The sequence below is a fragment of the Gordonia sp. B8661-1 genome, from assembly GCF_059427765.1.
This window is the reverse complement of sequence record NZ_JCAHRL010000007.1, coordinates 1-115343: the sequence shown is the minus strand read 5'-3', so window position 1 is coordinate 115343 and position 115343 is coordinate 1. Positions and strand designations below refer to the sequence as shown.

At 65.4% G+C, this 115343-nt stretch carries 107 protein-coding genes, 1 tRNA gene and 1 pseudogene (1 of these 109 running past the window's edge); 68 read left to right on the top strand and 41 right to left on the bottom strand.

All coding sequences use genetic code 11. From position 1 onward, the window contains the following. On the top strand, window positions 1-856 hold the 3' portion of the coding sequence (locus AC4JJG_RS15445; protein WP_495398563.1) for a DHA2 family efflux MFS transporter permease subunit. 596 nt of this gene lie to the left of the window's left edge; the window shows 856 of its 1452 coding nt (coding positions 597-1452); its start codon lies beyond the left edge, outside the window; it ends in the stop codon at window positions 854-856. Here AC4JJG_RS15445 and AC4JJG_RS15440 read toward each other — a convergent pair. From AC4JJG_RS15440 to AC4JJG_RS15430, 3 genes are all read right to left on the bottom strand, one after another. Continuing rightward, on the bottom strand, window positions 783-1256 hold the full coding sequence (locus tag AC4JJG_RS15440) for a nitrilase-related carbon-nitrogen hydrolase (protein ID WP_495398564.1): 474 nt from the start codon (window positions 1254-1256) through the stop codon (window positions 783-785). The genes AC4JJG_RS15445 and AC4JJG_RS15440 overlap by 74 nt on opposite strands. Window positions 1257-1327: 71 nt before the next feature. Then, window positions 1328-2698 (bottom strand): hydroxysqualene dehydroxylase, encoded by a 1371-nt coding sequence (locus AC4JJG_RS15435; protein WP_495398565.1) that lies wholly within the window; start codon window positions 2696-2698, stop codon window positions 1328-1330. A 5-nt stretch (window positions 2699-2703) separates the two neighbouring features. After that, the gene (locus tag AC4JJG_RS15430; protein ID WP_495398566.1) at window positions 2704-3894 is read right to left on the bottom strand and encodes an oxygenase MpaB family protein; all 1191 of its coding nucleotides are present in this window, start codon (window positions 3892-3894) and stop codon (window positions 2704-2706) included. A gap of 120 nt (window positions 3895-4014) precedes the next feature. Here AC4JJG_RS15430 and AC4JJG_RS15425 point away from each other — a divergent pair, with 120 nt between their 5' ends. Continuing rightward, window positions 4015-4581 carry a TetR/AcrR family transcriptional regulator gene (locus AC4JJG_RS15425; RefSeq protein WP_495398567.1) on the top strand — a complete coding sequence of 189 codons (567 nt, stop codon included), beginning with the start codon at window positions 4015-4017 and terminating at the stop codon, window positions 4579-4581. On the opposite strand, the gene AC4JJG_RS15420 is transcribed toward AC4JJG_RS15425, so the two are convergent. Further along, window positions 4571-5056, bottom strand: a complete 486-nt coding sequence (locus AC4JJG_RS15420; RefSeq protein ID WP_495398568.1) for a hypothetical protein — start codon at window positions 5054-5056, stop codon at window positions 4571-4573. The two genes, AC4JJG_RS15425 and AC4JJG_RS15420, sit on opposite strands and share 11 nt — an antisense overlap. Before the next feature lie 188 nt (window positions 5057-5244). After that, a complete protein-coding gene (locus AC4JJG_RS15415; RefSeq protein WP_495398569.1) occupies window positions 5245-6006 on the bottom strand; it encodes a GntR family transcriptional regulator in 762 nt (253 codons plus the stop codon). A gap of 46 nt (window positions 6007-6052) precedes the next feature. Between AC4JJG_RS15415 and AC4JJG_RS15410 the strand changes: the two genes are divergently transcribed. Genes AC4JJG_RS15410 through AC4JJG_RS15400 form a run of 3 tightly spaced genes read left to right on the top strand, consistent with a single transcriptional unit; the run spans window position 6053 to window position 8106 of the window. Next, on the top strand, window positions 6053-6772 hold the full coding sequence (locus AC4JJG_RS15410; RefSeq protein WP_495398570.1) for a DsbA family protein: 720 nt from the start codon (window positions 6053-6055) through the stop codon (window positions 6770-6772). Window position 6773: 1 nt separating this feature from the next. Continuing rightward, a complete protein-coding gene (locus AC4JJG_RS15405; protein ID WP_495398571.1) occupies window positions 6774-7619 on the top strand; it encodes a cytochrome c biogenesis CcdA family protein in 846 nt (281 codons plus the stop codon). Window position 7620: 1 nt separating this feature from the next. Beyond that, window positions 7621-8106 (top strand): hypothetical protein, encoded by a 486-nt coding sequence (locus AC4JJG_RS15400; RefSeq protein ID WP_495398572.1) that lies wholly within the window; start codon window positions 7621-7623, stop codon window positions 8104-8106. A 23-nt stretch (window positions 8107-8129) separates the two neighbouring features. Here the strand turns inward: AC4JJG_RS15400 and AC4JJG_RS15395 are convergent, their stop codons facing one another. The 4 genes from AC4JJG_RS15395 to AC4JJG_RS15380 are packed head-to-tail and all read right to left on the bottom strand — an operon-like array spanning window position 8130 to window position 12437. Beyond that, window positions 8130-9152 carry a zinc-dependent alcohol dehydrogenase gene (locus tag AC4JJG_RS15395; protein WP_495398573.1) on the bottom strand — a complete coding sequence of 341 codons (1023 nt, stop codon included), beginning with the start codon at window positions 9150-9152 and terminating at the stop codon, window positions 8130-8132. Next, the gene (locus tag AC4JJG_RS15390) at window positions 9149-9904 is read right to left on the bottom strand and encodes an SDR family NAD(P)-dependent oxidoreductase (RefSeq protein ID WP_495398574.1); all 756 of its coding nucleotides are present in this window, start codon (window positions 9902-9904) and stop codon (window positions 9149-9151) included. Before AC4JJG_RS15390 ends, AC4JJG_RS15395 begins: the two co-directional genes overlap by 4 nt. Next, window positions 9901-11169: an alkyl sulfatase dimerization domain-containing protein gene (locus AC4JJG_RS15385; RefSeq protein WP_495398575.1), complete on the bottom strand. Its 1269-nt coding sequence runs from the start codon at window positions 11167-11169 to the stop codon at window positions 9901-9903. Before AC4JJG_RS15385 ends, AC4JJG_RS15390 begins: the two co-directional genes overlap by 4 nt. Further along, window positions 11166-12437 carry a sulfotransferase family protein gene (locus AC4JJG_RS15380; RefSeq protein WP_495398576.1) on the bottom strand — a complete coding sequence of 424 codons (1272 nt, stop codon included), beginning with the start codon at window positions 12435-12437 and terminating at the stop codon, window positions 11166-11168. The genes AC4JJG_RS15385 and AC4JJG_RS15380 overlap by 4 nt, the downstream gene beginning before the upstream one ends. 63 nt (window positions 12438-12500) lie before the next feature. Here AC4JJG_RS15380 and AC4JJG_RS15375 point away from each other — a divergent pair, with 63 nt between their 5' ends. Next, a complete protein-coding gene (locus tag AC4JJG_RS15375) occupies window positions 12501-13391 on the top strand; it encodes an IclR family transcriptional regulator domain-containing protein (protein ID WP_495398577.1) in 891 nt (296 codons plus the stop codon). A 13-nt stretch (window positions 13392-13404) separates the two neighbouring features. Here AC4JJG_RS15375 and AC4JJG_RS15370 read toward each other — a convergent pair whose 3' ends face one another. Continuing rightward, window positions 13405-14349 (bottom strand): LysR family transcriptional regulator, encoded by a 945-nt coding sequence (locus tag AC4JJG_RS15370; RefSeq protein ID WP_495398578.1) that lies wholly within the window; start codon window positions 14347-14349, stop codon window positions 13405-13407. A gap of 39 nt (window positions 14350-14388) precedes the next feature. Between AC4JJG_RS15370 and AC4JJG_RS15365 the strand changes: the two genes are divergently transcribed. From AC4JJG_RS15365 to AC4JJG_RS15305, 13 genes are all read left to right on the top strand, one after another. Continuing rightward, complete coding sequence (locus AC4JJG_RS15365) at window positions 14389-15015, top strand: mycothiol-dependent nitroreductase Rv2466c family protein (protein WP_495398579.1); 627 nt, start codon at window positions 14389-14391, stop codon at window positions 15013-15015. A gap of 31 nt (window positions 15016-15046) precedes the next feature. Then, window positions 15047-16267: an MFS transporter gene (locus tag AC4JJG_RS15360; RefSeq protein WP_495398580.1), complete on the top strand. Its 1221-nt coding sequence runs from the start codon at window positions 15047-15049 to the stop codon at window positions 16265-16267. A 26-nt stretch (window positions 16268-16293) separates the two neighbouring features. Then, complete coding sequence (locus AC4JJG_RS15355) at window positions 16294-16680, top strand: VOC family protein (protein WP_495398581.1); 387 nt, start codon at window positions 16294-16296, stop codon at window positions 16678-16680. Then, window positions 16667-18052: an FAD-binding protein gene (locus tag AC4JJG_RS15350; RefSeq protein ID WP_495398582.1), complete on the top strand. Its 1386-nt coding sequence runs from the start codon at window positions 16667-16669 to the stop codon at window positions 18050-18052. Before AC4JJG_RS15355 ends, AC4JJG_RS15350 begins: the two co-directional genes overlap by 14 nt. Window positions 18053-18486: 434 nt before the next feature. Beyond that, complete coding sequence (locus AC4JJG_RS15345; protein ID WP_495405787.1) at window positions 18487-18720, top strand: response regulator transcription factor; 234 nt, start codon at window positions 18487-18489, stop codon at window positions 18718-18720. Window positions 18721-18815: 95 nt separating this feature from the next. Beyond that, window positions 18816-19595, top strand: a complete 780-nt coding sequence (locus AC4JJG_RS15340) for an alpha/beta fold hydrolase (protein ID WP_495398583.1) — start codon at window positions 18816-18818, stop codon at window positions 19593-19595. 24 nt (window positions 19596-19619) lie between these two features. After that, window positions 19620-20300 carry a type 1 glutamine amidotransferase domain-containing protein gene (locus AC4JJG_RS15335; protein WP_495398584.1) on the top strand — a complete coding sequence of 227 codons (681 nt, stop codon included), beginning with the start codon at window positions 19620-19622 and terminating at the stop codon, window positions 20298-20300. Window positions 20301-20327: 27 nt separating this feature from the next. After that, a complete protein-coding gene (locus AC4JJG_RS15330; protein WP_495398585.1) occupies window positions 20328-21014 on the top strand; it encodes a phosphoribosylanthranilate isomerase in 687 nt (228 codons plus the stop codon). Window positions 21015-21023: 9 nt separating this feature from the next. After that, window positions 21024-21692: a uracil phosphoribosyltransferase gene (gene upp, locus AC4JJG_RS15325; RefSeq protein ID WP_495398586.1), complete on the top strand. Its 669-nt coding sequence runs from the start codon at window positions 21024-21026 to the stop codon at window positions 21690-21692. A gap of 62 nt (window positions 21693-21754) precedes the next feature. Continuing rightward, a complete protein-coding gene (locus AC4JJG_RS15320; RefSeq protein WP_495398587.1) occupies window positions 21755-22444 on the top strand; it encodes an NAD(P)H-dependent oxidoreductase in 690 nt (229 codons plus the stop codon). A 19-nt stretch (window positions 22445-22463) separates the two neighbouring features. Further along, entirely contained in the window at window positions 22464-26516 is a 4053-nt protein-coding gene (locus tag AC4JJG_RS15315) for an amino acid adenylation domain-containing protein (RefSeq protein ID WP_495398588.1), read from the top strand. Beyond that, window positions 26513-27457 carry a pseudouridine-5'-phosphate glycosidase gene (locus AC4JJG_RS15310; protein ID WP_495398589.1) on the top strand — a complete coding sequence of 315 codons (945 nt, stop codon included), beginning with the start codon at window positions 26513-26515 and terminating at the stop codon, window positions 27455-27457. The genes AC4JJG_RS15315 and AC4JJG_RS15310 overlap by 4 nt, the downstream gene beginning before the upstream one ends. A 35-nt stretch (window positions 27458-27492) precedes the next feature. Beyond that, on the top strand, window positions 27493-28362 hold the full coding sequence (locus AC4JJG_RS15305) for an EamA family transporter (RefSeq protein ID WP_495399585.1): 870 nt from the start codon (window positions 27493-27495) through the stop codon (window positions 28360-28362). Here the strand turns inward: AC4JJG_RS15305 and AC4JJG_RS15300 are convergent. The 3 genes from AC4JJG_RS15300 to AC4JJG_RS15290 form a co-directional block, all read right to left on the bottom strand. Next, a tRNA-Gly gene (locus AC4JJG_RS15300) sits at window positions 28354-28424 on the bottom strand. The genes AC4JJG_RS15305 and AC4JJG_RS15300 overlap by 9 nt on opposite strands. Window positions 28425-28490: 66 nt before the next feature. After that, complete coding sequence (locus tag AC4JJG_RS15295) at window positions 28491-29171, bottom strand: response regulator (RefSeq protein WP_495398590.1); 681 nt, start codon at window positions 29169-29171, stop codon at window positions 28491-28493. After that, window positions 29168-30331: a sensor histidine kinase gene (locus AC4JJG_RS15290; RefSeq protein ID WP_495398591.1), complete on the bottom strand. Its 1164-nt coding sequence runs from the start codon at window positions 30329-30331 to the stop codon at window positions 29168-29170. Before AC4JJG_RS15290 ends, AC4JJG_RS15295 begins: the two co-directional genes overlap by 4 nt. A 331-nt stretch (window positions 30332-30662) precedes the next feature. Here AC4JJG_RS15290 and AC4JJG_RS15285 point away from each other — a divergent pair, with 331 nt between their 5' ends. The 4 genes from AC4JJG_RS15285 to AC4JJG_RS15270 all read left to right on the top strand — a co-directional run bounded on the left by AC4JJG_RS15285 (window position 30663) and on the right by AC4JJG_RS15270 (window position 36152). Further along, window positions 30663-32099, top strand: a complete 1437-nt coding sequence (locus tag AC4JJG_RS15285; RefSeq protein WP_495398592.1) for a cytochrome P450 — start codon at window positions 30663-30665, stop codon at window positions 32097-32099. Between the two features lie 24 nt (window positions 32100-32123). After that, window positions 32124-32693, top strand: a complete 570-nt coding sequence (gene dcd / locus AC4JJG_RS15280) for a dCTP deaminase (RefSeq protein ID WP_495398593.1) — start codon at window positions 32124-32126, stop codon at window positions 32691-32693. 87 nt (window positions 32694-32780) lie between these two features. Further along, complete coding sequence (locus AC4JJG_RS15275) at window positions 32781-34214, top strand: UDP-glucose dehydrogenase family protein (RefSeq protein WP_495398594.1); 1434 nt, start codon at window positions 32781-32783, stop codon at window positions 34212-34214. A 114-nt stretch (window positions 34215-34328) separates the two neighbouring features. Continuing rightward, complete coding sequence (locus AC4JJG_RS15270; protein ID WP_495398595.1) at window positions 34329-36152, top strand: hypothetical protein; 1824 nt, start codon at window positions 34329-34331, stop codon at window positions 36150-36152. Between the two features lie 18 nt (window positions 36153-36170). Here the strand turns inward: AC4JJG_RS15270 and AC4JJG_RS15265 are convergent, their stop codons facing one another. After that, window positions 36171-36926, bottom strand: coding sequence for a MerR family transcriptional regulator (locus AC4JJG_RS15265; protein ID WP_495398596.1), 756 nt, complete (start codon window positions 36924-36926; stop codon window positions 36171-36173). A gap of 67 nt (window positions 36927-36993) precedes the next feature. Continuing rightward, window positions 36994-37590, bottom strand: coding sequence for a TetR/AcrR family transcriptional regulator (locus tag AC4JJG_RS15260; protein ID WP_495398597.1), 597 nt, complete (start codon window positions 37588-37590; stop codon window positions 36994-36996). A 109-nt stretch (window positions 37591-37699) separates the two neighbouring features. Between AC4JJG_RS15260 and AC4JJG_RS15255 the strand changes: the two genes are divergently transcribed. After that, complete coding sequence (locus tag AC4JJG_RS15255) at window positions 37700-39280, top strand: MFS transporter (RefSeq protein ID WP_495398598.1); 1581 nt, start codon at window positions 37700-37702, stop codon at window positions 39278-39280. Here AC4JJG_RS15255 and AC4JJG_RS15250 read toward each other — a convergent pair. The 5 genes from AC4JJG_RS15250 to AC4JJG_RS15230 are packed head-to-tail and all read right to left on the bottom strand — an operon-like array spanning window position 39242 to window position 45275. Next, a complete protein-coding gene (locus AC4JJG_RS15250) occupies window positions 39242-40381 on the bottom strand; it encodes a PDR/VanB family oxidoreductase (protein WP_495398599.1) in 1140 nt (379 codons plus the stop codon). The genes AC4JJG_RS15255 and AC4JJG_RS15250 overlap by 39 nt on opposite strands. Before the next feature lie 13 nt (window positions 40382-40394). Next, window positions 40395-41282, bottom strand: a complete 888-nt coding sequence (locus tag AC4JJG_RS15245; RefSeq protein WP_495398600.1) for a metal-dependent hydrolase — start codon at window positions 41280-41282, stop codon at window positions 40395-40397. Window positions 41283-41297: 15 nt separating this feature from the next. Beyond that, window positions 41298-43136: an SDR family oxidoreductase gene (locus AC4JJG_RS15240; protein ID WP_495398601.1), complete on the bottom strand. Its 1839-nt coding sequence runs from the start codon at window positions 43134-43136 to the stop codon at window positions 41298-41300. Between the two features lie 49 nt (window positions 43137-43185). Beyond that, entirely contained in the window at window positions 43186-43851 is a 666-nt protein-coding gene (locus tag AC4JJG_RS15235; protein ID WP_495398602.1) for an SGNH/GDSL hydrolase family protein, read from the bottom strand. After that, the gene (locus tag AC4JJG_RS15230) at window positions 43848-45275 is read right to left on the bottom strand and encodes an MFS transporter (protein ID WP_495398603.1); all 1428 of its coding nucleotides are present in this window, start codon (window positions 45273-45275) and stop codon (window positions 43848-43850) included. The genes AC4JJG_RS15235 and AC4JJG_RS15230 overlap by 4 nt, the downstream gene beginning before the upstream one ends. A gap of 108 nt (window positions 45276-45383) precedes the next feature. Here AC4JJG_RS15230 and AC4JJG_RS15225 point away from each other — a divergent pair, with 108 nt between their 5' ends. Further along, window positions 45384-46007: a TetR/AcrR family transcriptional regulator gene (locus tag AC4JJG_RS15225; protein WP_495398604.1), complete on the top strand. Its 624-nt coding sequence runs from the start codon at window positions 45384-45386 to the stop codon at window positions 46005-46007. 3 nt (window positions 46008-46010) lie between these two features. On the opposite strand, the gene AC4JJG_RS15220 is transcribed toward AC4JJG_RS15225, so the two are convergent. From AC4JJG_RS15220 to AC4JJG_RS15210, 3 genes are all read right to left on the bottom strand, one after another. Then, complete coding sequence (locus AC4JJG_RS15220; protein ID WP_495398605.1) at window positions 46011-47264, bottom strand: pyridoxal phosphate-dependent aminotransferase; 1254 nt, start codon at window positions 47262-47264, stop codon at window positions 46011-46013. Between the two features lie 64 nt (window positions 47265-47328). Beyond that, window positions 47329-50715: a (Fe-S)-binding protein gene (locus tag AC4JJG_RS15215; RefSeq protein WP_495398606.1), complete on the bottom strand. Its 3387-nt coding sequence runs from the start codon at window positions 50713-50715 to the stop codon at window positions 47329-47331. A gap of 180 nt (window positions 50716-50895) precedes the next feature. After that, entirely contained in the window at window positions 50896-52311 is a 1416-nt protein-coding gene (locus AC4JJG_RS15210; protein WP_495398607.1) for a WS/DGAT/MGAT family O-acyltransferase, read from the bottom strand. Window positions 52312-52465: 154 nt separating this feature from the next. Here AC4JJG_RS15210 and AC4JJG_RS15205 point away from each other — a divergent pair, with 154 nt between their 5' ends. From AC4JJG_RS15205 to AC4JJG_RS15175, 7 genes are all read left to right on the top strand, one after another. Beyond that, window positions 52466-53062 carry a SanA/YdcF family protein gene (locus tag AC4JJG_RS15205; protein WP_495398608.1) on the top strand — a complete coding sequence of 199 codons (597 nt, stop codon included), beginning with the start codon at window positions 52466-52468 and terminating at the stop codon, window positions 53060-53062. A gap of 65 nt (window positions 53063-53127) precedes the next feature. Then, entirely contained in the window at window positions 53128-54165 is a 1038-nt protein-coding gene (locus tag AC4JJG_RS15200) for a 3-oxoacyl-ACP synthase III family protein (RefSeq protein WP_495398609.1), read from the top strand. After that, complete coding sequence (locus AC4JJG_RS15195; RefSeq protein WP_495398610.1) at window positions 54162-55016, top strand: hypothetical protein; 855 nt, start codon at window positions 54162-54164, stop codon at window positions 55014-55016. Before AC4JJG_RS15200 ends, AC4JJG_RS15195 begins: the two co-directional genes overlap by 4 nt. After that, window positions 55013-56053, top strand: coding sequence for an NAD-dependent epimerase/dehydratase family protein (locus AC4JJG_RS15190; RefSeq protein WP_495398611.1), 1041 nt, complete (start codon window positions 55013-55015; stop codon window positions 56051-56053). The genes AC4JJG_RS15195 and AC4JJG_RS15190 overlap by 4 nt, the downstream gene beginning before the upstream one ends. Beyond that, window positions 56050-56802, top strand: a complete 753-nt coding sequence (locus tag AC4JJG_RS15185) for a glycosyltransferase family 2 protein (RefSeq protein WP_495398612.1) — start codon at window positions 56050-56052, stop codon at window positions 56800-56802. Before AC4JJG_RS15190 ends, AC4JJG_RS15185 begins: the two co-directional genes overlap by 4 nt. Next, window positions 56799-58352: a class I adenylate-forming enzyme family protein gene (locus AC4JJG_RS15180; RefSeq protein ID WP_495398613.1), complete on the top strand. Its 1554-nt coding sequence runs from the start codon at window positions 56799-56801 to the stop codon at window positions 58350-58352. The genes AC4JJG_RS15185 and AC4JJG_RS15180 overlap by 4 nt, the downstream gene beginning before the upstream one ends. Next, on the top strand, window positions 58349-59191 hold the full coding sequence (locus AC4JJG_RS15175; RefSeq protein ID WP_495398614.1) for a glycoside hydrolase family 26 protein: 843 nt from the start codon (window positions 58349-58351) through the stop codon (window positions 59189-59191). Before AC4JJG_RS15180 ends, AC4JJG_RS15175 begins: the two co-directional genes overlap by 4 nt. Here AC4JJG_RS15175 and AC4JJG_RS15170 read toward each other — a convergent pair whose 3' ends face one another. The 4 genes from AC4JJG_RS15170 to AC4JJG_RS15155 form a co-directional block, all read right to left on the bottom strand. Continuing rightward, a complete protein-coding gene (locus tag AC4JJG_RS15170) occupies window positions 59192-59647 on the bottom strand; it encodes an STAS domain-containing protein (RefSeq protein ID WP_495398615.1) in 456 nt (151 codons plus the stop codon). Then, window positions 59560-61467: a glycosyltransferase family 2 protein gene (locus AC4JJG_RS15165; RefSeq protein ID WP_495398616.1), complete on the bottom strand. Its 1908-nt coding sequence runs from the start codon at window positions 61465-61467 to the stop codon at window positions 59560-59562. Before AC4JJG_RS15165 ends, AC4JJG_RS15170 begins: the two co-directional genes overlap by 88 nt. 127 nt (window positions 61468-61594) lie before the next feature. Further along, on the bottom strand, window positions 61595-62833 hold the full coding sequence (locus AC4JJG_RS15160; protein ID WP_495398617.1) for an acyltransferase: 1239 nt from the start codon (window positions 62831-62833) through the stop codon (window positions 61595-61597). A 94-nt stretch (window positions 62834-62927) separates the two neighbouring features. Continuing rightward, window positions 62928-65081 carry an acyltransferase family protein gene (locus tag AC4JJG_RS15155; RefSeq protein WP_495398618.1) on the bottom strand — a complete coding sequence of 718 codons (2154 nt, stop codon included), beginning with the start codon at window positions 65079-65081 and terminating at the stop codon, window positions 62928-62930. A 109-nt stretch (window positions 65082-65190) separates the two neighbouring features. Between AC4JJG_RS15155 and AC4JJG_RS15150 the strand changes: the two genes are divergently transcribed. Continuing rightward, on the top strand, window positions 65191-66564 hold the full coding sequence (locus AC4JJG_RS15150) for a styrene monooxygenase/indole monooxygenase family protein (RefSeq protein ID WP_495398619.1): 1374 nt from the start codon (window positions 65191-65193) through the stop codon (window positions 66562-66564). Window positions 66565-66601: 37 nt separating this feature from the next. Here AC4JJG_RS15150 and map read toward each other — a convergent pair whose 3' ends face one another. Further along, complete coding sequence (gene map / locus AC4JJG_RS15145; RefSeq protein ID WP_495398620.1) at window positions 66602-67369, bottom strand: type I methionyl aminopeptidase; 768 nt, start codon at window positions 67367-67369, stop codon at window positions 66602-66604. An 83-nt stretch (window positions 67370-67452) separates the two neighbouring features. On the opposite strand from map, the gene AC4JJG_RS15140 reads away from it, so the two are divergent. Both AC4JJG_RS15140 and AC4JJG_RS15135 read left to right on the top strand, forming a co-directional pair. Then, on the top strand, window positions 67453-67728 hold the full coding sequence (locus AC4JJG_RS15140; protein WP_495398621.1) for a helix-turn-helix domain-containing protein: 276 nt from the start codon (window positions 67453-67455) through the stop codon (window positions 67726-67728). A 35-nt stretch (window positions 67729-67763) separates the two neighbouring features. After that, complete coding sequence (locus AC4JJG_RS15135; RefSeq protein ID WP_495399586.1) at window positions 67764-68663, top strand: oxidoreductase; 900 nt, start codon at window positions 67764-67766, stop codon at window positions 68661-68663. Here the strand turns inward: AC4JJG_RS15135 and AC4JJG_RS15130 are convergent. Then, the gene (locus AC4JJG_RS15130) at window positions 68645-69277 is read right to left on the bottom strand and encodes a TetR/AcrR family transcriptional regulator (RefSeq protein WP_495398622.1); all 633 of its coding nucleotides are present in this window, start codon (window positions 69275-69277) and stop codon (window positions 68645-68647) included. The genes AC4JJG_RS15135 and AC4JJG_RS15130 overlap by 19 nt on opposite strands. A gap of 149 nt (window positions 69278-69426) precedes the next feature. Between AC4JJG_RS15130 and AC4JJG_RS15125 the strand changes: the two genes are divergently transcribed. From AC4JJG_RS15125 to AC4JJG_RS15045, 17 genes are all read left to right on the top strand, one after another. Beyond that, on the top strand, window positions 69427-70230 hold the full coding sequence (locus AC4JJG_RS15125) for an SDR family NAD(P)-dependent oxidoreductase (protein WP_495398623.1): 804 nt from the start codon (window positions 69427-69429) through the stop codon (window positions 70228-70230). A gap of 72 nt (window positions 70231-70302) precedes the next feature. Further along, window positions 70303-71430: a DUF5938 domain-containing protein gene (locus AC4JJG_RS15120; RefSeq protein WP_495398624.1), complete on the top strand. Its 1128-nt coding sequence runs from the start codon at window positions 70303-70305 to the stop codon at window positions 71428-71430. After that, window positions 71430-72965 (top strand): acyl-CoA synthetase, encoded by a 1536-nt coding sequence (locus tag AC4JJG_RS15115; protein WP_495398625.1) that lies wholly within the window; start codon window positions 71430-71432, stop codon window positions 72963-72965. The genes AC4JJG_RS15120 and AC4JJG_RS15115 overlap by 1 nt, the downstream gene beginning before the upstream one ends. 46 nt (window positions 72966-73011) lie before the next feature. Continuing rightward, window positions 73012-73623 carry a TetR family transcriptional regulator gene (locus tag AC4JJG_RS15110; RefSeq protein ID WP_495398626.1) on the top strand — a complete coding sequence of 204 codons (612 nt, stop codon included), beginning with the start codon at window positions 73012-73014 and terminating at the stop codon, window positions 73621-73623. A gap of 32 nt (window positions 73624-73655) precedes the next feature. After that, window positions 73656-74891, top strand: a complete 1236-nt coding sequence (locus tag AC4JJG_RS15105; RefSeq protein WP_495405786.1) for an oxygenase MpaB family protein — start codon at window positions 73656-73658, stop codon at window positions 74889-74891. Between the two features lie 18 nt (window positions 74892-74909). Next, window positions 74910-75287 (top strand): thiol-disulfide oxidoreductase DCC family protein, encoded by a 378-nt coding sequence (locus AC4JJG_RS15100; protein ID WP_495398628.1) that lies wholly within the window; start codon window positions 74910-74912, stop codon window positions 75285-75287. 86 nt (window positions 75288-75373) lie between these two features. Beyond that, window positions 75374-76045, top strand: a complete 672-nt coding sequence (locus tag AC4JJG_RS15095; RefSeq protein ID WP_495398629.1) for a vitamin K epoxide reductase family protein — start codon at window positions 75374-75376, stop codon at window positions 76043-76045. Between the two features lie 57 nt (window positions 76046-76102). Beyond that, entirely contained in the window at window positions 76103-76471 is a 369-nt protein-coding gene (locus AC4JJG_RS15090) for a VOC family protein (RefSeq protein WP_495398630.1), read from the top strand. A gap of 69 nt (window positions 76472-76540) precedes the next feature. Then, complete coding sequence (locus AC4JJG_RS15085; RefSeq protein ID WP_495398631.1) at window positions 76541-77989, top strand: MFS transporter; 1449 nt, start codon at window positions 76541-76543, stop codon at window positions 77987-77989. Between the two features lie 120 nt (window positions 77990-78109). Continuing rightward, a complete protein-coding gene (locus AC4JJG_RS15080) occupies window positions 78110-78511 on the top strand; it encodes a VOC family protein (protein WP_495398632.1) in 402 nt (133 codons plus the stop codon). 418 nt (window positions 78512-78929) lie between these two features. Next, the gene (locus tag AC4JJG_RS15075; RefSeq protein WP_495398633.1) at window positions 78930-79286 is read left to right on the top strand and encodes an ArsR/SmtB family transcription factor; all 357 of its coding nucleotides are present in this window, start codon (window positions 78930-78932) and stop codon (window positions 79284-79286) included. Beyond that, window positions 79283-79807: an SRPBCC family protein gene (locus AC4JJG_RS15070; RefSeq protein WP_495398634.1), complete on the top strand. Its 525-nt coding sequence runs from the start codon at window positions 79283-79285 to the stop codon at window positions 79805-79807. The genes AC4JJG_RS15075 and AC4JJG_RS15070 overlap by 4 nt, the downstream gene beginning before the upstream one ends. A 330-nt stretch (window positions 79808-80137) precedes the next feature. Further along, the gene (gene nhaA / locus AC4JJG_RS15065; protein ID WP_495398635.1) at window positions 80138-81454 is read left to right on the top strand and encodes a Na+/H+ antiporter NhaA; all 1317 of its coding nucleotides are present in this window, start codon (window positions 80138-80140) and stop codon (window positions 81452-81454) included. Window positions 81455-81639: 185 nt separating this feature from the next. Then, the gene (locus AC4JJG_RS15060; protein WP_495398636.1) at window positions 81640-82659 is read left to right on the top strand and encodes a pyridoxal-phosphate dependent enzyme; all 1020 of its coding nucleotides are present in this window, start codon (window positions 81640-81642) and stop codon (window positions 82657-82659) included. Continuing rightward, window positions 82656-84113 (top strand): FAD/NAD(P)-binding protein, encoded by a 1458-nt coding sequence (locus tag AC4JJG_RS15055; protein ID WP_495398637.1) that lies wholly within the window; start codon window positions 82656-82658, stop codon window positions 84111-84113. The genes AC4JJG_RS15060 and AC4JJG_RS15055 overlap by 4 nt, the downstream gene beginning before the upstream one ends. Next, a complete protein-coding gene (locus AC4JJG_RS15050) occupies window positions 84110-85465 on the top strand; it encodes an alanine racemase (protein WP_495398638.1) in 1356 nt (451 codons plus the stop codon). Before AC4JJG_RS15055 ends, AC4JJG_RS15050 begins: the two co-directional genes overlap by 4 nt. 56 nt (window positions 85466-85521) lie before the next feature. Beyond that, complete coding sequence (locus AC4JJG_RS15045) at window positions 85522-86034, top strand: lipocalin family protein (RefSeq protein WP_495398639.1); 513 nt, start codon at window positions 85522-85524, stop codon at window positions 86032-86034. Between the two features lie 14 nt (window positions 86035-86048). On the opposite strand, the gene AC4JJG_RS15040 is transcribed toward AC4JJG_RS15045, so the two are convergent. Next, the gene (locus AC4JJG_RS15040; RefSeq protein WP_495398640.1) at window positions 86049-86660 is read right to left on the bottom strand and encodes a TetR/AcrR family transcriptional regulator; all 612 of its coding nucleotides are present in this window, start codon (window positions 86658-86660) and stop codon (window positions 86049-86051) included. A 55-nt stretch (window positions 86661-86715) separates the two neighbouring features. Here AC4JJG_RS15040 and AC4JJG_RS15035 point away from each other — a divergent pair, with 55 nt between their 5' ends. Beyond that, complete coding sequence (locus tag AC4JJG_RS15035) at window positions 86716-87657, top strand: CE1 family esterase (RefSeq protein WP_495405785.1); 942 nt, start codon at window positions 86716-86718, stop codon at window positions 87655-87657. Window positions 87658-87956: 299 nt separating this feature from the next. Here AC4JJG_RS15035 and AC4JJG_RS15030 read toward each other — a convergent pair whose 3' ends face one another. Together AC4JJG_RS15030 and AC4JJG_RS15025 are read right to left on the bottom strand one after the other, a co-directional pair. Continuing rightward, window positions 87957-88475, bottom strand: coding sequence for a hypothetical protein (locus tag AC4JJG_RS15030; RefSeq protein ID WP_495398641.1), 519 nt, complete (start codon window positions 88473-88475; stop codon window positions 87957-87959). A gap of 2 nt (window positions 88476-88477) precedes the next feature. Then, window positions 88478-89179 (bottom strand): WXG100 family type VII secretion target, encoded by a 702-nt coding sequence (locus AC4JJG_RS15025; protein WP_495398642.1) that lies wholly within the window; start codon window positions 89177-89179, stop codon window positions 88478-88480. 531 nt (window positions 89180-89710) lie between these two features. Between AC4JJG_RS15025 and lon the strand changes: the two genes are divergently transcribed. Beyond that, entirely contained in the window at window positions 89711-92038 is a 2328-nt protein-coding gene (lon, locus tag AC4JJG_RS15020) for an endopeptidase La (protein ID WP_495398643.1), read from the top strand. Between the two features lie 40 nt (window positions 92039-92078). Here lon and AC4JJG_RS15015 read toward each other — a convergent pair whose 3' ends face one another. Then, window positions 92079-92726, bottom strand: coding sequence for a TetR/AcrR family transcriptional regulator (locus tag AC4JJG_RS15015; protein ID WP_495398644.1), 648 nt, complete (start codon window positions 92724-92726; stop codon window positions 92079-92081). A 330-nt stretch (window positions 92727-93056) separates the two neighbouring features. Here AC4JJG_RS15015 and dnaK point away from each other — a divergent pair, with 330 nt between their 5' ends. The 5 genes from dnaK (at window position 93057) to AC4JJG_RS14990 (ending at window position 98394) form a co-directional block, all read left to right on the top strand. Continuing rightward, entirely contained in the window at window positions 93057-94910 is a 1854-nt protein-coding gene (dnaK, locus tag AC4JJG_RS15010) for a molecular chaperone DnaK (RefSeq protein WP_495398645.1), read from the top strand. Continuing rightward, entirely contained in the window at window positions 94907-95536 is a 630-nt protein-coding gene (gene grpE, locus AC4JJG_RS15005; protein ID WP_495398646.1) for a nucleotide exchange factor GrpE, read from the top strand. Before dnaK ends, grpE begins: the two co-directional genes overlap by 4 nt. Window positions 95537-95661: 125 nt before the next feature. Beyond that, complete coding sequence (gene dnaJ / locus AC4JJG_RS15000) at window positions 95662-96858, top strand: molecular chaperone DnaJ (protein ID WP_495398647.1); 1197 nt, start codon at window positions 95662-95664, stop codon at window positions 96856-96858. 2 nt (window positions 96859-96860) lie between these two features. Next, window positions 96861-97250, top strand: coding sequence for a heat shock protein transcriptional repressor HspR (locus AC4JJG_RS14995; RefSeq protein ID WP_495398648.1), 390 nt, complete (start codon window positions 96861-96863; stop codon window positions 97248-97250). Window positions 97251-97308: 58 nt separating this feature from the next. Next, complete coding sequence (locus tag AC4JJG_RS14990) at window positions 97309-98394, top strand: type IV pilus biogenesis protein PilM (RefSeq protein ID WP_495398649.1); 1086 nt, start codon at window positions 97309-97311, stop codon at window positions 98392-98394. A 17-nt stretch (window positions 98395-98411) separates the two neighbouring features. On the opposite strand, the gene AC4JJG_RS14985 is transcribed toward AC4JJG_RS14990, so the two are convergent. After that, a complete protein-coding gene (locus AC4JJG_RS14985) occupies window positions 98412-99563 on the bottom strand; it encodes an FAD-binding oxidoreductase (RefSeq protein ID WP_495398650.1) in 1152 nt (383 codons plus the stop codon). A gap of 139 nt (window positions 99564-99702) precedes the next feature. Between AC4JJG_RS14985 and AC4JJG_RS14980 the strand changes: the two genes are divergently transcribed. Together AC4JJG_RS14980 and AC4JJG_RS14975 are read left to right on the top strand one after the other, a co-directional pair. After that, window positions 99703-100827: an amidohydrolase family protein gene (locus AC4JJG_RS14980; protein ID WP_495398651.1), complete on the top strand. Its 1125-nt coding sequence runs from the start codon at window positions 99703-99705 to the stop codon at window positions 100825-100827. Between the two features lies 1 nt (window position 100828). Further along, on the top strand, window positions 100829-102190 hold the full coding sequence (locus AC4JJG_RS14975) for an FAD-binding oxidoreductase (protein ID WP_495398652.1): 1362 nt from the start codon (window positions 100829-100831) through the stop codon (window positions 102188-102190). Window positions 102191-102193: 3 nt separating this feature from the next. Here AC4JJG_RS14975 and AC4JJG_RS14970 read toward each other — a convergent pair whose 3' ends face one another. Then, window positions 102194-103444, bottom strand: coding sequence for a GGDEF domain-containing protein (locus AC4JJG_RS14970; protein ID WP_495398653.1), 1251 nt, complete (start codon window positions 103442-103444; stop codon window positions 102194-102196). 233 nt (window positions 103445-103677) lie between these two features. Between AC4JJG_RS14970 and AC4JJG_RS14965 the strand changes: the two genes are divergently transcribed. After that, entirely contained in the window at window positions 103678-104577 is a 900-nt protein-coding gene (locus tag AC4JJG_RS14965; RefSeq protein WP_495398654.1) for a LysR family transcriptional regulator, read from the top strand. Between the two features lie 167 nt (window positions 104578-104744). On the opposite strand, the gene AC4JJG_RS14960 is transcribed toward AC4JJG_RS14965, so the two are convergent. Next, the gene (locus tag AC4JJG_RS14960; protein WP_495398655.1) at window positions 104745-106430 is read right to left on the bottom strand and encodes an acyl-CoA dehydrogenase family protein; all 1686 of its coding nucleotides are present in this window, start codon (window positions 106428-106430) and stop codon (window positions 104745-104747) included. 24 nt (window positions 106431-106454) lie between these two features. Further along, the gene (locus tag AC4JJG_RS14955; protein ID WP_495398656.1) at window positions 106455-107090 is read right to left on the bottom strand and encodes a TetR/AcrR family transcriptional regulator C-terminal domain-containing protein; all 636 of its coding nucleotides are present in this window, start codon (window positions 107088-107090) and stop codon (window positions 106455-106457) included. Window positions 107091-107355: 265 nt separating this feature from the next. Between AC4JJG_RS14955 and AC4JJG_RS14950 the strand changes: the two genes are divergently transcribed. Then, on the top strand, window positions 107356-108129 hold the full coding sequence (locus AC4JJG_RS14950) for an N-acyl homoserine lactonase family protein (protein WP_495398657.1): 774 nt from the start codon (window positions 107356-107358) through the stop codon (window positions 108127-108129). A gap of 149 nt (window positions 108130-108278) precedes the next feature. Further along, the gene (locus AC4JJG_RS14945; RefSeq protein WP_495399588.1) at window positions 108279-108704 is read left to right on the top strand and encodes a MarR family winged helix-turn-helix transcriptional regulator; all 426 of its coding nucleotides are present in this window, start codon (window positions 108279-108281) and stop codon (window positions 108702-108704) included. A gap of 2 nt (window positions 108705-108706) precedes the next feature. Here AC4JJG_RS14945 and AC4JJG_RS14940 read toward each other — a convergent pair whose 3' ends face one another. Next, a complete protein-coding gene (locus AC4JJG_RS14940; RefSeq protein ID WP_495398658.1) occupies window positions 108707-110182 on the bottom strand; it encodes an MFS transporter in 1476 nt (491 codons plus the stop codon). 166 nt (window positions 110183-110348) lie between these two features. Between AC4JJG_RS14940 and AC4JJG_RS14935 the strand changes: the two genes are divergently transcribed. Then, window positions 110349-110831, top strand: coding sequence for a MarR family winged helix-turn-helix transcriptional regulator (locus AC4JJG_RS14935; protein WP_495398659.1), 483 nt, complete (start codon window positions 110349-110351; stop codon window positions 110829-110831). A 43-nt stretch (window positions 110832-110874) separates the two neighbouring features. Next, the gene (locus AC4JJG_RS14930; RefSeq protein WP_495398660.1) at window positions 110875-111741 is read left to right on the top strand and encodes an SDR family oxidoreductase; all 867 of its coding nucleotides are present in this window, start codon (window positions 110875-110877) and stop codon (window positions 111739-111741) included. Window positions 111742-111748: 7 nt separating this feature from the next. Here AC4JJG_RS14930 and AC4JJG_RS14925 read toward each other — a convergent pair whose 3' ends face one another. Next, on the bottom strand, window positions 111749-112534 hold the full coding sequence (locus AC4JJG_RS14925) for an enoyl-CoA hydratase/isomerase family protein (RefSeq protein ID WP_495398661.1): 786 nt from the start codon (window positions 112532-112534) through the stop codon (window positions 111749-111751). Window positions 112535-112572: 38 nt separating this feature from the next. Here AC4JJG_RS14925 and AC4JJG_RS14920 point away from each other — a divergent pair, with 38 nt between their 5' ends. After that, the gene (locus AC4JJG_RS14920) at window positions 112573-113400 is read left to right on the top strand and encodes a sulfurtransferase (RefSeq protein ID WP_495398662.1); all 828 of its coding nucleotides are present in this window, start codon (window positions 112573-112575) and stop codon (window positions 113398-113400) included. Here the strand turns inward: AC4JJG_RS14920 and AC4JJG_RS14915 are convergent, their stop codons facing one another. Then, window positions 113401-114198, bottom strand: a complete 798-nt coding sequence (locus AC4JJG_RS14915; protein WP_495398663.1) for an acyl-[acyl-carrier-protein] thioesterase — start codon at window positions 114196-114198, stop codon at window positions 113401-113403. 10 nt (window positions 114199-114208) lie between these two features. After that, window positions 114209-114955: a MerR family transcriptional regulator gene (locus tag AC4JJG_RS14910; RefSeq protein WP_495398664.1), complete on the bottom strand. Its 747-nt coding sequence runs from the start codon at window positions 114953-114955 to the stop codon at window positions 114209-114211. Window positions 114956-114982: 27 nt separating this feature from the next. Here AC4JJG_RS14910 and AC4JJG_RS14905 point away from each other — a divergent pair. Continuing rightward, window positions 114983-115343, top strand: a pseudogene (locus AC4JJG_RS14905) (hypothetical protein); the annotation flags it as partial.

Genomic DNA, 115343 nt, shown 5'->3' with positions numbered 1-115343 from the left:
GGCACTGTCTCCCGGCGCCGCTCTGCTCGTCTTCGCGATGACGAGGATCGCCGACGCCGGCCGTCCGACCGGCCTCGCGATCGCTGCCGGGATCGCGGCGGTCGCGCTGATCGTCTACTTCGTGCGCCGCTCGTTGGCGACTCCGGCGCCGCTGCTGAATCTCCGGCTGGTGAGTCGCAGGCCGATGTGGTCGGCGCTGATGGTCCTGGCGCCGTTCACCGCAGCGTATTTCGGTTCCATGCTCGTGCTGCCGGTCTATGTGCAGCAGGTTCGGGGCGGGTCGGCGACGCTCGCCGGTACGCTGACCATCGGTCAGGCATTACTCAGTGCGATCGCCCTGCAGGTGGGTACCCGCCTGGCCGACCGGATTCCGATCCGTCCGATCGTGCTGACCGGGATCTCCTCGGCCCTCATCGGATACGCCGGACTGGCCTGGTGTGTGGCGGTCGGTGCGGACTACCGGATCGTGGCCGCGGTCTGCCTGTTCATCGGTCTGGGCGCGGGCGCCACGATGATGCCGCTGATCGCGACCTCGACGAAACGCCTGCCCGATGCCGAGGTGCCGTCGGGAACCACTGTGCTGAACACGAATTCGCAGCTGTGGTCGGCCATCGGTGCGGCGACCGTGGTCACCGTGATGACGCTGGCGAAGGTCGACGGCGTCACCACCGGCCACTCCGTCGCGATCGGCTACCTGTTGCCGAGTGGACTCGCGGCGCTCGCCCTGGTGCTGGCAGCGTCCACACTGCCACGGACATCTCCGGTGGCGTCGGTGGCAAACATCAAGCCTCGCCGGTCTTCTCGGTTGGCAATGAGCCGACCGGGCAGTCCGCAACCCCGACGGTATCCCGGGTGAACGACTCCACCTGCTTGCGCGCGAGTTCGGCGTCGGTGACCCACAGGCGGTAGAAGTCGAAGGGGCACTCGGCCACACCCTTGTCGCCGTCACCCGCGGCATGCACACCCGTGTAACCCCGGTGCAGGAGTTTGAACAGATGATTCTGCGACTGGTCGTTCCTCCGGGCGTCGCGGATCGCCGACACCGACAACTGCGCGTACTGGATGCCGTACTCCTCCTCACCCGTCTCACCCAGGGTGCGGCCGTCGAAGCCGATGATCGCGGAATGGCCGAAATACGAATAGACACCGTCGAATCCGGCCGCGTTGGCCACTGCGACGTACACGTTGTTGGCCCAGGCCATCGCCTTGGCCATGAGCACCTGCTGATCCTTCGAGGAGATGTCACCATGACGCATGAGCGGAGATCCCTTGCCAGAGAGGAATGACTGCCTCTCATGACACCGCCCGCCCGCTACGGAGCCGCTACCTAGAGATTGCGGTTCTGTATCCGCGCGGATCGCCCGTGTTCCAGCACGATGTCGACGGCCCGTGCCGCGCTCTGACAGGCGCCCTCCATCGTGGTGGTCCAGTCGGTGCGAGTCCAGTCCCCGGCGAGCGCCAGGCCGCGTACCGCGGTGCGCTGATCCGGACGGATGCCCGCCGTGCCGGGTCGTTGCGCGAAAGTGGATTTCGGCATCCGGACCACGTGACTGTGGATGACGCGGACGTCCGCGGCAGCCGGGTAATAGCGGCGCAGCATCGCCATCTGGATGTCGGTGATTTCCGCGTTGGACTTGCCGATGAGGTCATACGCCGCGGAGACCGTCGTCGAATAGAAGTGATGCCGGGACGGATCGCGGTCGTGCATGCGCTGGCGATCCCATACCTGTTCGAGCACACCCTCACCGCCGTACAGGATCTCGCCCCAGTCGGTCATCCCGATCGGGCCGTCGAGATAGAGGTTGACGCTGACGATGGGCACCGGCGTGAGATTGTCGACGGCCGCGTAGATCCCCTCATGTCCCGGTACCTGATCGAGCAGACCCCGGATGCTCCACACCGGGACGGCGCACACCACGGCGTCGGCCGGCACCCGCTCACCGTCGGCCAGGGTCACACCCGTCACCGCCCCGTCGTCGACGTCGACCGACCGGACAACCGCCCGATGCCGTACATCCACACCCTGATTCGCGAACACCTTCTCCGCGCCGTCGATGAAGAGTGTGTCCAGATCGACCGCGGGGTAGCCGATGGAGACCGGGGTCCGGGTGGCCAGAGCCCGCCGGATTCCGGTGACCAGCAGATCGGCGGGCACCTTGGCCGAGGAGATGTCGGGTTTGTCGCCGGTCAGGCCGATGACGATGCCGTCCCACAGTGCGGCCCGCGCCGACTCCGGCATACCGATCCGCCGGAACCATTCGTCGGCGGTGACCTCGTCCAGCCACGCGGGTTGTCGCAGGGCGTGCCGGATCAGGGTGGTCTGTGCCCGTGCGGTGCGCAGCCGGTCCGGACCGGTCACGCCGGGCAGGTCGCCGAGCGCTGCCCGAAGCCCTGCGAGACCGCCGAAGCCGCTGCGGCGGCTGTCACCGCCCGGCATCCGGATCGTCATCTGTCCCGGGAAGCGCACATGCTCGCGGGTGCCCACACTGTCGAGGTAGCGCATCAGATGCTGGTAGCCGCTCGCGAAGACGTGCTGACCGTTGTCGGGCACGTCGTCAACGGCGGTCTGCGGCATCGCGATTGTGCGGCCGCCGAGCGAACCGCGTCGTTCGAGCAGCGCCACCTGCTGTCCGGCCTCGGACAGCCACACCGCGGATGCCAACCCGGCGAGACCACCTCCCACCACGACACAGCGCATGGACGTCACCGTGCCGCCACGTGTTCGGGAGCGGCGTCCACCAGATCGTGGGTGAGGCCGTATTTCGTTCGCATACGCGCCATTTCGGCATCGCGGTGGCGATAGGCGCGCTCGGTGAGCCGCTCACGCCCGCCGAAGACCAGCCGACGCAGCGGCTGTATCACCGACAGCGCGGGGCCGATCCGTTCGAGCACATACTTGTCCGGTCCGTCGGCGATGCCGAGCGCGTCGGCGTCGTCGTCGCCGATGAAGACCCGCTGTAGACCGCTCATCACTCTCCCAGCCACCAGTCGGCGCACGGCGAGCGGACCGGAAAGTGCTTCCGTCAGTTCGGGAATCAGGTAATCGTCGGTGAGGGCGACGACGAAATCACGGTCATCGGGGCCGGGCCCCGGCGATGTCAGCCGATAGAGCTGTTCGATCCGGATGTGGTCGGCTTCGCTTCGCGGATTCAGCGCCTCGTCCATTCCGATGACGTGTCCGACGTAGCGCCAGAGGTGATAGATGTCGTCGAGTTCGTCGGGGGAGAAGCGCACACCGAGTCGCCCCATCGCCTCGATGGCGATGTGTCCGAACTCGGCCATCGTGAATGCCATGTACGGCTGCGGAATCGGCACTCCCCAGGCGTCCTCGTCCCAGGAGCCGCTGTGCCACAGCATCTTCCGCACATGAGCATGGATCAGCCGTACCCGCACCGTGTAGGCGAATCCGCCGCCGTCCCTGCGCATCCCGCCGGGGGTGAGAACCTGGCTCAGCCATTCGCCGACCTCGACCGAACGAATCGCCGGTTGCGACACGTACCGTCCCGTGACGGCCAGCGGCTTGCCCGCGATGGTGTTGCCCGCCCCGCGTACCAGGGAGGCCGCGCCCAGCACGATGCCGAGCGCGGCGGTATGCCGGACCAGGGCGTCGGCCGCACGATCGAGGCGGGCGTGATCGAGCCAGTCCGGTTCGGCGTCGAGAAAGGAGAAGAGTTCACACAGCGAGTCGGGGGCATCGGGAACCGCATCGATGCCGCCGGCGAGTGCGTCGCGCACCGCTGCCGTTGCCGAGGAGCCGGTGAACACGTCGTCCACCACGGCATCGGCCAGGGGATCCGCGGCCCACATCTGGTCCAGCCATTCATCACCGACGGTGCCGAACCGTTCGCGCGCGAGATCGGCATTGACCAGGTCACGGGGAGACTGACGAACCATACAACCATGGAAACACGAAGGATTCTCACCTACTATTCACTTTTTATGAGCCCCGCGCGTGGAACTAAACCCAAAGGTCACGGAGTTCGTCGAGCGCCGAGTCAGCAGCGTGGGCGAGAGATGCGAGAACACTTGCTCATGTCTGCGGTCGCTCTTCTCGCGCGACGATCGGGTGTGCCGACGACGTCGCAGCTCGCGGAACAGGCGCACGTCAGTATCGGCACGGTCTACCGGTACTTCGCGGATATCGACGCGATCGTCGAAGAACTGCGCCTGCGGGCCGTTCACGACATCACCGCGGCGCTGGCGGGCGGCATCGGCCGCGCGATGGATCGGGACGAGCCGATGGACGCGATGGTGATCGTCGTGGAGACGTTGACGGAGGCCTTCGAGAAGCATGCCGCCGTGTTGCGCGCCGCGTCGAGTGCTCAGTCCGTGGAACTGGGGGATGCCTGGGCCGAGGTCGAGGGGCCGCTGCTGCCGCTGGCGCGCATCCTGCCGACCCGGCTACGGCCGGATCTCGACGACTCGGCCATCGACGATTTGGTCTTCATGACGATGGGCGCGACCGCCAGCCTGTGTCTGCGGATCGCTCTGCTGCGTCCACCACGGGCCGATCGGTCGCGCCTCATCGACACTGCCGCCCGAATGTTGTTGGCGGCCTTCGGAGATCCGGTCAGCTCTTGACGACGATGCCCGTGTGATCGGTGTCGTCGACCTTGTCGGCGTTGCAGGTCGTCCACACGGCGAACTCCTCGCCCTTGGCCTTCTCGTAGGTGACCTCGCCGGACTTGCCCTTCTTGATCTCGACGTCGGACTTCGCCAGCGGCTTGCCCAGGAACGGCAGCGTCTCGGCGAACTTGGTGGCGGCCTCGTCGAAGTCATCCTCACCCGGGGTCAGGCGGTTCAGGATGTTGCCGAGGTCGGCGATGGTCTGCACCACGGGTGCCTTGTCGCCGGCGTAGGTGCGGACGGTGCACTCGAGGTCTTCGCCGCGGTTGTTCTTGATCTTCACCACGAGATCGCCGTCGACGACAGATCCCTTCGGTGCGAGCGTCTTGCCGGACTGCCAGGCCGAGGCCTCGCCCGCGCCCATCAGCACTGCGCCCGCGCTCGCCGCTGCGACCACGATTCCGGCCGCGATCTGCTTCGTCTTCCGCATACTTCTCGCTCCTCGATGTTGCCGTTGCCCCGCCGGTTGTTTGGCGGGCTAACGACCACTCAATCGGGCATTGCGGGCAATCGCAAGTTGTGGAGCGGGGGCTGCACGGACGTCGGAGTGCCCTTCGTGCAGGTCAGGTGGCCTCGATGTGGTTATGTGTCGCGTTCCGCGGAACGCGGGCTTGTCGGTCAGGGAAACTCGAGGGGCAGATCGGCCGGGGGGCCGGCCTTCCGGCCGCAATCGACCAGGGCGCTGCGATCACCGAACTCGTGGATGAGCGTCATGCGCGAGCCGGCGGCCAGGGTGTCGCGGAACTCGACGGGTCGTCCGCTGAGGCATCCCATGCGCCGGGTACGCAGCACGGCGTCGCCGGGGGAGATCCGCAGGTGGGTGGCGAGGTCGTCGGACGCCGTGACCGCCCAGGTGCGCTCGGTGCCGCCCTCCAACTCCACGCCGCACACGTCGCGGAGCCGCTCGTAGATACCCGAGCGGGTCAGATCTTCGTCGACCAATGGTCCCGCGACCCCGGCGTCGATCCACACCCGGTCGACGGCGAACGGGACGTCGTCGACCATGCGGACGCGCATGACATGGAACAGGCGGGTATCGAGGGGCAGCCCGAGAAGCTCTGCGATATCCGGGAATTCGCCGATCGTCTGACTCAGCACATCGGAGAACTGCTCGGCGCCGGTCGCGCGGATGGCCTCATGCAGGCTGTAGAGGGGGCCGAAGGACTCGCTGCCCGCGGTGTCGACGACGTGCGGTCGCCGCCCGCGGCCGGCCGTCACCAACCCGCGTTCGCGGAGCGGGCGCAACGCCTGGCGGATCGTGCCGCGGCTGACGTCGAACTCCGCGCACAATGCCAGCTCACCGGGGAAGCCGTCGGCGTAGTCGCCGTCACGCAGACGGCGTTCGAGTTCGGTGGAGATCACCCTCCATCGAGGCGTCACGCTGCACTCCTTGCTGAATGTATATACATTTCGTACCGTAGTCCGCATGAAGGCATCCGCCAAGCGGCCACTCGTCATCGCGGGTGTTGTCGCCGTCGTTCTCGTCCTCATCGGTGTCATCGCCGTGACCACCCGCGACTCCGGGGGAGACGCCGACAAGCCCGGCGCCGGTGCGATTCCGGCCGGAGCCCAGGCCGAGGACAAGTACGGCGTAGCGCGTCGCGACGCGAAAGACGTTACCGCGCTGGGCCGGGCGAGTGCGCCTCTCGTCATGGTGGAGTACTCGGACTATCGCTGCCCGTTCTGCGGGGTCTTCGCCCGGAATACGCTCCCGAAGCTGATCAGCGACTACGTCCAGTCCGGCAAGCTCCGCTACGAGCGACGTGACCTGCCGGTGTTCGGACCGGAATCGCTGCTGGGCGCCATGGCGGCCCGAGCGGCGGGCGAGCAGGGCAAGTTCTGGGAGTATCACGAAGCGGTCTACGCGGACGCTCCCGAACGCGGGCACCTGAAGATCGACCGTGAGCGGGTGCTGGGCTGGGCGAAGAAGGTCGGGGTGCCCGATCTCGATCGATTCACCAAGGACCTCGACAATCCGGAACTGCGGGCTGCCGTCGACACCGACGCGCGCGAAGCGGGTTCCCTTGGTGCACAGGGCACACCGGCATTCCTGATCGGTTCGACGCCGCTCTTCGGTGCGCAGCCGATCGAGGCCTTCCGTGACGCCATCGACAAGGAACTCGCGAAGCTCAGCGGCGAAGGCTGACATGGACATCGGTTATGCGGGAGCGTTTCTCGGTGGAATCCTCACTCTCCTGAGTCCGTGTTCGGTGATGCTGCTGCCCGCGTTCTTCGCATACGCGTTCACCAATCCGCGTGCCCTCATCGGCCGCACCGCCGTCTTCTACGCCGGCCTGGCCGCCACGCTCATCCCGCTCGGCGTGTTCGCCGGCGCCTTCGGTTCGTTGCTCACCACCAACCGTCATCTGCTGATCGTCGGTGCGGCGGTCGTCGTGATCGTGTTGGGCCTGTGGCAGATATCGGGGCTGCCCATCCCCGGACTGAGCCGCACCGACGATCCCGGTACCGACCGTGCCTCTGTCGCATCGGTTTTCGCGCTCGGTGCGGTGTATGCCGTCGCCGGTGCATGTTCCGGTCCGATCCTCGGTTCGGTGCTGATGGTGGCCGCCGTCGGAGGGCAGGCCGCCTACGGTGCGGTGGTCCTCGCGCTGTACGCGCTGGGAATGGTGGTGCCCCTGTTCGTCCTTGCGATGGTGTGGCAGCGGTTCGGCACCCGCATCCGTGCGATCGTCCGGCCGAGGGAGATCTCGATCGGGCCGTGGCGCAATACCGTCACGATGGTGATCGCCGGTCTGCTCTCCATCGGTATCGGTGTTCTCCTGCTCCTGAGTGACGGCACGGCATCACTGGGCGGCATCGTCTCCATCGGTACGCAGTACGAAGCGGAGTCGAAGCTGGTGACCTGGTCGAGCGGCGTATCCGACCTGTGGTTCGTGTTGGCGGCCCTCGTCGTTCTCGCCGCACTCGGTGGCTGGTGGTGGATGCGGCGCCGAACTCCGGAATCCGATGATGCTGTGCGAGAGGTGGTCTGACGTGGCACGCTTCGACAATCTGATGCCCGCCCGCGACTTCTGGCGATCGCCTGCCGACTGGCCCGCCCGCCGATGGCTCGTCGCGGTGGGTGTCGCCGCGCTGACCGTCGTCGTGACCGCGGTACCGACGGCGATGATCCCCACCCCGTTCTTCGGTCGCGAGATCCCCACCACCGCATGGGCGTGGCCGGTCCTCATCGTGACGTCGATCCTCGCCGGGCTGGTTGCCGCCACCTACGTGGCCCGCCGCGACAATCAGACCGAGGATCGTCGCGCGTCCCGATTCGGGATGGCGGGCGCCGTCGTCACCTTCTTCGCCGTCGGCTGCCCGGTCTGCAACAAACTCGTGCTTGTGGTTCTCGGGTACACCGGCGCGATGCAGTACTTCGCCCCGGTGCAACCGCTCCTCGCCGTCACGGCGATCGTCCTGCTCGCCTGGGCGCTCGCCGTGCGGCTCAGCCGCGAAAAGGCATGTGTCGCAGGCTGAGGTGAGGGGTCGCCGGAGGACGGTCAGATAGTCGGTGTGACCGCGATCTTTCCGCACTCGCGCGAGTTGCGGAGCATGTCGACGGCCTCGTCGAGGTGGTCGAGATCGAACCGATGAGTGACCATTGCGGACAGATCACGTCGGCTCAGCAGGTCGATGGCATCGTCGAAGCGTTCCGGGTATTCCATGGATCCGCGGATGGTCAGCTCCTTCATCAGCACCTGGAGAAAGCTGACCGGGGCCGGTTCGAAATGCAGTGCGACCACCGATATCGTGGCGCCTTTGCCGCATCGGTCGATGATGTCGGTGAGTACCGAGTTGACTCCGGTCGCCTCGATGAACCCGGTGGTGGCAGCGACGTGGGTACCGAACATCGCGGGTGCCGAGCCGTGTGCGCGCTCGAGTTCGCTCCACACGTCGTCGGTGGTCGGGTCGATGGTGGCGCTCGCACCGAGCGCGCGGGCCAGGTCGCGCCGGGTCTTCGACGGATCGATGCCGACGATGCCCCCTACGCCGCGGTCGGCCAGTGTGGCGATGGCCGCCAAACCGATCGGCCCGCAGCCGAATACGGCCACCTGATCATCCGGAGCCACGTCGCACTGCTCGACCGCGTGCATCCCGACCGCGAGGGGTTCGGCGAGGAAGGCGATGTTCAGCGGCAGATCGTCCGGGATGTGACGTAACTGGACCTGCGCATCGGTCACCTGGAGCACATCCGCGAGACCCCCGCCGGGGGCGCCGTTGCCGATTCGGCCGGTCCGATCGTCGCCGGGGTAGATCACCACGCGGTCGCCCGGGGCGAAGCCGGTCACCTCACCGCCCACGGAGCGGATCGTCCCGGACACCTCATGTCCGAGATCCATGGGGCCCGTTGTCATACCGTTGCCGCCGAATGAAAGGTACGTGAGGTCGCTGCCACAGATCCCGCAGGCGGCGACGTCGACAAGAGCGCCACGCGCAGGTACTTCGGTGGAGGCGATGTCGTCGACCCGGAGATCGGCGGGGCCGTGAATCCGCGCACGGCGTGTCGTCGCGTCGTCCGTCATAGTGTTTGTCTCCCGCCGTCGAGGTGTACGACCGATCCTGTGGTGTAGGCCGATCCGCTGGAGCCGAGGAACGCGATCGCATTCGCGATCTCCTCCGGGGTGCCCATGCGGCGCAACGGAATCAGAGATATCTCATTCTCCACCATCTCCGGGAACGCGGTCATGGGCGCGGTCATGGGTGTGTCGATGAGGCCCGGGGCCACCGCGTTGACCCGTATGCCGTCGCGGGCCCACTTCGCTGCCAGATTCTGGGTCATCGCCACCGTCCCCGCCTTCGCCGACGCGTACCCCGGTACCAGGGGCACCGCACGGAAGGCCGAATGCGATGCCAGATTCACCACGCTGGCGCCGCCCGTCATCGTGGACGCCGCAAGTGCGGCATGCAGTGCGACCGTTAGCCGATACGGTGCCAGCAGGTTGAGTTGCACCGACGCCGCGAACCCCTCGGCGGTGGACTCGTCCAGTCCGCCGGGGAAGTTGGCGCCCGCACAGTTGACGAGGATGTCGAGCGCATCGAAGGAGGCTGCCAGGTCGTCGATTCCCGAAGGTTCATCGGCGGTCATCCGGCGGTAGTGGAGACCGGTGAGGTCGACGTCGTAGTCGGTTGCCGCCGTTCTGGTTCCGGTCACGGTCACCGACGCGCCGGCAGCGCTCAGGAGGCGGGCCGTCGCATGGCCGATGCCGCTGGTTCCGCCGGTCACCAGTGCGGTGGCGCCGTCGAAATCGAAACGGACGCTGTTGGTTGCGGTCACGACAGCTCCTCGATGCGCGTTGTCAGCCATGCCGATTCCCAGAAGTTGGTGCTCGATTCGGCCAGGCGCTGGTGGGCGGACCGGCTGACATCGCGGGCTTCGGTGTGGTCGGGTTCGACGGCCAGCACGATCTCGGCGAGATGTACGGCCCGTGGCGGATCACCGTCCTCCAACGCCGCCCGTGCCCGGTCGGCGAGAGCATGCGCGCCAACGAGATCCACGAGGTCTGCCGCGGCGTCGCTGTGATGGAAGGGGTACAACTCGGTGGTCGTCCGATGGTGGAACCAGCCCGCGTACATCTCCCAGACGGCGCGCACGTTCCAGGCGACCTTACCGTAGCCCTCGCCCAGATCGAGGTGATCGGGCAGCGTGATCTCACGCATGAGTTGCTGAACTGTCTTGCCCGCGTTCATACCTCGCAGGGTCTCGTCGTGAATGTATGCCACGCCGTCACGAAGCCGGTCGAGTTCACGAGCGATGACATCGGCCCCGTAGATGGGCTCGAAGTGACCGGTCACCAGGGTCTCCGGGGTGAGCGCGCGGATACGCTCGATGGTCGCGATCACCTCCAGCGGATCGCGGTAGCGGTCTCCTCGCATGGTGACCAGGTTGGGGACATGGCCGAAGAGTGCGCCGAAAGCATTGCCGCACAGGCACACACTCTCCTCCGGCAGCCACACCACCAGGCCATCGGTAGTTTCTCCGCCCGGCGCCGCGATCAACTCCAGGGTGCGTTCCCCGACGGTCAGCGACAGTGTGTCGTCGACGACGATGTCGGCTCCCGGCGTGCTCTGCTCCCAGCGTGAGCTGCCGAGGCGCTGCCGGAGGTGTGCGATGCCGTCGTTCACCTTGTCGGCCCAGGCGAATGCGGAGTTCGAGGCGCGGAAGGCGCCGAGACGTTCGTTGTCGGTGTTCCACTGCTCCCACTGCGCCTGGCGCACGATCTGCGTCGTGTCGTCGGTGAGCGCCCACGTACCGCCCACGTGATCGAAATGTCCTTGCGTCAGAATGAGATACCGGATCGGCGAATCGTCGACGGCGTCGAACAGCTGTCGTCGCACCGGCCCTTCGAAGCCCATGCCCGCGTTGATCACCACGCGCCCCTCGGAGGTGGTGAGCAGGTAGGAATTCGAGAGTCCCTGCGCCTCCCACACGTCCGGAGCCACCTCGACGGCCGCGTCCTGGCAGGTTGCCGTGATCGCGTCGGCGCCCGGACGGTTCCGCCAGATCCCTCTGTTCCCGACGTCGTAGCGATCCGTACTCATGCGCCGGCCTCCGGAATGTCCTCGACGCGAACGTCGAACCTGTCGAAGTAGAAGCCGAAACGTTCCCGGAGAGCGGAGGGGGAGACACCGAAATCATCGGCGAGCCGGTACTGCATGCGTCCGTGTTTGCCGCGCGGGTTGTCGGATAGGTAGCCGGTCAGGGCGTCGACGGTGGCCTGCGGCATCTCGATACCTCCGCGTCGGTAAAGATCGGTGACGATCTCGATCTCGCGATTGTTCAGTTCGTGGAAGCCGATATCCACGCTGCGCTCGGCAGGCACGAGATCACGGTCGTTCACGCAGGTTCGGAGCATCTGCTCGATGCGATCGGACCAGTAGGCGGCGAGGCCTTCGGGATCGATGGACGTCCGGCGCATCCGGTCGCCGTAGGCGAGCATCGTGATCGCCGACTGCAGCACGGCGGCCGGGTCGCGATGGGTGAATGCGACGACGGCGTCGGGAAAGGTACGCATCAGGGGGCCGAGATGTTCGCTGTGCTGCGGGGTCTTCAGCACCCAGGCGGCCGGGCCGCGCAGGAAGGTCAAGGCCTTGAGGACCTTCTCCAGGTAGCGGTAGTGCTGATCGTGGTCGAGCGTGAGGTAGTAGTCACGCCATTTCGGCACTCGCGCATGCCATTCCAGTGTGTAGCCGGCGAAGTCCAGGTCGAGGAGTTCGCACTCCTCCTCGATGGCTTCGGGGAACCGGTCGTGCATGGCCGCGGTCAGCGGTGCGGTGTCGGCGACGATCTGGTGTTCTGCCCGGGCTCGCAGGTAGCGCGGGTCCAGTCCGTCGGGGCCCGGACCTTCGCCGGGAATCGGGATCGGCTCCTGGCTCTCCCAGTACGGCAGGCACCGTCGCGCCGGGTCGGCGGCGATGAGGTTCACCAGGTGGGTGGTCCCGGTACGCGGGAGGCCGACCACCACGATCGGCGGCGCGAGTTGGATGTCCTCGATTTCCGGGTGCAGACGCAGCAGTTCGTTGAGTCGCAGCCGGTTGCTCAGCAGCCGGGTGACCCGATTGCGCAACGTCAGGCGGTTCAGCTGAGTCAGGTCGGTGTCGGCGTCGATGGCTTCCAGGTGCCGATCGAGGCGTTCCCGGAGACCGTCGTCGGCCGCGAGGTCGTCGAGGCCGGTGATCCGGCGCGCCTTGTCGAGGATCCGGTCGGCGTCGAGTTCGACCGTCCGCGATTCCGTGTGGTCGAGGACCTGGCGCTGAAAATCGGTGAGGACGGGGTCCCGTAGGTCGTCGATGGCCAGTGTGTCCGTCATGGGTGCCTTTCGACTATTCGAACGGGGTTGTTGAAAATTCGGAAGCACTGTAGGTATGTCTGCATGAGTCGTCAAGAGCCGGGGGATGTAGAGGCGACCGCGCATACGCGGCAGGCAGCGCAAGGCGCGTCACCGCCGACGGCGCGGGTCATCGGGATGATGGAACTGCTGAGCCGGGATCCGCGTGCCGCGTTCACTCTCAGTGAGGCGTGCCGGGATCTGTCGATCACCCGCGCCACGGGGCACGCGATTCTGCGAACCCTCGTGGCCTATGGGTGGGCGCAACGGCGGGACACCCGCTACTCACTCGGTGATCGTTTCGCGTCGATGCTGGTCGCCGGTGCGACGCCGGTCCATCGCTACCGGCCGGTGATGCGCCGGTTGGCCGACGAGATCGGTATGCCGTTGTGCCTGGCGGCTCTTCACGAGAACTCTCTCGCGATCGTCGAGACCGTCGAACCCGTCGGCACTACTGCCACCGTCGCCGGAATGCGACTGCCCTTTGTCGCCCCGTTCGGACGGGAGTACGTCGCCTGGGCGGACGACGAGACTCGCGAGCACTGGTTGTCGGCACTGCCGAGCGGCACCGACGCTCTGCGTCACCGGATGGATGAGGTTCTCGAGACGGTGCGCGAGCGCGGCTATGTCGTCGAACGCTTGAGTCGCCCTCTGGTTCAGGTGTATGCGGCACTGCGGGCTATGGGCGCGGCCCCCGGCGGCGACGAGATCTCCGCCGGGGTCGTCAAGGCTTATGCGGAACTGGTGACGGTCGATGTCACGGCGCACGAAATGGATTCGGCCACAGAGATTCCCGTGTCCACCATCTCGGTTCCGGTGCCACCGGACGAGCCCGGCGGCGCACCCATGTCGCTGATCATTCAGCCGTTCATCAAGTTGAGCCCCAGCCGGATCGATGCCATCGGACGGCAACTGGCGCAAGCGGTCTCGGCCTGAAGTGGAGATCCTGTTATGTGGGTGATGCTGGCTCAATCGGCTGAGTGGATGACGAGATACTCAGTCCGTCCAGGAAAGCTGCTGCCGCAGGCGAACTCGTGCGATTCCAGATCACGTATTCAATACGGTCCGGTGCGTCGGCGACCTCGATCGTAGTCACGCCGGTGAGCTGAGAGACGTATGCGGACGGCAACATGCCGACGGCCAGACCCTGCCGGATCAGGCGGGCCATGATGAAGTCGACAGTAGTGACCTCGAACGCCACGTCTCGAGTCAACCCGGCTGCGGAGAACGCTTGGTCGGACTGCTCACGGCCGGCGGTCTTCTCGGGCAGGTCTACGAAGACCTCGGACGAGAGTCGGTCAAGGGTTGTCACCTCCTCGTTCGCCAACGGATGATCGGGCGCAACGACCGCAACCAACTTGTCGCGGGCGAGTTCTCGCACATTGACGCCGTCGGGGCGTGCGCCGACCGGCAACCCGAGAAACGCGACCTCGATCGTCCCGTCCTTCACCTGCTCGATCAGGCTTTCACTGGCGCCAACACGCAGGACGATCCGGACGTCCGGGTGTTCGATTCGGTATTCGCGTAGCACTGCGGGGATATCGATTGCCGCGAGTGTAGGGATAAGCCCCACAGCAAGTCGTCCACGAATCACTCCGATGGCGGCGGCGACGTCGACAGTCGCGCGTTCGGCGGCAGCGAGGCATTCGCGGGCCGCCGGCAAGAACGCAGCGCCTGCAGCGGTGAGCCTTACGCGTCGGCTCGTCCGCTCGAACAGTCGTGCACCGATCTCACGCTCGAGGCGTGCGACCTGATGACTGAGCGCGGATTGCACCACCAGGCACTGTTCGGCTGCTCTGGTGAAGCTGTTCGTCTCCGCGACCGCGACAACGTAACGCATTTGCTGTAGTTCCACGTATCTATCGTGCATCAGCATAGAAGCTGTGACAAACATGTATTGGACTCATAGATCATGCGCGGCGACGATGGACATATGAATCCTCCGATCTTGGACCTTGACATGTGGTTCGATCCCCGCTGCCCATGGGCATGGATCACATCGAGATGGCTACTTGAGGTAGAGCGCATTCGTCCCGTGCGAACAAGCTTCCACGTGATGAGTCTCTCAGTGCTCAATGAAGGGCGTGAAGTACCCGATAAATACAAGCGCGGAATGATTGAAGGCTGGGGGCCGGTTCGGGTGTGCATCGCAGCCGAACAGTCTCACGGAAATGAAACCTTGCGTCCGCTCTTCACTGAGATGGGAAAGCTGATCCATGAGGAAGAGGCTGGCCTGGGCCAAGAAATGATGTCAGCCGCGCTTCACCGGGCCGGATTGCCGGCGAGTCTTATTGATGCGGCAGACGATCCCGGTTACGACGCTCCATTGCGCGCGAGTCACCATGCCGGGATGGACCCAGTGGGTGCCGAAGTAGGTACTCCTGTTCTTCATGTACCGACGGGTGACGGGCCCCCGCTTGCATTCTTCGGCCCGGTCGTCACTCCAATTCCACGCGGCGAGGCGGCGGGCCGTCTATGGGATGGCGTACTCGCCGTGGTTGGTACCGATGGATTCTTCGAACTCAAACGAAATCGTGACCGCGAGGCAGTCTTCGACTGAATCTCGCTGCCCCTGGACAGTAAGGAATGTGATGCTCACTCAACGTAGTCAAGAACGGTCGAATATCAAGCCCTGGCTTGGAGTGGCCGCGATTACCGCAAGCCTTTTCATCTTCGTCACGACCGAACTCATGCCGATAGGGCTACTGACGCCTGTGAGTGCGAGTCTGAGTGTGTCGGTGGGGGTTGTCGGCGTGATGGTCACGTTATACGGCCTGTCCGCCGGTATTGGTGTTCCCTTCTTGGTGGCCTGGAGCAGGAAAGTCAATAGGCACACGCTCCTATGTGTTCTCCTAGCGATTCTGGCCATCGGAAATCTCGTCACCGCGATCGCACCGAACTTCCCGGTCATGCTGGTCACTCGATTGATCATGGGTTTCGCACACGGCATGTTCTGGGCGATCGGAGTCAGTATGGCCATGCGCCTAGTTCCTGAGCGGCAGGCGAGCAAGGCCGCGGCCGTCGTGCTGTCCGGCATGTCGATCGCCACTGTCGTGGGTATGCCGTTGGGCACCTACCTCGAAAGCATCAGCTCATGGCACGTGACTTTTCTCATCTGGGCCGCGTTGAGTGCTGCGGTCTTCGTCGCCGTATTCGCACTGGTACCGTCGCTGCCGTCGGAGAATACGGTCTCGGTGCGAGAAGTCATCCTATTGCCACTGACGAATGTACGGCTACGGGTCGTGATCTTCACGGTCACTCTGTACGTGCTCGGACACTTCGCCGCATATACCTTCATTCGTCCGTTCATGGAGGATCGGGCATCTATATCAGCCGCAATGATCACCACATTACTGATCGTATTCGGTGTTGGGGGAGCCATTGGAAACTTCGTTGCCGGAAATACTGTTGAGAAGCATCTGAAGGCAACCTTTGTGCTCGCGTGTACTGGACTCGTGATCTCGATGATGCTGCTTCTTGCTATCGGAAGTAACGTCGTGGGATTGACCGTTTCGCTGGCTCTGTGGGGGTTCTCCTTCGGCGCCGCAAATCTGTGCCAGGTCAATATGATGCTTGGTGCTGCTCCAGATACATTTGAGGCGGCAATGTCACTGAACACCATGGCATATAATATCTCGATCGCTCTCGGAGCACTTATAGGTGGACTGTTCGTCAACAATCTGGGGATCTCGAGTGTCGTCTGGCTCGCGGCAGGACTGACAGCGGCGGCGCTGCTGGTCGCGTTGAATACTCGTCGCAAGTCGGACGTTGGCAAACCGGCGGCCGACAGCGCACTGGTCACCAGCGAGTGAACGCTTGATCTGCAGAGGAGATTCCAGTGCGAATAATTGATTTCGACCATTTGGTCATCAGGGTCAGCGATGTGGAACGGTCACTGAAATTCTATTCCGAGGTTCTAGGACTCGAAGGTGAAAGAGTCGATGAATGGCGCGCCGGTAAGGTCTCTTTCCCCTCGGTGCGAATCAATGAGAGTACGATTATTGACCTCTTCGAGGGAGACCGAGGAGAAGTGAATATCGACCATTTCTGCCTCGTGGTATCTCCGGAGGACTGGCGAGAAGTGACAGAATCGCTGCCTGGGCACGTGACCGATCGCCCCGCACGTCGGTTCGGTGCGCGAGGTTCAGCAGAGTCGGTGTACATCAATGATCCGGATGGGAACGTCATCGAACTGCGGAGCTACGGGTCCGATGGCGAAGGATAAAGGGACGACGGTCGCTGATGAGCCGACGGAAGTTGACAGGATGACGCCGCCTCATCTGGAGGGCGATCTGCTGACGGACAAGGCTGTGCTCACTCGTGCTGCCGTCGATTTTGGGCACGTTGTCCACCGCTTGCCGGCGGCCGTGCTGCGGCCACATTCGATCCAGGACATCGCCTCCGTTGTGAGATGGATGGGGGACGAGGGGAAACACCTGGCCGCCCAGGGCGAACGTCACTCGGTATACGGCCGATCGCAGGTCGATGACGGCGTGGTCATCGACATGTCCTGCCATAACACCATCCACGACGTTGCCCCCGGACGAATCGTGGTGGACGCCGGGGCGAAGTGGAGCGACGTTCTTGATGCGACCATCCCCACGGGGCAGGCGCCACCTGTTCTGACGGAGTACCTCGAACTGTCCGTCGGCGGGACGATCTCGATCGGAGGGGTCGGCGGAACCAGTTGGAGCTCGGGAGTGCAGAGCGACACAGTGCTCGAACTCGAACTCGTCACCGGCACTGGCGATATCGTCACGTGCTCAGCCGACCGTGAGCCTCGTCTTTTCGACGCTGTGCGGGCAGGTCTTGGGCAGATCGGGATCATCACGCGTGCAACCATCAAGCTCGAGCCCGCACCGGTAGCGGTGCGACGCTATCAGCAGTCCTACCCTGACCTCCCATCCATGCTCGCTGACCAGCAGACCCTTGTGGCCGAAGGTCGCTGGGACTACGTGCAGGGGTCAGTGGTTGCCGATGCGCAGGGACAATGGACGTACATGATCGACGGCTCGACGTCACTGATGGACGAGGCGGAGATTGACGAGGAGCGCATGCTTCGAGGGCTGTCGGGCCAACGGGTCAGCGCCGTCACAGTGGGTTTCCGTGAGTACGCGAACCGATTCGCACCTTTTGAAGAACGACTGCGCTCGAACGAGGAGTGGACTTACCCGCACCCGTGGCTGTTCACCTTCGTCGGAGCGAGCGCAGCGTCGTCAGTGTTATCCGCAGAGTTGGAGATCCTGACGCCGGACGATCTAGGCGCCAACGGTCGTGTTCTGCTTGCGCCGCTCGTCAGGTCCGCCGTACAGAGTCCGCTCTTCCGGATGCCGGAGGACGACTTGGCCTATGCTTTCAACCTGATGCGCTTCCCTGCGGATGATTGCGCGGAGACCGCGGCCGCGATGGTCCGGGGCAATCGGGAAATATATGAACGAATTCGAGACGCGGGTGGGACTCTCAATCCAGTCAGCGCGTTTCCGATGTCCGCCGATGACTGGTGTAGACACTTCGGTCCCGAGTGGCAAAGGTTTGTCGAAGCCAGGGAAATGTACGATCCGCGTGGGGTGATGACCCCGGGGTACGAGATCTTCTGACCAAAGAAGCATGGCACCGCAAATTGCCGCTGATGCAGAGCATCAGCGGCAATTCTTGTATGGACAGATAGCGTCAATTTAAAACAAAGCGCACAAGTCGGAGAGTTAACTTGTCGGAAACTCTTGGGTAGCGACCAATATCTTGGAATAGGTTGGCTTGTGATTACGTTTGCGTCGAGGTTCGCAATTTGGACATAACAATAGCGTAGTTCGTTTGGCCTCGTCCGATAGGACAATGTGCTAGTTGTCAGGACGCGATAGTGTCGTATGCATCGCACTGGTGATAAACCACTAAACCGTCCACCGGTCGTTCAGTTGAACATTTAGATAACCGGGTCGAATCGCAACCTGACCAGACGCAACATTACTGACGCGCCGCAGTCTATCGATTGAGCAGAACTGTCCAAATACCGATTGAGAGAGAGGGGGGGACGATGCTGATTAACGAACGGATCAGATACAGACGCGAAGCCATGCTGCTAACGCAACGAGAACTCGAGGTTCTACGATTGGTGGCCGGCGGATTCACAAACGCCGAGATTTCTGATCGCTTATACATAACTGTCCGTACAGTCAAACATCACTCATGTTCGGTCCGTCGGAAACTGGGTGCCCGAACGTCCGCCCACGCTGTGGCAATAGGTTACGAGATTGAACTATTGCCATAGCGGTATCCGTGGACAGCGTAAAACCCCACAGGCCGAGGCAACCGCGTCTTTGCCCAAGAACAAATACTGAAGACAACTACGATGAAAGGTACGAAATGACAAAAATCAATGTCGGCGGCTCACAGATCGAGTACACGGTCGCCGGGGCCGGACCGATTCTCGTTCTCGTCCACGGTGTCGGCAAGGGGGGCGAAAGCGCGTTCGGACATCTAGTGGAGAAGTTCTCCGAGCACCGCACGGTAGTTGTACCGGACCTCTCGGGGAGCGAAGCGGCCATCGATGACGGTAGCGATCTGACCATACGGCAACTCGCCGAGGAGGTTTCGGCGATCATCGCGGACCTCGGCGACCAGCCGGTCGATCTGGCCGGCTTTTCCCTCGGAGGTGCCGTCGTGGCGGCTGTCGCGGCACTCTATCCGGAGCAGGTGCGACGGCTGATCCCGATCGGGGGGCTGGTGAAGACCGACGCCTATATGCAGAACCTGATCAGGCTCACGCTCAGTCAGCGCCACGATCCGCTTGCGTTCGGACGCGTCCTGACCACCACGGCTTTCAGTCCCTCATATATCAACAGCCTTCCTGACCTGGATCAGGTTGACGAAATGGGTGCGGAACTGAGCCCGTCGAGTGGTCGGATCCGGCAGTTGGAACTCCTGGCACGAACGGATATCCGTGATCTGGTCGGCAACATCCAAGCCGAGACCCTGGTGATCGGCTGTAACCCCGATGCCGCAGTGCCGACCCACCACTCGCGTGAATTGAGTAGTTCGATCAAGAATGCCACGTACTTCGAGTTCGACAGCGGCCATATGGTCTTGTTCGAAAAGCCCGATGAGGCAGTAAAGGTCATTCAAGAGTTCATTCAGAAGCCGTAAAGAATCGACAACGTAGGAGTTGCGATGTCAAAAATTCTTCTTGCTGTCAGTAGTCATGATGAACTAGGCGATACCGGCGCGCCGACGGGCTACAGTGTCTCCGAGGCTGCGCACCCCTACGACGTATTTGCGGCATCAGGACATGACGTCGATTTCGTCTCGGTGCTCGGTGGAACGCCCCCGCCCGTCGTGTTCGAGGGCGAAGAGAATGACCCGTCCGTGGCGGCGTTCCTGGCCGACGAGACGATACAGGCGAAGCTCAAAGCGACCGCGGCCGCCGCCGATGTCTCGCCGGCACCGTATTCGGCAATCTTTTACGTCGGCGGGCATGGAGCGATGTGGGACTTTCCGAAGTCATCCGAGTTGGCGCGACTGGCTGAAGGAATATACCAGAGGGGAGGAATTGTATCAGCAGTGTGCCATGGGCCGGCGGCACTACTTGATTTACGACTCCCGGATGGCACATACCTCATAGAGGGAAAACGTCTTACGTCTTTCAGCAATGAGGAGGAAGAGTCTCTCGGTCTGGTTTCTACCATGCCGTTTCTCCTCGAGGATCGCTTGACGGAGCGCGGCGCATTGCACAGCAAGGCACCGAATTTCGTTGCCAATACCGAGGTCGACCAGCGCGTCATCACAGGTCAGAACCCGGCGTCCGCGGCGGTTGTTGCCCAACTGGTCGTAAAAGAGCTGAAAAATACCTAACCAAGACGAGGATCGGAAGGAGTTCCTATGGAACACCTCATTCAGGTGGCCGGTGTCATCGATCAGGAAGAGGCGAACCTCATTGTTGAAGAAGGAGCGGACTGGCTCGGATTTGCACTCCGATTGCCTGCCAAGAACGAAGATTTGTCCGAAGCCGAGGCAAGGGAAATCATCGAATCGCTTCAACCACACAACAAGGGCGTGTTGATTACTTACCTGGACGACGCCAATGAAATCAAAGCCTTCTGCGAAGAACTCGGTGTTACCGCGGTGCAGTTGCACGGAGAAGTGACGCGCGAGGAATTGCGACGGCTGCGAACGATCGCGCCGGACCTGTTCCTACTCAAGAGCCTTGTCGTTGCGTCGGACAACGTCGAAGAATTGAAGACGGTCGTTCATGAGTCTGCCGCCTACGTCGATATGTTCATCACCGATACATTCAATCCGGCCACCGGCGCGAAGGGGGCAACAGGATTGGTACACGACTGGGACATCAGCGCGGAACTGGTTCGAATGTCGCCCCGACCGCTGATGCTGGCTGGCGGTCTGCGCGCCGACAATGTTGCAGCGGCGATAGAGAGAGTCCGGCCGGCTGCGGTGGATGCTCACACCGGCCTGGAAGATCCGGCGAACGGACGCAAAGATCGAACTGAGGTCCGGAAGTTTGTCGAGGAAGCGCGGCAAGCATTCGCCCGGATAGCTGCGAGCGCGTAGGAGAGTTCGATGACAAATATGACGTCGAAAGGCCATCCGGTACATCTTCTGCCGCAGACGAAGCAGTTGCGTGCCTTGCACACGGTTATACGCGACATCGAGGTAAGCCGAGACAAGTTCGTTTTGAATTCGGGAAGAATAATCAGGCAGTTGGTGGAGGCCGGTTTGGAACTGGTGCCGTTCGAACAATTCGACGTTCGGACTCCGGTTGGGCACACCTACTCAGGCCTCCGAACGAGTCCACAAGTGTGTGGTGTGTCGATCGCCCGCGCCGGCGAGAGCATGGAGGCGGAGTTACGTGCCATCGCACCGTCGATCCGCATTGGAAAGATCCTGATTCAGCGGGACAGAATCACGAAGCTGCCTCATTTGTATTATTCGGCACTGCCACTGGACATCGCGGACCGGCATGTCCTGTTGCTAGATCCAATGCTTGCCACCGGTGGCACCGCACTTGCCGCCATCGAGGTCCTCCTCGATCGAGGAGTGCCTGAAGAACACATCGTCTTCGTTAACCTGCTTTCGGCGCCGGAAGGCATAGCAGTCGTTCACGCGCGTTATCCGAGAGTTCAGATGGTGACATCATCCATCGAGGAACGACTCAACGAGGACGCATACATGCAACCGGGGATAGGAGACTTTGGCGATCGTTATTTTGGAACTGACGCGCTCACTTGATTTCGTGGGACCTGGTCGTATCGAACCGAAAACAGGAGAAACGGGCTAGGAGAATGATTACGATGTCAAACGCGGCTATCGAGCCAACTAGACTTGCCATTATCTACTACTCGGGAACCGGTAATGTTCATAAGCTTGCCGAAGCTGCCGCGCGTTCGGGCGAGGCCGTGGGTGCGGAGGTACGTATGCACCGCGTGCAGGAGTACGTGACCGACTCGTTGGCACCGTCGTTCACTGAGTGGACGAAAGCCTGGAGCGAGAATTCGGAGGCGATGAAAGATGTTCCCGTAGCCACGGTAGACGATCTTGATTGGGCCGATTCGATTCTGCTTGGTAGTCCAGGACGTTTTGGACTCATTGCGGCGCCACTGAAGCACTTTATCGAGCTGGCGTGGCCGTTGAATGCGCGTGGCGGGATCGCTGGAAAAGTCGTTTCGTCATTTACCTCCACCGGTGCTCCACATGGCGGACAGGAGTCAGTGATTCTCTCGCTCAACAATGTGTTCTACCACTGGGGCGGAATCATCGTTCCACCAGGAGTTACACACGATATTCAGACAGCGCCAAGTAACGGTAATCCTTACGGAGTCAGCTCTGTCTCGGGGAGGCAGGCGGTTCCGGGAAGGCTTGCGGAGAAGGTGACGGAGGACAATCTTCTCGCCATCTCCCATCAAACCCGCAGGATGGTCGAGATAGCCACTGCGGTGAAGTATGGAACGGCGGCCGCGGCGTGCCATCAGGCGTCGCCGTAAATATTCTATAGGAGAACAGATGCAATCACGTGTCGAGGTGCCTGTTTATCCGTCCGAAAGTCTGCCCGGGATGCTTGCCGATGTGGCAGGGAATCATGCGGACGCGATCGCAGTGGTATCCGAAGATGGCGATCTCACTTTCAACGAGCTGATCGGTGGCAGTTCGGCTCTTTCAGGCTATTTGGAACATCTTGGCGTGGAGACCGACGACTGTGTCGGACTGTTCGTCGAGTCGTCACAGAATCTGATGGTCGGCGTCTGGGGGGTGCTCTTCGCAGGCGCTGCGTACGTTCCATTGTCTCCAGAGTATCCGGACGAGCGGTTGCGGTACATGATCAGAGACACGGCAGCATCGGTGATCGTGACACAGCCCGAGTTGGCTGACCGACTATCAACCTTGGCACCTGAGGGGACCACGGTCGTCACACGAGACGACGCGGCAGGTTTCCCACGGGCGGCGGCGCGGTCGGCCCCGACTGATCTGGCGTATGTCATCTACACCTCGGGTAGTACGGGTAGGCCGAAGGGGGTGATGATCGAACACCGAAGTGTGGTGAGCCAGATGAGGTGGCTTGCGTCGAAGCACGGACTGAGTCGCGAGACACGTGTCCTGCAGAAGACGCCGATGAGCTTCGATGCTGCCCAGTGGGAGATCCTGGCCGTCGCGTGCGGTGCCACAGTGATCATGGGGAGGCCGGGAATTCATCGTGATACCGAGCAACTCATCGAGACGGTCAAGGGGCACGGCGTGACCACGCTGCAATGTGTGCCGACCCTCCTGCAGGCTCTGCTCGACAGTGACGAAATGCCTTCGTGCACATCGCTGACGCAGATATTCACCGGAGGTGAGTTGCTGTCGAAAGCGCTTGCGGCCCAGTGTCTGGAGATCCTGCCTCGGTGCAGACTGGTCAACTTATACGGACCGACGGAGACGACGATCAATTCCTCGTCCTTCGAAGTGACCGCCGACAATCTTGTGCCACTGGCGAATGCGGTTCCCATAGGTTTGCCTGTCGACGGTACGTGGTACCGCATACTCGACGAACAGCTCAATGAGGTTGCGGAGGGCGAACGGGGCGAGTTGCACATCGGGGGTATACAACTCGCGCGAGGCTACTTACGCAGGACGGAGCTCACAGCCGAGCGTTTCGTAAACAGCCCTCCCTGGAATGAGCGGCTGTACAAGACCGGTGATCTGGCCTTCCGGACCGCGGAAACGTTCTATGTGGTCGGTCGTCTCGACAATCAGGTCAAACTACGTGGTTACCGTGTCGAACTCGACGAGATTCGGTTGGCGATCGAGACCCACGACTGGGTCAGGCGCTCTGCCGTGGTCGTGAAGGCTGACCACGAATCGGACTACCAGAATCTGATCGCCTGTGTAGAGCTGAACTCGAAGGAAGCCGTACTCATGGATCAGGGAGACCATGGGGCACACCATCAGTCGAAGGCGAGCAGGCTCCAGGTGCGGGCACAGTTATCAAACGGCGGTTTGCGCGCACCGGAAGAAACGGCCGGTAAGCCCGTCGTCAAGCTGCCGGGGAAGTCGGCGACCAACTTCCAGCGCCGACAGGCATTCGCCCGCAAGACCTACCGGTTCTACGGAGGCGGGAAGGTCTCCCAGGCAGAAATCCTCGACACGTTGCGGCGAACGCCGTCCGCCGATGGAAGTCGAGACATCAGTGAGATCGGCTTCGGCGAACTCGGTGAGCTCCTGCGATTCCTAGGACCGCACTCCAGTAGTGAGCGACTTCTGCCCAAGTACGGTTACGCGTCGCCGGGGTCGCTCTATGCGACCCAACTCTATGTTGAGATATCCGGATTTCAGGACTTGATCCCTGGTGTCTACTACTTCGATCCGGTCCGACACGAAATAGTTCTGGTTAATCAACTTGCAGGTTCGTCCGAATTGAGTATCAAACTGCACTTCTTGGGGAAAGTGCGAGCAATTGAGTCAGTCTACGTGACAAATATCAAGGAAGTTCTCGAGATCGAGACGGGGCATATGGTTGGCCTGCTTGAGGACGTTATGCCGCGCTACGGCCTCAGCATTCTTGGTATCGGACATGAGCCAGGAGTAAAGAGCAGCCTCGATGTAAACTACGACGATCACTACTGCGGGTCTTTCGAATTGGTACCTTATCGCGATCCGGATGTCGAAGAAACTGAGATCTACCTCCAGGTTCATCCGGGTGGAGTCGTCGATCTGGAGCCCGGCCAGTATATCTACAGCGAAGGAAGCCTGCGGTACGTATCCTCCGAATTGATTCAGCGAAACGACGTTATTGCGATCAATCAAGCGGTGTACGACAGGGCCGGAATCGGGATTTCGGTCATCAGCAGGACATCCGAGGAGTGGAGGCAATATATAGACCTAGGTCGCACCTTGCAGCGGATATCGATGAACAACTCGGGCCTCGGATTCATGTCATCTGGATACAGTTCCAAGACAGGTTCACCGCTACCTTCGGCTTCTCGGATCGACAAGATCCTCGGGGCGCTCGGGCGGGCCTCTGGCCCCTCCTACTTCTTTGTGGGTGGTCGCGTGAGCGATGAGCAGCGTGCCCATGAGGGTATGAACGAGGACGTTGTGCATATGCGGGGGCCGGCTGAAATGATTCGGGATGACCTTGTTAAATCGTTGCCTGACTATATGATCCCGAATAAGGTCGTGATCTTCGATGAACTGCCCAAATCGGCAAATGGAAAGATCGACAATGCGGCGCTCTTGGCGTCTTCGAAGACGGATGTGCGGAATAGTCTAAGGGCAATCATCCCCCCACGCACACTCACCGAGAGACGCATCGCTGACATCTGGAAGTCTGTGATGAAGATTGATTCGGTTTCGGTTCACGATGATTTCTTTGCAATTGGAGGAAACTCTCTGATCGCTGTCAGGTTGATCAATATGCTGAACAGGCAGATGGATGCGACCCTCCCGCTTCAAATCCTGTTCCGCCAGCCGACCATTGAGAAACTTGCCCTTCGGATCAACGCCGACAGAAGTGATTCGTCTCGTTTGGTGCCGCTTCGGGAATCGAGAGTGGGCAGGCCGATATTTTGCTGGCCCGGACTTGGTGGATATCCGATGAGTCTCCGGCAATTGGCAGATTCGTTAGGGGGCGACCGCCCCTTCTACGGTGTTCAGGCGCTCGGGGTGAATGAAGGTGAGGTGCCGTTCAGCACGATCCAGGACATGGCGTCCGAGGATATACGTCTCATTCGCGAGATGCAGCCTAGTGGCCCATACATGTTATGGGGGTACTCCTTCGGGGCCCGGGTCGCCTTCGAGGCTGCGTACCAGTTGGAGCAATTGGGTGAAGAAGTCGAACATGTTGTTCTGATCGCACCAGGGTCTCCGAAGATCGGCTGCGGAGGTGGCAACGAAGAACATGTTGCTGACTACCGTAACCGCGCGTTTGTCACGATCATGTTTTCCGTCTTTGCTGGGTCAATCGCAGGTGAATTGCTCGATCAATGCTTGCGCGAGTCGGTAGATGACGTGAGCTTCGCTCGTTTCATTGATGTCAACTTCACCCATCTTGACCTCGAGATGATTCGGCGAATCATGCGGATAGTCGAAATTACCTTTGAGTTCAATTATACGTTTCGCGAGTTATCGGATCGGCGAATCGCCGCGCCGGTGTCGATCGTGAAGGCGCGCGGCGACGACTACTCCTTCCTGGATCGGAGCGCGGGATATTCAGTGTTTCCGCCATCGGTTGCTGAATTGGATTCCGATCACTATTCGATTTTGAAGAGTGGCGTTTCAGATCTGGCCGCACTCCTGTCCCGCATGATCGATGACCGTAAGGAGTTGATTATGCCGCACGTGAATGTGAAGCATCTGCCGAAGTCGCTAAGCGGTGCTCAACAAAGCCAACTCGTCTCCGACTTAACCAAAGCGGTGAGTAACGCGTTCGGCTGTGATGAGGGTGTAGTTTCGATAGCTATAGAGTCGATAGAAAAGGAGCTTTGGAACGAAACAGTGTATATTCCCGAGATTATCAATCGAAAAAACATTCTGAGTAAAGTGCCGAATTATGGACCCGGAATCGTGGCAGGCCGATGAAGGCGAGTAAAACTCCGGGCGATGTGCCGATTCGGTTGAGTGAAGAAGTGTCCGACGCGCTCAACGAAGGATCTCCGATCGTGGCCCTGGAGTCCAATGTCATCACCCACGGTCTCCCCTATCCGGACAACGCCGCAACGGCGAGAAGAGTAGAGGAGGCGGTTCGTGATGGTGGATCCGTGCCCGCGACAGTCGCTGTTGCCGATGGCCAGATTCTCGTCGGTTTAGATGACGCCGGCATCGAGAAATTTGCCTCAACCTCGAACATCCCGAAGGTCAGTAGTAGAGATATGTCTGTGGTTCTGGCGCAAGGTCGAATGGGGGCTCTCACCGTGGCGTCCTCGATGATCGCCGCGGAACTTGCGGGGATTCGCTTCTTCGCGTCCGCCGGCCTCGGAGGAGTGCATCGAGGCGCCGATAAGAGTATGGACGTGTCGTCCGACCTCATCCAGTTGACCCGGTCAAGGGTTGCGGTCGTGTGCGCGGGCGGCAAGAAGTTCCTGGACCTCGGATTGACGCTTGAGTACCTGGAGACCCAGTGTGTGCCGGTCGTTTCGTATCGGTCGGATGATTTTCCCGCGTTCTACTGTATTTCAAGCGGCCACCGCAGCCCAGCCCGGCTGGACGACGACTCGGTGATCGCTTCGGCCATCGAGAGTCATTGGGCGCTGCGCAACCCTGGTGCGTTCGTCATCACTACTCCGGTCCCGGCCGAGGATGCAATTGACGGCCGGGAAGTAGATCTGGCGATCGCGGATGCCCTTGACGCCGCAGAGCGCGACGGCGTACATGGCCAGGCGGTGACCAAATACGTGATGCGAGCGGTAGACAGCGCGACGGCAGGTCGCTCAGCTCGGGCCAACATGGCCGTGCTGATCAGCACGGCGAAGGTCGGCGGTCGACTCGCTGCGGCACATGCCGAGACCATCGGTCATCGTTGAACGGCAACCGCGTTCTGAAGGACTCGGCGGCGACAGTGCTGGCGCCAGCGATCTGGGGTAGCACCTATCTCGTTACGACGGCGTTTCTGCCTCCGGACCGCCCACTCCTTGCGGCTACTTTGCGTGCTCTGCCAGCGGGGCTCATTCTGCTTGCGGGCGCTCGGGTCCCGCCGTGCGGACTGTGGTGGTGGCGCACGCTAGTGCTCGGTTTCCTCAACATCGGTGCGTTCTTCTACTGCTTGTTCGTCGCGGCGTACCATCTTCCGGGCGGAGTGGCCGCGGTGGTCATGGCGATTCAGCCTCTTCTGGTGCTGGCACTATCTTCGATGTTCCTTGGGGTGGGAGTTCGCGCACACCACGTCGGGGCATGTCTTGTGGGTCTTGCCGGAGTCGGGTTGATGGTGGCAGGGCCTCAGGCTCATCTTGATTCGACGGGTGTTATCGCGGGCCTGTGTGGCGCCGCCTGTATGGCGACCGGGATAGTGCTGACGAAGAGATGGGGGCGGCCGGCGGGTGTCAGCGGATCGGCGTTCACCGGCTGGCAGCTGACGATCGGTGGGTTGATCCTGCTGCCGCTTGCACTCGGTACCGAAGGCTTACCGCACCAACTGAACGCGGAGAACGTCGGCGGATATACCTATCTGGGGCTATTCGGCGCGCTGCTTGCCTATGTGCTCTGGTTTCGTGGCATCGAGCGACTTCCCGCGTTCGCTGTCTCCTGCTTGTCTCTGGTCAGTCCAGTTGTCGCAATGACTCTCGGGTATGCCGTTCTTAACCAGAAGTTGTCGTCGCTCCAGATTGTGGGGGCCGCGGCAGTGTTAGGTGCCGTCGTCCTCGCACAGCTGCCATCGCGGATCACGAACTCGAGAAAAGTAGACCCAGCTCGTAACGATCTGAGCCGATGACGGGAATCGAACCCGCGTATTCAGCTTGGGAAGCTGATGTTCTGCCATTGAACTACATCGGCGTGCGGGGCGAGCCCGCGAAGGCCACAGTAGCAAAGCCGCAGCCAGGGCGGGGCGGTGACGTGCGGTCAGTGGCCGCGCGGGGTGACGATGCCGTGGTCGAAGGCGAAGACGACGGCGGCGGCGCGGTCGCGGACGCCGAGGGCGCGGAAGATCTTGCCGACGTGGCTCTTGACGGTGACGACGGAGATGACGAGCTCACCTGCGATCTCGTCGTTGGTGAGGCCGCGGCCGATCAGTTCGAGGACGGTCAGTTCGCGGGCGGTCAGGCGGTCGAGGGTGCGGGAGTCGGAGGCGGCGGGCGAGGTCGTGCGGTACGTGTCGAGGACGTGCGCGGTGACGGCCGGATCGAGGACGGATTCACCGTCGGCGACGAGGCGAACGGCGCGGATGAGTTCTTCGGCGGGGGAATCCTTCAGGACGAAGCCGGCGGCGCCGGCGCGGAGGGCCTCGGAGAGCAACTCTTCGTCGTGGAACGTCGTGAGAACGAGAACCGGTGGGCCGCACCGATCATCGGTGTCGGCGGCGCGGAGTCTGCGGGTGGCCTCCATGCCGCTGACCCGCTTCATCCGAAGATCCATCACGATCACATCCGGCGCCGACGCCGCGAGGGCGCCGGGCACTTCGTCGCCGTCGGCGCATTCGGCGACGATCTCGAATCCGTCCTTGCGGCGCAGTATCCGCCGAAGACCCGACCGGACGAGGTCCTGGTCGTCGACGAGCAGTACGCGAACGAGATCGTCGGTCATGCCGCACCGAATTCCGCGATGACACACCATGTTCGATCGACGAACTCCGTCCGCAGGGTGCCGTCGGCGTTTCGCACCCGATCCGCCATACCGTTCAGGCCGAAACCGCCACTCTGCGTGCGGGCGTTCGGGTCGGCAGGATTGCAGATCCGCACCGTGTAACGACCGTCGGCGCTCTTCGCGGTCACCGACACCGGTGCGCCTGCCGCATGTTTCGACGCATTGGTCAGCGACTCCTGGATCACCCGGTACACGGCGAGTTCCGTTGTCCGACTTAATGCTTCGGCGGGGCGACGGATATCCGGCACCACGACGGATCCGGCGCGGCGGAAGCCCGCGATCAGGTCGTCGATGTCGTCGAAACCCGGTTGTGGGGCCGACCCGGCGTCGTCGGAACGTAGCAGCGCCACGGTGCGGCGCACATCATCCATCGCGACGCGGCCCTGCTCCTCGGCGTCCCGGAGAGCGTCCCGCGCGTCGCCGACGTCGGCGGGATCGATGAGTCCGTCGCCGCCGGATTCGAGCGCCCGGCGTGCCGCCGTCACGTTGAGCAGCACGATGCTCAGCGAGTGCGCGACCACATCGTGCACCTCCCCGGCGATACCGGCCCGATCGACGATGATCTGCTGTTCCCGCTCGCGTTGCGCGGCCTGGGATGCCTTCAGCTGCACCCGCATCAGCTGACCGACCGCGGCGCCGAACAGCACCATGAAGACGAACAGCCAGCCCTGCTCGGTGGTGTGGAACACCGCGCCCGCGACCGCGGCACCGGCGAATGCGGCCAGGTACCCCAGCCCCTGGCGGGGCGAGACGATCGCGACCTGCATGGTGACGGCGACGACCAGGATCATCGGTGACGAATCGGCCTCCACCGGCATCGTCCAGAACAGGACGACACACCCGATGATGAACACCGGGAAGAACACCATCAGCGGCGGTCTGATGACGACGAAGCCCACGATCAGCGGCCAGACGCCGAGGCTCACGGCGGCGACGACCAGCAGCCAATCCCACCCGGACAATCCGGAAACGATCCGCTGCACCGCGGCGGTGAGGATGAACGCGACCAGGCCGAGCTCCGCGATCAGCTTGTAGATCGGCGGATACGGATAGCCGACAAGTGCGAAGAACTGGCGGCACTTGTCGATGACCCAGTTCATCCTGCGATCCTAGCCCTGCCCGGCCGTCGATTCGTCCGCCCACGGGTGGATTCCCACTCCACCTCCGGACGGTCTTACAGTACCTCCCGTAGGCCGCTGACCTGGAGCGATGAGGCCTCTAGCGTCGATGTCATCCACCAGAGGAGGACATCATGTTCATCATCGTCTCGGCGCTCCTCGCCATCGGGGTCATGCTGTGGCTCCTGCATGATCCGAAGGGGCACGACATGGATTACCGGGCTCGGGAGTTCGATGCCGCGTTCGCCCGTCGGGAAGGAAGGGCCGTCGGGGGCTCGACAGGCGTTCTATCCTCGACGGGGAGGTGTAGTCGATGACAACCACCATTCGGGGGTCCGCGGTCCGGCGGGGAATCCGCACGGACCACTGGTATCACGCGCCCGCCCATGCCTCGTCGGGAATCGGCATCGCCACCGACGGCGCGGGCCCGGTGGCGATGGTGCCACCCAAGCGGTTCCGCCCGCTGGGCAGCTTCTCGACATCGCTGAATTTCGTTCAGCGACAAGGCGACACATTGTTCGCCGACGCCATGCGCGGTCGGGAGGTGCTGCACTACGCACTGGCCGGCGGCCCCGGCCCCGTGGTCGTGGTCTACAAGCCCGACTACATCAAATCGATCATGACGGCCGACGAGACGGTCGCACCGTCGGCGACACACCAGTCGCCGCTCCGGCCGATCGTCGGTGGTGAATCCGTGCTGACGTCGATCGGCGAGCGGCACCGCAAGCAGCGGGCACTGCTGTTGCCGCGATTCCACGGTCGCGCCATCGCCGCCTATCAGGACAGCATCGACCGCGCGACCGACGCGGCGCTGCGCGACTGGCCGGTCGGCGAGACGATCCGGCTCGGTGACCTCACGCAACGCATCACCCTCGACATCATCATGGCCGCCATCTTCGGGCTGCCCGATCCCCGGGACGCGACCGCCGCGGAACGGGCGATGCGCAAGGACATCCTGTTCCTGCTTCGCATGTCGACGACCCCGATCGCGACCGCCAATCAACTCGCCAACGCGAGACGCGAAGACCCCATGGGACCGCTCAAGCTCCTGCTGCGGCGGATCGACCGGAAGGTCATGCGGGTGCTCGCCGAACGCCGCGCCGCCGATGACGCCGAATCGCGCGACGACATCATGGCGTTGCTCCTGTCCGCCCGCACCGACAACGGTCAGCCGTTGTCGGACAGGGAGATTCGCGACGAACTGATGACATTGCTGCTTGCCGGCCACGAGACCACCGCGAACCAGATCTCCTGGACCTTCGAACGCCTGACGCGCACACCCGACGTGTACCGCGACGCGCGGGACGCGGTGCGGGCCGACGACACCGACTATCTCGACGCCCTGCTCAACGAGTCGATGCGGTCGCGTCCGGTGGTGCCGATTGTCGCGCGACATCTGTTGGAGCCGTGGCAATTCGGCAACACCTACATCGAGTCCGGGATGACCGCGCTCATCAGCATCCTGCTGCTGCATCACCGCGACGACCTGTACCCGCGTCCCTTCGCCTTCGAGCCCGAGCGCTTCCTCGGCGTGCGCCCCAATCCGCACGAGCTGATGCCCTTCGGGGGCGGTATCCGCCGATGCCTCGGCGCACCACTGGCGATGGCCGAACTGAAGACGGTCGTCGGCGAGATCCTGCGACGCGTCGATCTGCGGACCACCACCGAGCCCGCCGAACGTGCGCGCCACCGCAACGTCACGATGATCCCGCAGGACGGGGGACTGGTGTACGCGACCGCCGTCCGATGACCGGAGTCCGATAATCTCGACCCCGTGTTGCTCTCCGATCGTGACATCCGCGCGGCCATCGACGACGGCAGCCTTGCCCTGGACCCCTACGATCCGGCGCTGGTCCAGCCGTCGAGCGTCGATGTGCGTCTGGACGGCCTGTTCCGCGTCTTCAACAACACCAAGTACACGCATATCGACCCCGCTCAGCGACAGGACGACCTGACGAGCCTCGTCGAGCCCGCCGAGGGCGAGCCCTTCGTCCTGCATCCGGGTGAGTTCGTCCTCGGGTCGACGCTCGAGGTGTGCAGCCTGCCCGACGATCTGGCCGGCAGGCTGGAGGGCAAGTCGTCGCTCGGCCGTCTCGGTCTGCTCACGCATTCGACCGCGGGATTCATCGATCCCGGATTCTCCGGGCACATCACGCTCGAGCTGTCGAACGTGGCGAACCTGCCGATCACGCTGTGGCCCGGGATGAAGATCGGGCAACTCTGCCTCATCAAACTGTCGAGCCCGGCCGAGAATCCGTACGGCAGTGCGTCGGTCGGCTCCAAATATCAGGGGCAGCGCGGGCCGACGCCGTCCAAGGCCTACCTGAATTTCACCAAGCCGTAACGTCATCGGGTGCCGTTCACCATCCGGCACCGGTTCCGCCACGTCGACGTTCCCGGCACGCAGGAAACCGCGCGTACTCACTGAGACATGAAGCTCACAGTGATCGGCTGCGGTTACCTCGGTGCGACCCACGCGGCGTGCATGGCCGAACTCGGCCACGACGTGCTCGGTGTCGATGTCGACGGAGAGAAGGTGCGTCGTCTGCAGGACGGTGAGGTGCCGTTCTTCGAGCCCGGACTCGCGGATGTGTTGCGCCGCAACATCGCTGCCGGGCGTCTCCGCTTCACTACCGACTACCGCGAGGTCGCGGCCTTCGCGACGGTGCACTTCCTCGGTGTCGGCACCCCGCAGCAGCCCCGCGGATACGGCGCCGACCTGCGGCACGTCGAGGCCGCCGTCGACTCACTCACGCCGCTGCTGCGCGGCGAACACCTGCTGATCGGCAAATCCACCGTTCCGGTCGGCACGGCGGCCGCGCTCGCGCAGCGCATCGACGTGCTGGCCGCACCCGGCACCCGGGTCGAGGTGGCCTGGAGCCCGGAGTTCCTGCGTGAGGGCTTCGCCGTCGAGGACACCCTCGAACCCGACCGGCTGGTGCTCGGTCGCGACCCGGAGGACCCCAACAGCATCGCCGACCAGGTGACCGCGGAGATTTACCGCGACATCCTCGACGCCGGGGTGCCGCTGATCCGCACGGACTGGGCGACCGCCGAACTGGTGAAGGCGTCGGCGAACTCGTTCCTCGCCACGAAGATCTCCTTCATCAACGCCATCAGCGAGATCTGCGAGATCGTCGGTGCGGACGTGTCGACACTGGCCGACGCCATCGGCTACGACCAGCGGATCGGTCGCCGATTCCTCAACGCAGGTCTCGGTTTCGGCGGCGGCTGCCTGCCCAAGGACATCCGTGGCTTCATGGCCCGTGCCGACGAGGTGGGCGCGGAGCATGCCCTGCGGTTCCTGCGGGAGGTCGATTCCATCAACATGCGCAGGCGCACCGCCATGGTCGATCTCGTCTCGGAGGCCAACGGCGGAGAGGTGCTCGGCGCCAACATCGCCATCCTCGGTGCAGCATTCAAGCCGGAGAGCGACGACGTCCGGGATTCGCCCGCGCTCAACGTCGCCGGTCAGCTGGCGCTGCGCGGCGCCTCGGTCACGGTCTTCGATCCGAAGGCCATGGACAATTCGCGGCGCATGTACCCGATGCTCTCCTATGCGTCGAGTGTCTCCGAGGCGTGTGAGCAGGCCGACGTCGTCGTCGTGGCCACGGAATGGGCCGAGTTCGTCCACATGGTGCCCGACGAATTGTCCGCGGTCGTGCGCGGCAAGGTGATCGTGGACGGGCGTCGGTGCCTGGCGCCGTCGGCGTGGCTGGACGCCGGCTGGGCATTCCATTCGATCGGCGGTCCGATGCGGGCGACGGGTGTTCCTGTACGCAACTTTCCGGTCACCGGTGACGCTTCCGAAGCAGGTCATTCGGCCGTCGTAATGGCACCTACGTCACAGTCGGCGACCCGCTGAGCCGTGCTAGCTTGGTAACCCTGAGCACCTCTGTGGGGCAGTGGTGCGGATCACCTGTAAACGCAGCCGGGGGTTTCTCGGGGGGAGCGACATGGACGAAAGGCATCCGACGGGATGACCGATGACGAATCGGGGGTTGATGGGCCGGTAGTGCCGTCGACCGGTGCTGACGAGCGCCCACTCGGCCCGGCCGAGCTCGCCGACATCGCCCGCCGCCAACTCGGCCGCGGGATCCCGAACGATCGTCCGTTCCTCTTTCTCGACCTGCGTGACGACGGCCTGCGCATCGTCACCATCGACTCCGCCGACGGACTCGCACTCGACGATCACCTGGTCACCACCATCCGTCCGTCGGTGCTCGATCATCAGCTCTCCGACCATCTGGTGCGCACCGGCCGCGTCGATCAGCCGACCACCGAGGCGTGGGCGAAGGAACTACTCGACCTCGCGGGCCGCGGCCGTGCACGTCTGGCCACCCTCGACGGCACCTTCATCATGGGCCGAGACCATGTGAAGTTCTTCCGGGTGGCCCGCCGCGATCTCGATGTGGCCACCGCGTCGACCGCGGCCATCGCCGTGCAGTACGCACTCGAGGCCGCGGCCGCCTCACCCGAGACGGTGTCATCGATCATTCTCGGTCCCCGCCACCAGATCTGGCCGGGTTTCGCCGCGGTCCTGACCCAGACCGCGGGCCTGCCCGTCATCGCGATCGAACCGGTCGCGCACGGCGTCACGCAGACCGCGCCCGATCCCGTTCGCGAACGTCCGGCCGAACCCGCCATCCGGGCATCGGTCGTCCGTGCGAACTCCGGCGGCCCGGCGATCACCCGTGCCGCCGCCGTCTCGCCGTCGGTGACCCGCTCGGCCGGTGCGAGCGCCCCGGAACCCGAGCCGACACCCGTCGCGACGCCGGAGCCGCCGGCCGCCACGACCACCAGGTCGTCGCGGAACGGTCCGGAGACGGTCGAGACCGACTTCGTCTCCCGGATGGCGCAATCACTGCGTGCCGACCCGGTCACGGCCGAGCCCGCCGCCGAGGACACCGTCGCCGACGCCGACGAGCGCGACGACGACCTGATCGACGAGGACGGCGCGGAGGACGCCTGGGCCGACGATTCCTGGAGTGCGGGAAGCGGTTCGGAGACGACCCGCATCTCGACCGGTGGCGACGGGGATTCCGTCGTGCGCGCACGCGGCGACGCCGACCGCCTCGACGCCGATGTGTTCAAGACCGAGGTCGTCCGCACCGAGGTGATGAAGGCCGATGTGGTGCACACCGAGGTGCTCAACGCATCGGTCATCAATGCCGGTTACATCAACACCGATCCGTCGCTGGTCAACGGCACCGCGGGGACGTCGCGGCACACGCCGGAGCGCACCAGCCCGCCATCGCGGAGCGCAGCTCCCGAGGCATTCGTACCCGCACCGCTGTCGTCGTTCGGTTCCGGACAGTCGGATGCCACCGGAAGCTGGGGAACGAGCCCGGCCACGAGTGCCGCGTCACGCACGACGGGTGGCGCCATCGTCAAACGGCAGCCGCACCTCGAATGGAAGAAGTGGCGTCCGGGTCGTCGCGGACTGATCGGGATCGCGCTGGCCGCTGCTCTCGCCCTCATCGTCACGGCCACGGTGTTCGCCGTCGGCGGTGACGACGAACCGTCCACCACGCGGGCCGCGGCAACCTCGTCGGCCCCCGCGTCCGTCGCCGCACCCCCGGCGACGTCGACACCCGAATACGCTGATCCGGTGGAGAACGCGCAGGCCCGCAAGCCGGCGCTGCGGTACACACCGCCGCCCCCGCCGCCTCCGGTGGCCACGCAGCAGCCCCAGCAGTCCGACGGAGGCACGTATCGGCGCGCCCCGCGTCCGCGCGCCAAGCCACGGCCGCGCACCATCCCGAACCCGATCCCCGGACTGCCGCCCATCAGGCTGCCCTGATCCGGGCGGACGCAGAGGTCAGACGGGTTCGCAGTCGGAATCCGAGTTGCCCAGATATTCGGTGAGCTGACGGCTCATCTCCCGGTCCAGCGCACGGTCGAGAGCGTTGTGGACCGACACCGCACCCGCCTTGCGTAGATCGCCGAGCAGATCGGCCGCGCTGTCGGATTCGGCCGAGGTCTTGGGCAGCCAGCCATCGGCGCGGTCCTCCGCGAACGCCCGTCGACCGGCCGAGATCAATGTGTTTGCGGCGCTGGCCATGTCGACGTCGAGGCGACTGTGTACGTCGAGTATGCGGGTCAGCGACAACCCGCGGGCGATCAGGCGGCCGTAGGCGTCGACCGTCTCCTGGTCCAGGATCCGGTACCGCACCGGATCGGTCCCCTCCTCGGGCTCGATCAGGCCGAAGCCGGTGAGCTTCTCGAAATGCTCCGGTCCTTCGAGATGAAGGAGTTCGGTCAATTCGGCCGCCGACATGGTGGATGACCGGCTGCTCGACCACTTCTCGGTGACCACATCGCGCAGCCCGAGGATGTCCACCAGATCGTCACCGCGCTGCAGACCGCGCAGGAAATCGGAGATGTGCCGGATGGTGAAACCCCTGCCGAGCAGGTCATTGATGATCCTGAGCCGTGACAGGTGTGCTTCGGTGTAGATCGCGATCCGCCCGCGACGCAACGGCCGGGGAAGAAGCCCGCGGTCCTGATAACCGCGCACATTGCGGGTCGTGGTTCCCGCCTCCCGAGCCAGGTCGTCGATGCGGTACTCGGTCATTGCCACATTGTTTCAGATTTACGGAGGCACATGCGCAGTACTGCGGGATCGTGAAATTAGTACGAGATCATGACATTCCGCGTGCGACCAGTCCGAGGATGTTCTCGTAGACCTCCGCCGAATCGATGAACGGCGGATAGGCTCCCGCGAGTTCGAGCGCCACCGCGCCGTGCACGCAGGACCAGATCTCGGCGGCGTAGGTGACCGGATCGCCCGCGCGGATCACCCCGGCGGCCTGTCCGTAGCGGACGATCTCGACGAGCGTGTCGAATGCGCTCCCGGCGGCCGCCTCGTCGGCCTCGCACTCGGCGGAGAACATCAGCGAGTAGAGCGTCGGGTACGTCAGGGCGAACGCACGATAGTTGCGCCCACTGTTCGTCAGCCTCGTGACGGCGTCCGCGTCATCCGCCGCGATGGCCTGGGCGAACTCGGTAAAGCCATCGGAGACAACCGCATTCAACAATCCGACCTTGCCGTCGAAGTGGTTGTACACGCCCATCGGGGCCACCCCGGCCTCGGCCGCCACGGCGCGAACGGTCAGGGCGGAGACGCCGTCCCGCTCGACGAGTCGACGTCCCGCGGCCAGGAGGGCGGCGCGCACCTCGGTGGCCGGGGTGCGGCCTGCGGGGGCGCTTCGTGGTGTGCGTGATCGTGCGGCGGGCATATTGACAATCTACTAGAACGATGTTCTTCTTGTGTAGAACAACGTGCTACTGATGTAGATCAACGTCCTATCTTCGAACTGATCCGATACGCCGACAAGAGGATTCGTCATGTCCGAATCGAACAAGTGGGTGGCCCTGGGTGCTCTCTGCTTCGCCGAACTGCTGGTGATGGTGGACAACACCATCGTCAACGTCGCACTGCCCACGATGGCGCGTGAACTGGATGCCGGCATTTCCGGCCTGCAGTGGATCGTCGACGCCTACACGCTGGTGTTCGCCGGCCTGCTGCTGACCGGTGGCTACCTCGGCGACCGATTCGGCCATCGCCGGATGCTCGTCACCGGCATCGTCGGCTTCATGGCGGTCTCCGCGCTCGCCGCGTCGGCGCAGGAACTCAGCCAATTGATCGGCGCGCGTGCGGGATTGGGTGTCTTCGCGGCGCTGGTCTTCCCGGCGACGCTGGCGATCATCGTCCATCTGTTCACCGATCCCCGGCAACGCGGTGCGGCCGTCGGCATCTGGGCGGCCACCTCCGGTGTCGCCGTCGCCATCGGCCCGGTGCTCGGCGGCTGGCTGCTGGAGCACTTCTCCTGGCCCGCGGTGTTCTGGGTCAATCTGCCCATCGGTGCGGCGGCGCTGGTCGCCATCGCCCTGGTCGTGCCGGCCACCCGCCCGGACGGTGTGGGACCTTTCGATTTCCCGGGTCTGTTGCTGTCGGCCGCCGGACTCGGACTGCTCACCTACTCGGTCATCGAAGGCCCGCACCGGGGCTGGAGCGACCGCTGGACGATCCTCGGATTCGTCGTCGCCGCACTCCTTCTCGCCGTCTTCGTCCGGCGACAGCTCCGCATCGATCATCCGATCCTGGACGTCCGGTTGTTCGCCAACCGGCACTTCGCAACCGCCGCGGGCATGATCAGCCTGGCGTTCTTCGCACTGTTCGGCTTCATCTTCCTCATCACCCAGTTCTTCCAGGCGGTCAAGGGCTACGGACCGTTGGGCGCCGGTGTGCGAACCCTGCCGTTCGCCCTGGTGATGGCCGCGTTGTCGCCGGTGGCGATGGCCTTGTCGCACCGCTTCGGACCGCGTCCGACGGCAGTCGCCGGCGCGCTGCTGATGTCGGGGGGATTCGCCCTCGTCGAATTCGCGTCCACGGAATCCACCTATTGGGGACTGATCATCTGGTCGATGTCCCTGATGGCCGCCGGGCTGGCGTTCATCTCGGGTCCGTGCACCGACGTCATCATGGCCGCGCTGCGACCGGAGCAGGCAGGCGCGGGGTCGGCCGTCAACGACACCACCCGCGAGATCGGCGGGACCTTCGGTGTCGCCGTGCTCGGATCGATCCTCACGTCGGTATACGTATCCGGGGTGGGGGACAGGTTGTCGTCGCTGGGGCTGCCCCGCGACGTCCGGGAGATCGCGCAGCAATCGGTGATGGCGGGCGTGGAGGTCGCCGACCGTGCGCCCGCGCAGTTCGCGGACGGTATTCGCCTGGCCGTGCGTCAGGTCTTCATGGACGGCCTGCACCAGGCGGTCTGGGCGTCGGTGGTCATCACCGCCGTCGGCGCGGTGTGCGCGTTCTGGCTGCTGCGCGGACTGCCCACCCGGCCGGACCCCGTCGAGCAGGCGCCCGAGGAGCAGACCGACTCACAGGTCGAGGGTGAGATCCCCGCCGGCACAGCGTGATACACAGGTCAGCAGATAGCCGGCCTCACGCTCCGGTTCGGTGAGGATGTTGTCGCGATGATCGACCTCACCGGATATCGAACGCACCTTGCAGGTACCGCAGAAGCCCTGCTGGCACGAGTACGGGACGGACGGCATGACCCGCCGGATCGCGGCGAGCGCCGACTCGTCCGCGGCCACCGGGACCCGTTCGCCGGTGGAGGTGAGTGTCACCGTGAACGGGCTCCCGTTCTCCACCGGGGGCGGACTGAAACGTTCGTAGTGCAGTTCGATGTCCGCGCGGTCGCCCAGGTGCCGGCGAAGATGCTCCAGCATCGGCACCGGGCCGCAGCAGTACACCGCGAGACCCGCTGGGGCCCTGCCGGTTTCCGGGTCGGCGGGGCCGAGGAGTTCGGCCATCGACGGCAGGCCCGAGTCGTCGTCGGTGCGGATGGTGACCTTGTCGCCGTAGCGTGCGACCTCGTCGCGGAACGGGATGGAATCGGGAGTGCGGCCGGTGTAGATCATCGACCAGTCGAGCCCGAAGCGTTCGGCGACGGCCAGCATCGGCAGGATCGGTGTGATGCCGATACCCGCGGCGACGAACCGGAGCTTCGTCGCCGGGGAGCCGTGTCCCGGGAGCGCGAGAGGAAAGGCGTTGCGGGGTCCCTTGATCCGTACCGTGTCGCCGACGCCGATGGTGTCGTGCACCTCGACGGAACCGCCGCCGCCGTCGGGGATGCGGCGCACCGCGATGCGGTAGGTGTGCTGGTCGGCCGGATCGCCGCACAGCGAGTACTCGCGCATCCGGCCGGACGGCAGCAGCAGATCCAGATGCGCTCCGGGATACCAGCGTTCGAGCGTCTCGCCGTTCGGGGCCGCGAAGGTCAGTGCGACGACGTTCTCGTCCTCGGCCACCACCTCACGACCAATCACCCGGAGTTCGGTGATGCCCTCGTCCGTGGCGATGGGGCGCAGGGGCGCCAGGGGGCGCCACAGCCGAAGCCAGACCTTCGCCGCGAGGGTCGCGGTGACGAGGGCGGGATCACGCTGCCACCGGCCGTACAGGTGCGGCGGTGGCGTGCGCATCGACGTGGTGTGCGGATGTGCGCGCTGATTCATCGGCGTCGGGCTCTCACTCCGCGTTACGGGCGGCGGGTGACGATGCCAGATAGGCCACCGCCTGTGCGGTGTCGCCGATCTCGTCGGGGTGGAAGCCCGGCCGGAAGTAGCTGAAGGTGTTGAAGATGATGCTGCGCATCGACGGCAGCACCCCGGCACGGACGCCACGCCAGTAGCGGAGCTGGACCTGCGCCAGGTTGTACGACATCGACGGATCGTTCTTCACGATGAAGCGCAGACCCCGGTAGATGACGAACAGGAGGGCGGGCAGGACGACCAGCATCGAGCGCCCGCGGCGCAGGTAGCTGTCACCGAAGTAGACGGCGACCTCGTGGGCCACCGCCCGGTGCTCCACCTCTTCGGCCCCGTGCCAGACGAAGAGATCGCGCATCGTCGGCTCGGCGCCGACCTCGGCCCAGCGGTTGTTGAGGGCGAAGTCGCCGAGGATCGCGGTGTAATGCTCGATCGCGGCGATGAGCCAGAGGCGCTCCACGAGATGCTTCCGGCGTGCGGATGCCGAGCCGGTCGTCATGGGGCCCAGGATCTTCCGGAACAGCCACTCGGCCTGCCGGATGAACGGGCTGGGGTCGATGCCGTGGGCCTTGAGGAATTCCCACAGCACATGCTCGTGCGCCTCGGCGTGCATCGCCTCCTGCCCGATGAACCCACGCATGGTCGCGGCCAGTTTCTCGTCCTTGACGAGGGGCAACGCCTCGTTGAAGGTCTGGACGAACCAGCGTTCACCTTCGGGCAGAAGGAGATTGAGCACACTCACCACATGCGACGGGACCGGATGTCCCGGAATCCAGTGCAGCGGCGTCTCGGACCAGTCGAAGGAGACGTTCCGCGCATGCAGTTCGACGGGACCGGGATCGGTGTGCGCGTGTGCGGCTGAAGTCATGTTGTTGTCCCCCTGTCAGTTTCGAGTGATCTTCTGGCGGGCGGCCATCCGGGACAGCCACGGCGTGAACCGGTACACGCGGTAGCCGATCTTCGCCTCCGGGGTGACCGGGACGACCGCTTTGTCGCCGATGATGGCGGCGACGATGTCCTTGGCCACGCGGTCCGGGGTGAAACCGCGCTTCTGGTACATGCGGTCCAGGCGATCACGTTCGGCCGCTTCGGTTTCCGGGTCGTCGAAGCCGGCGATCGGGGTCGCGCCCACGATGTTCGTGTCGACGATGCCCGGGCAGATGGCGGAGACGCCGATCCGGTGTTCGGCCAGTTCGGCGCGCAGCGACTCGGAGAACAGCAGGACGCCTGCCTTCGCGGCCGCGTACACCCCCAGGCCGCGCTGCGGGGTGAAGGCCGCGGCGGAGGCGAGATTCACGATGTGACCGCCCAATCCGCGTTCGACCATCTGCTTGCCGAAGGCCCGGCTGCCGGAGATGACGCCGCGCAGGTTGATGTCGAGCAGTCGGTCGATCTGTTCGTCGGTGGCGTCGAGCGAACCACCGGCCAGCCCGACGCCCGCGTTATTGATGACGATGTCGGCGACACCGTGACGCTGCCGCACGGTCTCCGCGAACGCGGTGACGGCGTCGGTGTCGGAGACGTCGAGCCGGTACACCGTGGCCTCGGTGCCGGATGCCCGGCATTCGCGGGCGGTGGTCTCGGCGCCTGCCTCGTCGATGTCGGCGAGCACGAGCGCGCAGCCCTGTTCGGCGAGCGCGTAGGCGGTCTGCCTGCCGATGCCGCTACCCGCTCCGGTGATGACGGCGAGCTTGCCGGACAACGCCTTCGGCGAGCCGATGAGGCGCAGCCGGGAGACGTCGTCCGCGGAACCGGCGGGTGTGTCACCGATCTGATCGAGGATGAAGCTCCGTGCGATACCGGCCAGATAGTCGGGCTGCGTATAGGGCAGCCAGTGTCCGGTCGGCGTGCTCCGCCGCCAGAGACGCTGCGCATGGGTGTGGGTGTGGTCGAAGATCGCGGGCCGCAGAGCGATGTCGCGTTCGTTGATGATCTCGAGGACCGGAACGGTCGTCGGCCGCGGATCGGGACGACCCAGCTTCGGGCGAATGTTGGCGCGGTACAGACGAAGTCCCGAGATCATGTCGGCGCGCAGGGTGTCGCCGACGACCACGTTCTCCTTCGGGGTGCCCTCCACGCGGTACAGGAATTCACGCCAGACCGCGGGCGAGCCGGTTGCGGAGAAGAAGAGTCTGGGCAGTACCGGCAGCTGGAAGAACGCGGTATAGGCCGACGATGCGATCTGTGACAGTGCGTGGCCGATGTTGCGGGGCGTCGGACGCGTGATCATGCGTCGTGCCCACTCGCCCAGATAATCGAGATTGGGTCCGGACACCGAGACGAAGGATGCGAAACGCTCACTCGCATCGGGCCGGGTCACGGCCTCCCAGGCCTGCACCGACCCCCAGTCGTGGGCGATCAGGTGAACGGGTGCGTCCGGGCTGATCGACGCGGCCACCGCGTACAGGTCGTCGGCCAGTTCGGACAACCTGTACGGCGCGTCACCCTCGGGGCGGTCGCTCTCGCCGAAGCCGCGACAGTCCAGTGCGACAACCCGGAAGTCCTCGGCCAGGGCGGGCGCGACGTGACTCCAGAGGTGATGGGTGTCGGGCCAGCCGTGCACCAGGAGCACGGTGGCCCGGGGCGACCCCTCGCGTCCCGGACCGTCGGGCTCGAATACGGCCAGTGTGATGCCGTTGTTGGTGACCTCATGCTTGTGCCACTGCACCGTCGCGCTCCCCTCCGACCAGATCGAACGGGGATAGACGTTACCAACCGTCACAGCAAAAGTGAAGATTTACGTGTGACGGCCGGTCACGGCAACCCGGGGGTCAGTCGACGGCCGCCGAGAACCGTGCCAGGGAAGCCGTGACCTCGCCGGCGACGACGGCATGTCCGGCCCGGGTGAGATGGATGCGGTCGGTGCTCAGCCAGCTGTCGCGCAGGCGTGCGGGATGAGCCCAGAACTCGGTGAGGATCGCGTCGTGTGCGGCCGCCACCCGGCGAACGATGTCGGCGAAGGCACTGAACTGTGGCCGCAGGGCGATCATCGGTCCGGTGAAGGCGTCGGCCAGGGTGAACATCGACAATCGGGCACCGTTCGCGGTCAGGTCGGTGCACAGGTCGTCGAGGTCACGTTCGACCGAGCTCAGATCGGCGCCGTGGAGAAACAGGTCGTTGCCGCCACAGCACAGGTGCACCAGGTCGGGGTCGAAGTCGAGTACCGCTGGGAGTTGCCCGGCCCGGACGTCACCGATGGTCGCACCGACCACACCGGTGTTGAGATAGGCGAGATCAGGGTGTGTCGACCGGAGATCGTCGGCGACGCGATCGGCCCAGGAACGATCGGCATATCCGGGCCAGGGGTCGCCGATGCCCGCGGCGATCGAGTCACCGACCACCGCGAGTCGACGCCACGGCAGGAACACCAGGGCCTCTCGATCGGGCGTGAGCACCATCGGATCCTCGGCCTCGGTGAGGGGTGTCGTCGTGGTCATCGGAGTTCCTTTGCTCGGTGGGGAATGGCGGCGGTCAGTGCGGCCAGGGCCGCGATACCGGCGGAGACCGCGAAGGCGGTGTGGAAAGCGGACAGCGATGCGCCCGCGTCGGTGGCGAGGATGGCGGCCAGGACTGCGACGCCCAGCGCGCCTCCGGTCTGGCGAGCGGTCAGATTCATGCCGACGCCCGTGGCGAATTGCTGAGGCGGTAGTGCGCGGGCCGCCGCCGCGCCGAGGGAGGTGACGATGAGCCCGATACCGCCGCCGCCGAGTACGCCGGCCGGAATCCATCCGGCCCGGAGGGCGGGCTCGTGGCCGAAAACATCGGTGCTCATGTACAGCGCGGCAGCCGCGAACATCAGCGCGCCGACGACCGCGACGGCACGTTGTCCGGACACCGGCATCCGGCCACCAATCACCGCGGTGACCATCGAGGCGACCGCACCGACGGTCAATGCCCCGGCCGACTCGAGCACCGAGTAATGCCAGATCTCCGCCAGCCACAGCGGTCCGGCGAGCAGCCACGCGAACATCGCGGCACCGAAGACGAATGAGGCGAGGTTGGTCAGCGCGTAGCCGCGATGACGCCACAGGCCGACCGCGATGGCGGGGTTGGGGTGCCGGCGCGAGCGTTGTAGCGCGAACCCCAGAAGGAGCACGCCGATGACGCCGACGGTGCTCGTCCGCCACGAATCCCACTGCCACTGCTGGCCTTCGGTGACCGCGGCGACGATCGCGCCGATCCCCAGTGCCGTGGCCGCGGTGCCGAGCCAGTCGGGCAGTCCACGTTCGCGGCCGCCGGGCCGGTCGGCCGGGGTGGTCAGGCAGAGTGCCAGGAGGATCAGGGCGACGGGGGCGTTGACGACGAAGACCGACCGCCAGCCGAACCATTCGACGAGTGCGCCACCGATGGCGGGGCCCACCGCGGCGGCGAACCCGCCCGCTGCGGTCCACGCAGCGATGGACGTCCCGATGCGTTCGGGTGCGGTGACGGTCAGGACGAGTCCGAGTCCGGCCGGAACCATCAGTGCGGCCGTCGCCCCCTGCAGGACGCGGGCGGCGATGAGCAGGTCGGGATCGGGTGCGAGCGCGCACAGGATGGAGGTGAGCCCGAATCCGGCCAGCGCCCAGAGGAATACGCGTCGACGCCCCAGAGTGTCGGCGATCCGTCCGGCCGGGGTGAGCAGTGCGGCGAAGGCGACCGCGTACCCGCTGACGATCCAGGTGAGCGTCGCCGTCGTGACGGTGGTGGAATCCCGGGCGGTGAAATCCCGGGCGATGGCCGGGAAGGCGATGTTGACCACGGAGAGGTCGAGGAAGGCGAGAAATGCTGCCCCGCACGCGACCGCGAGGGACAGCCGGGCCGATCGGGGAACGGAACTGCTGGGCGGCGCGGTGGTGTCCCGCTCCGAGATCTCGGTCATGAGAGGTCCTTCGATGATCCGTAGGAATAAGTACGTACGATCGTTCGGTTTGATTGACAGTACGACCGATCGTTCGACTTGGCAAGGTCCACATGCCACGATGAAGGGGTGAACGACGTGACGACGACGTCCGATCAGCGATTGATCAAGGGGGCAAAGGCCCGGGCGAGCATTGCTCGCCATGCCGCCGACGTGGCGTCCGCCGAGGGGCTGACGGGCCTGAGCCTCGGCCGCCTGGCCGCCGATCTCGGCATCAGCAAGAGTGGCGTCGCCACCCTGTTCGGCACCAAGGAGAAGCTGCAGCTGGCCGCGGTGCAGTCGGCCCGCGAGGTGTTCGTCGAGCATGTCGTGCAGCCGGCCTGGGACGAACCGAAGGGCATGCCGCGGTTACGTGCCTGGATCGACAACTGGTTGCGCTACATCGCGGAACCGGTCTTCTCGGGCGGCTGCTTCCGCGTGGCCACGACAGCCGAGTTCGACAGTCGGTCCGGCCCGGTGCGGGATGCGCTGCAGGCCGACAATCAGGACTGGATGTCGTTGCTGGAGAAGGAGATCCGAACCGCGCAGGCGGCCGGTGAGCTGGCGGACCGGGACGCGCACACGGTGGCGTTCACGCTCAACGCCGTGATCGCCGCGGCCAACACGGGCGCACGCATGGGGGACGATACGGCGATCGCCACCGCCCGCACCGTCATCGACGGACTGCTCGGCGGTGGCGATCCGCACACCTGACGGCTACTGCCGATACGACGACAGGAAGTTGCCGATCCGTTCGATGGCCTCCTCCAGATCACGCGCCCAGGGGAGCGTCACGATCCGGAAGTGATTGTGGTCGTCGAGGTTGAAACCGGTGCCCTGCACCACGAGGATCTTCTCCTGCAGCAACAGATCCTGGACGAACAACTCGTCGTCGTGGATCTCGTGGACCTCGGGATCGAGGCGCGGGAAGGCGTACAGCGCGCCCATCGGCTCAACGCAGCTCACACCCGGGATCTCGTTCAGCTTCTTCGCCGTGACGTTGCGCTGCTCGTAGAGCCGCCCACCGGGGGCGACGAGTGCGTCGATGCTCTGATATCCGCCGAGCGCGACCTGAATGGCATGCTGGCCCGGCACATTCGCGCAGAGCCGGGTCGATGCGAGGATGCCCAGACCCTCGATGAAGCCGCGCGCGTGCTCCTTCGGGCCGGTCAGTACCACCCAGCCGGCGCGGTAACCGCAGACGCGGTACGCCTTCGACAATCCGTTGAAGGTCAGGCACAGCAGATCGGGTGCCAGCGAGGCGACGTTGATGTGCTTGGCGTCGTCGTAGAGGATCTTGTCGTAGATCTCGTCGGCGAGGATGAGCAGCGAATGCTCCCGGGCCAGTGCGACGAGCTGTTCGAGCACCTCGCGCGAGTAGACCGCACCGGTCGGATTGTTCGGGTTGATGATGACGATCGCCTTGGTACGCGGCGTGATCTTCGCGGCGATGTCGGCGATATCCGGATTCCAGCCGTTGTCCTCGTCGCAGCGGTAGTGCACCGGGGTGCCACCGGCGAGGGTGGTCATGGCCGTCCACAGCGGATAGTCGGGTGCCGGGATCAGCACCTCGTCGCCGTCGTTGAGAAGGGCCTGCATCGTCATGGTGATCAGCTCGGACACACCATTGCCCAGGATGACGTCGTCGACGTCGAAGTACGGGAAATCCGGGATCAATTCGTACCGGGTGACGACTGCGCGACGGGCCGACAGCACACCGGCCGACTCCGAATAGCCCTGGGAGTAGGGCAGTGCGTGGATCATGTCGCGCATGATGACGTCGGGCGCTTCGAAGCCGAACAGGGCCGGATTGCCGATGTTCAGCTTCATGATCCGATGGCCCTCGGATTCCAGCCGCGCCGCGTGGGCGTGCACCGGTCCGCGGATCTCGTAGCACACGTTCTGCAGCTTTTCGGACTGCTCGAGTGGCCGGAGGTTCAGATTCTGGTGCGATACGTGCGGTCTGCTCACGGGTTCAATTGTCGCAGCCCAGCGCAAACAGGTTTTGCGCTGGGCTGCGACCCTCTCTTGTCTTTTACTTTCCGCCGGGGCGCTTCTTGCCCGCGGCGATCCCGAAGCCCTTCGCCTTGCTGGTGCCCGCCTCGGTCACCGCGCCGGTGTTGCCGGTGGACTCGGGTGCGGCGCCGTCGGTAGCGGCGGGCTCGGATGCCTCGGGCTCCGGTGCCGTCGCCTCGGGTTCGGCGGGTGCCGGGGCCTCGGTGGGTGCCGGGGCCTCAGTGGATGCCGGTGCCTCGGGTGCCGACTCGTCCGGCGTCGCCGCCGGTTCGCGTCGGGTGATGTTCGGCGCGGAGCCGGGACGGGCCTTACCCGCCGCCATGCCGAATCCCTTGGCCTTGGCGGGCTTCGCCTCGGTCGTCGCCGCGGAGGTGCCGGTGGTCGCCGTCTCCTCGGATGCGGCGGCCTCGGTGGTCTCCGTGGTCGCGGTCTCGGCGGGAGCCTCGTCCGCGGGAGCCCCCTGTGCCGGGGCCGGAGCCGGAGTGGACGCGGGTGCGGCCGGTGCCGACGCGGCGGCGCCCGGACGCTTCTTGCCCGCGGCCATGCCGAATCCCTTGGCCTTGGCGGGTGTCGCCTCGGTCGTGGCTGACGCCGAACCTGCCTCCGGAGCCGGTGCCGCCGAAGCGGTTTCGGGCTCGGCGGCCGGCGCCGAGGCAGCCGGCTGGGTGCCGGCACCCGGGGCCTTCGCGCCCGGCTTCTTGCCTGCGGCCATGCCGAATCCCTTGGCCTTCGCCGGTTTCGCCTCGGTGGTCTCGGCGGTTGCGGCCGGGGTCTCGGTGGCGGGAGCCTCGGCGGCGGGGGCCGCTGCTGCCGCGGAACCCGCTGCGGCACCGGGCTTCTTGCCCGGGGCCATGCCGAATCCCTTGGCGGCGGGCTTCTTCTCGGCGGGCGGTGCGGTCGCGGTGTCGGTGGCCGGTGCCTCGGCCTTCGCGGCGCCGCCCGGCTTCTTGCCGCCCTTCATGCCCAGGCCGACCTTCGGCTTCGGTGTCACGCCACCGGATGCCGCGGCTGCGGGTGCGGCGGCCTCGGGGGCAGCCTTCTCTTCGGTTTTCTCCTCGGCCGGTGCGGCCGCGGCAGCCGCGGCGGCCACCGAAGCCGGACCCAGGAACCGTCCGCCCCGCTTGACCTCGGGAGCGCCACGACGCACGGACTCCAGCAGGAGCTGTGCCACGTCGACGACCTGCACGGTGTCCTCGGCCTCGGTGCCGCTGGTGCGGGCGGTGACGCCGTCGGTCAGCATCACGCGGCAGAACGGGCAGCCGGTCGCGACCTTGGTCGGTGCATCCGCTTCGCCCTTGGTCGAGGTGTCGACGCCGAGCGTGTCGAGCGCCTCGTCGACGCGGTCGATGTTGATGCGCTTGCCGAGCTGCTCCTCCATCCACATGCGCGCGCCACCGGCACCACAGCACATGGACCGGGTGCCGTGCCGCGGCATCTCGGTGACCTGCGAGCCCGCGGCCTTCATCAGGTCGCGCGGTGCCTCATAGATGTGGTTGTGACGGCCCAGGTAGCACGGGTCGTGGTAGGTGACGCTCTCGCCGCCGACCGGTGCGACCGGGACGAGCCGCTTCTCCCGCACCAGCTTGTTCAGCAGCTGGGTGTGGTGGACGACCTCGAAGGTGCCGCGATCGCCGCCGACCTGCGGGTACTCGTTGTTGATGGTGTTGAAGCAGTGTGCACAGGTCACGACGATCTTCTTCGGCTGCTGCGGCGCGGTGCCGAACAGGTCGTCGAAGGTCTCGATGTTCTGCTGGGCGAGCATCTGGAACAGGAACTCATTGCCCGCGCGGCGAGCCGAGTCGCCGGTACAGGTCTCGCCCTGGCCGAGCACCAGGAAGTTGACCGCGGCGACGTCGAGGAGTTCGGCGACGGCCTTGGTGGTCTTCTTCGCGCGGTCCTCGAAGGCGCCGGCACAGCCGACCCAGAAGAGATACTCGAAGCCCTCGAAGGAGTCGACGTCCTGGCCGTAGACCGGGATCTCGATGTCCATCTCGTCGATCCAGCTGCTGCGCGCCGCCGAGGCCTGGCCCCACGGGTTGCCCTTGTTCTCCAGGTTCTTGAAGAGCCCGGCGAGCTCGGACGGGAAGTCCGACTCGATGAGCACCTGGTAGCGGCGCATGTCGACGATGTGGTCGATGTGCTCGATGTCCACCGGGCACTGCTCGACGCAGGCACCACAGGTGGTGCAGCTCCACAGGGTCTCGGTGTCGATGACCGCGCCGAGATCACCGTCGGGCAGCGCGCCGGAACCGGCGCTCTCGCCGACGAGCCTGCGCGACGCCTGGGCGCGCGCTTCCTCGGGGATCGCGTTGAGCTTGTCCTCCAGCACGTTTCCGTCGGCGTCGACCAATCCGGTCTCGTCGCCGGCCATGTCGGTGCGGCCACCGGCCAGGAGGTAGGGAGCACTGCCCTGGGCGTTGTCGCGCAGGGACATGATGAGCAGCTTGGGCGACAACGGCTTTCCGGTGTTCCAGGCCGGGCACTGGCTCTGGCAACGACCACATTCGGTACAGGTGGTGAAGTCCAGCCAGCCCTTCCAGGAGAAGTCCTGGATCTTGCCCGCACCGAACGAATCGACGTCCGGGTCGGCGTTCTCCATGGTCAGGACCTTGCCGTTGGACAGCATCGGCGACAGTGCGCCGAGCGCCACGCTGCCGTCCTGCTCGCGCTTCAGATAGATGTTGAAGAAGGCCGAGAAGCGGTGCCACGCAACACCCCAGTTGAGGTGCGTGCCGACGAGGAACAGGAACAGGCTGCCCGAGAGCAGTTTGATCAGGGCGAAGATGCCGACCATGTTCGGGCTCGCCGGGAGCAGCTTGGCCACCTGCATGGTGAAGAAGTCCGAACCCGCATTGCTGTGGTGATAGGTCGCGATCTTGCCGGCCTTCACGAAGATCATGCCCAGGCCCTCGATGAGGACGATGGCCTCGATCGTGTAGGCGGGGATGAAGCGGGAGCCCGAGAAGCGTGACAGACGCGCGGGCACCCGCGGATGGTTCAGCTGGCGGATGATGATCAGCGTCACGATGCCGACGACGGTGCCGATGCCGAGCAGTTCGTCCCAGAGGTGCCAGGCGAAGGAGTCGCCGAAGAACGGCCAGTGGAACTCCGGATTGATCGACTGTCCGTAGGCCTCGAAGAACAGCAGGAAGCCGCCGAGGAAGCCGATCATCACCAGCCAGTGCATGACACCGACGAGCGGGAACTTCACCATCCGGGTGTGGATGAGGAATTCCTTCATCATGTGCATGAAGCGGGGGATGACGGGCCAGAAGCGTTTGTTGTCGACCTTCTCGCCGATCGCGATGCTGCGAACGAGTCGGAAGATGCCCCGGAAGAACATCACCCAGCAGAAGATGCTGAGCACAATGCCGATGGTTCCCAGGGTCACGGTCAAGGGAGTCACGGGTGCGTACCGGCCTTTCCTCTAGGTCGTCCGTGCAGGGCTGAGCGCACGTGGGCCGACGTGTACTGCAGGTAACCGTAGTTCCTCGCAGGCGCGTCACGCTGCCAAGGCTGACCTAACTAACGCTCGACGCCCGGTAGGTCTTTGTACCCCAAATAATACTCACCAGTAACTTACTGTCTAGTCAGATATTTGGGCAATCTTCTCGAGTTCCTCGAGGGCGGTGTCCAGGTGGGTCAGAATGCGCTGCAAGCTGGGCAATTCCTTACGCGCGCCGATGATCCCGAAGTTCACCTGGTCGGCCGTCGTGGTGACCGTCACGTTCACCGCGCTGCCCTCCATCGCGATCGAGACCGGATAGGACCCGTCGAGGCGCGCCCCGTTCCAGTACAGGTCGACCGACGGTCCGGGCACATTGCTGATCATCAGGTTGAACTGCGGCGGCGTGTAGCGGACGAAGCCCGGCACCGTCGCGAAGGCGAGCGGGGCGATGGCGGCGGCGCCGAACATCAGCGCCTGCAGCGGTCCGAGGCCGCGGATGACCTGCTTGGCCTTGCGGGTGGAGGCGACGACGGTGGCGAGGCGCCGTTCGGCGTCGGGTTGATCGGTGGCGAGGTTGGCCAGGATCGCGGTGATCGCGTTGCCCTCCACCGACGACCCCGAGGTATGCATCGAGACCGGGAGGGCGGCGATCAGTGGTGCGTCCGGCAGGGCGTCCCGGTCGATGAGGTACGACCGCATCGCTCCGGCCACCATCGCGACGATCACGTCGTTGAGGGTGATGCCGAGTTCGGTACTGACGGCACGCAGGCGCGCCAGTGGCCACTGCTGGGCGGCGAATCGCCGGGCGCTGCCGATCGGGACGTCGAGGATGGTGCGCGGTGCCGGCGTCAGTGGTGCGGCGAACTCGTCGTCGGTGAACGCCTTCCATGCGATCTTCGCGGCTGCGGGCCCCGCGCCGACGACCTGTCGCGCGACCCCCGCGGCCTGCCCGGCCGCACCGACGATCCCGGACAGCAGCCCACCGCTTTCATCGGGGGCGTCCGTGCCGGGTGCGTTCGTGCGTCGCCGTCGCACCAGCTCGGGATCCCACGGCGCCGTCCCGGAGCGGTCGTCCGGATCGGGTGACAGCATGTTCTCCAGCAGTCGCAGCGCCGACACCCCGTCGACCAGCGAGTGATGGATCTTGCAGTAGATGGCCACCCGGCCGTCCTCGAGACCCTCGATGATGTGGACCTCCCACATCGGACGGTTGCGGTCCAGCAGCGCGCTGTGATTGAGCGACACATATTGCAGCAGTTCACGAATCCGTCCCGGACGGGGCAGCACGGTGCGGCGGACGTGATAGTCGAAGTCGATCTCGTCGTCGTGGGACCAGGCGAGATTGCCGAGCAGATTCACCGGTGACGCGGGGCGCTTGCGGAAGAGCTTGCGCACGTCGGTGCTGCCGTGAAACGTTTCGAAGATCTCCTCGGCGAGGTCGGTGGCCGACTGTCCCTCGCGCGGTACGAACAACTGCAGGCCCCCGACGTGCATGGGCTGTTCGCGTGTCTCGGCGACCAGGAACATGGATTCGGTGATCGGCATGTAGGGCATTGGCGATCCTCCCCTCGGTACGGCTCCGCCGGGCAGCAGCGGGCCCGGCTTGGCCCCTCAGTATCGGGTGCCTGTCGCCGGCTCGCGGCCGATTGCGTCAAAGCGGGTCGAAAGGACCACGTTCACCTGTCCGTTCAGGTCGTACCGTGGGACGGTGCATCCGGTGTCGCGCGTGGTGGTGATCGGGCTTGTCATCGTCGAGCTGGTGATCACGGTTGCCGCCACCTGGGTGTACGCGTCCGCGGCCGGCCGCTCGCTGGATGCCGGTGCGGTACCCGCGCATTCGACGGTGGTGGTGTTCGGGTCGCTGGTGCGCGACGGGGAGCCGGGCGATCCCGTGCGTGGTCGTCTGGACACCGCCCTCGCGCTCTACCGGACCGGGCGCGTTGATCGAATCATCAACTCCGGGAACGGTTCTGCGACGGCCGGCGACGAGCCCGCGGTGATGCGTGCGTATCTCGAGGCCCGCGGGGTGCCCACGTCGGCGATCGTCGATGACGGGGCGGGTATCGATACCGCTGCCACCTGTGCCGGTGTGCGCGACCGGCACGTACGGACCGCGGTCCTGGTGACCCAGGATTTCCATCTCGGGCGGGCGATCGCGCTGTGCCGCGCCGCAGGCGTCGATGCCACGGGCGTGCGTGCGGAGTGCGACTGTCCGTCGGCGACGATCCTGCGCAATCATCTGCGGGAGAACCTACTGGCCAATCCCCGGGCACTGCTGGGTGTGATCGTCGGCGGGGGTGAGTAGTAGCGGTCGTCCGATCGAGGGAATTTACTCACGGATCCGGTGTCCCGACCGGCTACTTTGAGCGCATGAACCAGTTCTCCCGGATCGAATCGATCGGTGCGTACGTGCCGGAACGCACGGTGTCCACGGCCGAATTGCTGGACCGGCTCCCGGACGAGGTCTCGCTCGACATCGAGGCCATCACCGGTATCGCCAACCGGCACGTCGCCGGCACGTCCTCCCTGGATCTCGCGGTCCGCGCCGCCCGGGATGCGCTCGACGGGTCGGCGTACGGCGCGGCCGACCTGGACGTCGTCATCTCCTGTTCGATCACCCGGACCGTGGAGCCCGGCTGTTTCACCCTCGAACCGTCATTGGCGCTGCGGATCTGTCAGGAGATCGGGGCGTCGTCGGCGCTGCACTTCGATGTCACCAACGCCTGCGCGGGAGTGCTGACCGGCATCAAGATCCTCGACGCGATGATCCGGGCGGGCACCGCGCGGCGCGGACTGGTGGTGAGCGGCGAGGACATCACTCCGATCTCGGAGACCGCGATCGCCGAGATCTCCCTGCCCTACGATCCGCAATTCGCGTCGCTGACCGTCGGTGACGCGGCGAGTGCCGCGATTCTCGACGAGTCGACCGATCCGGGCGACCGGATCGAGTACATCGAGTTGTTCACCGCAGCCGAGTTCGCCGAGGCCTGCCTGGGCATGCCGAGCGATCAGCGTCCGGGAGTCGCGCTGTACACCGACAATCGCACGATGCACAACGAATCCCGGTACCTGCTGTGGATGGATCATCACCGGGATTTCCTGGATGCGCGCGGCAGTACCTTCGCCGACGAGAATTACGACGTGATGGTCCACCACCAGGTGAGTGCGCCGGGGATCGCCTTCGTCCAGACGATCGCCGAACGTGAATTCGACACACCGATGCCGCCACACCTGAACATCCTCGCCGACCACGCCAACACCGCATCCACCTCGCACCTGCTGGTGCTCGCGCAGTACCTGCGGGACAAGGGGATTCCGCCGGGTTCGCGGGTGTTGCTGGTGCCCGCGGCCAGCGGGGTCGTCGGCGGCTTCGTGTCCACCACGATGACGGGGCTGGTGCAGCGATGACCGCGCCGGAGATCATGCGCAGCGCGACCGGTCCTGCCGTCGACGCGGTGACGGTCCGTGGACTGGCCACGGTTCGTGACGGCTCGTCCGCCATCGACCTGGCCGCACGTGCCGGGGCCGCCGCCCTGACTGATGCGGGACTGGACGGAGGTGCCGTCGACGTTCTGATCCACGTCGGGGTGTACCGCGACGACAACATCGTCGAACCCGCGGTCGCCGCCCTCATCCAGAAGCGGATGGGGATCGGCCTCGACTACGCTCGCGGCGATCATCGGATGTACTCCTTCGACCTGATGAACGGCGCATGCGGTGTGCCGGTGGCGATCTCGGTGGGTTCTGCCCTTCTGGCCACCGAGGCGTCGACGGTTCTCATCACCGCGTCAGACGCACATCCGGGAGGCGACCACGCCGACCGATCGCCGGACTTCCCCTATGCGCCCGTCGGTGCGGCCATGATCCTCGGCACCGGCGGGCACGGCATCGGACCGCTACGCGGTGCGGCATCCTCCGGCGACGGCGCCCCGGTGGGATACGCCATGATTCCGGAAGTGGGCGCCGCGGGCCGCCGCAGCATCACGGTGACGCCGACACCGCCGGAGTTGTTGCAGGCCCTCGTCGACGACGTGCTCGGGCGCGTTGACCCTCTGCCGGACATCGCCGCCGCCCTACCCGATGGCGTCACAATCCCTGGTGCACAGAGGGTTTTCCGTTCGGATGTCGATACGCATACGGCGGGTCCGATCACGGCCCTGCTGGCGGCCCGTGCGGCGGGTGCCGATCGGGTGACGCTGCTCGCAGCCGGCGGTGGGCCGGAGGCCGTGGCCGTGAACGTGTCGTTGGGGGCCGGATGACGATCCTGGTCACCGGCGCCACCGGGTTCGTCGGCGGAGCGGTCGCGCGTCGTCTCCTCGCCGACGGGCGGTCGGTGCGGGTGCTGATTAGGGATCCGTCCGCGACGACCGCCCGCGAATTGGATTCGGCGGGAGCGGAACTGGTTGTCGGTGACCTCACCGACCCCGACACGCTCACCCCGGCGGTACGGGGTGTCACGACGATCTGCCACGCCGCCGCTCATCTCGGCGATGCCGGACCGCTCGATCCGTATCGCGCGGTGAACCTGGACGGCACTTCGGCCCTCCTCGATTCCGCGGCCGCCGCCGAGGTGGAGCGCTTCGTGTTCGTCTCCTCGCCGAGCGCGTTCATGGCGCCGGGCGACGGTGATCGCCTCGACATCGACGAATCCGCGCCGTACCCGGATCATTTCGTGAACCACTACTCCGCCACGAAAGCCGCTGCCGAACAGGCTGTTCTACACCATGATTCGGCGATGGTCCGCTGCGCGCTCCGACCGCGAGCCGTGTGGGGACCGGGAGACCGCCGAGGACCGATCGCCACGCTGCTCGACCGGCTCGCCCACGGCCGCCTCCCGAACCTCGATCCGGGGCATCCGGTGTGGTCGTCGCTCTGCTACATCGATCACTGCGTCGATGTGTCGGTGTCCGCACTGGACGCTCCGGCGGAGATCGTCGACGGCCGTGCGTATTTCGTCACCGACGCCGAGCCCGTGGACATCTGGCCGACGATCCGGGAGATGGCTATGATCTTCAAGCTGCCTGCTCCCGGTCCACGGATCCCCGCCGGGGTGATCGCCGCCGTCGCGCGAGTCGCGGATGTCGTCTGGCGCCTGCCGGTGCTCGCCGGCGACCGCACACCGCCGGTGTCGCCGTATACCGTTGCGCTCCTGACCCGTTCCACCACCTATGACATCGGCGCCGCTCGACGCGACCTGGGCTTCGAACCGACGATTTCCCGCGACGACGGGATCGTCGCGATGCGTGAGTGGGTCGAATCGATCGGCGGAACAGCGGCCTTGGCGGCTAAGCGATGACCGGCCTGTGGGTGGTGGTCCCGGCTTACAACGAGGAGGACTGGATCTCCGGCGTCCTGGACGGACTCGCTGCCCAGGACGACGACGACTTCCGGATCGTGGTGGCGGACAACGCGTCCACCGATCTGACGACCGAACTGGTGCGGAACTTCGCCCGGGCGCATCCGATGATGTCGATCACGGTGATCGTCGAGGAGGAGAAGGGCACCGGTGCAGCAGCGGACACCGGTATGCGGTACGCGATCTCGCAGGGGGCGACTCACCTCGCGCGTACCGACGCGGACTGCATTCCGGAGCGGGACTGGATCCGTTCCGTCCGGCGTGGATTCGACGACGGCGTCCGATTGATCGCCGGTCAGATGCTGCCCCGGCCCGACGAGGACTACTCCCGGATCACCGCCGGATTCCTGTTGAGCCTGGTGGAGGTGGCCGCCTGGTTCGGCAAGCTGCGACCGGGCAACCGTGGCCCGCAGTATCTCGGTCCGTACATGATGACGGCCGGCTGCAACATGGCGATCACCGCCGAATTGTACGAACGCAGTGGAGGATTCCCGCGCACCCGCATCGAAGATCTGCACGAGGACCGTGCGCTGGTCAACGCGGTCCGCACCATCACCACCGAGTACGCCACCCGACGCGACGTGCGCGTACGGGTGTCGGCCCGGCGGGCCCGTGCGTGGGGTGTGATCCGAACGCTGGGGTGGTACGCCGACCATCGCTACCGTCCCGAGGTGGTGGATATCCGTTGACCCCGTTGACCGATGCTCTCCTGGATGCGTGCGATAGATACGCCGACCGTCCGGCCATCGAGCTCTCGGGACGTGACGTGCACACCTACCGGGAGGTCGGCGCGCGAATCCGCCGGGTCGCGCGGACCTTGGAGCACAGTGGATTCGGCCCGGGGCACCGGATGCTGTTCTCGATCCGGCCCGCGCCGGACTCGATGATCTTCCTGGCCGGGGCACTGGCCACCGGTGGTTCCATCGTGTTCGCCGATCCCGGGATGAGTCCGGCCCTGTTCGATTCCCGGGTCCGGTGTGCCCGTCCGAGCGTCGCAGCCGTCGAGTCGCTGGTCTACGCGGCAGGCGCCTGTGGCCCGATCGGTGCGCTCGCCCGACGCGCCGGACTCACGCTGCCCCACCTCGCATCGCTCGATCTAGCCCATATCCGATCCGGGCCCCGGCTTCCCGGGGTTCCGCGCACATCGGTCTCAACGCACGACGTCGGCACCGGACACGCTCTCGTTCCAGTCGGCGAGTCCACGGCACAACCGCTACCCGGCGAGGCCCTGGTGGTTTTCACCTCGGGTACCACGACCACTCCGCGCGGAGTGGTGCACACCCAGGAATCCTTGTTCGCCGGCTTCCACGCGGGCGCCGAAGCCCTGCATATCGACCCGACCGCGGTGGTGCTGACCGATCAGGCGATGATCGGCCTCCCCACGTTGCTCGCCGGTGCACGCTGGGTGTTGCCGCGCCTGGGACTGTCCACCCATGCCGGACCGGCGTCGATGGCGCGAATCCTGAACGGCCGCAGCGATATCACCCACGCCTTCGTCGTGCCCGGTGAACTTCCTGATGTTCTCGATCGATTGTCCGCGCCCCCGCCCGCATTGAGTGCCGTCCTGTGCGGCGGTGCACCGGTGACGCCCGGGCTGGCGAGCTTGGTGCGCAATGCACTTCCGGCCGCCGACCTCTACGCGATCTACGGCATGACCGAACTGGTGCCCATCGCCGTCGCCACGGGAACGGACAAGCTCGGGTGGACCGGACCGGGAGATCCGCTGGGCAGCATCGTCACCGGCGTCGGTATCCGCGTCGACGACGGCGAACTTCATGTCTCCGGCGCCGCGCTGTGCGCCGGATATCTGTCGCCCGTCGACGGCACGGTGACCACCGTGGACGAGGTCGCCACCGGCGACCTGGCCGTCGACACCGGACACGGTCTCGCCCTGATCGGCCGCAGCAAGGACATGATCATCCGTGGTGCCACGAATATCTACCCCGGACTCTACGAGCCGTTGATCTCGGCCATCGACGGTGTCCGAGAGTGTGCCCTGGTGGGTGTGGGTGGCGCGGACGGTGCCCCCGGTGATCCGGAGATAATCGGTGAACCCGAGGTGATACTGGCATTGGTCGTCGACGATCCTGCAGCGATAGGTCGTGTTCGGGCCGCGCTGGACGATCTCATCGACCGTGCCGCACAACCGGACCGGATCGTCGAGGTGTCGGCCATCCCACGTTCGGGGCGGACCCGGAAGCCGGATAGGGCGATGCTGTCGACGGAGCTACGGCGATGAGTGACGTCCGGTGGGGTGCATTTCTGCCCGAACTCGATTCGGCCGCAATCGATCGACTCGCGGCGACCGCGCATTCCGCACCCCGATGGATTCACCGATTCGTCGCACTGGGCGAGCCGGCGCCCGTATCCGAGTGGGCACTGATACGTGACTCCGGTGCGACGCCGATGGTCAGCGTGGAGCCGTGGCGGCCGGGCGACGGTGTGGCACAGCCCGATTACGCACTGCGGCGTATCGCCGACGGCGACCACGACGATGATCTCGACCGCTGGGGGGCCGCATTCGCGGAGTTCGGGGGCCCGGTGCTCGTCCGGTTCGCCCACGAGATGAACGGTGATTGGTATCCGTGGGCGGTCGGTGTCAACGGGAACACCGCCCGGGACTATCGAGATGCCTGGTGCCACATGCGGTCTCGTATCCGTTCGGCCGGTGGCGATGACGTCGTGTTCGTCTGGGCGCCGAACATCATCGCAGGTGGGGTCGCCGGTTTCGAGGACGCGTATCCGGGGGACGATCAGGTCGACGTCGTCGGGATCGACGGCTACAACTGGGGAGACATCGACGGCCACCGGTGGACCGAGCCGGCCGATGTCTTCGGTTCGTCGCTGGCCCGTCTGGCCGATCTGACGGGCCGATCGTCGGTGCTGATCACCGAGGTGGGATGCGCCGACGATCCGGATCCGACGCGGAAAGCGCACTGGCTCAATGCGTTTGCCGAGCTCGTGGACGGCCCCGGGATCGCCGGATTCATCTGGTTCCAGGTCGACAAGGAACGCGACTGGCGCTTCGACTCGAACGACGAGAGTGCCGAGGCGTTCCGGTCCGTCGTCGGCCGGTGATCACGCGTATGCGCGCACCGGCATCATCGCGCGCCACGGCCCGACCGTCACCGCGGCGCGAGCCGGTTGGATCGCAGTGGATCGCGGTCGTTCACGGGAAACGTTGCGCTGCAGAATAAGCCGGTTCCGTGACATCGCGGACACGCGATCGCTGTAGAGCGGGATGACCCGATGCAGATCCAGCTCGGTGTGGACGTCATGCAGTGGTGCCGACGCGCCGAAGACCCGGAGGTCGGACCGATGCCGTCGCGCCTTGCGCAGCGCATGGATGAGTTCGGCCATACCGGCCGCGGTGGCGTATTCGACCTCGGAGCCGTCGAGGAGGATCAGCTCGGTGGCTTCCGTGGCCACCCGTGCGACATCGGCGGTCAGCGCGGAGGTGCCGTCGAGCCGGGCACGAGCGGTGAGTGTGACGACGGCGTCGGAGTCGGGGAGAGCGACAAGGGAACCGGGCAACGTTCCTCCTCGATGATCGTGGTGGTGGCAGGCGGAGTGGGGGCATATCCGCGATACCGGGCGGCCTGGACGACCACGCTCAGGAGCGCGATGTCGATGGCCACCCAGATCAGGGAGACGTAGGTGGGGGCCGCCGGTGCGTGGCCCGAGAGAGCCCGGTACACCCCGTACACGGCCGCGGCCGCGAGTGCGGCCATCACGAGGATCTGGAGTCGAACCGGCGAATAGTCGGCGCGTGCGTCGGCGGTGCGATCCTTGGGGGTCACGGAGAACTCGAGGGACCGACCGAAGAATGCGGCCCCGGCGGCGGACAGCGTTGCGGCGATCCACGTCGGGAACAGTGCGAAGGCGTACTGCTGGCCGCGCCATAGCCCGCGGCTGCCGTGCCCGGTCACGAGCTGCAGGACCTGGCAGGCTACGAAGAACGGCAGGAAGCGCAGGGCGAACTCGAGCGGCTCCGCGTCGACGGGGAAGACCCCGGACGTCAGGAAGACCAGGGGCGCGACGATATACACCACGGCGGAGAATCCGCTGAGGTAGGAGGTCATCGTCGAGAGGTACATGATGCGCTGGGGCAGCGACAAACCGCGGACGAACAGCGGATTGCGCGTGAAGAACACCTGCATGGTGCCGGCTGCCCAGCGCCGCCGCTGTCCGAGCATCGTCCGAAGGTCTTCCGGCGCAAGACCGTTCACCAGGACTTCGTGATGGTAGACGCTGCGCCAGCCATCGCCGTGCAGGTGCATCGCGGTCGCCATGTCCTCGGTGACCGTGGAGATGTCGACGGGGTGGATGGCGAGTGCCTGATCGATACGCGACACCTCGACGGACTCGGCGATCGACTCCAGGGTTTCCACGTCGCAGGACCACAGGCGATAGTGCGCGGCGATCTCGTCGAAGCGTCGTCGCAGGTCGATGCTGATGTCGGAGAGCACCTCGCCCCGGCGCGCGTGCCGGTCGGCGGCGGCCACCACGTCGAGTGCTTCGCGCCAGGCCACCTTGCCCGCCTTCGGTGCGTTGCGGGCCTTGTCGGACAGCAGGATCCGGGCGTCGCGAAGGCGGGAACGCAGCTCACCCGAGGCATCGTGCGCGTACCGCCGTACGCCCAGGGTCATCAAAGCCTCGCGCCGCAGCACCGCGTTGGAGCCACAGAAGAAGGCGGCGTCCCAGCCGTCCTTGCCCTGCTGGATCGGGCCGTAGAAGAGATCCGCGCGGCAACCGAGGGGATCGTTGTCGGGGAGATTCCAGAAGTGCTGCGGCGTCTGGACGAACGCCACCGACTCGTCATCGAAGTAGCCGATGGTGTGTTCGAGGAAGGCGGGGTCCGGAATCTGGTCGGCGTCGAGAATGGCGATGAGTTCGCCGGACGTCCGGAACAGCGCGTTGTTGATGTTGCCGGCCTTCGCGAACCGTGAGTGACCATCCCAGTCCGGGCCCCGATCGAGGTAGCCGACGCCGATGCGTTCGGCGGCCGCGCGGAATTCGGGCCGGTCCCCGTCGTCGAGAATCCACGTGTTGTGGGGATAGCGCATGTCGCGTGCCGCGACGGCGGTGGTGAGCACCATGTCGAGGGGCTCGTTGTAGGTCGTGATGAACACGTCGACGCTGATGTCCGGGCGGGGTTCGGGTGGCGGCGGACGTCGCCGGGCCCGCCAGGAGAGGAAGGCGAACAGCACGGACTCGCTCAGGCTGTACGTTTCGGCGATCACCAGCGGTATTGCGATCCACCAGGCCGCCCAGTTGATGGAGTCCGACCAGCGCCAACCGATATACGCCAATCCGAAGACGGCCACCGCGAGCGCGAATACGCGTGCAGTCACCAGGCGCCCTGCTGTCATCGTTCCCCCCGGAATTGGCCCCCCGCCAATGGTCTAGTTGGGGGTTATGTCTACCGGGGAGTCCGATTCGTTACAAGGGTCGGCGAACGGGTTCACACGAGTGGACTAATCAGGTCGTGACACGGCGAAACGGTAGTCTGACGGGCAGACGTTCACGCCCGGTCAGGTACTTGGAACCGGGCAGGCGGCGCAGGATCTCCACGATCAGCAACGACCCGGCGAGGGTCAGCACGTAGGTGACGAGCGTGCCCCACGGCTGCCCCAGGGAGGCAACCAGCCAGGGGCGGTCGCCGGACTGCGGCCGCAGCAGGAAGAACAGCACCATCACGTGCACGAGGAAGACGCTGAACGATCGATTCGAGGCATAGCTGACGACGCGTGCGAAACGCGGGGTGTACGTCCGCCAGTCCTCGCCCCATCGCAGCGCGGCGGCATACAGGCAGGCGATCGCGACGACCAGGAAGGGCAGCAGGGTGGGGAAGAACGCGGAGTTGTTGTCGTGCACCGGCTTTCCGGCCCAGTGAATACCTGCCAGGTAACTGCCGACCGCGATCGAGCCGGTCACCAGCAGTGCGCCGAACAGCAGCCATCCCTTGCCGCGCAACCACTTTCCGATCGCCTCACGGTGCACCGCGGCGACGGCGCCGTACAGGATCGAGAACTGGTAGGGAACGAAGGTCGCGTAGTGGTGCCACCAGTACTCGGCGATCGGCGGGGACGGCTGCCAGTACGTGATCGTCAGGGTGATGCCGAGTTGCGCGACGAGACTCACCGCGAGCAGCGCGGCATGATGTCCTGCCGTCGCCCGGATGAGCCAAAGGACAAGGGGGAACAGCAGATACACCTGCAGCATGACGAACAGGAAGTACATCTGGAACCCCGACAGTCCCCAGATCGCGAGGTGGAAGAACTCGTCGAGGTTCATCGGCACGTCCATCAGACGTCCGTTGGCCCACATCGCCTGAACCACCCAGTAGATGAACGACCACGCGAGGTATGGCCAGATCACCAGCCCGATTCGCTTGCGCCAGAAGCCGATCGTGTCGAAGTTCGACTTGTCGAAGTTCTGGTACATCAAGACGAAGCCGGTGAGCGCGAAGAACATGTTACGTGTGACGTGCATGAGCAGCGACGTCGAATTCACCGCGACGCTACCGAATTCGTCGGTGGTCATGGTGAGGCAGTGCACGAAGATGACCAAGGAGAACGTGGTCATCCGGATCAGATCGAGATGATGCAGGTATGCGCGACGGACGGGGCCGCGAGCGGCCGCCGACGATGCCGGCGCGGTGGCGGTGAGCGCGGATTCCGATGTGCCGCCGCGTCGATCCGATGTGATCGTGGTCATACGTGCGTGTCAGTCATTCCGGTCGTCGGGTCCGAAACAAGATAGCAGCCGAACCTTGGGGCAGCCTGAGACGACCGGTGTGACCACGTCTCGCTCACCACCAGCGAAGGGCACGCTGCAGGTCGGCCTCGACGGCCGGGATCAGGCTGCGCACGAAGGTCGCCGACAGGTGGTGATAGTCGTGCCAGACGAGGATGTTCCCGACCACTGCCGGACAGTAGCCGTCCCGGCACATGGCCTCCGTGTAGTCGAGGAACGTCATGTTGGGGAACCGGTCGGCGATGGCGGCGGCGGGATCGGTCGGTGCCAGTGACAGGTCCTGTTTCACGCCGCATACGTGGGGTTTCTTGCCCTCGGCCAGACATTCCGGCGGTTTGCGCTGGCCGTGCGCCCACGGATTGTCACGGACCGCGATCACCTTCTGGTCACGCTCCCGGAACTGCGCGAAGATCTCCTGATAGTCGACCGGCACGAAGTCCCCGGTGCCCTTGCCCTCCACCGGCCGTGTCGAGTTGGTGAACACCACGTCGGGTTTGTCGACGGCCAGGCGGTCCATGACGCGTCGTGACCAGTCGTTGCACTGGTAGTACTTCTGCCCGAACCAGACGAACACGTGGCTGGTGGTGAGCGCACAACCCACCTTGAGATAGGTCGTGACCTTGAATCCGCGCCGTTTGCCGATGTCGTCGAGCGCGGTGATCCAGTACTCGGCATGGGAGCCGCCGACGAGGGCGATCGTGCGGGCGGCGTTCTTGTCGCCGTAGACGCCGACCTTGATCGACGGGTCCTTCCAGCCGCTGATGATCGAGTCGTAGGAGGTGATCGGCCAGTCCTTGTCGACCACCTCGGGACTGGGCTGCGGGTCGACCTTCGGCACCGGCGCGTTGTCGAGGAAGGCCCGCGCTCCCGGATACAACCGCGGATCGAGGTTCTCGGTGTTCACCGTTGCCGTGGCCGCCCGGTACTGCCAGATGCCGACGGTGCCGCCGGCGACCAGGGTCGCGACGACGATGGAGGCGACGAGCGCGCGGCGATGTGGGCGCGAGGCGGTGGCGCCGCGGCCCGCACGCAGCGGTGTCTCGACGAACCGGGTGGTGATCCAGGCGAGGACGACCGAGACCGCGAGGATGATCGTGCCCTCGAACCAGTTCACGTCGTCCTGGTAGCGCCAGGCCAGGTAGAAGATCAGCAGCGGCCAGTGCCACAGGTACAGGGCGTAGGCGATGGAACCCAGCCAGACCAGTCGCGGGTGTGCGAGGACGCGGCTGACGAGTCCGGGGCCGGTGTCGGCGGGTGCGCTGGCGGCCGCACCCGTCCAGATGAGCAGCAGGGTTGCGCCCACCGGGACCAGGGCGAGCGCACCGGGATACTCCTGGACACCTTCGATCCACCAGCCGCACGAGATGATGAGCCCGAGAGCGAGCAGTCCGAGGAGGTTGCGGAGCCACGCGCGGAGGGGAACGCGCGGCATCCAGACCGCGAGCAGGCCACCGGCGAGCGGCTCCCACAACCGGGCCACCGTGTCGTAGTAATTGAACGGCTGATTGACCCCGTGCCGGTAATTCGCCCACGCGAAGGACACCAGGGTCACGGCCAGCAGCGAACCACCGACGATCATGCGGATCACCGACGGCCGTCGGAGCGCCTCGATACTGCCTGCGAGCAACTTGAGCAGGCCACCGAGCGCGAGCGCACACAGCAGGGTCAGCAGGAAGAACTGTCCCTGCATCGACATCGACCACAGGTGCTGCAGCGGGCTGTTCGCCGAATCGGCGGCCTGATAGTCCTGGGATTCGAACGCCAGGTGCCAGTTCTGGTAATACAGCGCGCTGGCCTGTACCTCGGAGGCGAGCTGACCCCAGCGGGTCTTCGGCATGATCAGCGCGATCAGGGCCGTGCACACCGCGAGGACGAGCAGCAGTGCGGGCAGCAGGCGACGCAGGAGGCGTGACAGGCGGGGCCACGGGTCGATGGCCGTCCGCCATCCGACCTCGGGGGATCGCGTCGCCAGGACATGTTTGAGCAGCGATGCGACGAAGAAGTAGCCCGACAGCGTGAGGAAGACGTCGACGCCGCCGGACACCCGGCCGAACCACACATGGAAGATCGCGACCAGGGCGATGGCGATGCCGCGCAGGCCGTCGAGATCGTGGCGGTAACCCGACGTGGCCCCGGTGGCGGCGGTGGAGACAGTCGGGTTCACAGGCTGCGATCGTACTTGGACGCTAAATATGTGCACGTGGCACATAACCCTTCTGCGATCCGTCCGTCGGCGGCACGCTGGCTCCCCGAAGTACCGGCCGACGGCCGGACGGACACAACGGTCGGGGGTTTGCCTGATCGGGAAAGCAGGGGATATGGCAGATCAGGGACAGCAGCGGTCGGTCGCGATCATCGGTGCGGGCATCGGTGGTGCCAGTGCGGCGCTGGGCTTCGTCGACGCGGGCTTCGACGTCACGCTGTACAGCGACCGGGATCGGGAATCGTTGCGCGACAAGGTTCCTCCGACCGGCGTCGGCGTGCTCTTCGGCAAGCCGCGGGAATGGGATGCGGAGATCATCGAGGATCTCTACGAGATCGGGACCTCCACCGGTATCAGCGCGCGCCTCAAATCGGGCAGCGGTGATGAGCGCGCCGACGTGCTCGAGTTCAACCCCGACTTCGGCTATGGCGCCCAATCCGTCGATCTGCGGCTGCGCGCCGACGATCGCCTCGCGCGCTTCGAGGAACGGGGTGGGCGATTCGTGGTCGGCCAGGTCGATCCGGAAAGTCTCGACGAGATCGCCGCATCGCATGATCTGACGCTGGTGGCCACCGGCAAGGGCGGATTGTCGGCGCTGTTCCCGGTCGACGAGTCGCGCTCGGCCTATCGAAGCCCGCAGCGCAAGCTGCTGCAGGTGACGCTGCAGGGCGTCGATCACGGGCCGGATTCCTTCGCCTACCGCAACCGTGACGGTGGATCGCAGTCGTTCTTCAACCTCGACGGGGAGAACGGCGAGATCTACGGCGGGCCGTTCCTGCACAAGGATGCGGGCGCGACCTGGTCGTTCATCGTCTTCGCGAAGCTCGATGGCGCCTGGGCGCCCAAGCTCGACGACGTCACCGACGCGGCATCGGCACGACAGACGATTCTCGACATCTTCACCGAGTACTTCCCCGAAGACGCCCCGGTCATCGAGAAGCTGCAGGTGATCGAGTCGGATCCGGTGTCGTGGCTCAAGGGTGCGGTCACCCCGACGGTGCGGCAGGCCGTCGCCACGACGCGTGGCGGTCATCCGGTGGCAGCGCTCGGTGACACCGCCATCGCGGTCGACCCGGTGGCCGGACAGGGGGCCGCGAACACGCTGATCCAGACCGCGGAGCTGGTGAAGGCGGCCGCGGCCCATGACGGCCCGTTCACCTCGCAGTGGCTGGCCGATCAGTTCGAGAAGCACTGGGAACGCCGCGGCCACGCCTCGGTGGAGGTCACCCGACTCTTCCTGGGCGATCCCGAGTACGCCACGCATCTGGAGCTGGCCTTCCCTGCCGCGGCCGTGAACACCGACATCGCGTCGGCCCTGTTCGGCTTGCTGTCGGACCCGAATCCGCTGTTGACCCTGAAGACCCGCGAGGACGTGCTGGCCTTCATCGGTGCGGTCGCCGGCGAACCCGCGGAGGATGTGCTGGGACGCTTCACCCCGGCCGGAAGCTTCACCTCGGCAGCCGAGCCCGCGGGTGCTGTGGCCGGCTGATCTGTCGATATGCCGATAGCTCGGACGTGGAGAGCCGCTACGCGCGAACGGTCAGAACGCGGGGACCCGCCTCGGTGATCGCGATGGTGTGCTCGGAGTGGGCGGCGTTCGACCCGTCGGCGGACCGTAACGTCCACCGGTCGGGGTCGTGCACGATCCGGTCGGTGGTGCGTGCGAACCACGGTTCGAGCGCCAGGGTGAGCCCGGGAACCAGGCGCATTCCTCGACCCGCACGTCCCCGGTTGGGGACGTGCGGGTCTTCGTGCATCGTGCGGCCGAGGCCGTGTCCGCCATACTCCAGATTGACGGGATATCCGAATTCGTCTGCGACGGAACCGATTGCGAAGGAGATGTCGCCGAGGCGGCCACCCGGCTGTGCCGCCGCGATCGCCCGGTCGAGTGCGACGCGGGTGGCTCGCACGAGCCGCTCGTCCTCCGGGGCGGCAGTGCCCACGATGATGGTCCGCGCGGTGTCCGCGACCCATCCGTCGATGGACACCGCGATGTCCATGGTCAGCACGTCGCCGTCGGCGAGCACGTGATCGGTGGGCAATCCGTGCAGTACGGCGTCGTTCACCGACAGACAGATGACGTTCCGGAACGGCCCTCGTCCGAACGACGGTGAGTAGTCCCAATAGCAGGAGAGGGCTCCGCGCTCCGTCAGCATCGTCCGTGCGCGGTCTTCGAGGTCCAGAACGTCGACGCCGACGGCCGCGCGTTCCGACAGGTCGTCGAGGACGTCCGCCAGGAACGCCCCGGTCACTGCCATGTTGTCGATCTCGGCCGGTGTCTTGATCTCGACCACGTGTGTTCCTCCGGTCCTTCGTCGACCGGTATTTCTATACCGGTCAGGTATGAAAATACCACCTCGTCCACTACGTTTGTGGCATGGTCCGATTGCCCTTGTCTCCCGAGCAGATCGCAGCGGGACGCCGTTTGGGTGCGCTGCTGCGTGAACGCCGCGGAACCCGCACGCTCGACGATGTGGCGCGGTGCGCGGGGATCTCCCCGGAGACCCTGCGCAAGATCGAGTCCGGGCGCATGCCGTCCCCCGCATTCGGCACGGTGGTCGGGTTGGCGGGCGCGCTCGACGTTCCCCTCGACGATCTCGCCGGCACCTGGCGCGGGAAAGAGGCCTCCGACACCGGTGTCCGGGCCTCGTGACGAGGAAGGGATGGTCGGCCGACGACGCACCGTCGATGGCCGGCCGGACAGCCGTGGTCACCGGTGCGAATTCGGGTGTGGGGCTGGAGACGGCCCGGCATCTCGCCCGTCTGGGTGCGGGGGTGGTGCTCGCGTGCCGGAACACCCGGTCGGCGGAATCGGCACGGGACGACATCGCGCGGAGCGTCCCCGGAGCGCAGCTCGACGTGGTGCGGCTCGACCTGGCGGAACTGGCATCGGTACACCGGGCCGCGGACGCGATCCGGCGCGACCATCCGCGCGTCGATGTCCTGGTGAACAATGCCGGGGTGATGGCGGGACAGCGTGAACTGACCGCCGACGGTTTCGAGATGGACTTCGGCACAAGCTTTCTCGGACACTTCGCGTTGACCGGACTGCTGATCGAGCAGCTGTGCGAGGCGGATGCGGCGCGGGTGGTGACCGTCGGCAGCACGGTGCACCGGGCCGGTGAGGTCGACTTCGGCGACCTGGCGATGGAGCGATCATTCCATCCGGCGAAGGCCTACGCGCGGGCGAAGCTCGCGCAGATGGTCTGGGGTGTCGAACTGCAGCGCCGATTGACCGGACAGCCAGCCCGGGTGATCTCGGTGATGGCTCATCCCGGCGCCACGCACAGTGGAGTGATGCGGAATCAGAACCGGCTTCTCAGTTGGCTTTTCACCACACCGTCGCTGCGATGGATTCGTCGCACCTTCATCATGGACGGCCCGGAGGGGGCACTCCCGAGTCTGCGGGCCGCCACCGATCCGTCGGTGATCGGCGGGCAGTACTTCGGTCCGGTGGGCCGCAGAGGGCTGGCGGGTCCACCCGAACTGATCCTGCCCGCGCCGCGCACCTTCGATCCGGTTCTCGGAAAGAGATTGTGGGACACAGGGGTCGAGCTGACCGGAGTCGACTACGGCTTCCCGGGCTGAGTGATGAACACCTCGAATGCGGCGCGCAACTGCTCCCGCAGTCCGGTGAGAAGTTCGCTGTGGCCTGCGATGTGCTGCATCAGGCCGCGCTGGAACAGTCCGTCGACGGTGACGTAGGCAGTGGCGGAGTCCACGGTCATCGGTTGATCACTCAGCTCGGCGAAACGGGAGACGACCCGCCAGATCATCGCCTCGCGGTTGGTGTCGATCTCCATCACGTCGTCGCGAAAGGACTCATCGAACAGGCTCTGGTTGCGGAGGTCGTACCAGAGTCGATGCAATGCGGTGTCGCCGACGAGCGTCTCGAAGAAGGTGTCGGAGAACATGTCTCGCAACTCTCCGGCACTCTGTGCCTGCGCGACGACCTCGTCGTAGCGCGTCACGCAGACGGCTTCGTACTGCCGTACCGCATGCGTGATCAGGTCGAGTTTGTCGGAGAAGTAGTAGTGCAGCACGCCATGTGAGTATTCGGAGTTCTGGGCGATTTCGCGCAGGCTGGTGCGTGCGTAACCGAGTTCGGCGAGCGTATGCAGGGTGGCAACGGCGAGTTCGGTGCGTCGCGCGTCGAACTTGTCGGCCACGCTGCGCCGGCCACCGCGGGTTACGGTCTGCACCCCGGCCCCCTCCTTTCGCCCGCTCGTTGACATCTCACGAGTCTAGACCGTCCGTATTTTTCAGACGACTGTCAAGATTTTTCTTGACGACTGTCAAGACGACGCTCTACGGTGTGATCCAGACCACTCATTACGACGGGGAGACGCCCATGACCAGCTATGACCTGACCGGCCGGACCGCACTGGTGACCGGAGGTGCACAGGGGCTGGGAGCCGGAATGGCTCACGCACTCGTCGAGGCGGGTGCCGCAGTCGCGGTCGCCGACATCAAGCGGGAGGAGGGCGAGCAGACCGTCGAGGTCCTGCGGTCGACCGGAGCGAAAGCGGAGTTCGTCCCGCTCGACGTGACCAGTGACGACCAGTGGGAGGTTGCGGTCGCGGCGGTGATCGACGCACTCGGCGGACTCGACATCGTGGTGAACAACGCCGGTATCGAGGTCACCAATCTGCTCATCGACCTCGACGCCGAGGCGGCGCGGACGATGCTCGATGTCAACGTGATCGGTACGGCCCTCGGTATCAAGCACGCATTCCGGGCAATGCGACCGGACGGCGCGGCGGGCAACGGGGGTGCCGTCGTCAACATCGCGTCCGTGGCCGCGACCATCGCCTTCCCCGGCATCGCCCTGTACTCGGCGACGAAATCCGGTATCGATCGCCTGACCCGGGTGGCGGCAGCGGAATCCGGGAAGCTCGGTTACGGCGTGCGGGTGAACTCCATCTACCCCGCCCTCACCCCGACCGCGATGGGCAACAAACTGGCCGTCGAAACTGCTGCGCTGGGACTGTTCCCCTCACCGGAGGCCGCCGCCGGTGCGGTTGCCGAACTGACTCCACTCGGGCGCCTCGGGCAGGTCGACGACATGGCCGATGCCGTGGTCTTTCTCGCATCGGATGCCGCCAAGTTCATCACCGGCGCCGGCCTCCCGGTCGACGGCGGCATGGGTATGTGACCCACCCCGACATCGTTCAGCACCGAACATCGTCCAGCACCGAACATCGTCCACGACAACAGGAGTAGAGCTGTGCCCACCGACAAACGAGTCGTCGTCTATGGAGCGTCCGGATACACCGGCCGCCTGATCTGTGAATACCTGCGCGAGTACAACATTCCGTTTCTGGCCGCCGGCCGGGACGGCAAGCGGGTGGCCGAAGCCGTTGCGGCGGTGCCCGGAATCGACACCGTCGAGTACGAGACCGCCGAGGTCGAGCACACCACCGAAGCGCTGACCGAAGCCTTTCGTGGTGCGGAGGTCGTACTGAACACCGTCGGTCCGTTTGCCCGCTACGGCCACGAGGTCGTTGCCGCCTGTCTGGAGATCGGTGCCCACTACACCGACACCAACGGCGAACAGAACTGGATGATCGACTGCGAGACGCAGTACGGCGCCGACTTCGCGGCGAAGAACCTGGTGCTGACTCCCGGTCTGGCACAGATGTATTCGATCGGGGAAATCGCGGCGCAGATCTGCCTCGAGCATCCCGGACTGGACACCCTCGACATCGAGGTCTTCTGGAAGGGCCACCCGACTGTCGCCTCGACCAACACGATCCTCACCAACGCAGCCTTCGCCAAGGCCTATTACCTGGAGCAGAACGAGTATGCCGAATGGGATCCGGACGCCGGTATCTACGAACTGGTGGTGCCCGGTCAGCACGAGCTCGGTCTGGCCCTGCCCTGGGGCGGTACGTCCCATCCGGTCTGGTTCAAGAATGATCCGCGCGTGGCCAATGTCCGTGCCCTCGGTGGAGTGCAGAATCGGCCGCTGATGCTCGGTGTGCCCCAGATCGTCGCTGCCGCACTGGAACAGATGGACGGCAAGTCGGACGCCGAGAAGTACGAGATCATCGACGCGACCGCGGGGCAGGTGCGCAGTGAGATGCCGCCGCGAGAGAACCCGCGGATCAACACCTCCCTCGATTCGGTGTACGCGTCCGGGCCGCTGGGGCGGGCGCACTGCGTGATCCACGGCAACTGCAACTACAAGCAGACCGGCCTGCTCAACGCCTACGCCGCGTCGGTGTTGCTCCAGTCTCTGCCGAAGGCCGTCGGATTCATTTCCAGCTGTACGGCTTTCGGGCATCGCGAACTGCTCGGAGTCCTACGGTCCTTCGGTCTCGTCCTCGATCCCGTCTTCGAGATCCATCACTGATGCGGCTCTCCGACTATCTCGACAAGGGCGCGTCTCTCGGCCCGGATCGTCCGTGTCTGACGATGGGGGACCGGACGCAGACCTACGGTGAGGTGCACGATCTTTCGGTACGGATCGCGGGTGCGCTCCAGGCGTCGGGGGTCGAGGCCGGAGACCGGGTGGCCGTGCTCTCCGCCAACGATCCGCTGGCATTGACGTGCGTCTTCGGGATCTCCCGTGCGGGTGCCGTGTGGTGTCCGGTGAATCCCCGGAACGAGGCGCACGAGAATCGTCAGCTCTTCGAGTTGTTCGGATGCCGATTTCTGTTCTTCCAGAAGAAGTTCGCGGAACTCGTCGCGCGTATCCGCGACGATCTTCCACAGTTGAGCACGCTGGTCTGCCTGGACGGTGACGTGGAGGGCTCCACGCCGTTCGCGGACTGGCTCGAATCCTGCCGCCGGGTGCCTGACCCCGATCGGCGCCCGGCGGCGGGCCTGGCCATGCTTGCCGGCACCGGCGGTACCACGGGTCGGCCCAAGGGGGTTCGACTCACCGAGGCGAACATGATGACGTCGACGGCGCTGGCGCTGATGAGTTATCCGTTCGGTGACCGGCCGCGGTATCTGGCGCTTGCGCCGCTGACCCATTCGGCGGGAGTGCTGACCTTCCCCATTCTCAGTCTGGGTGGCGAGGTGGTGATCATGCCTGCACCGGATATCGGAGAGTTCCTGCGGCTCATCGAAAGTCGCAGCATCACCCATGCGTTCCTGCCGCCGACGGTGATCTACGGCGTTCTCGATCATCCTGATCTGGACGACACCGACCTGTCCTCCCTGCGATGTCTCTGGTACGGGGCGGCACCCATGTCGCCTGCGCGGCTCACCGAGGCGCTGACCCGGATCGGGCCGGTGCTCGGCCAGTTGTTCGGACAGACCGAAGCGCCCAACATGATCGCCACCCTGGCACCTGCCGATCATTTCCGGCCGGACGGGTCGATCGCCACCGACCGCCTGTCGTCGGCCGGGCGACCGACCCCGCTGACCATGGTGGCGATCATGGCCGAGGACGGATCGCTGCTCCCGACGGGTGAGCGGGGCGAGATCGTCGTCCGCGGACCACTGGTGATGGACGGCTATCACGAGAATCCGGACGCCACGGCCGAGGTGTCGGCCTTCGGATGGCATCACACCGGAGACATCGGGTACCTCGACGTGGACGGGTATCTGTTCGTCGTCGACCGCGCGAAGGACATGATCATCACGGGCGGATTCAACGTCTACTCGGCCGAGGTCGAGCAAGCGCTGTACGAGCATCCGGCGGTGAAGGACAGCGCGGTGATCGGACTGCCCGACGACAAATGGGGTGAACGGGTGACGGCCGTCGTCCAGCTGCGTTCGGGACGCAGTGCCTCGCCCGACGAACTGATCGCCTTCGTCAAGGAGCGTGTGGGCAGCGTGAAGGCGCCCAAACAATTAGAGATCTGGGACGATCTGCCGAGGTCGAAGGTGGGGAAGATCCTCAAGACGGATATCCGGTCGATGCTTCGTGGTGACTGACCGAGCCGGTAACGTGTGCCTCTGGCTGATGCCGCGGAGGTGATCGATGTCCGACGCGCGACGTGGTCGTGGGCGCCCGCCCGGACCGCCCGTGGACCCGGCGGAGCGGCGCGCGGAGTTGCTCGACGCCGCCGAACGTGCCGTCCGGACATCGGGTCCGGACGTGAGCCTGGCTGATATCGCGGCCGAGGCGCACCTGACGCGTTCGGCCGTCTATGCGGCCTTCGAGGATCGGGAAGCGCTGATTCACGCTCTGGCGCACCGGCATTCGATGAAGATCATCGAGCGGCTCGCCCGTATTCCCGACGAGGTGACCGATCCGCGGGCACAGACACGCGCGAGTGTGGAGATCCTTGCGGCCTGGTTCGACGACGACCCGAAGGTCGCCGGCCTGCTCGGTGGCCGGATCGACGCACCTCAGGCCGGCGCATCGGGTCCCATCGCGGTCGCGCTCGCCGATATCCTGCGCGCCGGCTTCCGTCTGCGGAACCGCGATGCGTCCGGGGCGCAGGCGTGGGCGCATTTCTTGATCGGCGGTATCGCCGGTGGTGTCGGGTGGTGGACTCGCTCGCGGACGATGGCGCGGGACGAACTCGTCGACCATCTGACGGATTTGGTGTGGTCCGGATTCTCGGGTGCGGGCGACGCGCCTTCTTGACGCTCGAACGCATAAAAGACACCATGTCTTTTATGAACGAAGCGATGACCGCGTCTCGCGCCGAGGCGATCACGGGGGCCCGCAACTGGGCCACGGTCCGAGCGCGGTATCCCGACCGGGTCGATGCCATGGCGGTCGGCCTGAACTGCGGAGACACACTCGCAGACGCCGTCATCGACGAAATGTTCGGCGACGACGGCTGTACCTGGAATCAGATCGTCGGGCTCCTCGAGGACCCCGCGTGCGCCACGGTGTCGCCGCCCGCACTGAGTGCTTTCCTGGACAGCGTGCGGACGCCGCCCGCCTGGTTCGACCCGGCGATGGCCCGGGCCGGTGCCCAGGCGTGGTGGCGGTTCGGCTCGTTGCAGTCGAGCACGCTGTATCAGTCGCTCATCTACGGCTATCAGGCGCGGGGATTCATCCGGCCGTTGGTCCAGACCGGGCGGTTGACGGACGGGACCTGGGACCGGGTGCAGGCGACCGCCCGCTGGGTCACCCTCGCGACCGCCCCGGATCTCATGCGGCCGGGAGCACCCGGATGGGTGGAAACCGTGCGAATTCGCCTGGTGCACGCCATGGTTCGCCATCACCTTCGTGCATCGGGCGAGTGGGACGACGCCGAGTGGGGCGTACCCATCAATCAGACCTATTCACAGTTCACCGTGACCGCCGGATTCCTGGTGCTGCCGCTGGAGGTCGCCAAGGATCTCGGTGTGCGCTATTCGTCCGCCGACCTGGAGGCCATCACCCATCTGTGGCGCTGGATCGGCTGGGTGCTCGGAGTCCAGGAGCATCGATTGCCCGCGGACTTCGACGATGCGAGGCAGATCCATGACATCGCCAGGGCGTTCCGCATGCGCCCGGACGCCGAGTCGAAGGTACTGGTCCGTGCATTGATGAACGATGGCTACCGAGCTGACCTCGGGTTACCTCGTCCTCTCGGCGGTGCTGTCCAGACGATGTCCGGGCCGTTCATGCGAGCACTGTTCCACGCAGTGTCCACGCGCTGGGTCGCCGACGACGACGTCGCCTCCGCCATGGGCTTGCGCGGCGCTCCGTTGTTGCATCACGTGGTCGACCTCGCCCGGCCCGTGGTGCGGTCGCGCGAACTTGCCCGCTCGATGGGCTTGCTGGGGTCGGAACGGATTGTCGCGCAACGGGAATTACGCCTCGTCACCAGCCGGCTGGGCATCGATCTCACCGACCCGGTGGCATTCAGCCACCGCTACCGAGGAGCCGACAAGGGGCGCCTGGACACCGTTGCCTGACCCGTGGAGACTGGGGGCATGGAACAGCTGCGCCTGTTGTACGACGGTGATTGCGGTTTCTGCCAGAAATGCCTGAACGTGCTGAACAGGCTGGACCGCAAGAACCGGGTCGAGTCGATTCGCCTCCAGGATCCCGGCGCGCCCGAGTCCTTCGGTGTGACCATGGATCAGGCGTCCGAAGCGTCCTGGGCGATCGCTCCCGACGGTGAACGCCATCGCGGTGCCGGCGCCATCGCCGCAGCGCTGGGCGCCGCGCTCGGCACCGGGCTGCCGCTCGGCATCTATCGGCTGCCGGTGATCCGGCAGGTCGCCGACCGCGCCTATGAATGGATCGCGACCAACCGCTTCCGGCTGCCCGGCTCCACGGGTACGTGTGCCATCTCACCACCGTCCTAGGTCCATCGGCCCTGGTCGAAGCCTCAGGATCGGGCGGTAGCATGGCGACGTCCACGACTGCTGCCGAAACGCGAGTGAGCTGACACATGACGAGTGCCGAGACCGCCGAGCCCCGGGATGTCGAGGCCGCCGATGCGACGGCCGAGCCCGACGAGGTCGACGCCTGGCCCGCGTACATCGAGTCGTGGAACCGGATCGCCGCCTGGGTGCTGGTCGTGTGCGGCGCCGTCGGATTCGTCGGTTCCTTCGTGCTCACCGTGGAGAAGTTCAAACTCGCCGCCGACCCGGAGTATGTGCCGTCCTGCAGCATCAATCCGGTGCTGAGTTGTGGTTCGGTCATGGCGCGATGGCAGGCCGGGCTGTTCGGCTTCCCCAACCCGCTGCTGGGTATTGCCGGCTTCGCCGTGGCCATCACCTTCGGCATGATGCTGTTCGCGAAGGCCCGTCCCGCGGCGTGGTTCTGGGGTGGACTGCAGATCGGTGTGACCCTTGCCGTGGTGTTCATCCACTGGCTGATCATCTCGAGCCTCTACTACATCGGTGCGCTCTGTCCGTACTGCATGGTCGTGTGGGCCGTGACGATCCCGATGTTCCTGTACGTGACCATCCGCAACGTGCACGCCTCCGGACTCACCGCCCGATCGCTGGTCGCGCGGGCCTTCGCGCACAGTCATGTGCTGATCCTGATCCTCTGGTACCTGATCATCGTGGTCCTGATCGGAATCGAGTTCTGGGATTACTGGTCGACGCTGATCTGATCGCGGGCATCTCCTCTGGCATCCTGGATTCCATCCGAGGATGAGAAGGGAGCCGGCATGGCCGACTACGGCATCGAGAGCACGGACGGAATCACGCAGGTCTTCATCGAGACGCATGACTGGGACAAATCCGTCGCGTTCTTCCAGCATCTGGGCTACGACCTCGAGTTCGAAACAAACCATCGGTCAGGACAATTCACGTCGAAGACGGGGCCGTCGCTGTTCGTCGCGGAGATTCCCGCCGATCGCGAGCCGACGGTCCAGCCGGTGCTCGCGGTCAAGGACGCGGCGTCCTTCGACACCGCGTCGATGGGTGCCGCGCCGTTCGCCGAAACGCATTTCGGAACCGCCATGACATCGGTGACCGACCCCGACGGCCGCACCTGGGGATTGCAGGCGCCACTGGACTCGCTTCCGCCCCAGTAGCCCTCAACGGCGGGTGTGGCCCGTGCGCGCGACCCGGGTGGTGCGATGCGGGCACGGTTACAGTGAGGCATGGTTTCCGGGATTCGGGCGACGTCGAGTACCGGCCGCTGGCTGATCGCCGCCGCGGTGCTCGGCTCGGGCGTGGCATTCCTCGACGGCACCGTCGTCAATGTCGCCCTACCCGCGATCGCGCGGGATCTCGACACCGGTCTGCGCGGGCAGCAGTGGGTGCTCGACGGGTACATGCTCACCCTGAGTGCCCTGCTCCTCGCCGGCGGAGCGGCCGGTGACCGGTATGGGCGTCGCCGCGTGTTCGTCTGGGGTCTGGTGCTCTTCGCCATCGCGACGATGGGGTGCGGACTGGCGCAGACCGAGGGCTGGCTGATCGCCGCCCGCATCGTGCAGGGGATCGGCGCGGCAGCCGTCGTCCCGGGCAGCCTCGCGCTGATCGATGCGGAGATCGCCGAGGAGGACCGCGGACAGGCTATTGGCATCTGGGCCGGAATGTCCGGCGCGACAAGTGCTCTGGGCCCCTTCGTCGGCGGGTGGCTGGTCGATTCGGTGTCCTGGCGCTGGGCGTTCTTCCTCAGCGTGCCATTGGCTCTCGGTGCCATCGCGATCACGCTGCGGCACGTCCCCGAGTCGCGTGCCGACGATGTGACCGGACGTCTCGACATCGCAGGGATGGTCACGATCACCCTCGGACTCAGCGGGGTGATCTACGCGTTGATCGAGGGACCCGCACAGGAGTGGTCCGCTGAGCCGATCGTCGCCGGGGTGATCGGTGTGGTGTCGCTGGTGGCCTTCGTGATCATCGAGAGTCGTGTCGCCAATCCGCTTCTGCCGCTGTCGTTGTTCCGGTCGTCGCAGTTCACCGGCGCCAACCTCACGACACTGGTGGTCTATGCGGCGCTCGGTGGAGCACTCTTCCTGCTGGCCCTGCAACTGCAGCAGAGCATGGGCTATTCGGCGCTCGAAGCAGGCCTCGCCACCCTGCCGAGCACCGTCATCATGCTGTTCGGCGCCTCCACATCCGGACGCATCGCCCAACGCATCGGCCCCCGGATCCCGATGACCATCGGGCCCATGATCGCCGGAGCGGGACTCGCGCTGATGGTCCGGATCGAGCCCGGCGCAAGCTATCTCGCCGCGGTGCTGCCCGCCGTCGTGCTGTTCGGTATCGGCATGACCGTCACCGTCGCTCCTCTGACCGCCGCCGCACTCGGCGCCGTCGACCAGAGTCGATCCGGTATCGCCTCCGGCGTCAACAACGCCGTCGCGCGTCTCGCCTCGCTTCTCGCGGTTGCCGTACTGCCGGTCGTCGCCGGCATCAGTGCCGGCCCCGGCGAACCCCTCGGCGACGGTTTCGGCAAGGCCATGCTCATCTCCGGAGTCGCCTGCGTCATCGGTGGATTCATCGCCTTCGCGACCATCCGCTCCGGCCGGGCGACCACTCCGCACGTCCACCCCTCGCCGACCCATGCCTGCGTAGCGTGCGACGAGCGAGCCGCGGTCTAGGTGGCCCGTTGTCCGCGCGCCTGCTGAAAACATCGTCCTGAGAGGTGTCCGAGGGCATATTGCCCTCGGAGGGTGCTGTGGGCGACGTTTTCAGTCGTGGTGGCGCGCTATGTTCGGGTCATGGACGCATCGATCTTCCTCACCTTCCAGCCCACGCGTGGTCAGAGTGCCGCCGAAGCCATGGAGTTCTACGTCGATCTGTTCACCGACGGCCAGATCGTCTCCGACCAGCGTCGAGCACCGGGAGAGCCCGGTGGCGAGGGTACGGTTTTCGTCGCCGAGTTCATCGTCGCCGGACAGCGATTCCGGTGCAGTGACAGCGCGGTCGAACATGCCTGGGATTTCACACCCGCCGTGTCGATCTGGGTCAACGCCGACTGCGCCGAGGAGCAGAAGCGACTGTTCGATGGTTTGTCCGCCGGTGGACAGGTCATGATGCCGCTCGGTGACTACGGCTTCGGCCCGTTCGGCTGGGTGCAGGATCGTTTTCGCATCAACTGGCAGCTCGCGGTTGCTTCCTGATCACGAGCGCGCAGCCCATGTCGGATAACCATGTCGTGTTCCTGGGCCTCGACGGCAAACGAAGCCCGGGCGATCGAGACTATTGACGCTCAGATCGCGTGGTTGATCGGTCGTGGCGTCATCACGCCATACGACTTGTCCGACACGACGCACCCCGTCTACGCAGACGGACCCGCGGCCGACGACCTACTGGACCCGGCATATCTCGGTGCGATCAGAACCGGAAAGTACGCCGCACCAAACGGTTTCCAGCTCCAAGCGTGGCGCGGGTGGCACATCGCCGATCCTGGTGGAAACTTCGAACAACCCCCGTGTCGGCCATCGCGCCCGCATCATCCACGCGCGCTACTGATCGACCGTCATGTGCGCGCAGGGGAACTGCTTGACTAATTAGTAACCGTTGAGTTACCAATAGTGGGTGGACGCGTTCGAGGCACTGGCAGACCCGGTTCGTCGGGGGCTGCTGCAGCGGTTGGCTTCCGGTTCGGCGCGGGTCGTGGACCTGGCCGCCGAGTATCCGGTCAGTCGGCCCGCGATCAGCAAGCATCTTCGTCTGCTGACCGAAGCGGACCTGGTCACCGCGACGACCCGGGGCCGCGAGCGGCATTACTCGATCAATCGTGACGGGCTCGCTCCGGTGCAGGACTACGTGGCCGGCCTCCGTCGCGTTGGCCCGCCGATTCCCGAGCATGCCCTCGACGCCCTCGACCTCGAGGTGCGTCGGACGACACGCGAACGTACCAAGACCCCTGCGAACAAGGAGAACACCGCATGAGCACCCCGACCCCCACCGGACACCGAAGAGTCGTCGACGGCGAAACATATTGCGAATGGCAACGCACTTTCCACGCGCCGATCGACGACGTGTGGGCCGCCGTCACCGAACCCGAACGGCTCGCGCGCTGGATCGGTACCTGGACAGGCGATCCCACTGACGGCCACGTGAAGTTCCAGATGCTCTTCGAGGGTGACGACATTCCGGCGGAACACTTCCGGATCGATGAATGCGAACCGCCGCTCCGGCTCCGCATCACGACCTCGATGCCGTACGACGGCGACGAACCCGAACACTGGCTGCTCCGCCTGGATCTTCAGGAATCCGAGGGTGTCACCACCCTGACCTTCGCTCAGAACGTGCCCGATCCGGCCATGGCCGAAGGCGTGGGACCCGGCTGGGACTACTACCTCGACCGCATGGTCGCAGCCGAGAGTGGCGCACCGGTGGAAGGTGTTGTCTTCGAGGAGTATTCGCCATCAATGGCGGCGTACTACCGTGCGGAGTTCACCTCGCGCTGACACTCGGGCATGGCCACAGTTCCACCGCGTACGACTGGAAAAGTCGGGCCCACATATCTGGTGGAGAATTGGTGAGGGCTGTGGTCGGCGATGTCGGAAAGTTGGGTGGTGCGACGCCACTCGCCTTCGCGACCATCCGTTCCGGCCGGGCGACCACTCCGCACGTCCATCCCTCGCCGACGCACGCGTGCGTCGCGTGTGATGAGCGGTCCGCAGCCTAGGCGGGCCCGATGACGATGCGCGTGCCGTGGGCACTAAAATGATCTGCGGTGTGCCGGGAAGTCTGGTCGGCGGTATGTCCGTCGTCTGACCGAAAAGAGGCTCTACCGTATGAAGGACGCACCCCGTAGCCGGCTGTTCAGTCGCGGCTCCTGGTCGGAGACCAGCCGGATCGCAGCAATTCTCCGTCGCGAAACCATTGGTGGCGCACTGCTGCTGGTGGCGGCTCTGGCCGCACTCATTCTGGCGAACTCTCCGGCCGCGGATGCCTACCACCGGTTGATGGAGACCACGATCGGCCCGGAGTCGCTGCACCTGCATCTGTCGATCGCGTCGTGGGCGGCCGACGGACTGCTGGCAATCTTCTTCTTCGTCGTGGGACTGGAGCTGAAGCGCGAGTTCGTCGCGGGCGACCTGCGTGATCCGGCGCGTGCCGCGTTGCCGATCGCGGCGGCCGTCGGCGGCATGCTCACTCCTGCCATCATCTACGTGGCGATCAATCTCGCCGACTCGTCAGGCCGCGCTCTGAACGGCTGGGCCATTCCCACTGCGACCGACATCGCGTTCGCGGTCGCCGTTCTCGCGGTCGTGGGCACGAGTCTCCCCTCGGCGCTGCGGACCTTTCTGCTCACGCTGGCCGTCGTCGACGATCTGCTCGCCATCCTCGTCATCGCCATCTTCTACAGCGACAGTCTGAACTTCACGGCGCTCGGCCTGGCGGTGATACCTCTGGTGCTGTTCGCGGTCGCCGTTCAACGACGCATCAGGGCGTGGTGGGTTCTTCTCCCTCTGGCGGGAGCGACCTGGATTCTGGTGCACGCCTCGGGAATTCACGCCACCGTCGCCGGTGTCGCGCTCGGTTTCATGGTCCCGGTACTGCGGAGTGAGGCCGCGGGAGGTCCGGACGCCGGTCCGGGTCTCGCCGAGTACCTCGAGCACAAGGTCCGCCCCATCTCCGCGGGTGTCGCCGTACCGCTGTTCGCGTTCTGTGCCGCGGGCGTGACCGTTGGTGGGCTGGGCGGACTGCAGCGTTCGCTCACCGATCACGTCACCATGGGCGTGATCTGTGGGCTCGTCATCGGTAAGGCGGTCGGCATCTTCGCGACGACCTTCCTGCTGTCGAAGTTCACCCATGCATCCCTCGACGACGGGTTGCGGTGGCCCGACATCGCCGGCGTCTCGATGCTGGCGGGCATCGGTTTCACGGTGTCCCTGCTGATCAGCGAACTGGCCTTCGCCGGCGACCCGGTCGGAACCGAACATGCGAAGATCGGCGTCCTCGCCGGCTCGATCACCGCGGCCGTGCTCGCCGCCGTCGTCCTGAGAATCCGCAATCGCGCCTACCGGCGGTTGGCCGACATCGAGACGATCGACGATGACCACGACGGAATTCCCGACGTGTATCAGCAGAAGGGCCAGCGCAGGTGAGCCGAACGCCGGGGTGACATCGCCGCCAACCGGTGACACGGTGGACGGCGTTGTGGTGGAGAGTTATTCGCCGATGAACGGTATCCGGTCCGTGGCGGACCCCGACGGCAGCTGACACGTGGATCTGGCGCCCCCTCTCGACGCGTAGGCTGGAATGGTCGGGCCATATGTTTGGTGGAGAATTGGTGAGCGCTGTGGTCGGTCAAGTCGGGAAGCTGGGTGGTGCGACGCCACTCGTGCAGTTGGAGAAACTGCTCGGCGACGACGGACCGGCGCTCTACGCCAAGCTCGAGTCGTTCAATCCGTCGGGATCGGCGAAGGACCGCACTGCGCGATTGCTGATCACCGAAGCTCTGGAGTCCGGGTGCATCGCCCCCGGCGATCACGTCGTCGAATCCAGTTCCGGCAACTTCGGAGTCGCGCTGGCCCGCCAGTGCCGACTGTCCGGACTTCGCTTCACCTGCGTCATCGACCCGCGGACCAACGACATGACGCGGCGCCTCATCACTGCCTACGGTGCCGAGATCTTCGAGGTGCCGGCGCCGGATCCGGAGACGAACGACTGGTTGGTGGCCCGGCTCGATGCCGTTCGGCGCCTGGTCGACGATGCCAACGCGGCCGGGCGGCACGCCTGGTGGCCCAATCAATATGCGAACAGCGGTAATCCGCGTGCGCACTCCGAGGGGACGATGAGGGAGATCGTCGAAGCGTTGCCGTCGGTACCCGATGTCGTCGTCATCGCCACCAGTACCACGGGAACCCTGGCAGGCTGCATCGACTACGCGCATCGACACGGACACCGGACGCGGTTCGTCGCGGTCGACGCCGTGGGCAGCGTTCTCTTCGGCGGCGAACGCGGACAACGCAAACTACCGGGCTTCGGCGCCGGCACCGTGCCCGAGATCGCGGAGACGTTCACCCCCGATGCCGTGGTACGGGTGTCGGACCTCGACTGCGTCGTCGGGTGCCGGGTACTCGCGGCGACAGAGGGCTATCTGGCCGGGGCATCGGGTGGGGGAGTGGTGAGTGCGCTTCCTGCACTGGATCTCTCGGCCGATGACACCGTGTGTCTCGTCCTGCACGATGGTGGCGAACGGTACCTGAACACCGTCTACGACGATGACTGGGTTCACGAGCATCTGGACTGCGACGCGGACCGCCTGGACGGCCTGATGGCGTCGCCGCCCTGGGAAATCGCACGATGAAACTGGCGGTCGTCGGTGGCGGTCCCCGATTCGTCTTCGCGCTCGAGTCGCTCATCGAGGCCGGAGCCGAACTGCCCGAGGTCGTCGTATTCGAGCCGCGGTCCCAACTCGGCGCGGGCAGCGGATACGACACCGACCAGCCGGACTTCTTCCGGCTCAACGTCGCTGCCGACGTCATCCTGAGTCGCTCCGTCCTCGGATGTTCGTTCGCGGAGTGGCTCCGCGTGAATCATCCGGATCTTCGAGATGAGAGTTATCCGCCACGTGCGCTGGTGGGACACTTCCTCTCCGAATGTATGGATGAAATCTGCTCGCGGATACCACGATTCACACACGTGCGAGACCGCGTCGTCGACATCGTGCCCGGAGCAGACGGATGGCGCGTGATGACGGCATCGGACACCTACGACGCCGACGCGGTACTGATCGTGACCGGGCACAATGACGACTGGCCGGGGCGTCTACCGGCAACGACAGCAGTTCCCGCGTATCCGCCGCGGTACATGGATGAGGACATGACACTGCGCTCGGTCGAGATGCGGGGCGCTGCCCTGACCGCCATAGACGCCACCCTCGCATGCACCGAGGGGCGGGGCGGGACGTTCACCGACTCACCCGGCCGGCCCGGAGCCGTGAATTACTCTGGTGCAGAGCACACTCCGGAATCCATCACCTGGCGAACCAGGTCCGGCCGGTTGATGGCGACGAAGCGGACCATGGACGCTTCGCAGAGCTGTCTGCTCCGTGACACCGTGATCCCGCGCCGGACACTCCCGGCCACCCGGACGACGCGCGACCTCCTCGACGAGGCCACCGCAGCCATCGCCGATGCCGTTGAGGCGACAACGCGTGAGCGCCCGGAGGATCCGCAGGACTGGCTGGACGTTGACCTCCGGATGGCCCACGGATTTCTACGGCCCGATCACATCTGGGCCCGGGCGGAAGCGTGGCGCCTTCTCTATCCGGACCTCGTTGCACGGCACGCGCGGTGGCAGACCGACGGTGGCCAACCTCCGGAAGGGTGGCACGCCTTCCGTGACCTCGCGGTCGAGATGGAGCCCCTCGCTTTCGGTCCGCCGGCCGTCAATGCCGAGAAGGTCCTCGCATTGCTGAAAGCCGGAGTGCTCCATGTGACATCGGGGGCGGAGCGGTCGCCGGCGGACCTTCGGGTCGATGCCGTTCTCGCACCGCCCGGTGTCGAGGGCACCACCGATCCGCTGTGGACGCGGTTGATGGCACGTGGGCTGGTCCAGGCCGCTCCCGACCGGCGCGGCGTGCAGGTGGCCCCGGACGGGACGGCGCTCGTGAACGGCCGGCGGATGTCGGGACTGGCCGTCGTGGGCCGGGCGACCGAAGATGTGGTCCTGGGGACGGATACCCTGAGTCGTACGCTTCATCATGATCTGGATCGATGGGCCGGGAACCTGGCCGCATTGGTGAAAGGTACTGCATGACAATCGAACCGACGGTCCATGGCCACACACCAGTGCCCGCACGTCTGGAACCCTGGCAACGCAGGACCGTGGCCGAACCCGCGGAGATCGTGGGGCTCCTGGACACCTACGGTTCGCCGGTGAACCTGCTCGACACCGAGCTGGTCGGACGCCACGCGGATGAATTGGTGACGGCGGCCCGGGAATTCGACATCGATCTGCGAGTGTTCTTCGCGCGCAAGGCGAACAAGGCGCTGTCGGTGGTGGATGCGGCACTGGCGGCCGGGCACGGTGTCGACGTCGCGTCGGCGACGGAACTCGAACAGACGCTGGCGCGGGGAGCCGATCCGTCCAGGATCATCGTCACCGCCGCGGTGAAACCGGCGTCGCTGCTCAGGTTAGCGCTCCGGAACCGTGTTCTCATCTCCCTGGACAACCTCGATGAGCTGCGCCTGATCGAGCGACTGGCGGATGACGAGGATCATCCGCGACCGGTTCGACTCGCGATCAGACTGACGCCCGAGGGTGACGGTATCCCGTGGTCGCGCTTCGGATTACCGAGCGACGAGGTGCTGTCCGTGGTCCGGCGGGCGGACCCGTCGTCGCTGCGCATCGAAGGACTGCATTTTCATCTGAACGGCTACTCCCACACCCAGCGCGCCGCCATGCTGCATCGGGCGCTCGACATCATCGACACGGCCCGTGACTCCGGGCACCCGTTGGAGTTCATCGACATGGGTGGCGGCGTACCCATTCGCTACCTGGATGACCCGGAGCCGTGGCGTGCGTTCACCGATTCGATCTCGAAAGGTACTGAGCCACTGTGGGAGTCGCGCGCCCTGGGGCACGTCTATCCGATGTGGCAGGATCCGGTGCGGGGCGGATGGCTGCGCGAGGTGCTGACGATCGATGGCGTGGGCGCCCGGTTACGCGAGAGCGGTGTTCGGCTGCATATCGAGCCGGGACGGGCGTTGCTCGACGGGTGTGGCATGACGGTGGCGCGCGTGGAGTTCCGCAAGCAACGCCCGGACGGTACGTGGGTTATCGGTCTCGCAATGAACAGAACTCAACTGCGTTCGGCTGCAGATGATTTCATCCTCGATCCGATTCTGATCCCGGCAGACCGGCGAGAACCCACGGAGGCGATCGACGGGTTCCTCGTCGGCGCCTACTGCATCGAGAACGAGCTCATCACGTGGCGCCGTCTTCACTTTCCGCAGGGCGTGGCCGTGGGGGACTGCGTTGCCTTCGTCAATACCGCCGGCTACATGATGCACATCCTGGAGAGTACGTCGCACCGTATGCCGTTGGCGGTCAACCTGTTCAGGGCCGACGAGCGTTGGCACGTCGATCCCATCGACGTTGCGGACTGATCTTCTTCGGTACCATCGCTGACGAAGGGTCGGGAACCAAGACGAGGAGGCAAGCGATGTCCGAAACCGGAGTTGTGCGTTCGGTCCCCGAGTTCGATCTCGACCGTTACCTGGGCCTGTGGTTCGAAATCGGTCGGCTACCACTGAAATGGGAGGATGACGCCGCCACCGATGTGACCGCGGAGTACTCCCTGAACGACGACGGCACAGTGCGCGTCGACAACCGGTGTTTCGACAAGGACGGCAAGCCCACCCAGGCCATCGGACAAGCAGAGGTCGTCAAGGGTGAGGTCGGCCAGTTGGAGGTCACCTTCCTGCCCGAAGGTCTGCGCTGGATTCCCTTCACGAAGGGTGATTACTGGGTTCTGAAGCTGGACAACGATTATCGCGTCGCGCTGGTCGGCACGCCGGATCACAAGAACCTCTGGCTGCTGGCCCGCGACCCTGCTGTCTCCGACGACGTCAAGGCGAACTATCTTGCGACCGCACGGGACGAGGGCTTCGACCTCGATGACTGGATCGTGACCCCGCAGTCCGGCAATCGCGTGCACGACGACCAGTTGTCGTAAGTCACTCGGCCGGGTCAGGACAGCATTGCCAGGGTGATGTCGATGAACTGCTGGCGGACCTGTTCTTCGGTGAGGTCGAGAAGGAGCTGATGGGTCGCGCCGTCGAACACGGTGACCAGGGCCCGTGCCATCTTCTGCGGAGTATTGAGGTGCGCGGGAAGAGTGATGTCTTGTGCGGCAATGAAACCGGCGATCATGTCGGTCACCGCGGCGCGGAGCGTGGAACGCTCATCGGCCAGTTGCTCCGCAACCTCTGGGAACCGCGCCGCGTAGGTGACGAAGTCGGTGTTGATGAGCAACCACGTCCGGTCGATGTAGAGGCCGTTCGCCCAGGCCGTCACGAGGGTGGTGACGTCGTCGATGTTCGTCGTCTGCAGTGCATCGACGGTATACGTTGCCCCCTTGGCGGCTTCGCGTCGGTAGAGCGCAAAGAAGAGTTCATCGAGTGACGAGAAGTTGGAGTAGAAGGCGCCCTTGGTGAGACCCGCGGCGCGGCAGATGTCATCGATGCGGGTCCGGCCGAATCCCTTGGCGGCGAACGCTTCATACGCGGCGTCGAGGAGGCGCTGCTGGGTGACCTCACGTCGTCGCGTCTGGTTCTCTTCGCTCGATGAGGGACCGGTCATGTTCACAGTCTCTCACGAGTAGCGCATGTCGATACCTTCTGGTATTCAATACCCTATGGTATCGAACCAGGTGAAGGTCTCCCGCCGGCGCGCCGCGTGGATTCTGCCGGTCGTACTCATGTTCTGTGGGGCCTTATCGGGCGTGACGGCGGGGACGGCGGAGGGGCGTCCGGGTCGCGGAGACCTGGTCACCCGGTCGTACGCGAACGATGCGGGGAGTCGCACATACCAGGTGTACACACCGCGGGCCGACATGCGAGGTAGACCGCTCGTCGTGTGGCTGCACGGGACGAGCGAGGTCGCGAACGGCGATTCGCGGGTGGTGCAACGGAGCAATTCGCTGGTGCGCGAGGCGGGCGAGCGAGGGTACTCGGTGGTCGCGCCCAATCAGTCATTGTCGGCGCATCCGCAAGGTGCCTGGAACATCTTCGACCCCAAGGCGATGATGCGTGGACACGGCGAGGTGTCGATCGTCGCGGGCATCATCCGGCGTGAGATACGCGCGCTCGGCGCCGACCCGCGGCGCGTGTACGTCGCCGGCCACTCCGCAGGTGCGGCGATGACGAATTACCTTGCGGCGCTGTACCCGGAGCTTGTGACGGCGACTTCGGTCTCGGCGGGATGGCCGTACCTCGGTGATCCCACGGGTCTTGCCGTCCGGACGGCGATGGGACCGCGCCGTCGAGCGGTGCCGACCTTCATCACGCAGGGCACGAACGACACGTTGTCGGTGCCGCTCTTCGGTGCGGCCACCCGCAACGCCATGCTCGCAGTCAACGGATTCGGACCACGCGACGTCATCTCATCGAAGCGGATTGCCCCCGGGCAGGATCGTTACGCCGTGGATCTGACGACCTACGGCCGACGGGACCGAGTGGCGGTCGTCTATGCCAACGTCCTTGGCGGCAACCATGCCAGTGGCCCGGGAGCGGTGACGATCAACGGGCGGGCACTCGACGGCCGGGTCATCGATTTCCTGCTGGCGCAGTCTCGCTGAGCGTTCCGCGGAACGCTCAGGGTCGGCTCCGGCTCAGGAACGCGGACCCTTGTGGGTGACTGCGGGTGCCGTCATGCAGCCTGATTGGTAGTAGAAGTTCTGGATGGTCGCGCTGTTGTATCCCTGATCGGACAGTGCGTCACTCACCCCGGGTACTTGGGTCCCTTCCGTTCGCGTGTCGGAACAGGTGTGGCGATGCATCTGTCCAGCAGACGCGTTACCCTGCTTCGCTTTGCGGTTGTCTGGGACGTCTGCCTCGCAATGGCGCCACCCGAGCTCGCCGGGACGCCCGATCGCAGTCAAAGCGTGTAGCTGTCGTCTCCTTCGAATCGGATGCAGGGGGAGGTGGAGAGCACATCGTGGCGTGTTGTCCCGTTGACTGTCTTCGTTCGAATAACGAGGAAGAAGCCGTCGCCGTTCTCCAGGCGTACTCCGTCTCCGTCCTTGTCGGGTGGGAGTTCTGTCGACTGGTATCCCTGCGACTCAAGATCTTTCAAACCTTTGGTCACAGCGTCTGCGATTTCTGGCGATCGCTCGACAATGATGTTTACTGCGTTGATACTCCAGGGCGGGCCTGTGGTTCGGAAGTTTGAGTCGGTGGCACAACCCAACATGTTGGGAGGCGCGATTGGACCTTTCGGAAACGGTGCGTTGGCGTTCCATCCAGGGTCGAGGGCTTTTATATTCATGTTGACCGTGCGCCACGCCGCCGTGAGGTCGACATGGCGGACCTGAGGTTTGGGGGAGTCGTACTGGTAGCAACCGGCGGTCAGTCCAATGACCGCTAGCACGGTGCCAAAGCCACGTACGCATTTCATGTTCACCACGGTAGCCGGAGGGGGATGTCAGGTAATGGCCCAGGAAGGTCGATCTCTCCATCGAGTGCGTCGATGAATGGTCCAACAGGTGTGAAGCGGGTCATGCCTGTCGCAATGTCGTACGCCGGATCTGTGGCTCGGTCGGGCTCGCGCTCAACATAGGGCTCGGGCGCACCGCCCGTGATGACTTTGACCATGTTCTGGAATGCATCAGACTTAGGGTCATTCCAGTACCCGCCGTGCGCAGACGGCCCGTGAACCGGGCCGCGCGGGTAGTCAGGGTTGTTCCCGCTGTCGAGGCCGGTCTGGATCAAGCCTTGCAGGTTGGTCGCGTCAGCCTTTTTGTCGGGGTCGGGGTGTGTGACGGTCCCCGTCGGAGTGACATCGAAGCCATCTTGTACTGCTCCGTCGACGATCTTCAGTACGTGTTCGCGTGCGTACGTCAGATCCTGTCCGGCGTCCTTCGACTCGTCGGATATCTGCTGGAGAACATTGCGTACCTCCGAGATGTGATCGGCTTCCTCGGTGATCTTGGATTGGGCGGCATTCTTGGTCTGGCCCGTCCACCGAGAGTTGGCGTCCATCGCGCGAAGGACAGCGTCCATCGCGCCGTCGAGCTTCATGGCATTCGTTTGGGCGGCTTCACCGGCCGCAGTCAGCAGTTGCGGTGCCCACGCCCTGAGTTGGGAAATGGTGGGCCGCATCAGCGTCGAGGCAGTTGGGAGAACGTATCGGCTGAGGACCGGTCGTTCTCTACGGTCGTGGCCGTGAATCTGTGAAGGTTCTCGCCCAGGCGGTTCAGCCTGTCGGCGATTGATCGCGTTGCCGAGCTTGCGGGTTCGGCGCATTCCTTGATCGCTGCGAACGTGCGTGATCCGTCACCGGTCGGATCGGTGAACGCGGAGAACTCCAACGAGCCGGCCAACTCGCCCTGGTGTTGCCAGGTATTGACGGTGGCGGCGACCTGCCCAGGACTAATCCTGCCCAGGACTAATACTGAAGACGCCGGCGTCGTTCTTTGGTGTCACGCTCATCGCCTCCCTGTTGGCAGCGTTGATACGTGCGGAACTATATCGACAGCGCCTGACCGTAGCTCGCCGCTGTACTTCCTTCGAATGACAGGCGGGTGAGGTCATACGGACGTAGTCCATCCGTCCGCCCCTGGCGAAATCCTGACGGGAACAAACATCCGGCCACCAAGGTTGAGTCACTGAGACTGAACTTTGGAGGTTTGAATGACTACGTATTCATTACCCGTCCTCTTCGTTCCTGACCTGGTCGTTCTGCCCGGCATGGTGGTGCCGATCCCGCTGGACGACGCTGCTCAGGCGACGGTGGACGCGGCGCGGGCGAGTGAGGCGGACAAGCTGCTGATCGCGCCGCGCCTGGACGACCGGTACCCGACGCACGGTGTGATCGCTTCGATCGTGCAGGTCGGACGTATGCCCGGCGGCGGCAGCGCGGCCGTGGTGAAGGGCGAGAAGCGGGCGCAGATCGGCACGGGTGCGCCCGGCAACGGCGTCGGCCTGTGGGTCGAGGTCACCGAACTCGACGAGCCGGAGATCACCGACGAGGTGAAGACCCTGGCCGCCGAGTACAAGAAGCTCGTGCTGGCGATGCTGCAGCGTCGCGAGGCGTGGCAGATCATCGACGGCGTCAACAAGATGACCGATCCGTCGGCGCTGGCCGACACGTCGGGCTACTCGTCGTGGCTGACCGACATCCAGAAGCGTGAGCTGCTGGAGACCCCGGACATCGCCGAGCGCCTCACGTTGCTCATCGAGTGGACCGGCGAGCACATCGCCGAGACCGAGGTGAGCGACAAGATCGCCGACGACGTGCGCAACGGCATGGAGAAGCAGCAGAAGGAATTCCTGCTGCGGCAACAACTCAACGCCATCCGCAAGGAACTCGGCGAGGACGAGCCCGAGGGTGCCGACGACTACCGCGGCCGCGTGGAAGCCGCCGACCTGCCCGACAATGTGCGGGAAGCCGCGCTGCGGGAGGTCGGGAAGCTCGAGCGGGCCAGCGACCAGTCGCCGGAGACCAGCTGGATCCGCACGTGGCTCGACACGGTTCTTGATCTGCCGTGGGACGTCACGACCGAGGACAACACGGACGTCAAGGGTGCCCGCGAGATCCTCGACGCCGATCACCACGGGCTCGACGACGTGAAGGATCGCATCGTCGAATACCTGGCCGTCCGTGCACGCCGTGCGGAGCGGGGACTGCAGGTCGTCGGTGGGCGCGGTTCGGGCGCCGTGATGGTGCTCGCCGGCCCTCCCGGCGTCGGCAAGACGTCGCTCGGCGAATCCGTCGCGCGGGCGCTCGGGCGCAAGTTCGTGCGCGTCGCCCTCGGCGGTGTGCGCGACGAGGCCGAGATCCGTGGCCACCGGCGCACCTACGTCGGTGCGCTGCCCGGCCGTATCGTGCGGGCCATCGGCGAGGCGGGATCGATGAATCCTGTTGTGCTGCTGGACGAGATCGACAAGGTCGGCTCCGACTACCGGGGCGATCCGGCGGCGGCGTTGCTCGAAGTCCTGGACCCGGCGCAGAACCACACGTTCCGCGACCACTACCTGGATCTCGATCTGGACCTGTCCGACGTCCTGTTCCTGGCGACGGCGAACGTCGTCGAGAACATCCCGTCGGCGTTGCTCGACCGCATGGAGCTGGTCACCCTCGACGGTTACACCGAGGACGACAAGGTCGCCATCGCGCGCGACTACTTGCTCCCGCGGCAGGCCGAGCGGTCCGCCCTGTCCGACGACGAGGTGACCGTCACCGACGAGGTGCTGCGTGAGATCGCCGCGAACTACACCCGGGAACCCGGTGTGCGACAGTTCGAACGGCTGCTCGCCAAGCTCCTGCGCAAGGCGGCGACCAACCTCGAATCGGGGAAGGCCACCGCGCCGATCACCATCGACGAGGCCGACCTCACCGATTACCTGGGGCGTCCGCGGTTCACCCCGGAGTCCGAGGAGCGCACCGCGGTCCCCGGTGTGGCCACCGGACTGGCGGTCACCGGAATGGGCGGCGACGTCCTGTTCATCGAGGTCAACTCGACCGAGGGGGAGGCAGGTCTGAAGCTGACGGGTCAACTGGGCGACGTGATGAAAGAGTCTGCGCAGATTGCTCTTTCGTATGTGCGCGCCCACGCCGACGAGCTCGGTGTGGACCCGAAGGCGCTGGACAAGTCGATCCACGTCCACGTGCCCGCGGGTGCGGTGCCGAAGGACGGACCGAGCGCGGGTGTCACCATGGTCACCGCGCTGGTGTCGATGGCGACCGGCCGCAAGGTGCGTGCCGACGTCGGCATGACCGGTGAGGTCACGCTGAACGGACGCGTCCTGCCGATTGGTGGTGTCAAGCAGAAACTCCTTGCGGCACAACGGAATGGACTCACCACCGTGTTCATCCCGCAGCGCAACGAGCCGGATCTCGACGACGTTCCCGCCGAGGTTCTCGACGGCCTGGAGGTGAAGCCGATGACCGACGTCGTCGACATCATCGCCCAGGCGCTCGAGCCGGCAAACCAGGCGTCGACGACGGTCGCTGCCTGACGACACCACGTAGGGCCGACACGCGAACAGCGTGTCGGCCCTACGTATGTGTGGACGATTCGCCGGGCGGATCCGCGGGCTCACCGTTGTCGTCGAGGACGACGATCTCACCGCCCGGGAAGCCGAAGATCCGGGCCAGGGCGGCGCGGATCATGTAGCGGGGGAAGTTCTCGGTGGCCACGAGGGTCTGTTGCTGGATGAGGCCCTCGATCATCGCGACGACGATCTCCGCGGACCGGCGGGGGTGGACGGGTTCGTTGGCGCGGGCGAACGGTTCGGTGAACGCTACGAAGGCGGCGCGCTGCTCGATCTCCTGCCTGCGGAGTTCGTCGTCGAACTGCGACTCGATGAGCAGAGCGTGCCGGGCGTTGACGACGCCGCGGGCCTCGGTCGACATCGTGACCACGAAGTCGGTGGTCGCCTCCAGGATGTCGTCGGTGGAGACGCGTCCTTCCTCGCCGCGCGCGAGCAAGGGCGCGAACGAGGCGACGGCCACCTCGTACATCCGCTTGTGCGCTTCGGTGAACGCGAGTTGGTGCAGCTTCGACCGGGTGGGTGCGTAGTAGTTGACCGATCCGGCAGGCAGTCCGAGCGCGTTGTCCACGTTCCGGTGTGTCAGGGCGCGAAGGCCGCCGTTTGCAACGAGTTCGAGGGCGGCGCGCCCGAACAGGGCGCGGCGATCGGTCATGAAGCGACCATGCGTCGATGACCGTCAAGCATTGGCTACCCCTGTCCCCGATGTGTTGCCGACCCGGACTTCGGGCCAAGTTTAGCTATCAAAGTTCGTCCCGGGGTCATGCAATCCCGCCGCGAACCTTGAGTCGACCACGCTGAGAAATTTTCCGGAGACGGGAACAAACCCTGGTTGTGCGCAGTTGAACCAGTAGAGATTGAGTCACTTACACTCAACTTTGGATTGACTCCGGTGACCATCGACGGTACACATTGAGTCGGTTGCACTGAAGTTGAGTGCGAGTGGGTCTCGGGCGCACACCCATGAACTACTAGGAGGAAACACATGTCCCGTGCAGTTGGAATCGACCTCGGCACCACCAACTCGGTGGTCTCGGTCCTGGAAGGCGGCGAGCCCGCCGTCATCGCCAACGCCGAAGGCTCCCGGACCACGCCGTCCGTGGTCGCTTTCGCGCGCAACGGCGAAGTGCTGGTCGGACAGCCGGCAAAGAACCAGGCGGTCACCAACGTCGATCGCACCATCCGCTCGGTCAAGCGCCACATGGGCGACACCGACTGGAACGTCGACATCGACGACAAGAAGTACACCCCGCAGGAGATCAGCGCACGCACGCTGCAGAAGCTGAAGCGTGACGCGGAGTCCTACCTGGGTGAAGACGTCACCGACGCGGTCATCACCGTGCCGGCCTACTTCAACGACTCGCAGCGTCAGGCCACCAAGGAGGCGGGCCAGATCGCGGGTCTGAACGTGCTCCGCATCGTCAACGAGCCGACCGCGGCCGCGCTGGCCTACGGTCTGGACAAGGGCGAGAAGGAACAGACCATCCTGGTCTTCGACCTCGGTGGCGGTACCTTCGACGTCTCGCTGCTCGAGATCGGCGACGGTGTCGTCGAGGTTCGTGCCACCTCCGGTGACAACGAGCTCGGCGGCGACGACTGGGACCAGCGCATCGTCGACTGGCTCGTCGAGAAGTTCAAGGCGCAGAACGGCATCGACCTGACCAAGGACAAGATGGCCATGCAGCGTCTGCGTGAGGCCGCGGAGAAGGCGAAGATCGAGCTGTCCGCGTCGCAGAGCACCTCGATCAACCTGCCGTACATCACGGTGGATGCCGACAAGAACCCGCTGTTCCTCGACGAGCAGCTGAGCCGCAGCGAATTCCAGAAGATCACCTCGGATCTGCTGGAGCGCACCCGCGCACCGTTCCAGGCCGTCATCAAGGACGCCGGCATCTCCGTCGGCGACATCGATCACGTTGTGCTCGTGGGTGGTTCGACCCGTATGCCGGCCGTCACCGAACTGGTGAAGGAACTGACCGGTGGCCAGGAGCCCAACAAGGGCGTGAACCCGGACGAGGTCGTCGCCGTGGGCGCCGCACTGCAGGCCGGTGTGCTCCGCGGTGAGGTCAAGGACGTGCTGCTCCTCGACGTCACCCCGCTGAGCCTCGGTATCGAGACCAAGGGCGGCGTGATGCACAAGCTGATCGAGCGCAACACCACGATCCCGACCAAGCGGTCGGAGACCTACACCACGGCCGAGGACAATCAGCCGTCGGTGCAGATCCAGGTCTATCAGGGTGAGCGCGAGATCGCCTCGCACAACAAGCTGCTCGGCTCCTTCGAGCTCGGCGGCATCGCTCCTGCTCCGCAGGGTGTCCCGCAGATCGAGGTGACCTTCGACATCGACGCCAACGGCATCGTGCACGTCACCGCGAAGGACAAGGGCACCGGCAAGGAGAACTCGATCCGCATCCAGGACGGTTCCGGCCTGAGCAAGGACGAGATCGACCGCATGATCAAGGACGCCGAGGCACACGCCGACGAGGACAAGAAGCGTCGCGAGGAGGCGGAGACCCGCAACCAGGCCGAGTCGCTGGTCAACCAGACCGAGAAGTTCCTGAAGGACAACGAGGACAAGGTTCCGGCCGAACTCAAGGAGAAGGTCACCGCGGCCGTCGCCGAGGCGAACGAGGCCCTCAAGGGCAACGACATCACGGCGATCAAGGATGCGGTCGAGAAGCTGTCGACGCAGTCCCAGGAGATGGGTCAGGCGATCTACGCCGCCTCCGCGGCCGAGAACAACTCGGGTGCGGCCGGTGACAATGCCGGTGGCGACAGCGACGACGTCGTCGACGCAGAGGTTGTCGACGAGCCCAACGAATCCGGAGACAACAAGTGACAGAACGTGATCCCGAGTTCGGTGCCGACGGGGGCAACCCCGGCGCCGCCGATTCCGAGAACTCGGAGCCGATCACGGTGAGCGACCGGCGGCGTATCGATCCCGAGACGGGAGAGGTACGCCCCGGCGACTCCGCCGGTGATCCGGCTGCCGACGCAGAATCCGGAGATAATCCGGAAGGTGCTGCCGGCGAAGAGAATTCGTCGGACGCGCGGATCGCGGACCTGACCGCGGACCTGCAACGAGAACGCGCCCAGTTCGCCAACTTCCGGCGTCGGGCAGCGGAGGAGAAGCAGGGCTCGGTCGCCTATGGCAAGCAGGTGCTCATCGAGAAACTGCTCCCGATCCTCGACGACCTCGACCGTGCTCGCGAGCACGGCGACCTCGAGAGCGGACCGCTGAGGGCGCTCGCCGACAAGCTCGGTGAGGTCCTGAACAGCGAAGGGCTCGCCAAGTTCGGCGCACCCGGTGAGCCGTTCGAGCCGGACCTGCACGAGGCGGTCCAGCATGAGGGCGACGGACCGGAACCGGTTATCGGTGCGCTCTACCGCAGCGGATACCGGCTCGGCGACAAGGTGATCCGTACCGCGATGGTGACCGTCACCGACCCGGCTGGTGCACAATAATCGCAACCACCATCGGCTGCCCGGCGAAGCGTTCGGACGCAACGCGTCGCCGGGCAGCCTGGTTTCACACCACGAACTTCACATTCATAACCAGACAATCGACATATCGAAGGAGGTGACGTCTGGTGGCTCCACAACGGGAGTGGTTGGAAAAAGACTTCTACAAGGACCTGGGCGTTGCTTCTGACGCTTCGGCTGAAGAGATCAGGAAGGCCTACCGCAAGCTCGCACGCGAGCTGCATCCGGATGCCAATCCGGGTGACACGGCGGCCGAGGAACGCTTCAAGCGGGTGTCCGAAGCCCACAGCGTGCTCGCCGACCCGGAGAAGCGCAAAGAGTACGACGAGACACGTTCGATGTTCGCCGGCGGAAGATTCCGCGGCGGCGGCAACGGATTCCCCGGTGGCGGCGCGGGCACCTACACCACGACCGGTGGTGGCGGTGGCTTCGACATCGGTGACCTCTTCGGTGGTGGCGCGGACGTCGGCGGCGGCGGATTCGGCGATATCTTCGACGGACTCTTCAACCGCGGTGCGGCCGGCGGCTCACGCACCGCGACGACCGGGCGTCCGAAGCGCGGCAACGACCTCGAGACCGAGACGACACTGAGCTTCAAGGACGCGGCGACCGGCACCACGGTGCCACTGCGGGTGACGAGCCCGTCGCCCTGTACCACCTGCCACGGCAGCGGCGCCAAGCCCGGCACGAGTCCGCGAGTCTGCCCGAACTGCAACGGTTCCGGCTTCGTCAGCCGCAACCAGGGTGCCTTCGGGTTCAGCGAGCCGTGCCAGGACTGCCAGGGCACCGGATCGCGTATCGATGACCCGTGCACCGACTGCGACGGCAGCGGCGTCAAGGTCCGTTCTCGCACCATCAACGTCCGGATTCCGGCGGGAGTCGAAGACGGGCAACGCATTCGGCTCGCCGGACAGGGTGAGGCCGGTCGCCGTGGCGCACCGTCGGGCGATCTCTACGTCGTCGTTCACGTGACCCCCGACAAGGTCTTCACCCGCAGCGGCAATGACCTCAAGGTGCAACTGCCCGTCCGCATTTCGGAGCTCGTGCTCGGTGCGACGGTGTCGGTGCCGACGCTCGACGGATCGGTCGGGGTCAAGATCCCGCCGAACACCAGTGACGGGCGGACCCTGCGGGTTCGCGGACGTGGCGTGCCCAAGCGATCCGGCGGGGCGGGCGATCTGCTCGTCACCGTGAAGGTCGCGGTGCCCCCGACCCTCGATGCCCCTGCGGTCGAGGCCATGGAAGCCTACGCTGAGGCGGAGAAGGCGAGCGGATTCGATCCGCGCGCGAATTGGGGGCGGTGACCATGGCGGGGGAACAGGACACCGGCGCGACCTTCCTCATCTCGGTCGCAGCCGAACTGGCCGGTATGCATGCGCAGACGCTGCGCACCTATGACCGTCTGGGCCTGGTCACGCCGCAGCGCACCAGCGGCGGCGGACGCCGCTACTCGACCCGCGACGTCGAGCTGCTGCGCGAGATCCAGCGGCTGTCCCAGGAAGAGGGCGTCAACCTGGCAGGCATCAAGCGGATCATCGACCTGAGCAATCAGGTCGATGCTCTGCAGCAGCGAGTTCGTGAGCTGCAGGGCGAGGTCAATCGCGGTGCCACGCGCCGTGGCGGCGAGCTGGTGCCGATCCCGCGGACGAACGCCCTCGTGGTCTGGCAACCCCGTCGACGACGGTCTGCCGACTGAGTCGTCGGGTTCACCCGATAGGCTCATGTGACTCATACCGCATCGAGACAGGATCGACATGGCCAGGACCAGGGCTTCCGCCGCGGGCGGTGCAGGCTCCTCGCCGTCGGTCCTCGGCATCGCGGTCGTCGAAGATCACGTCGCATCGGTAGTCCGATCAGCCGACGGCGACGTGATCGCCAGCAATCGCATCGACCTGCCGGATGCGTCGGCCCAGAGCGCCGAATCGGCCATCGACGACCTCGTCGAGTCGGTCCCGTACGAGATCGACCGGATCGGCATCGCCTGCAACCGCCCGGCGACCGAACGATTCCTGCAGACCGCGCTGTCACCCGGCGCCTCCCGCCCGTCGTGGTGTGCGAAGGTGCGGGTCGCCGACCTGCCCACCGCGCTTGCCGAGGTCGCGCGCACCGAGATGGGCGCGCGCGGCATCATCGCCGTCATCGATCTCGACCGCGACGCCGTGCCGTCCCCGGGATCATCGGTCGTCATCCTCGACTCGGCCACCGGCGAGGTTCTCGGAACCGCCGAATTTGCTTATGGCACACCGGGACCCGTGACCGATCCGTCGAACGCCACCGAAGTCGCGGACGCCGTGACCTCGGCGCCGGGCGGGTCGTCGGTGACCTCCGTGGTGTGCACCGGTCCTGGTGCGGAGACCCCGGGCATCGCCGAAGCACTCGAATACGCTCTCGCGCGGCCGGTCACCGTGCTCGATGATCCGGCTCTCGCGCCGGCCGTCGGTGCCGCGATGGTCGCGACCCGGCCGGTGGCCGCGGCCCGCGGACTCTCCCGCCGGAGCTGGTGGCTGATCGCGGCCGCCGTCATCGGTGCGCTGGCCGTCGGTGCACTCGCGACCGCGGCCTTCGCCGTGGGGGCGGGCACCGAACGGGAGGCCGCGCCGACCACCGTCACCGTGACCGAGACCCCGAAGGCGGCGACCATCGTCCGGACGCCGCGTCCGGTGACCCGGACCGAGACCGAACGGGTGACGGTCAGCCCCGACAGAGGCGACCCGGAGACGGTCACGCGGAGTACCACCGTGACGAAGACGGTCACCGAGGCCGGCCCACCTCCGCCGACGGTCACCGTGACCGTGACCCAGACGTTTCCGGGGCAACCGTCCGGCGGATACGCGCCGTAGAGCCGAGGCCGCCCGCGTCAGTCGACCGGGTCGTGCTGGATGCGACTCGTCCGGACCCCGGAGATCACCAGCCCACGCTGAGTGTTCTCGATCATCTGCGGTGAACCGGCGATGAGGACCTGATGGTCGAACCACGGTCCGGAATTCAGCACCACGTCGACGAGGGTGCCGATCCGGTGGTCGATGCCCAGTGACTCCGGACTGGCGACCGAGTTGATCCACCACGGGTCGGTGCTCTCCTCCGACACCGCGGTGACGGTCAGCCAGGGGTTGGTGGTCGCGATGCGGCGCAGGACCGCCAGGTCGTACAGCTCGCCCGGATAACGCACACCGTAGAAGATGTGTGTCCGTGGGGAATCGGCGCGCTTGGACATCTCGATGATGAGCGCGCGCAACGGGGCGAGTCCGGTGCCGCCGGCGACCATCAGGACCTCGCGGTCCGGCTCGATGTGCAAGGTGCCGTGCGGCTGTGCGAAATACCAGACATCGCCGGGCCGGGTCTCGGCCACGATCGCTCCGCTGACGTTGCCGCCCGGTACCGCCCGAACGTGGAACTCGAGTTCGCCGTTCGGGTTCGGCGGGATCGACGGCGACAGGTGACGCCACTCCTTGGGCCGCTGCGGTACCTGAACCTCCAGATACTGGCCCGCGGAATGGCGGAGCTTCGAGCCGGTTTCCAGGCGGATCACCGCGAGATCCCGGGTGATGCGGTACTTCTCGACGACCCGGGCCTCCGACAACGCCGGAATGGCGGCGGTCTCCGCTGCTCCGCGCATCACGCCGGTGGTCAGCATCATCGCCTGTGCGACGGTCTGTTCGACGTCGTCGTCCCAGTAACCGTCCATGGCGACGGCGAACTCGGCCATCAGCGCCCGGAACATCACCTCGTAGTGCGCGGGCAGCACTCCGAACTTCCGGTGATCTCGTCCGAGTTGGGCCAGGAACTCGACGAGGTCGGGATGGCCCTCCTCGCGCGGGATGACGTCGAGGACATGGTCGATGACGCCGAAGAAGGCTTTGCGTTGCTCAGTCATCAACGCGGGGAACAGCTCCCGCAGATCCGGGTTGATCGCGAACATCCGCGTGTAGACGTTCATCGAGAAACGTTCGGGATCCTTGTTGATCTGATCGCGGACATGATGCAGCACGTGGCGCGAATGACTGGGCACTGTTCACCTCCTGCGGAAACCGGTCGCCGCGTGGTGCGTCGTTCGCGGCGGCCCTCAGTCAGACTAGCCGTCCGTCGTTCAGGGTCGGTGATCGAGCAATCGGTGCACGCTGACGGATCGCTGTGGCACCCTGACAGAGATGAAATCGTTGCGGGGTGTGGTGCCGGGCATCGTCGATGCCCATCTGCACCAGTGGAATCCGCGCCGCACGCCGTGGGCGTCGACCCGCCTGTCCCGCCTGTACCGATTCGTTCCCGGTCTCGGCGACCGCGTGTTCCCCATGGTGGTCCCGCAGGCCGACCGCGAATACGTGTTGAGTCCCACCACCGTCGCACGCACCTATGAGCCCTTGCAGTACCTGTCGGACGCCTCCGATGTGCCCGCCGTCGCCGGCGTGCGCATCGACACCGTCGTCCATGTCTCCTCCCATTGGCGGGGCACCACCGGCAGCAGTCGTGACGACTCCGCGGACTGCTCATCGCTCAACGAGACCCGCTACGTCACCAGCCTCCCGTTCGATGTGGGGGTCGCGCCGCGTCTCGGGGCCATCGTGGTGAACGCCGATCCCCGCGACGAGGGCATCGGCACACTGCTCGACGATCAGGCCGCGCTGACCGATCGGTTACGCGGCATCCGCTGGGTCACCACCCGGCATCCCGATCCGCGGGTCCGCGAGGTGGCCGACGCCGACGGCATCCTCGCGTCGAGTGCCTTCCTCAAGGGATTCGAGGCCGTCGCCGATCGCGGTCTGGTCTTCGACACGTACGTGTACTCGCACCAGCTGTACGACGTGGTATCCCTCGCGAAGGAGTACCCGGAGACCACGATCATCATCGATCACCTGGGCACACCCGCCGGTGTGTTCGGACCGGTCGGCACCCGCACCGGCTCGAGCGCGAGCGCCCGCGCCGACATCCTCCGGCTCTGGCGGGAACGGATGACAACGCTGGCGGCCCAACCCAACGTGGTGGTCAAGTTGTCGGGACTGGCGCTGCCCATCCTCGGCTACGGCCGGGACCGGTGGGGGAACATCGGCAGCGGCGACACACTCGCCGAGATGATCGGCCCGCTCGTCGCGCACACGCTCGACCACTTCGGCTCCGACCGCGTGATGTTCGGCTCCAATTTCCCGATCGACAAACCGAACACCTCACTGGAGATGACCGTCGGCACGTTGATCGACCTGGTCGAGCCGCGTGGGGACTACGCGTTGCGCAACGTGTTCCGGGACACCGCCCGGCGCGTGTACCGGATCGAGGACTGAGATGACCGACATCGACGGCCTGGCCGCCGCACTACCCGAGGGCATGGTGGTCACCGACCCCGACATTCTCGAGGGCTACCGGCAGGACCGGGCGCAGGACCCGGATGCCGGAACCGCGCTCGCGGTGATCCGCCCGACGACCACGGAGCAGGTGCAGACCGTGGTCCGCTGGTGCGGCGAACATCAGGTCCCGATCATCACCCGTGGTGCCGGTACCAGCCTGTCCGGCGGCGCCACCGCCGTCGACGGCGCGGTGATGCTCTCGACGGAGAAGATGCGTGAGCTCACCATCGATACCGCGACCCGGACCGCGGTCAGTCAGCCCGGCCTGCTCAACGCCGAGGTGAAGGCCGCCGCCGCGGAACACGGCCTCTGGTATCCACCGGATCCGTCGTCCTTCGAGATCTGTTCCATCGGCGGCAATGTCGCCACCAACGCGGGTGGGCTCTGCTGCGTCAAGTACGGCGTCACCACCGACTACGTGCTCGGCCTCGAGGTGGTGCTGGCCGACGGGCGGGCGGTCCGGCTGGGCGGCAAGCAACTCAAGGACTCCGCGGGCCTGCCGTTGACGAAACTCTTCGTCGGCAGCGAAGGCCTGCTCGGCATCATCACCGAGGCGACCCTGCGGCTCCTGCCTGCGCAGGCGGCGGCGTGCACGGTCGTCGGCTCGTTCGCGACCGTGCACGAGGCGAGTGAGGCGGTCCTCGCGGTGACCGCGCGTATCCGGCCCGCGATGCTCGAGTTCATGGATGCGGTGTCCATCAACGCCGTGGAGGACATGCTCTCGATGGGGCTGGACCGCACGGCGGGCGCGCTGCTGGTCGCCCAATCGGATGCACCCGGGCCCGCCGGAGTGGCCGAGGTCGAGATCATCCGCGAGGCGTTCGAGGCACACGGTGCGAGCGAGGTGTACGCCACCGACGACCCCGTGGAGGGTGAGGCCTTCACCGCCGCCCGGCGCGCGGCGATCCCGGCCGTGGAACGTCTCGGCTCGTTGTTGCTCGAGGACGTCGGGGTGCCGTTGCCGCAACTGCCCGCGCTGATCGACGGCGTGGCCGGAATCGCCGATGCCAACGCCGTGACCATCTCGGTGATCGCGCATGCGGGGGACGGCAACACCCATCCGCTCATCGTCTTCGACCCCGCGGACGACGACGAGCGCGTTCGTGCCGAGCGCGCTTTCGGTCAGGTGATGGATCTCGCGATCGGCCTGGGCGGCACGATCACCGGTGAGCACGGGGTCGGCAGGCTGAAGAAGGCGTGGCTGCCCGATCAGGTGGGCGCCGACGTCATGGACATGACTGCGATCATCAAGCGGGCACTCGATCCCCAGGGACTGCTGAATCCGGGTGTGCTGCTGTGAAACTCAGGACACCGCGCTGATGGAGTAGGTGTTGCGGCCCGATTCCTTGGCGCGGAACAGTGCGGCGTCGGCCTGGCTCAGCGCATCCTGCACCAGGACGTGCGTGGCGGTCGGCGTGCCGGCGCCGGGGCTCTTCGGATAGACGACCGCCCCGATGCTCATCGTGACGCGCCGGTCGCCGAGCAGATCCAGGGAATGATTGCGGATGCGTTCGGCCAGCTGCGCGGCCTGGTGAAGATCGGCGGGTGCGGCGATCGCGAATTCGTCGCCGCCGATCCGGCCGACGACCGCGCGGTCGCCCGACGTCGTCTGCAGCATGTCGGCGATGCGGGCGAGCACGGCGTCGCCGACGGCGTGCCCGTGATCGTCGTTGATCTTCTTGTAGTGGTCCACGTCGACGATCGCGATCATGAACGTCGACTGCGGATCGCGGACCAGGCGGCCGGCCCAGTACTGGAAGCCGCGCCGGTTGAGGATGCCGGTCAACGGATCGGAGTTCGCCGAATCGAGGTGCTTCTTGAGGGAGCGCTGGAACTCGATGGTGTAGGTCCGGTGCAGCATGACCACACCGTTGGCGACCGCGAGCGCGATGAGGCCGCCGAGGATGGCGCTCGACGGATTGCCGGCCGGCGGCTCACCCGACACGGCGACCCGGACGGTGAAGACGACGATGACGACGGTGGTGTACGCGATGTGCAGCATCACCAGGCGCCACCGGACGAAATGCGCGACGAAGGCGGCGACGATGGCGAACAATGCGGTACCGAACAGCGCGAACTGCGTGCTCTTGAAGGTCAGCAGGACCAGAGTGATGCCCACGTCGGCGTAGACGACGAAACCGGTGTTCAGGCCACGCCGTGGCGACTCCTTGGTCCACCACATGGTGCCGAGCCGCATCTGACTCATCACGAGGGCGACCGGGATGGTCGTGCTGGAAAGAAGGAGGACCATCACCTGACGCGCGGTCGAATCGCCCGCGGCGCTGGGCGAGAGCGCCGCGAGTACGCCGAAGCAACCGAAGACCAGCACGAAGGCCGCGATGCCGTAGCGCTGCAGCGTCTCGGACAGGCCGACCTGCCCCAGAACCCCGCGGGCATCCAGAGAGCGTGAGACCGGCGGTTCCGGTGGCGTCTCGGGGGCGGAATTCCGACGAAGCCGATCGATCGGGCGTTCGGTGATGCTCACGTCGGTGCGATGTCCTCTACTCGTCTGCGCATGGATCTCACGCGGACGCGTAGCGGTGCCGAGATCCATCGGATGAGTTTAGGCGAGTGAAGAGTTTGCCGCCTCAAATACGGCGCGAACGATCGAATGTGGCACGGCATGGTCGGGTATCCCCACATCCCCTCCTCGCGGGGATACCCGACCATCGGCTGCCGACGGCGACTTGCGCTGACGTCGACACCACCCAGTGCCACCATTGACATTAGACGGCTCTTCGACAACCTACAATCACAGCAACATGGACAACTGACAGGACTTAGTTGATGTTTGATGGTGGTTCTACCCCGAAGGATCTCGATTTACGCCGTTTACGCATGTTCGTGGCGGTCGTCGAGTCCCCCAGCCTGCGCGTGGCGGCCGAACGCCTGTACATCACACAGCAGGCACTGTCGTCGACGATCCGGGAGCTCGAGCGCAACCTCGGTGTCGCACTGTTTTCCCGGACGCGTCGCAGTCTGACGCTCACCGGGGCGGGGGAGGTCCTCTATCAGGGTGCGGTACCACTGCTGGCCGGCGGCGATCACCTCATCCACGATGTTCGGCGCGCGGCCACCGGCGGGCCGAAGCCCTTCGTGATCGGGCATGCGCCCGACCTGGCGACCTCCGAGGTCTTCGCGCTCATCGAGTCGGTGGTGCTGGAGAATCCGTCGATCCCGATCACCGTGCGCCCGATCTTCGCCGAACAGATCCGCGACGAACTGATGTCGGGTTCCGTCGACCTGGCGCTGGGGCGCGGCTACCAGTCGCCGCCCGAACTGGCCGCGACCGTTGCCGCCAATCACACCCTGCGCCTGGCCGTCCACGCGGACAATCCGCTGGCGCAGCGGGACCGGGTCGAGCTGAGTGAACTGGCCGATCAGGAGATCGTGGTGTGGGGCGACGAACGCGACACCGAGTACACGACGATTCTGGTGTCGATCTGCCGCCGCGCCGGATTCGAACCGCGCATCATCGTGTCGAATCTCCTCGGGACACCTCCGCACACGGCGGTGATCGCGCACCCGGGCGCGTGTGCGTTCGTCACCAACCGGCCCGGCTGGATCTACGTGAACCGGATCCGGATCATCGAGTTCGTCGACCCTCCGACGGCGCCGGTGCTCGCGATGTGGTTGCCGCACACGGCATCCGAACTCCGGAACACGATCCTCGCGTCGGTGGCCTAACCGCCGGCCGGTTCTCCCCGCTGCCCGCTGATCGGGTGGTCGACCGGGTTTCTCCGCTGATCGGGTGGTCAACCGGTTCTCCGCCGATCGAGTAGTCGGCGAGCGCAGCGAGTCGACGTATCGAGATCACCGTGCGCGATCTGGAATCGGTGACGTGTCCGATCATGTCAGTGACGTGCCAGGATGCCGGGGAGGTCCGCGTCGACGGCCAGAGCCCCGTACTCAAAATTCCGGTCGTCGCCGAGCCGTGCGGCGATGAAGGCATCGGAGACCGCAGTCGGTGAAAACCGAACGAGCAGAGAGGCTTCCAGCGCCAGGGCCATGGACTCGACGACGGTGCGGGCGCATCGCTGGGCATCGGCCGGGTCGAGCCGGGCCAGTTCGCCCAGTTGGGTGCGGACGCGATCGAGGTGGCGATCCAGCGTGGTGTTGATGCCGCGTGCCAGGTTCACCTCGGCGTCGAAGGCGGCAACCGACTCGGGCTCCCGGGTCATCGCGCGCAGCACGTCGAGGGCGATGACGTTGCCGGAACCCTCCCACACGGCCATCACCGGCTGTTCGCGATATCGCATCGCGAGCGGGAAGTCCTCGGTGTATCCGTTGCCGCCCAGGCATTCCAGAGCCTCGTAGGAATGATGCGGTCCTCGTTTGCAGATCCAGTACTTGGCGACCGCCGTGGCGAGACGGCGGAAGGCGCGCTCCTGATCGGAGGCGTCCTCGTCGTGTGCGCGTGCCAGCCGGATGGCGGTGACGGTCGCAGCCTCGGATTCGAGTGCGAGGTCGGCGAGCACCGCGGCCATCGCGGGCTGATCGGCCAGAGTGGCGCCGAACGCGGCACGGTGCCGGGCATGCCACACGGCCTCGGCCACCGACTGCCGCATACCGGCGGCGCTCCCCAGCACGCAGTCGAGCCGGGTCTGCGCGACCATCTCGATGATGGTGCGCACGCCCCGGCCCGGTTCGCCGACCATCAGCGCCACCGTGCCGTCGAGCTCGATCTCCGACGACGCGTTCGACTTGTTGCCGAGCTTGTTCTTGAGGCGTTGGATACGGAACACATTGCGGGTACCGTCCGGCAGGACACGGGGCAGCAGGAAGCACGAAAGTCCTTCGCCGCCCGGGCCTTCGGCCTGCGCGAGCACCAGAAAGGCATCCGACATCGGGGCCGAGCAGAACCACTTGTGTCCGGTGAGGAGGTACTCGGCACCCGGACCGCCCCTGTCCACCGGCTTTGCCACCGTGGTGTTCGCCCGGACATCGGATCCGCCCTGCTTCTCGGTCATCGACATACCGAAGATCGCCGACGACTTGTCGGCACTCAGGTCGGGAGAGTAGGTGCGGGACAGCGCCTTCGGCACCCAGGATGCGGCGACGTCGGGTTGCATCTCCAGCGACGGGATGACCGCATGGGTCATGGACACCGGGCAGGCATGCCCGGGCTCGATCTGCCCGAACAGCATGAACGCGGCCGCGCGCACGACATGCGAACCCGGTTGCGGATCGTCCCAGCAGCGGGTGTGTGCGCCATGCTGCACCGACGCCTCGATGATGCGGTGATAGGCGGGGTGATACTCGACCTCGTCGATGCGATGCCCCCAGCGATCGAAGGTCTGCAGCACCGGGGTGACGGTGTTCGCGAGGGCGGCATCGTGCTGGAACGACGCGCTGCCCACCAGGGCACCGATCTCGCTGAGTTCGTCGGTGCCCCACCCGCCGTCATGGCGTGTAACGGCTTCGACGAGAACGGTATTCAGGTCGTACTCGTTCACGTCGACTCGAGGTTCCGACTGATTGAACACGCTGTGGGTGACATGCGGTTGCGGATGCGCGTGCCGGGTGGCTGACTGGGTCATGACGGGTTCTCCTGTGCTGCTGGGTCAGTCGGTCGATCCGGCCAGTGGTCGGTCGAGGATCTGTTCGGGTATCTGCAGATTCGTGAAGATGACGGCCACGGCATCCTCGAGCCGGTAGCCGAATTCCTCTCCGGTGGCGGACTTCTGGACGATCAGGCCGAAGACCGCCGACCAGAAGGCCCTGGCCTCCACATCGATCGGCGCGCGCAACTGCCATCCGGTGCGCACCAGTGTGGCCATCAGCGCCTGCTCGCCACGCTCATGCAGGGTGCGCAGGGTCTCGGTGATCTTCGGCCGGAGATCGGATCGTCGGGACACGAGAAGCATTGCGGTGGTGAATAACTCGACATTGCGTGCCTGTGGTCCGAGAAGTGCGCCGACGAGGGTGTTGGTGTACTCGCGGACGGTCTCCGCATGAGCCGCGGCCTCCTCGGCATGACGTCCGGCGCGCAGAACCGCGGCGCAGGCCACTTCGACGAACAACTGCTCCTTCGAGCCGAAGTAGTACGTGACCTGATTCGGGAACACCCCGGCCCGTTCCGCGATCGTGGCGACCGATGCGGTGTCGCCGTGTTCGGTGAACACCTCCGTCGCGGCACGCACCAGCGATTCCCGCGTGGCCCTGCCCGCCTCGCGCGTTGCTCGTCGTCGTGTATCCACTGCGCTCCTGTGTTTGTATGACAAACAATAAGGCATTTGTCCAGGTTGTGGCAATGGCCGGGTCGGCATGCCACACCGGATGGAGCCCGCGACGAGCGCGTGAACTGGGAGGTTTGGCAGGGGCGAAGCATCGTTCGCGATCGACATTTGACTTCGGCATCGCTCGGGCCGAACGTGGTAGCTGAGGCGTAGATCACACCCAAAACGAACGGGCGGTCGGACGCCCGCCAGGATGCAGCCGCCTTGTCCCGAAAGGACTTTCGTCATGCCCGCACGTCGTCTCATCCCACTGGCCGGAGCGTCGATCACTCTCGACAGCGGTTACATCTCCCTGGGCACGCAGGGACCGCTCACCCTTCCGGTACCGACCTTCCTCGTCGAACACGACCGAGGGCTGGTGCTCTTCGACACCGGGCTGGCACCCGAGGCGTGGACCGACGCGCGCGCCGTCTATGGCGAACTCCTCGACATGCTGGCGCTGGACTGTCCGCCCGAGAACACTCTGGAGAATCAGATCACCCTGGCCGGGTATCACCTGTCCGACGTCACGCACGTGGTGATCTCGCACTCGCACTTCGATCACACCGGCGGGATGTACCTCTTCCCTGACGCGGAGTTCGTCATGTCCGAGGTCGACATCCGCTACGCGATGTGGCCGGACAAGTACTTCGCCGGGTTCTACCGGGCCGCCGATTTCGAGAAGGTCCGCGACGCCTCGTGGAATCCGGTTCGCGACGATCTCGACCTCTTCGGGGACGGCTCCGTCGTCATCTACCAGACGCCCGGCCACACCCCCGGTGAGATCAGCCTGATGGTCGAGGTGCCGCAGGCGGGCACGTTCCTCCTCACCGGGGACGCCGTGCACATACGGTCCGGCGCGCAGAACGTCTGTCCCTGCCCGATCGACTACAACGCGCACGACGCGATCGTCGCCATCCAGCGCATCAAACAGCTGGCCGCCGCGCACGACGCGCGTATCTGGGTTCCGCACGACCCGGAGGATTGGGCCGAACTCGCTGCCGCGGGGCCGATCTCCTAGGCCTCGCGGCAGATCATCCGTTCGACTGACTTGAATCGTCAAGAAACATCGCGAATGCTCATCGGGTGAATACGCATCAACATGCGTCCACGTCGGGGCAGGCTTTGGATCCGGAACAAACCCGGGTCTGGACAAGTCTGGGGCGCTTGATGATTCAACTCCCGACGGTTCTCGATGGTCAACTGCGCCGCGATGAGGGCATCGCCCACTTCGACTACGTGGTGATGTCCGCACTGTCCGTACCCGGTTCCGGCAGCATGCGACTGAGTGATCTCGCCGACTCCGTCGGCAGTTCGCTGTCCCGGCTGTCCCACACCATCAGTCGGCTGGAGCGGCGCGGATGGATGGTCCGCACGCCCGACCCCGCGGACGGCCGATGCACACTCGCCCACCTCACCGAGAGCGGTCGGGAGAAGGTGACGCATGCGGCATTCGGGCACGCGCAGATCGCGCGCGAACTGGTCTTCGACGTACTCACCACCGCCGATGCCGAGCATCTCCGGATTGCCGGTGACCGCATCGTCGAGGCCATCGAAGTCCGGCGCAGCCGATCAGACCGCGCCGGTATGGCCTGAGGTCAGGCGCTGACGTTCTCCGCGGCGTCGGCGCTGGGGGCCGAAGCATCGGAGGTGGTCCTGCGCCGCACGATCGGGATCATCGTGGCGATGCCCACGCCGACGAACGCCGCGATGGCGCCGATGAGGAAGCACCAGCGGAATGCGCTGTGGCTGGGCACGTTGGCCGCACCGACGGTGACCGTCGAACTGGTCAGGATCAGCGCCATGACCGCGGACGAGATGGTGGTGCCGACCGATCGCATGAGGCCGTTGAGGCCCACTGCCGCACCGGCTTCCGACGTGGGCACCGCGCCCATGATGAGCGTCGGCATGGCCGCGTATCCGATACCCACACCCGCCGAACAGATGACGGATGCCACGGCCAGTTGCCACGGGGCGTTCATGAGGAAGAATGCACACAGGTAGCCGAGGCCCAGCACGGTGGCGCCGATGACCATGGTCCATTTCGGGCCGATGGAGTTGATCAGGCCGCCGGATACCGGCGCGAAGACCAGCATCATCAGACCGCCCGGCGCCATCCAGAGTCCGGCCTGAATCAGGGTCTGTCCCAAACCGCCCATCTCGGTGGGGATTTCGAGAAGCTGGGGAACGACGACGGCCTGCGCCATCATGCCGAATCCGATGGCGATGGCGGCGATGTTGGTGAGCAGCACCGCGGGTCGTGCGGTGGTGCGCAGGTCGACCAGAGGGTCGGTGTGCCTCAGTTCGAAGGCGCCCCACAGCAGCAGCACCACGATGCCGCCGATGATCAGGCCGATCACCGTGCCCGAACCCCAGCCCCAGTCGTTGCCCTTGGAGACGGCGATCAGCACGCCCGAGAGACCCAGCCCCAGTCCGATGGCGCCGACGAAGTCGAACGGGCCGCCGTTGCCGTCGTCGATGTTCGGGACCAGAGCGAGGATCAGCAGGGTGATGATCACCGCGAGCGCGGCCGACATCCAGAACAGCGCGTGCCAGTCCCAGGTCTGGGCGATCCAGGCCGACAACGGCAGGCCGATGGCGCCGCCGACACCGAGGGTGGCGCTCATCGCGGCGACCGCCATCGAGGTCAGCTTCGGTGGGGTCACCTCGCGCATCAGGGAGATACCGACGGGAATGAAGCCCATGGCGAGACCCTGGATGACACGGCCGACGATCATCGGGATCAGTGAGGAGGAGAGCGCACACACCAGTGAGCCGACGACCAGCAGGACCGCGCACGCCAGGATCACGCGCCGCTTGCCGAGCATGTCGCCGAGACGTCCGGCGACCGGCATCGCGACCGCGGCCGCGAGCAGGGTCGCGGTGATGATCCACGAGGCGTTCGCCTTGCTGGTGTCCAGCAGCTCCGGCAATTCCAGCTGGATCGGGATCATCAGTGTCTGCATCAGTGATGCGACCAGGCCGCCGAAACAGAGGACGGCGACGACCGCGATGGCGTGGCTGGTGTGGCGACCGTCGGTGAGTTCCGGATCGGCGACGGGGTGATTGCTCATGTGCTCGCTTTCTGCAGAGAAATCTGCCGCAGGTAGGCTGTGTACGATACATATGCATCATGCACACGCCAAATCCCGCGTAGATTGTCCGTTTCGGATCGGTGGTTCACGATGTATCCCATGAGGTGCCCGATGTACCGGGCGAGGAACGGAGAAGGCGCACACGATGAGTGAGGACGCGGGCTGTGCCGGCGGGAGACCGCACTGGCCGTCGCAGATGCACCGGGACCTGGTGGAAGAACTTCTCCGTATGCGTCGGCGCCGGTCCCAGGTCGACCCCGGAACGAAACTGGAGTCGTCGGCCTTCGCCATCCTGTGGATCCTTTCCGACGGCAGGCCCCGCACACTTCGCGAACTGAGTGAGGCTCTCGAACTCGAACAGTCGACGGTGAACCGACAGGTCAACGCGGCCATCAAACACGGGTACCTCGAACGCTTCGAGCAGGCCGGACACGTGAGCCGGCTGGTACGGCCGACCCCGCTGGGCACCGAGACCTTCGAACACGACGGGCTGCGGCGGGCCGAACGTCTCAACCGGGTCTTCGAGAATCTGGCACCGGGCAGCCCGGAGGCGCTGCTGCGGGAACTGCGCGCGTTCAACGACGCCTACGACCGGGTCTCCGATCGGTCGACGAAACCCGCGAAGTAGTTTCTCGGCAAGACGGCAGTCATAGAGGAGTAGGGAGAGTCGGATGGGCACGTATGTCGTGACGGGGGCGGCATCGGGGATCGGCGCCGCGACCGCGGAATCACTGCGCGCAGCGGGACATCGGGTTATCGGAGTGGATCTCCACGATGCCGATGTCGTCGCCGATCTTTCCACCGCGGGCGGACGTCGGACCGCGATCGGCGGCATCCTCGGTGCCGCCGGAGATTCGCTCGACGGCGCCGTGCTCGCGGCCGGCCTCGGCCCCGGCAAGGACCGTGAGCGGATGATCGGTGAGGTCAATGTCCTCGGGGTGACGGAACTACTCACCGCGCTACGGCCCGCCCTGGCTGCCTCCACGAATGCGAAAGTTGTTGTATTCGGCTCCAATTCGACGACCGCGACACCATTCGTGCCACGCGGTGCGATTCGCCGGTTGCGGTGCGGGGACGTCGAGGGAGCGGCTCGCGTGCTCCGGCGCCGGGGGCCGCTGTCCGGTGCCGCCGCCTACGCGGCCTCGAAGATCGCCGTCACCCACTGGTGTCGCGACCAGGCGGTGTCGCCCGAGTGGGCGGGGGCCGGTATTCGTTTGAACGTCATCGCTCCCGGGCCCGTGATGACGCCGCTGCTGGAATCGCAGCTCGCCGGCAGCACGGCCGCGCAGGTGCGTTCCTTCCCGCTCCCGATCCGTGAATACGGTACGGCGGAACAGCTTTCGGCGTGGGTGATGTCCATGCTGTCGCCTGCCGCCGACTTCCTGGTCGGCAGTGTGATCGTCGTCGACGGTGGCACCGAGGCCCTGCTGCGCACCCGCGACTGGCCGCGCGCGTTGCCACTGATCGAGACGCCCCGCATGTTGTGGACGATGTACCGGGCGCCCAAGCGCGGCCAGATCGCCCGTTACGGCGACTGATCGCAGATCACCAGCCGGGTGGCAGGCTGGTGAAGTCGGGCCTGCGGCCCTCGGCGAATGCCGTGAGCGCCTCGGTGTTCGCCGGCCCGCCCATCAATTCGGCGAAGGCCGCGGTTTCCCGCTCGCGGGCAGCATCGAGCTGCGCCCGGATCGGTTCGGTCATGGTGCGCTTGACCGCAACGAGGCTGGAGATCGGTTGCCGGGCCAGGGTTTCCGCGTGCTCGATCGCGGTGGGCAGCAGGTCGTCGGGGGTGCACAGACGCCATCCCAGCCCGATCTCGATGGCCTGCTCGGCGCTGATCCATTCCGACGACATCAGTACCCAGGCCGCCTCCTGACGGCCGAGCAGTCGCGGCAGCAGATAGGAGGACGCTGCTTCGGGAGCCACCCCGAGGCTGGTGAACGGGCATTTGAAACGTGCTTCGGTGGAGATGAACGCCAGGTCGGCGAAGCCGAGGATCGTGGTGCCCAATCCCAGTCCGAGGCCGTTGACCGCGATGATCAACGGCTTCGGGAAGGCCACGAGAGCGTCGATGAATCCGGGAAAGCCGAACTGTCCGCGCACGAAATCCGGGTCGCTGACCCGCTGCGCCATCTCCTTGAGGTCGGTGCCTGCGGTGAATCCGCGGCCCGTTCCGGTGAGGACGACGACGGCCACCTCCGGATCGTCGGCGGCATCGAGGAAGGCCTGTGCGGTGGCGTCGTACAAGGCCTCGTCGAAGGCGTTGAGGGCATCCGGCCGATTCAGCGTGAGTGTCCGCACGCGGTTCCGCGTGTCGATCAGCAGATTCATGGTCGAACCGTACCGGGAGTGGCGGATACGGTGGACGGGTGACACGAATCCTGATCTCGCCGGACGAACTCGCCGATGCCATGCTGTCCGATCGTCCGCCCGTGGTGCTCGACGTGCGGTGGATGCTCGGCGACGACCGTGGTCGTGAACGCTACGGCGAGGGGCATGTGCCCGGTGCGGTCTTCGTCGACCTCGATGCCGAACTAGCCTCGCCCCCTTCGCCGGAGCAGGGGCGGCACCCGTTGCCCGACTCTGTGGCGTTCCAGGCTGCGGCTCGTGCCTGGGGTGTCGATGACGACGCGCCCGTGGTGGTCTACGACGACATCGGCAACCTGGCGGCCGCCCGTGCGTGGTGGCTGTTGCGCTGGGCCGGTCACGACGACGTGATGATGCTCGACGGCGGGCTCGGGGCGTGGTCGTCGGCCGGATACCGGTTGTCGGCGGGCAATACGAAGCCGCGGGCCGGTGCGTTCACGGCGACACCGGGCCGATTGCCCACGGCGACGATCGATCAGGTGGCCGAATCGGATTCGGTGCTCCTGGATGCCCGCGCGGGCGAACGGTATCGCGGCGAGACCGAACCCATCGACCCACGCGCAGGCCACATTCCCGGCGCGGTCAGCGCGCCGACCGCCGACAATCTGACTGCCGACGGATTCTTCCGTACCGCGGACGAGCTTCGGGAACGGTTCGCGGCGTTGGGGATCCGGTCCGGCGATGACGTCATCACCTACTGCGGCTCGGGAGTGAACGCGGCGCATCAGATCGCCGCGCTCGAGATCGCCGGTCTGCCCGGTGCCACGCTGTATCCGGGCTCCTGGTCGCAATGGTCCGCCGATCCTGAACGCCCCGCGGAGACCGACTGATCAGCTGTCGGCGATCGTGCTCAACGGCGCCATGGTCACCGTGGTCGTCAGCTCGTCGCCGTTGAGGAACCAGAGCGCGAAACCGTCTGCGGTGCGCGCGGATCGGATCGTGAGATGGTCGGTGGCCGGAACCGGTTTCAGGTACTCGACGACGGTCCGGAACGGCCCCGAGAGCACCTCCGGCCATTGCTGCAGAAACGGCGCAACCGCATACCAGTAGGTGGCGTTGTTCATATGATCGAACATGTCGAAGTCACTGGGCCGCAACGGATGTATCGACTCCTCCGCATCGTCCGGGATGTCCTTCGGGTTCATGGTGCGCCAGCGGAGCCGCCGCTCGATGACGCCCGCGCACCAGCTCTCGAGGATCTCGTCGTCGATGCGGGCGGGTCGTCCGTCGCGGGTGACGTGGATGCTGAAGCTTTCGGTCTCGACCAATCCGGCCGGACGCTCGTCGGGGTTGAACGCGTTGGTGTCCGGGACGCCGACGATCTGCTGCCGCATGGTGACCCATCGCGTCGACGCGGCCGAACACCAGCGCCGCACCGTCACGTCACCGGGCCAGGTGATCGGCTCGATGACGTCGATGATGTTGCGGCTGACGATCCAGAACGGGTTCTTCGCGCCGTAATCGGACTGCTCCATCATGTCGATGGCGATGTCCTGCAGGTAGCGCGCGATCGCATCGAGTCGCACGGTCATCGACGGATCGGCATCGTCGACGCGAATGCGGTACTCCGCGTCGAAGACCCGCGATTCCGGGTGCGCAGGGGGCAACGGGGAGAGCGGCTGGACCATGGTTGCCACCCTAGTGCGTGCCGACCGCCTCCAGCGTGTCGACGTGCTCGTCTCCGACGAGGACATCGAGTAGGAGTTGCGCATCCCGGGGCGCGAATATCTCGAAGGTTGTCGCGTCAGGATCAACGTGGAGTGAGAACGTGTAGAAGGGGCAGCACTGTTGTTCTGCGCCAATCAATTCGGCCAGGGCCGAGATCGTCGACGGGTCGTTGGCGAAGGTGAATCTCGCACCTCGGGTCGGGCCGTCGCCATCGAGTGTCCGACGCGTGACGGCGGTCGACAGTAGTCGACGCCACCGGTCGATTCGGTCACCCAACTCGTCGTTGTCGAGCGAGCAAGCGATGGCAGGCTGCTCCTCGCTGATCGTGCAACCGCAGTCCGGGCCGCAGGGGCCCTCCGGCGCGGGTGTCGACAAGGCTGTACGAGTGGACCGAAGTTGTCGGGCGAACGAGATCAACTCGATGATGCGGTCATTCGTGTCGGCCAGTTGCTCCTCGACCATTGGTGTCAACTCGTCACGCACCGTGCCACACACTCCGGTGTGCCATGCCGGCAGCAGCACCCGGATGTCGTCGAGACTCAGGCCCATGGCCTTGGCGGACGAGATGAAGCCCAGCCGTTCGACCGCCGACTCGTCATAGCTCCGATAGCCGGACGGTGTGCGGTCGGCCGCCAGCAGCCCGGCGTCCTCGTAGAAGCGCAGAGTCGATGCCGGCACGCCGGTCCGCTCTGCCAACTGGGAGATGCGGTAGTTCATGTATCGACGGTAGACCCTCGAGTCGACTTGAAGGTCAAGCCGCGCTTGACGCTCGAACGTATGTTCGATACTGTGGTGTTATTCGCAGGCCATGGGATCGGGGGGGGGGACCATATGACCGCATCGGTCGAACTGTCGTCATCGTTGACGGATTTGTACGCGCAGCTCGAGTTGTTGCTCGACGTGATTGCTGTGGGGTCGTCGCAGGGGTGTCCGGAGGCTGAGCTGGTGGGGCTGGCCGAGACGCATGAGCGGTTGTATCGGCGGATGGCGTTCTTCGGGCACCAACGGGTGATGGACGTATCGGATCGTGACGCCCATCGATCGGCGGGCTGTCGTTCGGTGCAGGACTTCATGGTTACGCGCCTACGCATCACTGATTTTCGCC

Coding starts and splice junctions, on each gene's coding strand:
- AC4JJG_RS15310 (WP_495398589.1), top strand. CDS start 26,513: ATGAAGGCGAGTAAAACTCCGGGCGATGTGCCGATTCGGTTGAGTGAA.
- AC4JJG_RS15270 (WP_495398595.1), top strand. CDS start 34,329: ATGACCGATGACGAATCGGGGGTTGATGGGCCGGTAGTGCCGTCGACC.
- AC4JJG_RS14960 (WP_495398655.1), bottom strand. CDS start 106,430: ATGACCCAGTCAGCCACCCGGCACGCGCATCCGCAACCGCATGTCACC.
- AC4JJG_RS14945 (WP_495399588.1), top strand. CDS start 108,279: ATGATTCAACTCCCGACGGTTCTCGATGGTCAACTGCGCCGCGATGAG.
- dnaK (WP_495398645.1), top strand. CDS start 93,057: ATGTCCCGTGCAGTTGGAATCGACCTCGGCACCACCAACTCGGTGGTC.
- AC4JJG_RS15210 (WP_495398607.1), bottom strand. CDS start 52,311: ATGCCCTACATGCCGATCACCGAATCCATGTTCCTGGTCGCCGAGACA.
- AC4JJG_RS15035 (WP_495405785.1), top strand. CDS start 86,716: ATGGTATCGAACCAGGTGAAGGTCTCCCGCCGGCGCGCCGCGTGGATT.
- AC4JJG_RS14935 (WP_495398659.1), top strand. CDS start 110,349: ATGAGTGAGGACGCGGGCTGTGCCGGCGGGAGACCGCACTGGCCGTCG.
- AC4JJG_RS15275 (WP_495398594.1), top strand. CDS start 32,781: ATGAAGCTCACAGTGATCGGCTGCGGTTACCTCGGTGCGACCCACGCG.
- AC4JJG_RS15330 (WP_495398585.1), top strand. CDS start 20,328: ATGGAACACCTCATTCAGGTGGCCGGTGTCATCGATCAGGAAGAGGCG.
- AC4JJG_RS15260 (WP_495398597.1), bottom strand. CDS start 37,590: ATGCCCGCCGCACGATCACGCACACCACGAAGCGCCCCCGCAGGCCGC.
- AC4JJG_RS15365 (WP_495398579.1), top strand. CDS start 14,389: ATGAATCCTCCGATCTTGGACCTTGACATGTGGTTCGATCCCCGCTGC.
- AC4JJG_RS15230 (WP_495398603.1), bottom strand. CDS start 45,275: ATGACCGAGATCTCGGAGCGGGACACCACCGCGCCGCCCAGCAGTTCC.
- AC4JJG_RS15405 (WP_495398571.1), top strand. CDS start 6,774: ATGGACATCGGTTATGCGGGAGCGTTTCTCGGTGGAATCCTCACTCTC.
- AC4JJG_RS15160 (WP_495398617.1), bottom strand. CDS start 62,833: ATGACCACGATCACATCGGATCGACGCGGCGGCACATCGGAATCCGCG.
- AC4JJG_RS15045 (WP_495398639.1), top strand. CDS start 85,522: ATGTCCGAAACCGGAGTTGTGCGTTCGGTCCCCGAGTTCGATCTCGAC.
- AC4JJG_RS15360 (WP_495398580.1), top strand. CDS start 15,047: ATGCTCACTCAACGTAGTCAAGAACGGTCGAATATCAAGCCCTGGCTT.
- AC4JJG_RS15070 (WP_495398634.1), top strand. CDS start 79,283: ATGAGCACCCCGACCCCCACCGGACACCGAAGAGTCGTCGACGGCGAA.
- AC4JJG_RS15290 (WP_495398591.1), bottom strand. CDS start 30,331: ATGAACTGGGTCATCGACAAGTGCCGCCAGTTCTTCGCACTTGTCGGC.
- AC4JJG_RS15030 (WP_495398641.1), bottom strand. CDS start 88,475: ATGAAATGCGTACGTGGCTTTGGCACCGTGCTAGCGGTCATTGGACTG.
- AC4JJG_RS15370 (WP_495398578.1), bottom strand. CDS start 14,349: ATGTTTGTCACAGCTTCTATGCTGATGCACGATAGATACGTGGAACTA.
- AC4JJG_RS15125 (WP_495398623.1), top strand. CDS start 69,427: ATGACCAGCTATGACCTGACCGGCCGGACCGCACTGGTGACCGGAGGT.
- AC4JJG_RS15250 (WP_495398599.1), bottom strand. CDS start 40,381: ATGAATCAGCGCGCACATCCGCACACCACGTCGATGCGCACGCCACCG.
- AC4JJG_RS15095 (WP_495398629.1), top strand. CDS start 75,374: ATGACGAGTGCCGAGACCGCCGAGCCCCGGGATGTCGAGGCCGCCGAT.
- AC4JJG_RS15285 (WP_495398592.1), top strand. CDS start 30,663: ATGACAACCACCATTCGGGGGTCCGCGGTCCGGCGGGGAATCCGCACG.
- AC4JJG_RS15410 (WP_495398570.1), top strand. CDS start 6,053: ATGAAGGCATCCGCCAAGCGGCCACTCGTCATCGCGGGTGTTGTCGCC.
- AC4JJG_RS14980 (WP_495398651.1), top strand. CDS start 99,703: ATGAAATCGTTGCGGGGTGTGGTGCCGGGCATCGTCGATGCCCATCTG.
- AC4JJG_RS15200 (WP_495398609.1), top strand. CDS start 53,128: ATGAACCAGTTCTCCCGGATCGAATCGATCGGTGCGTACGTGCCGGAA.
- AC4JJG_RS15420 (WP_495398568.1), bottom strand. CDS start 5,056: ATGCGGAAGACGAAGCAGATCGCGGCCGGAATCGTGGTCGCAGCGGCG.
- AC4JJG_RS15080 (WP_495398632.1), top strand. CDS start 78,110: ATGGACGCATCGATCTTCCTCACCTTCCAGCCCACGCGTGGTCAGAGT.
- AC4JJG_RS15350 (WP_495398582.1), top strand. CDS start 16,667: ATGGCGAAGGATAAAGGGACGACGGTCGCTGATGAGCCGACGGAAGTT.
- AC4JJG_RS14975 (WP_495398652.1), top strand. CDS start 100,829: ATGACCGACATCGACGGCCTGGCCGCCGCACTACCCGAGGGCATGGTG.
- AC4JJG_RS15085 (WP_495398631.1), top strand. CDS start 76,541: ATGGTTTCCGGGATTCGGGCGACGTCGAGTACCGGCCGCTGGCTGATC.
- AC4JJG_RS14930 (WP_495398660.1), top strand. CDS start 110,875: ATGGGCACGTATGTCGTGACGGGGGCGGCATCGGGGATCGGCGCCGCG.
- AC4JJG_RS15440 (WP_495398564.1), bottom strand. CDS start 1,256: ATGCGTCATGGTGACATCTCCTCGAAGGATCAGCAGGTGCTCATGGCC.
- AC4JJG_RS15395 (WP_495398573.1), bottom strand. CDS start 9,152: ATGACGGACGACGCGACGACACGCCGTGCGCGGATTCACGGCCCCGCC.
- AC4JJG_RS15040 (WP_495398640.1), bottom strand. CDS start 86,660: ATGACCGGTCCCTCATCGAGCGAAGAGAACCAGACGCGACGACGTGAG.
- AC4JJG_RS15100 (WP_495398628.1), top strand. CDS start 74,910: ATGGAACAGCTGCGCCTGTTGTACGACGGTGATTGCGGTTTCTGCCAG.
- AC4JJG_RS15135 (WP_495399586.1), top strand. CDS start 67,764: ATGGCCGGCCGGACAGCCGTGGTCACCGGTGCGAATTCGGGTGTGGGG.
- AC4JJG_RS15050 (WP_495398638.1), top strand. CDS start 84,110: ATGACAATCGAACCGACGGTCCATGGCCACACACCAGTGCCCGCACGT.
- AC4JJG_RS15380 (WP_495398576.1), bottom strand. CDS start 12,437: ATGACGGACACACTGGCCATCGACGACCTACGGGACCCCGTCCTCACC.
- AC4JJG_RS14970 (WP_495398653.1), bottom strand. CDS start 103,444: ATGGATCTCGGCACCGCTACGCGTCCGCGTGAGATCCATGCGCAGACG.
- AC4JJG_RS14915 (WP_495398663.1), bottom strand. CDS start 114,198: ATGGTCCAGCCGCTCTCCCCGTTGCCCCCTGCGCACCCGGAATCGCGG.
- AC4JJG_RS15335 (WP_495398584.1), top strand. CDS start 19,620: ATGTCAAAAATTCTTCTTGCTGTCAGTAGTCATGATGAACTAGGCGAT.
- AC4JJG_RS15320 (WP_495398587.1), top strand. CDS start 21,755: ATGTCAAACGCGGCTATCGAGCCAACTAGACTTGCCATTATCTACTAC.
- AC4JJG_RS15105 (WP_495405786.1), top strand. CDS start 73,656: ATGAACGAAGCGATGACCGCGTCTCGCGCCGAGGCGATCACGGGGGCC.
- AC4JJG_RS14910 (WP_495398664.1), bottom strand. CDS start 114,955: ATGAACTACCGCATCTCCCAGTTGGCAGAGCGGACCGGCGTGCCGGCA.
- AC4JJG_RS15195 (WP_495398610.1), top strand. CDS start 54,162: ATGACCGCGCCGGAGATCATGCGCAGCGCGACCGGTCCTGCCGTCGAC.
- AC4JJG_RS15140 (WP_495398621.1), top strand. CDS start 67,453: ATGGTCCGATTGCCCTTGTCTCCCGAGCAGATCGCAGCGGGACGCCGT.
- AC4JJG_RS15175 (WP_495398614.1), top strand. CDS start 58,349: ATGAGTGACGTCCGGTGGGGTGCATTTCTGCCCGAACTCGATTCGGCC.
- AC4JJG_RS14990 (WP_495398649.1), top strand. CDS start 97,309: ATGGCCAGGACCAGGGCTTCCGCCGCGGGCGGTGCAGGCTCCTCGCCG.
- upp (WP_495398586.1), top strand. CDS start 21,024: ATGACAAATATGACGTCGAAAGGCCATCCGGTACATCTTCTGCCGCAG.
- AC4JJG_RS15015 (WP_495398644.1), bottom strand. CDS start 92,726: ATGACCGATCGCCGCGCCCTGTTCGGGCGCGCCGCCCTCGAACTCGTT.
- AC4JJG_RS14940 (WP_495398658.1), bottom strand. CDS start 110,182: ATGAGCAATCACCCCGTCGCCGATCCGGAACTCACCGACGGTCGCCAC.
- AC4JJG_RS15255 (WP_495398598.1), top strand. CDS start 37,700: ATGTCCGAATCGAACAAGTGGGTGGCCCTGGGTGCTCTCTGCTTCGCC.
- AC4JJG_RS14925 (WP_495398661.1), bottom strand. CDS start 112,534: ATGAATCTGCTGATCGACACGCGGAACCGCGTGCGGACACTCACGCTG.
- AC4JJG_RS15245 (WP_495398600.1), bottom strand. CDS start 41,282: ATGACTTCAGCCGCACACGCGCACACCGATCCCGGTCCCGTCGAACTG.
- AC4JJG_RS15315 (WP_495398588.1), top strand. CDS start 22,464: ATGCAATCACGTGTCGAGGTGCCTGTTTATCCGTCCGAAAGTCTGCCC.
- AC4JJG_RS15235 (WP_495398602.1), bottom strand. CDS start 43,851: ATGACCACGACGACACCCCTCACCGAGGCCGAGGATCCGATGGTGCTC.
- AC4JJG_RS15375 (WP_495398577.1), top strand. CDS start 12,501: ATGAGTCGTCAAGAGCCGGGGGATGTAGAGGCGACCGCGCATACGCGG.
- AC4JJG_RS15345 (WP_495405787.1), top strand. CDS start 18,487: ATGCTGATTAACGAACGGATCAGATACAGACGCGAAGCCATGCTGCTA.
- AC4JJG_RS15295 (WP_495398590.1), bottom strand. CDS start 29,171: ATGACCGACGATCTCGTTCGCGTACTGCTCGTCGACGACCAGGACCTC.
- AC4JJG_RS14995 (WP_495398648.1), top strand. CDS start 96,861: ATGGCGGGGGAACAGGACACCGGCGCGACCTTCCTCATCTCGGTCGCA.
- AC4JJG_RS14965 (WP_495398654.1), top strand. CDS start 103,678: ATGTTTGATGGTGGTTCTACCCCGAAGGATCTCGATTTACGCCGTTTA.
- nhaA (WP_495398635.1), top strand. CDS start 80,138: ATGAAGGACGCACCCCGTAGCCGGCTGTTCAGTCGCGGCTCCTGGTCG.
- AC4JJG_RS15055 (WP_495398637.1), top strand. CDS start 82,656: ATGAAACTGGCGGTCGTCGGTGGCGGTCCCCGATTCGTCTTCGCGCTC.
- AC4JJG_RS15340 (WP_495398583.1), top strand. CDS start 18,816: ATGACAAAAATCAATGTCGGCGGCTCACAGATCGAGTACACGGTCGCC.
- AC4JJG_RS14950 (WP_495398657.1), top strand. CDS start 107,356: ATGCCCGCACGTCGTCTCATCCCACTGGCCGGAGCGTCGATCACTCTC.
- AC4JJG_RS15110 (WP_495398626.1), top strand. CDS start 73,012: ATGTCCGACGCGCGACGTGGTCGTGGGCGCCCGCCCGGACCGCCCGTG.
- AC4JJG_RS15115 (WP_495398625.1), top strand. CDS start 71,430: ATGCGGCTCTCCGACTATCTCGACAAGGGCGCGTCTCTCGGCCCGGAT.
- AC4JJG_RS15185 (WP_495398612.1), top strand. CDS start 56,050: ATGACCGGCCTGTGGGTGGTGGTCCCGGCTTACAACGAGGAGGACTGG.
- AC4JJG_RS15430 (WP_495398566.1), bottom strand. CDS start 3,894: ATGGTTCGTCAGTCTCCCCGTGACCTGGTCAATGCCGATCTCGCGCGC.
- AC4JJG_RS15265 (WP_495398596.1), bottom strand. CDS start 36,926: ATGACCGAGTACCGCATCGACGACCTGGCTCGGGAGGCGGGAACCACG.
- AC4JJG_RS15150 (WP_495398619.1), top strand. CDS start 65,191: ATGGCAGATCAGGGACAGCAGCGGTCGGTCGCGATCATCGGTGCGGGC.
- AC4JJG_RS15190 (WP_495398611.1), top strand. CDS start 55,013: ATGACGATCCTGGTCACCGGCGCCACCGGGTTCGTCGGCGGAGCGGTC.
- AC4JJG_RS15090 (WP_495398630.1), top strand. CDS start 76,103: ATGGCCGACTACGGCATCGAGAGCACGGACGGAATCACGCAGGTCTTC.
- AC4JJG_RS15385 (WP_495398575.1), bottom strand. CDS start 11,169: ATGAGTACGGATCGCTACGACGTCGGGAACAGAGGGATCTGGCGGAAC.
- AC4JJG_RS15435 (WP_495398565.1), bottom strand. CDS start 2,698: ATGCGCTGTGTCGTGGTGGGAGGTGGTCTCGCCGGGTTGGCATCCGCG.
- lon (WP_495398643.1), top strand. CDS start 89,711: ATGACTACGTATTCATTACCCGTCCTCTTCGTTCCTGACCTGGTCGTT.
- AC4JJG_RS15155 (WP_495398618.1), bottom strand. CDS start 65,081: ATGTGCCACGTGCACATATTTAGCGTCCAAGTACGATCGCAGCCTGTG.
- AC4JJG_RS15025 (WP_495398642.1), bottom strand. CDS start 89,179: ATGCGGCCCACCATTTCCCAACTCAGGGCGTGGGCACCGCAACTGCTG.
- AC4JJG_RS15425 (WP_495398567.1), top strand. CDS start 4,015: ATGCGAGAACACTTGCTCATGTCTGCGGTCGCTCTTCTCGCGCGACGA.